We start from the raw sequence: 111,899 nt of genomic DNA on the forward strand, positions 1-111,899 counted from the left end.
TCCTTTGATATAAGTGGTGGAGGCTGACGGGATCGAACCGCCGACCCTCTGCTTGTAAGGCAGATGCTCTCCCAGCTGAGCTAAGCCTCCAGAACCCCTGCGATTGCAGGGCGTTTTGCTAGGTGACCCGTAGGGGATTCGAACCCCTGAATGACAGCGTGAAAGGCTGCTGTGTTAAACCGCTTCACCAACGGGCCATTTCTAAGAAAGTGATGGCGGATGGAGTGGGATTTGAACCCACGAGACGGTTCGACACCGCCTACACGATTTCCAATCGTGCTCCTTCGGCCGCTCGGACATCCATCCGTATATTTGAAGTGGATCAAAGTGATCCGCTTGTTTGTCTTTCAGAATTCATATGTTATCATGCATTCATCTGAAACGCAAGAACTTTTTTAAAGAAATTTAAAAAGTTCAATGTGACATAACTTTTCTGCTAGGCACAATAGCCATTGTAGCGCGTGGAGGATGTACTGTCAACGAAAAGTAATGAAAATCTCAACTTTTTTCTCTGTCTCCATCCACAGATGCGAATTACGTATATATCATTACCTGTCAGTAGGGATGTTACTCGCCGAATACCACTCTTTTTGTCGAGTCAGCTCGTATCTACACTAATAACAGAACTCACCATAGAGAAAGCTGAGATGGTATAATTTAACTCGAGACAAGACTGGCGGTGGAAGACCAGGGCACAGCTTCCTGTAAAGGAGGTGATGCTGATGGTCTCGCTCGGCACGCTTTACCTTTTCCTAAAAGTACTGGCAACCTTGCTAAGCCTCTGGTTTAGCAGCAGGAAGCTCTACCGATGGATAAGAAAGTGGCGTAACAAGCGAAAACCCACCGCCTAAGGTTGACCGCCTGACGGTGGGTTCGCTGTTTTTGTAATCATGCGCGCCGTGGGTGTGCCACAGCTACTTGTCTCAGGAGCCTTGCCGCTGCAACGGTATTGGCTCCTTTATTTATATGTCGGATCATCAATATCTCTACCAGTAGTTTAACACCCTTTTATCACTCCATACAACATAGGCAATAATTTACAAGTAGAAAGGATTTGAAATGAATGACCTCGATCCGTCTAGCTACTCCGCAAGACATTCCTGCTGTCTGTACGATTGATGCAATAGTTATTGGTTCAACCAGTCGTTCATCTGAACTTCAAGAAGCCATCGAAAAAGGGCATTGCTATTTGGCGTTAATCGACAAGAATATCGTCGGTTTTGCCATCATTAATCAATCGTTTTTTAAGAACAGCTTTATTCATCTACTCATTGTTCACCCTCACTATCAGAACCGAGGTGTTGGCAAGGAGATGATGCGCTATTTGGAAACGATCTCCCCTACGGAGAAATTGTTCACTTCTACTAACCTTTCCAACGAAAAAATGCAACGCCTCTGCCTTAAGCTCGGATACGTTCACTGCGGAACCCTGACTCACCTAGATCCAGATGATCCTGAAATGTTTTTCTGCAAATACGTGCGCGCCAGTCGCTATGATTGATTCCGCTCGTAGATCAGACGTAGTCCTTTTAGCGTAAGATTCTGATCCACGACATGGATACAAGAGGTCTCATTCGCAAAAAGAGAGGCAAGCCCTCCCGTAGCAACTACGGTAGGCTGCGTACCGTATTCATCCATAATTCTGCGTACAATGCCTTCGACCTGTCCGACGAACCCATAGAAAATGCCGGCCTGCATCGCCGCTATCGTATTGCGCCCGACTACACTTGCAGGCTTGGTGATTTCGATTCGCGGCAGCTTGGCAGCACGGGTAAAGAGTGCCTCGGTCGATATCCCAATACCGGGAGCAATTGCACCACCCCAATACTGCGCCCGCTCATCCACATAGCAAAAGGTCGTCGCCGTACCGAAATCGACAACAATAAGTGGTGCGCCATAATGATGAATCGCAGCAACTGCGTTCACGATTCGATCGGAGCCTACCTCTCGCGGATACTCATACTTGATGTTCAGTCCCGTCTTGATACCCGGTCCGATAATCAGTGCTTTTTGTTGCATGTACTTCCCGCACATACGTTCAATCGTGAGGTTTAAAGGTGGCACGACAGACGAGATAATGACTCCTCTCACCTGTTCAAAGCCAAGCCCCACGCTACCAAACAAGCTTTTGACGAGCATGCCGTACTCGTCTTCCGTTTTGTTACGATCCGTGGACACTCTCCAATGGTGTTGGAGCTCGTCGCCTTCATACAAGCCCAACACAATATTGGAGTTGCCTATATCGATCACCAATAACATCGTGGTCGCTCCTTACCGCTTGCGCGTATTCAGATCGAGGCTGATATCAAACGCTCTGACAGAATGAGTCAGCGCCCCTACCGAAATAATATCTACGCCTGTTTTTGCAATGTCACCAATCGTCTCCAGACTCACACCGCCAGATGCCTCGACAACGGCCCGTCCATTGATAAACTGCACGGCTTCCACCATTTGATCAAGGGACATATTGTCGAGCATGATCGTATCGGCACCTGCTGCCAATGCTTCCTGAACCTGTTCGAATGATTCGGCCTCTACCTCTACTGTCATCGTATGGGGAATAACCGCGCGTGCCGCTGCAACAGCTTGTGCGATACCGCCCGCTCCTTTGATATGATTGTCCTTGATCATCACGGCATCATACAAGGCAAAACGGTGATTGTAGCCTCCCCCGACTCGAACTGCGTACTTTTCCAAAGCCCTAAGGCCTGGCGTAGTCTTTCTCGTATCGACAACTCGTGCCTTCGTCCCTGCGACGGCCGTTGCGTATTCACTCGTTTTCGTGGCAATCCCAGACAAACGTTGCATTAAATTAAGGGCGAGTCGTTCTCCGCTCAAAATTGAACGAACTGAGCCGCTGACTTCGGCGATCTGCTGACCAACCTCCACTCGTGCTCCTTCTTCTACTTTTGCCTCAAAAACGAGGGTAGAATCAACCGTGGCAAATACTTGCTCCGCAATCGGCAAGCCTGCCACGATTCCCGCTTCCTTCGCATATAAAATGCCGACACCCTGTTCCGATTCAGGAATCGTGCTCATCGTCGTCACATCACCAAATCCCACGTCTTCCTGTAGCCATTCCTCTATTTTTCGCTGAAGCTCCCTTTTATTCCACATCATGCTTCTCACACTCCTCTTGGACACCATCTTCTACAGACTGGATCAAATGCTTGCGCCAGACCAAGTCGTCTTTATTCGGAAAATCAGTACGATAATGCCCACCTCTGCTTTCTTCCCGCAAAAGTGCCGCTCTCGTTGTCAGGACGGCAGCATTCAACAGATTGAAGAATTCAAACGTTTCCAGGCTCTTAGGCTCGTACTGGTAGTATTGCTCCATTCGCGCAAGCTCTGCTAGTGCTTTCGTTAATCCCTTATCGTCACGCTTCACACTAACATGCCGCAGCATGAGCTTTTGCATTTTCAATCGTTGTTCACGTGTATTGAACGTTTGGGGCAGTTTTTGCTTGGAAACAACCTCGAAGGGATGAATGCTCGGCAAATCAGCCAGCTGCTTGATCCGCTCCGCGATCCGGTGACCGAATACAACCGCTTCCGATAACGAGTTGCTGGCCAGTCGATTCGCCCCATGTACCCCTGTGCAGGAAGCTTCCCCACATGCAAAAAGCCGGCTCGTCGATGTCTCCCCGTTCAAGTCAGTCTGGACCCCACCCATAATATAATGGCAGGCAGGAGCTACTGGAATCCAATCTGTCACCATATTGAGCCCGTATTGTAAGCAAAAATGATAAATCGTCGGAAAACGCCGCTTAATAAGCTCCTCCGATTCGTGGGTAATGTCGAGATACACGAACGTAGACTTCGTCTGTTCCATCTCAGAGACAATCGCCCTGGCAACAATATCACGCGGCGCGAGCTCTTTTTGCGGATGGTACTTTTCCATGAAGCGATCACCATTGCTGTTACGCAAAATGGCACCCTCCCCACGAACGGCTTCCGAAATCAAAAAGCGCGGGGCTCCCGGATAGTAAAGCGCAGTCGGATGAAACTGAATAAATTCCACATCTTTTATGCGAGCACCCGCCCGATATGCGATGCCGATCCCATCTGCGGTAGCGATTTGCGGATTCGTTGTGTAACGGTAAAGCTGACCCGCACCTCCTGTAGCAAGCACTGTTGCTTTGGCTTCCAGGAAAAACAGTTCGCCATCCGGCTTTCGTACGAGGGCACCCATGCATTCGCCATCCTGCGTGATGACATCCACTGCAAAATGATATTCCAAAACCTGAATGTTTGGCTGCTCCATCACACGCTTGGACAAAGCGCGGACGATCTCTGCCCCAGTGGCATCTCCGTTCGCATGCAAAATTCGTCGTTTGCTATGCGCGCCTTCCTGTGTCAGCTCATACTCCCCTTGTTCATCGCGGTCAAATTCCGTTCCATATGCAATCAGTTCATGCAAGCGATCAGGACCTTCATGCACCAGTACTTCCACAGCGTTATACGAGCAAAGACCTGCTCCAGCGATTAACGTATCCTGTCGATGAAGGGCGGGAGAATCAGATTGGGCTGTTACAGCAGCGATTCCTCCCTGAGCCCAGCGTGTGTTACTATCATCGAGTCCCTTCTTGCTGATCAACACCACATCCGCATACTCACTCGTTTGCAACGCCGTATACAACCCAGCAATCCCTGCGCCAATAACAGCTACATCTGCCCTCATCCGAGGTAAGGTGTGCAAATCAAAGTCCACAATATAACGGGGAATCATGACTGTGTCCCTTCTCTCTTGTAACTGATGATTTTCCACCCATTATAGCAAATACACGCTTGAAGGAGATGCAAAAAAAGAGCACCCGCAAAAGCGAGCACTCCCCTCTATCCGATTAATTCGAATGCGTTACACATTCTTTACACGTGCCATATACCTCGAACTTGTGCCCCGTCACCTGAAACTCTTCCGGTACCGCGGAAATGATATTCATCGGACATCCTGGCAAAGAAGAAGTCTTTCCACATTCCGTACAAATCACATGGTGATGATGGTGTCCATCTGTCGAACAGGCCAAACGGAATCTGCCTTCCCCATCCAACTCCGTCTCCTCCAGAATCCCCAGCTCAACAAAAGTGGAAATGTTGCGATAGACGGTATCGAAGCTGAGTGTTGGATACTGCTCCTTGATTCGTTCCATAATATCCTTGGCAGACAGGTGTATCGCTTCTCGGTTGCGCAGATTCGAATCATCTCCTCCCGCTTGCCGGTATACTTGAAACCATGTTCTTTCAATATTTGCAGCGCTTCTTCTACTTTCATCGACAAACACTCCTTCCTTTTGTCATAACTGGAAAACTCTTATCGGAAAGCGACCCGCAGCTTTTTTACACCCAATACAACCAGCATAACCAGTACTGCCATCAGTACAATTGTACCACCAGATGCCCAATCAAGGAGATAGGCAAAATACAAACCGCTCAGCACGGAAAACTCCGCGAACAAAATCGACAAGAAAATCGTTTGACGAAAGCTTTTTGCGATTTGCAGACTAGCCGCTACCGGAAGCGTAATCAGCGCCGAGATTAACAGGACACCGACAATACGCATGGAAGCCGCAATCGTCAGAGCGACAAGCACCATAAACAACAGGTTAATCGAACGCCTTGCCACGCCGGAGACGCGAGCGAATTCCTCGTCAAAAGAAACCGCGAAAAGCTCCTTGTAAATCAACACGACTGTCCCTAAAACGACAACTGCCACACCAATCAGTGCATACAGGTCTTCGATGGACACCGTCACGATTTTTCCGAACAAGTACGAATACAAATCTGCATTAAAACCGTCTGCGATACTGATCAATACCGTAAACAGCCCAAGCCCCGCAGATAAAATAATCGGAATCGCCAAATCCTGATACGCTTTGTACACCTTACGCAACCGCTCAATGAACAACGAACCGATCACCGCAAACAACATCCCGAAAAACAGCGGATTGACGAGGGAGAAAAAGGCGACCTTTTTGGAAATGAGCATCCCGGCAGCTACACCAGACAGTGTGACGTGTGACAAGCCATCTGCCATCATCGACAAGCGACGAACAATGAGAAACGTGCCCAAAATAGGGCAAATCAGACCAATTAAAATCCCTGAAAACAGGGTATACCGCAAAAAGTCATACTGCCACCAATCAGCAAGCATGTGTATATTCCTTCTTTCTTACCTATTTACAAAGCTTAATGATGATGAGACAGCAGTCTGACCGAATCACCGTACATACTTTGCAAGATTTTGTCTTGGTTGTGCTCAAAATCGTGCGCTGTTCCGTGGAAGTGAATTTTCTTCTGCACACAAGCCACCTTGGTCACCCATTGAGACATGACTCCCACATCGTGGCTGACGATCATCATCGTCAATCCGTTCTCTTCCTTCAGCGAACGAAGCAAGCTGTAAAATTGATCGATCGATTCCTGATCGACCCCGACTGTTGGCTCATCGAGGATCAACAGCTCCGGTTCAGCTACGAGAGCTCGCGCTATGAATACGCGCTGCAATTGCCCACCGGACAAGTTGCCTATTCGTTGATCCAGCTTTTCCAGCAAGCCTACACGCTCCACCGCAGCCCGAACATTCTCATGATGCTGTTTCGTCAGTCTGCGAAAAAGGCCCACTTTGCCGACCAATCCAGAAGACACGACTTCTCGGACTGTCGCCGGAAACCCACCAGCTCCATGCGCGACCTGCTGAGCGACGTATCCAATGCGATTCCATTCACGAAACTTGGATAGTGGTTGCCCGAAGAGCTCCACTGTCCCTTTGTTTGGCGTCAACAGACCCAAAATCAGCTTCATCAGCGTAGATTTTCCTGATCCGTTCGGCCCGACGATGCCCACAAAGTCTCCGCGTTCCAGTGTGAATTCAACCTCATCGAGAACCTGTTTGTCTTCATATTGAAAGGAGACGCCTGTGAGCTTAATAACTGGCACCTCTTGTTTATGTGGTTCCATGAAATATCCATCCCTTAAATCGGATTTGTTCTTATTTGATTCCCTTCATCGTACTACGATTTTGCCCGAACCACAAGCATCCTACTAACGAAAAAATGCCGCCTGGCAAGCGACATCTTTTCGAGAGAAAGCTTATTGGAGTGCAGTCTTCAATGTGTTCATATTGTCGCGCATGATAGACAAGTAATCACGCCCCGCCTTTACATCGTCTTCCGTCAAACCTTCCAACGGATTAAGCGTAGCCGTCTTCACGCCAGCTTCCTTCGCAATCACTTCCGCTACCTTCGGAGAAACCAATGTCTCGAACAGCACATAAGAAATGTTATGTTCCTTTACATGCTCCACCAAGCTCTTCAACTCTGTTGTGGATGGCTCATCAGAAGGATTGACCCCAGAGATCGCTACTTGCTCCAGCCCGTATCGTTTTGCGAGATAGCTGAATGCGCTATGAGAAACCATGAATTCTTTCTTCGGGGCTTGCGTAACCATATCTTTAAAATCTTTATCCAGCTGTTCCAGGTCTGTTGCTAATTGTGTGTAGTTCTTTTCGTAATCAGCAGCGTGCGCCTGATCCTTTTGCACGAGCGTATTTTTGACCTTCTCCGCCTGTGCCTTCAGTTGCATCGGATCGAGCCATACATGAGGGTCCAGATCCCCGTGGTCATGACCTGCCTCTTCTGCGTGGCCTTCTCCTTCATGCTCATGCTCAGCTGCACGAATCATTTCGAGACCTTCCGTCGCATTTACGATCGTTGTCCTGTTTTTGTCGAGGTTAGTTACAGCCTTCTCTACCCACAGCTCCAAACCACTGCCGTTATAAGCGAAGATATCTGCTCCGGAAAGAGCGACTATGTCTTTTGCGGTTGGTTCGTAGTCGTGAGGCTCTACGCCAGCGGGAACCAGATTCGTTACCTCCACGTGTTCACCACCGATTCGCTTCGCTACATATTCCAATGGATAAATCGTCGTGTATACTTTTGGCTTCCCTGACGCGTCATTGCCAGCTTGCGGAGTCCCAGCCGTTTCGTTTGCTGCTCCACATCCAACCAACCCCACTGCCGTAATGAAACTGAGGGCTGCTAACATCGCTCTTTTCATCTATACTTCCTCCTACTCCAATTCAAAATGATTCCGATTTAGGTTCTTGTCGTTTTTCATTATACGGAGAGGAGTCCAAAAAGTAAATAGGATTTATTCCGATTTAAACATCATACGTACACATCTTCTCTTCCAGCTTCACAATTTCTCCATCTCATTATGATAAAATAATTGGCAGGAGGTATGTCCACGATGAAACGTAAATCATGGTTAGCCATTACTTTTATCACCGCAGCTCTGCTTACTGGCTGTGGCTCTACTGATCAAGCTGAACAGAATCATAGCGATCACACGCAGCACGCCCCCAATGGAGATTTGCAAGAATTGACTGCTTCCGCTGATCAGCTACCAAAATTTTTAGACAACCAAGACCCTGTCATTATCGATTCCTACAAAGTTGCCGCCGCAAATCGTGAGCTGCTCAAATCCATTCCATGCTATTGTGGTTGTGATGAAAGTGCTGGACACGGGCATAATGGCAACTGCTTCATCAAAGAAGAAAAGTCTGATGGCTCCATTGTCTGGGATGACCACGGTACTCGCTGCGGTGTATGCATGGAAATCGCTGTTATTTCCGGCAAGCTGAAAGCAGAAGGCAAATCTACAAAAGAAATTCGTACCTACATAGACCAAACCTACGGGCAAGGCTACGGAAAACCAACTCCTACCCCGATGCCTTCCTAAACACAGATAACAAGACTTCCCGACGAGGAGGTCTTTCTTTTTTCCCTTTTATGGAATAGAATGATTGCCGCTAAGCCTAAAAAGCTTGTTATACTGAGCTACCTCGCTATGGTTTTCACGTGTGTCTGTGGGATGGTTTACCTGTTCGCTAAATCTTGTTTGCTCCATGCCATCAGACGAGTAAAAGATGTATACGGCTCCTTGCTGTTATCCGATATGATTGTACTCGTCCTGAACATTTACCGACGAAAAAACATCCAGCCCTTAACCAAAGCTTCCTAATAAAAAAAGGGAGTAAAGCCCCTGCGCTCTACTCCCTTTTTGCATTTAATCAGACTGCCCCTTAAGCAGGCGCTACCGCAAGCATACGCTCCAAGGAAGCACGTGCTGCATCAGCAACATCCTCTGGCACAAAAATCTCCGGCTTCATATTCTCCAGCGCCTCCACGCACTTCTTCAGGTTGTTCACCTTCATATTCGGGCAAACGAGGTACTTGGAAGCGAAAATGAACGTTTTGTCCGGGCTGTCCTTTTCCAGCATGTAGCGTGTGCCGTCTTCCGTTCCAATGATAAACTCCTTGTGCGAAGACTCACGGCAGTATTTCAAAATTCCGGTCGTGGAACCAACGTAGTCAGCCAGGGATACCACTTCTGGGCGGCACTCCGGATGAACGACAACCACAGCCTCTGGGTGCTGCTGCTTCAACGTCATGATGTCTTCTACAGACAGTTGGTCATGCGTATTGCAGTATCCTTCCCAAATAATCATTTTTTTGTCCGTGAATTGGGATACATAGTGGCCGAGGTTTTTGTCCGGCACCCAAATGATCTCATCGCCGTCGATCGACTCGATCACGCGCTTCGCGTTGGACGACGTACAGCAGATGTAGGTTTCGGCTTTAACATCCGCAGAAGTATTGATGTAAGCCACTACCTTTGCATTTGGATGCTGTGCTTTGAGCTTGCGTAGTCCGTCTACGTTCACCATGTCCGCCATCGGACAGCCAGCCCGTTCATCGGGAATAATGACGGTCTTCTGGGGATTGAGAATTTTTGCACTTTCTCCCATAAAATGAACCCCACAGAACAAAATCACATCGGCATCCGTTTCTTTTGCTTTCTGTGCCAATCCAAAGGAATCGCCAATGAAGTCAGCGACCTCCTGAATCTCGGGACGTTGGTAAAAGTGAGCAAGAATGATGGCATTACGCTCTTTCTTCAGCTGCAGCAGTCGTTCACGTAACTCAGCGTTGCGCTGGGCTTTTTTTTCTAACGCTAAAGCGTCCATGGAAAAAATCCCCCTACGGTGGTGTCATAATTTACGGTCATTGTAAGCGTATAACCTCCCCTTGTCAACGTGGTACATTTTGAACAAAAAAAGCACAAACCGGCCTGTACAGACGCAGCTTCTGCTTTTTCATTCTCTTACTCGCCTTTTTCTCCGAGAACGCGCTCCCGAATAAAGCGGGCTACGCCTTCCTCATTATGGTGTGGGGCGATATATTTGGCTACCTGCTTGATCTCGTCAGAAGCGTTTTCCATTGCGACGGAATATCCTGCGCCTGTTAACGCCTCACGATCGTTTTCGGCATCGCCAAATGCCATCACTTTCTCCGGGGAGATTCCCCATTTCTCACAAAAGTATTGAAGCCCTTCCCATTTGGAAACCCCTTGAGGAATTACTTCGACATTCTGCTTGCCGGATGAAGTGATAGTCACTTGCTCGCTCCAAGGCTTTAGCTGCTCTTTCACCCACTCCAGACGATCCGGGTCTTGATGCCAGACGAAGAACTTGACGATTTCTACTTCCCCTGACTCTACTTTTTCCAGTACTTCTGCCAAAGGCTCTACGCGCGCGAGCCTGTAGTAAGGAAAATTCAAGATCGAGAACCCTTCTACAGATGCGTCCTCACTCATGGTCGCTTCCAAACGTTCACGGTCTTCTTTGATCATCCAGCGATTGCTATTCGTATCATGAAGCTCATAATAAATCGTTTCTTGTCTCAGTGCATGGATCGCACCGATTACCATCTTAGTGGGAAGGAGCCATTGACGGACCAGCGTGCCATCCGCCTCGAAAACAGTGCCGCCATTGCTACAGACATAGCCGTCAAAAGGAAAGGAATCAATCGGAATTTGAGCGGAGCCATACATCCTACCCGTAGACAAAACGAGTTTGCAGCCTTGCTGTTGTAATTGGCGAAGTGCTTCTTTCGTTCCTTCTGTCAGCTTTGAATCGTGAGTCAGTAAGGTTCCATCCATGTCAAATGCAGCCATGCCTGGTGTAAGCAACATATCCAATCCCTCTCATTCGCTTTGGATTTACCATAAGTCACTATAGTGGAGGAGAAGAAAAAGCACAGTTCTCTTCGACACTGACACGCCAACAGGGGGGATTCACTGGCCGTCTCCACTTAAAAAAGGGGACCGTCGAGCCAAAGCCACCCTACGGGCGGATGCTTCTCAAGGAAGAAGTGTTCGACAAGCGTGGTCCCCTTTTTTAAGTTCCGACTAGGTAGGCGTTGTCAAGGTCTACGAGCCCTGTGCTTTTTCTTCTCACTAGCTTTATTGGTTCATCTTAGGAGCTAAACACCCATAGTATTTATAGCAAAAAAGGGCACCTGAGGCGCCCCTTATTGTTTCGGTTCTTCGTTTGTATCTTCTTGCTTTGGTTCTTCTTTTACTTCTTCTTTTACTTCTTCCAGCTTCGGTTGAATGTTCACGACCACATCTTTATTTACATCTGGATCGTTATCCATTTTACCTGTTTCGATCAATTGCTTGATCTGCTCAGCATCGAGAGTCTCTACTCGGAGCAGTGTGTTTGCAATCAGATCGAGCTGATCACGGTGCTTCGTCAGCAATTCTGTACATTTTGCGTAGCACTCGTGGATAATATTTTGCATTTCCTGATCGATTTCGTATGCAATCTGATCGGAGTAGTTACGCTCATTGCCATAGTCACGGCCCAGGAATACCTGCCCTTGACTCTTACCGAACTGCATAGGACCGAGCTTGCTCATTCCGTATTCGGTAATCATGCTGCGAGCGATAGCAGTCGCGCGTTGGAAGTCATTATGCGCCCCGGTACTAATATCCCCGAGCACCAATTCTTCCGCAACACGTCCACCCAACAGACCGACGATTTTGTCGAGCAGGTCCGTTTTGGTAGCAAAGAAACGGTCTTCTTTCGGCAGCATCACTGTGTATCCGCCAGCTTGGCCGCGCGGAATGATTGTTACCTTATGTACCATTTCTGCATTTCTCAGGTGGTATCCGATGATCGTATGACCTGCTTCGTGGAAGGCAACCAGGCGTCGTTCGTCTTCGCTCACTACGCGAGACTTCTTCGCTGGACCCGCAATCACGCGGTCAATCGCTTCATCTACCTCAGTCATGTTGATTTGCTTTTTGTTTCTGCGGGCAGTCAAGAGAGCTGCTTCATTCAACAAGTTCTCCAAATCTGCGCCCGTGAAGCCCGATGTACCGCGAGCAATCACGTCCAGCTTCACGTCTTCACCAATCGGCTTGTTACGGGCATGAACCTTGAGCACCGCTTCACGGCCTTTGATATCAGGACGATCAACTGTAATTTGACGGTCAAAACGTCCCGGACGCAAGAGAGCTGGGTCGAGAATGTCAGGTCGGTTGGTCGCAGCGATCATGATGATCCCTTCGTTTCCACCAAAACCGTCCATCTCTACGAGCAACTGGTTGAGAGTTTGCTCGCGTTCGTCGTGTCCGCCGCCGAGTCCAGCTCCGCGTTGACGACCCACGGCGTCAATCTCGTCAATAAAGATAATGCAAGGAGCATTTTTCTTCGCATTTTCGAACAGGTCACGTACGCGGGATGCACCTACCCCAACGAACATTTCCACGAAGTCAGAACCGGAGATGCTGAAGAATGGCACACCAGCTTCGCCTGCAACAGCACGCGCGAGCAAGGTTTTACCTGTACCCGGAGGACCTACGAGCAGTACCCCTTTTGGAATACGAGCACCAACTGCATTGAACTTGCGGTTGTCTTTCAGGAAGTCAACGACTTCCTCCAGCTCAGCCTTTTCTTCGTCCGCTCCTGCTACGTCGTCAAAAGTAACGCGTTTCTTTTCTTCGTTGTAAAGCTTCGCGCGGCTTTTACCGAAGTTCATTACTCGGCTTCCGCCACCTTGGGCATTGTTCAGAAGAAAGAAAAACAGGATGAAGATGATGACAAAAGGAATGATAGAGGTCAAGAACGTGAGCCAAATGCTGTTACCCTCGGCAGGATTAACAACTACATTCTTCATCTTTTGTGCATCAATTTTCTCTTCGACTAGCTTAATAATATCTGAGTCATACAAAAAAACATTGGTGAAAAATTTGTTGCTTTCCTGTCCCGGAATAGCTTTAGCCAACGTACCCTCTACTCTGTAAGTACCATTTTCAGGTCGAATAGACAAATCGGTGATGTTGTCAGCTTTTAGCTGTACCCGGAATTCCTGATATGTAAGTTTCCCAACCTTATCAGTACCGGAGAGGATGAAATTCACGATCCCGACCGTGACAAGAAAAATCAGTAGGTAGAACCCGGTATTACGAAAAAAGCGATTCATTCCTTACCTCCTCTCACGAACAGACACTTTTCACATTTTATCATAGAAAGCACGGTCTCCACAACAAACCTACTTTGTGTAGACCTCAGGTTTCAATACGCCGATATAAGGCAAGTTACGATAATGCTCGGAGTAATCCAAGCCGTATCCCACAACGAATTCGTCTGGAACATCGTATCCCTTATAGTCCGGTGAAATATCCACCTTGCGACGCTCTGGTTTGTTCAAGAGAGTCACCACTTTTACGGAAGCAGCTTCCCGATGGCGCAACAGCTCTACCAAGCGGCTCAGCGTCAGACCGCTGTCCATGATGTCTTCCACAACCAGCACGTGTCTGTTTTCCACAGATGTATCGAGATCCTTCAAGATTTTCACCATGCCAGAGGACTCTGTTCCACTTCCGTAGCTGGAAACAGCCATGAAATCCATTTCGCACGGAATATCCATGTGACGGATCAGGTCAGCCATGAAAACGACTGCGCCTTTCAGCACGCAGATGACCAACGGATTTTTATCCTTGTATTCTGCAGCCAGCGTCTTGCCTAATTCTTGAACTTTTACCGCAATATCCTCTTCTGATAGCAAAATCTTCTCGATGTCTTGATTCATGAAAAAACCTCCCGCCAATCTTCTCCAAACTCTACCCGCACGTGTAGAAAACGCCTGGTCTGCCCATTGACAGGCGCTACGGCGGAACGGCGCACACCTGGTACCAAAATCACCTCATCGCCCGCCGTCAAAAGCGGAAGTTTGTCACGCCATGCTCGCGGAACTTTGGCATCAATCAATAAATCCTTCAGCTTCTTTCCATCTGCTGAGCCAAACAGGGTGATGCGGTCTCCAGGTTTTCGGTTACGCAAATACAGCGATCCTAGCAACTGATCGGCATCAAAGACCGCTTCATTCGCCGGGAGTCGCTCCCAATCCATGGGACCTTCCAGGTAAGTAATATGTACCGTGGCCTTGCTCTCGTCGACCCAGGTTACACCGGGAACGGCGAGCTCGTAACTATACGTATGTATGCGATCCTGTCGCTTCCTACGACGAAAATTGATTCGCTCGTACACCCGGTCGACTACCAGGTCATTCGGCAAATGCAATTCCGCAGAAGGGCGACTTCCCCCTAGCATGTGCAAAACGGTCTCCACATGTTGCGAAGACCATTCGGTATGTTTTGAGAGATAACTTAATATTAGAGTAATCATTCTCCTTTGTAAAGCAACGTCACAAGTTTGAAACTTGTCATTGTCCATCAAAAATGCTTCAGGTTTTTTCTCAATCATTACCTTTTTCAACTGCTCATTCGCCAGCCGCATTAAAAGCGCTTCGTCCTGCCGAATTGCCTCTGCAGTTGCCAAGATATGCTCCCGATACTTGTCATTCACTTTTTCTAATAAAGGCATGACATCCAGACGTAGCAGATTGCGCGTATACTTGCGCGATTGGTTACTACTATCCTCACGAGGGACGAGTTGATGTTCCCGACAGTAGCCTTCCAGTTCTTGACGCGTTTTATGCAAGAGCGGACGCACGAGCTCAATCGGGCAATCCGCAAGCATTCTTCGCTTCGGCATCCCTGTCAGTCCATGCAATCTGCTGCCTCGCACAAATCGAAAGAGAATCGTTTCCACCTGATCGTCAGCATGGTGGGCCAATGCCAGCTTGGTCGCTCCTTGCGCCAGACCTACCTCTCGATACAGCCGATAGCGAATGTCGCGACTCGCTTCTTGCCCGCCCAATCCCGTCTTTTCCATATAAGCGGGGACGTCATACTCAAATAGGTGGAAAACCACGCCGAGTTCACGACACAGCTCTTCTGCATAGAGTGCATCCTGCCTTGCCTCTTCCCCACGAAAGCCGTGATTCAGATGGACAGCATGCAGCTTCCAATGATACTGGTATTGTTTATTGAGAGAAGCCAATATATGCAACAGTGCAGTAGAATCGTTGCCGCCGGATATTCCGACAACAACGCTCTCACCTGGAAGCAAAAGCCCCTCGGACTCAATCTCGTTGCGCACGCTTGCCAGCATAGCGGGCTCCTTTCCAGATCGTCAGAACCGAAATTCCAAATATAAGTCCAGAAGCAATCGCGCCGGCCACCATCAATGTCTTGGTCGCCTGAGTAATCCCTCCGACATAATCGTTGTTCACAAAAGCAAGCATGGCTTTGTAAGCCAACGATCCCGGCACCAGTGGAATAATGCCTGCGACGCTAAAATTCGTAGAAGGAACTCGCAGTATAATAGATAAGAGCTGGCTGAGCAAAGAGACAACAGCAGCTGAAACAAACGTCGACAGCAAGACCTCTGCACCGTAGAAAGGAAGAATGGAGTAAACGAGAAACCCGACCACTCCGGCTAAACCAGCCGCTACGATTGTTCGAACCGGCACATTGAATAGCACACACCACGCTACTGAGGAGGCGAAGCTAAGCGCCAATCCTTTTAACAACATCGTACTCACCTCGTAAACGAAAGAATAATGGCTGTGGCTACCGCTACGGAGACAGCTGTCAGCATCGCTTCTACCCCGCGTGAAACACCTGCAACCAAATCACCAGCCATCAAATCTCGAAGTGAGTTAGTGATGGCGATCCCCGGAAACAACGGAAGCATCGCACCAATAATAATGATGCTTAAATGCAACTGCGGAAAGAACGTCACGGTCAACAACGCGAAAAGTCCTCCTAGTAAAGCGGCAGAGAATTCCGTAAAAAACTTCATCCGTACAAACTGTTCTAAATATTCCTGGCTCAGGTTCACAATCAACCCGGCCATCGCAGAGGGAACCAGACTGCCCCAATCTCCCCCTGCAAGCATAGCAAAGGAGCCGCTGGCCGTAGCGGCTGCTAGATGCTGCAACCATTTCGGATAGATCTGCTTTTTCTGATCGATCTCACGCAGCGTCCGATAAGCTTGCTCCAAATTAATTTTCCCACCGACAAACTGTCGGGAAACATCATTCACGAGCGTTATTTTATTGAGGTTGGTCGTACGTTTGGGGGTACGAACCATTCTTGTATGATCGAATCCACTGCAACGAAAGGACAGGATGATACTAGTGGGCGTTGCCGAGCTGTTTACATCATCCATCCCAGCAGCCTTTGCAATCAATGCCATTGTCTCTTCCGTCCGGTAAGTCTCTCCACCGTTTTTCAAAATAATCGAGCCTGCCAACAAGCAAGTATCCATCACCAAATCTGAGGACACGAACCGTCACATCCTTCACATAAACCATGCGTAATACAAAGTACCAGCCAATAGGAGTAACGAGGCGACAAAAAGACCGCTAATGCCCGCGCCTACATTCCCTTTCGCCCGCGCTTTCTTTTGCGACTTTTGCGGTTTGGCGGCCATGCTATCTCGCAAGACTGCCAACAGCTCCGCTCGCATTTCCTTCGCGGTCGCAAACTTACCGTGAAAAGCCTTCAATAGAGGCTCCCGGTAAGGGTACAGGCTGTCACTTTTTCGTATTATATCACAGAGTAATATCGTGTGACGTGGGTCACCATGGCTGTTTTTCCACGTTTCCGGTCCAACCGTCAGACGCACCATCATCACGGCTGTCGAGAACAGGTCATAACTTACTTCAGCCCGTCTATCACCTGCGTGCCAAAAAGCTCGATCATACTCTTCTGTAAACTGCCGAACCGCATTGCCCAGCTTGGTCACTCCACCGAAATCAATCAAGCGTACCTGCTTGTCCGTTTGAGTAACCATCACATTCTGCGGTTTCAAATCGCCAAAAATATAGCCATGCTGATGCAAAACATCCAGCCGCGCCAGCAATTGAACCATCATCACGGCCACCCAGTCCGTACCCTCTTGCTTGATATATTCATCCAGTTGCAAGCCTTGAAGATACTCCATCGCATAAAACGTACAGGCCTTCCCGTTTACAACGAGATCATCCACGTCGCACAGGAGCGGTCCCACTCTGGAATCCCGCCCCTGCTGTGTGCTTTTCAACACATTCACTTCCATTAAAATATCCATGCCTTCCACACCGACCTTAACCGCGCGCTGTACGCCACCTTGGGATACCAAGTACACGGTCCCGTTTGCACCACGCCCCAACTCCCGTAGGACGTGGTACGATTTTTTGTTCCATTTGCCCGTAAAGTGTTTGGGCAGGTCGGGGGTGGCTGCCTTAAAAGACATGGTCACGCAGCATTCCGTTCGAGTCGTCCTCATCGTCTTGGTCGATGTAACGATCTTGCAGCGAGCGTGGGAGCTTGTCCTGCTCAAACAGAGCAATTGCCTCTACGATGGCGGGGCCTGTAGGAGTAATTCCACTCATCGCCAAATCACTCGTAATTTGATGGGCCTGCTCGACCTTTTCTGTCCACGGAATGCGGATATCGAGATGCTTTTGTTTCCCCGGAAATGAACCGACCGCCATTCTGCTATGGCCACTCCGTGAATGCAGACTGATACTGAAATCGTGAATCGCTTGCTGAACAGCCGACAGCTTTGGCTTCATACTTCCTGAGGTATCGACCAGCATCACGACGTTCAAGCTGCTTTTTTCACCCAACTCGTCAACCATTCCGGCAACCTGCACTCTTTTATCGGGTGCCAGCTCCTCTATTCCGGAATCGCCCAAAATCTCTTTTAATTCTTTATTGACCACTTGATGAATAGTGCGCGTCATTGCTTTTCGCGTCAGCATTTGTACCGTTTGCGCAAGCTGTTGGGGGTACACGATGTCGCAGAGTCCACCTCCTGCTTCCGCAATATCCCTGATTTCCTTCTCCCCTTTCTCACCCAGCTCACTCTTGTCGATTACGCCAATCACATTAACCGTAATTCCTTGCTCCCTTGCCAGTGCCGCCGCAGCAACGGGACTCATCCCCGAGTTGGAGCAGCCGTCTGTCACTACCAGTATTTGACGAAGTGTCGCTTCTTTCACAATAATCTCCCCATTCGATCTGTTTTGTCAGTCCCAGCTCCGTGTAGCGAACGTTCATCCACTTCACTTCGCAGGATATTTTTAGCAACAGTATCGACGGGTAATAGAGAAAACATACCCCTAACTCACAATCCGTGGACGCTCCAGCTTCTCCATGCCATGTACCGCGATGGCAGCCCACTGTGGTACAAAGCGGTCAATTCGCGCCACCAACACGGTCATGTCATCAACAATTTGTCCGGAATGCTGGCGAATGACTTTTTCCAATAGTAAATCAGCGACCTCCTGTGGATCATTCGTCTCCAGTTCGCTAATGATTCGCTTCATCCACGCTTGCCTGTTTTCAATATGGCGCGGCGCTTCATAGATGCCGTCGGACATCATGACGAGCAAATCACCTGGCTTGAGCATACGAGATACGACATCCACCTCGATTTCTTCCAAAATCCCAACTGGCAGGTTGTTGGCGGTAATCGTGATGACATCTTTATTTCTTTTGACAAAGCTCGGGGTGGAGCCGATTTTTACAAAACGGGTATGAGCGGTTTGCAAATCGATCAGAGCTAAGTCCACCGTCGCGAACATTTCCTCCTTGGAGCGCAGAGCGAGCACGGAATTAACGGTTTTGATCGAAATTTTTTCGTCCATGCCAGAACGCAGAAGCTGCTGGAGCATATCAAGGGCGGATTGACTCTCTATGGATGCTCGCTCGCCATTTCCCATTCCATCGCTGATCGCCAGCGCCATTTTTCCATTCCCCAAATCCATCGTTCGGAAGCTGTCACCAGATAGTAGCTTGCCGTCTTTGGCTGCACCCGCAATCCCGATATCGATCTCATACGTTTTGGCGGAAGCAAGGCACATCGTGCATGAACCGTCTTTTTGTGCTTCACAATGCCGCTCGCGAACCACAATGTTTTCTCCCAGTATCTCCGTGAGCATGGGGGCCACGATCTTCGCGCATTCATCACGGCCATAGCAAGTCGGCTGACTGATTTCGATATCGACCTTCCCTTCTTCCAAGCTGTGTATTTCTACGCGGCGTACCGACAGACCCAAGCCCTCCAATGCTTGTGAGACCTGCTTTTCCTGAAAGCTCAGCTCCATTCCCTCTCGCTGTATTTCCCGGGCAAAATCACTCATGACCCGAGAGACTCCAGATAGCTGGTCAGCTACGAGCATTCGGCTTTCCTTTATCTGCTTTTTCAGTTGGTCAAACGATTGCTGGCGATCGTATTCCTGCTCCATCACAGTCATGACCTTCTCTGTTTTGACACACTTGCGCTCCCAATCACGGGGCGGAGTAACGCCAGCCAATGTACCGTGCTCGTACACTTTTTCCCTTAAAAAGCGCATGCCCTCATAGGTCGATTGTGTATCTTTTTCCCAGCATTGTTCTTTTTTCCAGCATTTTTGGCAGGTGAATTCAGATACACGGCTTAGAAAGGCATCAGCCTGTTCTTCTATTTCCTCAGGATCGGCTGTCTGGGCAAAGCTATGGGAAAGTTGCGTAAACAAGTCGGAGAATTGCTGGATTTTGCCCGCCGTCACATCGCGAACTCGGCGCATATATTCTTGATGGGATTGTAGATTCTCGGGAGTCCCGGGGATAAATCTGGCTACTTTTTTCCAAAGAGCAGCAGGGGTCAGAATGAAGAGCACAATGGCCAGGGAGGTTTCGATCAAGGAGAAGTAGAGTGTCTCTTCTGCTCCACCGTAAATCGCGAGAATAGCCGTACCGATTAATAAGCCTGCGGATACGCCCACTTTGCCGCCTTCCTTCAGCAGGCCTGCCAAAAGACCGGAAAAAGCAAGCAGATTGATTTGTAAAAGAGCACTCACATTAGCCAGACTGAGGATGAGACCTGTGACCACGCCAACAGCCGCACCGATCGTGCCACCACCGACAAAAGCAAAGATGAGCAGCAAATAGCGTGAAAGTACATGCTCCATCGAAATGCCTTCGACCATCCAATCCACAGTACCCGTCATCAGGGAAGCCAGTAAAATGACTAACGAAACGATCTCTTCATTTTTGAGAGGCTCATAAGGCTTCGCCAAATGAATGATCGATAAGGACTGAATGAATATGAGCGTCAGCACAAAACCAAGGATCGCTTCTACTGCTACCATCACGAGCTCGTAAGTCGTTACTTGATTGGTCAGAACCGCATACAACAGACGGCTGATGAAAATCGTCCCAACAACCAGCAAAGGCGTCCGTGAAAAATCTTTCTTACGCATTTTATTCATCAGTTTGCAGGCAAAGAGAGCAAGAATCACGCTCAAGGAGGTTTCCAGTCCAACTGGCACTGACTGGGTAAAAGCACCGATAATAAGAGCCATCCCCGTGACAAGCAAACAATCTCGACGAATATAAAACATGACAATGAAATACGGTATAGCAAAGGGAGTTAGCTCCTCCACGATCAGAGCTCGTCCTAATAAGAAGCCCATAAGGATGGGGAGAACATTCCACTTCTCTATGATATCTGCTACTTTTTCTCCCCACGTCTGGGCAGTGGTACCCATTCGATCGGACACTTGCCGCGTCCAAGCATGTCCGGCTTGTGTTACGTTTTTGTTCGCAATCATTTCGCTCCACCCCGTTCTTGGTCAATGTGTTTCTCCATTATACGGAGGGGGCATTGTAAAATTTGTCAAAAATCCAATGAATATTCACGGAATCGTGCGACAAATTCAGTAACGCAAATGGACAAAAAAAACCGACGTTATGGCGGATAACGTCGGCTGACAGGTGATTCGCGCTTTGCGAAACGGGCTTAGGATACTGTATTCGTCAAGACTTTGAAATGACCTTCCTATTTTTACTTTCAAAATACACTTTCCACAAAGAAAGAAAAGTCATAATTTTCCGAATTAAAAAAGGCCGACTGCGGCCCTTTTTCTCTACGCTTTTCTTCAAGAGGGACTGTTCCCGCTGATAGCGGGGTGGCTGATCTTGCCTCACGAAGACTTATTTTTAAAAATGGATGGATGTCCCGGACGTAGACGTCAGCAATTTCACTAATATGCACCAGTCCGGTCACATCGCCTGGAAGATGAACAAACACTCCGACGCGGAATGTCTCTCTAGATGAAGATCAGCTGTATACTCAATCCGGAATCATATAGATGCTTTCGCCTTGCTTGGTAAACAAAATTCTCTTACGTACCAGCTCTGCCAAGTACTCCTGATCGTTTAACCGACTTGCTTCATAGGTCAGATCGTCTTGCTTTTGCTGCAAGACCGCTGATTCTTGCTTCAAGACTTCCAGCTCTGTCTCCTTCTTGGACAACTCACCACTTTGCAAAAACAAGGTATAGCTAGTCCAGACGAAAAAGCACAGGATCACAAAGAAAAAGAGACGCATTCTCCTTCTTTGCCCTTTTCGGTTAATGGAAGAGGTTCTTGATTCCTTCATCAGTACGCCACCTCGAATCTACTCCCGCTTTCTCTTTGAGTGAAACCAATTCTTCCAATTGGTCCAAAATCCTGTTGTTTTTCCGTACATTTTTTTCCCCAAATGTTGACCCCATCTGGCAAAAGGAGAGGTGACAAAACGCGTCACTTTCCACAAAAAGCCGAGGATCGCGAGCAACACGGAATACAAAAATGTCAACACCATGATGATCACTCGGAAAAGAAAGAGCACAGGACGTACTAGCAGGATGTCTATAATTTTTACGACCGTACGGTAAAACCACTGACAGAATTTTATCACGCGGTGCAAGAAAAGGATATACTTCTTACTACCTAATAAGAAATATAGCCACGCGCCAAATATCATTCCAAAAAATATCGGAAACCGAATGATCCCGTCGTTCACTTTCACCAAAACTAAGAAGACAACGCCCATACTGCCCACCCAAAAAAGGATATCAAAGAAAAAGACCAACCAGAGTGGCAGTCTGGCCTTGCCCTTAAATACATGGTACGTATCAAATCCCATACCCATCAGTGCACCACACGTCGACATGGCCAATACCGTCTGCAACTGGATGACGATGTTCACTTGAATAACTTGCCGAAGAATCCTCTCGACCGATCGCCGGCCTGCCCTTGCTCCAAATAGGCCATCTCGTGAACGAGCCCCTCGATCGCTACTTCTCCGGTTTCCAGACTCAGATTTTTCATATGCAGGTTTTGGCCTCGTATGGTTAAAAAGCCGCCGTCCGTCTCCAAGAGGAATTCTTCGCTGTCAAAGCTTTCGACGTTTTTTACTCCCGAAATCGCTAAGCTGCGACGATTAATCATCACGACTTCATGACGTGGCCGTCTCGTGTGATCGTTCATGATTACTCCCTCCTCACGTACCCTTCTTGTACTATCGTATGGGGAGGGATGTCCTGTTAGAACAAAAACGGTCCATACACAAAAGAAAACCCCGTATAAATACGGGGTTTCGTCTCACTATCTTTACTTGTAAACGGTGTAGTTCCCGTTCACGTAGATGATTTTGTAACCGGTACGCTCCGTGATGGTTTTCAGAGGCAGGGTAGGAACGTTGTTTTTCAACTGAACCGCTGCAGGCAACGTTACATTCTTGCCATTGATGGTCGCTACGTTTGAACCGACCTTGAATTGCATGACCGTATTGCCGCTCACGACTTTTGCCGTTGTTTTGGTGTAGCTGATCGAAAACCCGAGGGCATCACGGAAAAACGTAGTTGGCATTAACGTGTTGCCATTTACGGTATACGGTGCCACTGCGAGTCCGGTTGTTTTACCAGCCTTCGTAAAGGAAGCGACGCTCTGCTTGAAGCTCACACCATTCAGAGCCACGATGGTCGCCGGACGGGAGAAGAGCAGGCCTCTCTCCTCGGAGTTGTAGACGCCAATGCTGTACACACCAGGAGTAGCCGGATTCACAATGCCAGCTGTCTCGGCGATATTGACCTGAGCTACTGTTTTTGCCGGAATATCCTGGGCAGGAATAATAATCAGATTTTGTCCGCGTACACCAACAAAGCTAGCGGCCACACCGTTCACCGTTACTGTGTTCGCTGGCAAGTAAGCTGGAACACGGAAGCCCACTGGGAGTACGACTTCAATGAAGCCCTGATTACGAACAATCGGAGCACCCATAGCTTTGATGCCGATTGAAATACCAGCAGGAGTAGAGGCAGTGGCTCTCGTCAGCCCAACCGTTGCCAATGTATTATCCACCGCGACTGGTGGAGTCACTCCGGAAACTTGAAATTCCTTCGACTTATAGGTCTTGTTGTCGATCTTGGCCGTAACGGTATAAGTTCCCGCTGTTCTCGGAGTGGTCAAGTAGCCTTCGAATGCAAACTTGATGCTCGCGCGATTCGTACTAGTGAATCCGTAGGGTGTGCGGAAATAAACCTTATTCCCCAACACGCTTACATTCGTCACTTGTGCGCCATTGACGGTGACGCTGTTACTGGTAAGAACCGGTGGAACGGTTACTCCATTTGGGAATTCGACCTCGATTTCTGCGTTCGACCCCAGCTTGTTGGAAAGATCCACGTCAAATGTATAGCTCGTACGCGCTCCCGCTGCACTATCCGACAAAGAAACGGTGAATGGCGTACTGCTTGTGTTTGTAATCTCTACATCTTTTGACTTGTATTCTTTGCTGTCATATTCGATTTCATACGAATAGTACTTGTCTGGTTTCGATGGGTTTACAATTCCCGCGGAAGAGGTAAACTCCAGCTTTATGTAGCTATCTCCGTCTGCACCGCTAGGGATCTCAATCCGAATCGAGTCGCTGTCGAGAATCGAGACGTAATCCGGTTTGTACCCGTTTACCTTCACATCAGATTTGCTGATACTCTTTGGCAGCATGTCCTTGGAGGGGAAATTGACATAAATGTATTTTCCCTCTTTCAGCTTGCTTTTTGAGCTGAGATTAAATTTTCCGAGCGTTAAGGAGATGGAGTCCTCAGCATTTTTACTGCTAGGAGAAGCCTCGAAGTCACCCTTGCTACTACTGCTGCTACTGCTCGAAGATTTGCTGATCGTAATCTTTTCGCCCTTGTAGCTGGTCTCCGCACTTGTTTTCACTTCGATCTCGTAGCTGCCCTTGTCTTCCGGGTTGGTGATATTATCAATGGTTAGTGTAAGCACAGTGCCTTTTCTGATCTTTTCATCGACTTCGATCTCGACCACATTCTTGCTTACGGATACGCTGTCGATCGAAATTTTGTCATCGTCATCATCTTCCAGCTTGACGTCCGATTTTTTTAATTTTTTATCCACTGAATAGTCAGATGGGAACCTAACGAAAATACTGTCGCCTGATGATAGGTCCTTATTGATTTCAAACTCAATCGTATATTCTGTTTCCTCGTCCACACGTGTACTGTCTGCAGAAACATCCTCGATAGAGAGAGCATAAGCCGCTTTTGGCTCGAGCATCACTGGACTTGCCAGTACCGCAGTGGCTAGCAGCACTGAGATCCCTTTGTTTACGCTTTTGTTCAACGGTAACGCCTCCTTATCTAAAGTTCCCTACTATGATAGGAAATGTTCGGCAGGAAAGGGTTACAGACTGGTAACGAATGATTTTCCTCACGCAAAAGCAGCTGCCCGATGACACAGGCAGCTGCTTCTTTTGAAATATCTACTGGTTCGACAGGCTCTCTAAAATGGCATCGCCTCTCTCGCCAATTTTCACAATAGCGTATTTGGCATTCCGCTCCACTTCAAGTCCGGTTCCTTCCGGGACAAAATAGCTTTCTATGCCGTATTCCACTCGATTTCCACCGATTGTGCTTCCATTAATGATCACATCCGATGGCTGAGGTTCGTAGGCCCGATTCCATCGACCATTGAGCTCATAATAGCCACTGTAGCTGTGCAAGCCATTTGCTTGTTGACGGAGTACGACACGAATCTTATCCCCTGAGTCAACCTGTTCTTGGTCCAATGCAGATATGGTGTAGCCAAGTCTGACGTAATCCCCTTGCAGCAACGAACGCGGATCGATTGGAACCAGCTCCAGCTTCACCGTTTTTCCGTTGGCCAGGATCGTCTCACTGCTCCATACTTGATAGCCAATCAAAGCAAATTGCAGCAAAATGACAGGAAGCAATACAAGCGCTTTTCTCACAAAAAGGGACGGTTCGCTTTTTGGCCACTCGATTTTCGCCCTTCGATCCCACCACAAGGTAGCAACGAAAAACACCAGGCTGAGCAAAAGCAGGCTCAGTGACTTGTGCAGCAAGCTCCATAGCATGTCGTAGTACTTCATGAGGAGAAAGGCAAACCAGAAACCGAGCACGATTCCAAATCTCACCCTATTTTGCTGATGCAATGTCCGGTACAACAAATACGTGCTGACTGCGAAAAAAGCCAGATTCACGACCACATCCATGGAGCCTGATTGAAAGCTTTTCTCCGTCAGGATCAAAAGCGAGAGTAAGGCGTACACCAACGAGCTGTTTTGCAAAACGACTGGCAATTGCTTTACGTAATGCATCGCCATCTGCATAGCAAAGATGATTACGAGCACATATTCAAAGGAAGGCAGGTACTCATCCAGCTTCGTAGCGAGGACGACTAAAAAGGTCAACTGTGTCAAAAGCCGCGCCGGAATGGCTGAGACAGCTTTCCACACGTATAACAGTACCAACAGGAAAACGATCCAATAAGCTCCTTCTAAAAAGAGAATAGAACCGACACCCAATAGATACCCCATTGTGAGCAGCGTATATCGTACCGTTGTATTCATCCTGCTCATAAACACCACAGGGCCAATAAAGCCAATTAATGAAAGGAAAAACAGTAAATCAATAACCACTTCGTCTTGAATGATCAGAAAAAGCAGACCTGCTATTGAACTGGCTCCAATGGATGCGGCAATGGTTGTGATGAGAACCGTGAATGCCTCTTGAAAAAACACAACCCATTTGCTTTTTTGATGCGCTGATTCCTTGCGCAGCCAATTAATCCCTGCAACCGCCCCCCAAACAATGAGTACAGTCAGCAGCAGCATGAAAACAAAGAAGCTTTCTGAGAAATATTGCACCATATAGGATATGAAATTAGCGAGCACAAACAGCGCGAGCAACGATGCCGTCACAATCAGAAGCCCGCGACTTGGCACCCATTTTAAAAACGTGACAAACAGAATCCCGCCCGTCAGGACATATAAAAGCTCAGGGAGCGGACCATACACTTCGGTGAAGGATGAACCGAAAAGACTGAGGGAAAACGTCAGAAACGACAAATAGTAAATCGGCTTGGAATGCCATTTCCCCGTAGAGGTTAACCAGAACAGAACCATATTCCCCAACGCAATCAACCAAAAAATCATGAACCACCACTCGTCTTCACGCGCTACATGAATGACGGATGGATGGAGAAAGAAATAAATCGCCAAATGAGCAAGGACATAGCTGATGACATAGAATGGCTGATAGCGCGTGAAAATCGCGAACAGCAAATTCGGTATGAGCCATACGACGAACAGCATATAGCTGTCGGCATGTGAATTGTATATTTGCCCCAACAATGCCACACTGGTGCCAAAAGCCAAGCCTCCAGCCACCAGAAGCCAATTGCTCAAAAACGAATGTCGTTTGATAAAACGCAGTCCATAGGATAATAAATAAAAAAGAACGAGGATTGCCACACTGACGCCGATCTTTTGTTCCCTGACCATAAGCGGCCAGTTCGAAGCAAAAAAGTATAGGATAGATGATAACAGAAGCGAAATGGACAAAAAGTAACCCGTTCGAACCCCGTTTTGTTGCATACAGCACACATCCCTTCGGAAATACCCTCAAGTACTCCCATTATATCCCTTCGTTTAAAAAAAGCCTAAAAAAAGACTGCCATCCCGGCAGTCTCTGTTCGTATGCACATTACCCTTTGAGGTAGGCGTCTTCTTCTTTTTCATCACGCGGAACGGGAACTTCGCCGATGACGGTATACAGTGAAGCCGCTTCTTCTTTGCGTGGGTTTTCTTTGATATCCTCTACTTTTACCGAAACGATTTTTTGTCCGAAACGGATCGCCAGCTTGTCGCCGATTTTCACATTACTGGATGCCTTTGCTGGGCGATCGTTGATTTCCACACGCTGTTTGTCGCACACTTCTTTTGCGAGCGTGCGCCGCTTGATCAGTCGAGACACTTTCAAGTATTTATCAAGTCTCATGTTTGGCTTCCTCCCACCATTTGTCCATTTCTTGCAGGTCCGTCTGCTCAAAGGTACGACCCGCTTCTTGCAGCTTGCCTTCAATATAGGAAAAGCGCTTCTTGAACTTGTTGTTGGTCAATGCGAGGGCTTCCTCCGGATCGAGCCCGAGGAAACGCGCCAGATTGACTACCGCAAATAGTAAATCACCCAACTCGCCAGCTCGTTCTTCCTCTGATGCTTCTTGTAGTTCGTGGTATTCCTCTTCTACCTTTTTGTACACGTCTGCAATATCGTCCCAGTCAAAGCCGACTTGGGCTGCTTTCTTCTGCAGCTTGTACGCATACATTAGTGCTGGCAAGTCGCGCGGTATTCCCGCCAACTGTGATTGAGCCGTTACATCGATGCCTTTTGCTGCTTTTTCCTGTGATTTGATCTCCTGCCAATTCGCCAGCGCTTCCTCGGAATCATTCGCGCTCTTTTCCCCGAATACGTGCGGGTGGCGACGAACTAGCTTTTCATTCAACGTCGCGACAACATCATCTACCGAAAAATATCCGTCTTCGGCTGCCATCTGCGAATGGAGCATGATTTGCATCAACAAATCCCCCAGCTCCTCACACATCGCATCTGGATCCTCGTCGTCAATCGTCTCCAAAACCTCGTACGTCTCTTCAATCAAGTTTTTGCGGATGCTTTGATGTGTTTGCTCGCGATCCCACGGGCATCCATCCGGACTGCGCAGGATCGCAACAATCTCCTTCAAGTAGGAGAATTGGCGGTACGACACCTTCTCGTCTTTCGTCGGCGGTACATACACCAGGGACAAATTCCCGAAATGATCGAGTCTGTCCAGTTCATACAGCGGGACTGTCTCAATGATTTCTTGTCCCGCTACCCCTACGGCTGTCGCTACCGTCACCTCGTAATCATCCGGCAGCACTTCCATCAAGGTCAGCTTCACATCAGAGGCCACAAACGCATCGTACACTTGCGCGATAATCGTGTGCAGACCCGGTGATACTTGATGAGCAGCGAGCGCCGTCCCATCCAGCAGAGAGAATCCCTCAATCGGATCGATATGTAGGCGGGCAAACAACGGATCGATAAAGCTCTGTCCACCGCCAATTTCGATTTCTACGCCACGGTTTGGTCCCTCTGCTAGCAACAACTGCACGGTACGTTCCGCCACCAAAGGATGACCTGGTACGGCATAGACAAGGCTGCCCGCTTCGTTTACCCCTGAAAAAAGCCGTTCTACAATATCGGTGTACACATCGGAAAACGTATCATGCTGCTCATATACATCGTCAAAGGACTCAATCATGATGCCTTCTGCGATCAACTCGGCTACGACCGGATGCTCTTTCGTGCGCAAATACAGCTGTTTGGCAGCTTTGAGCGTACGATAGATGCCATAAGGAAGCTGGTCCAAATCTCCGGCCCCAAGACCGACTACGGTAATGGTCTTATTCTTCATTTCCACTTGTCACGCCTCCTTTTCGTTCATTCTCGCCTTCGCCGCTGGGAGGAGCTTGTATTTCGTTAACAGCGAAGCAATTCGCTTTCCTTTTGGCAAAAATTGAATATCACTTCTCGTGAGTCCACCCGTTTTCAAAAGCGCCAGCAAATAGAACAAGGCTCCTAGAGCGACAGCAATCAAGCCTACCAGCGTATAGAACAAGCGATTGGAAAGTCCGGCACTGGCCAGCACTGTATTAGCGAGCCACTCCACAATCAGCACGACAATCGACATCACAACGACAGACACAAATGGCTTTTTCACTGTTTGACGGAATCCAATGTTTGCTCCCGTGTATTTGATTACCGCTAAAACGTTTAGTCCCATGGCAACCAAATAAGCTAAAACGGTGGACACTGCTGCACCAGAGATACCCCAGAACGGGACGAGTGCCAGATTGAGGATGAGCTTCACCAATACACCAATAAACAGGTTGCGGGCAGGTCGCATTACACGCCCCAAGCCTTGCAAAATTCCCGCGCTAGCAATGCTCACCGTGGCGAAAATAATCGTGAAGGACTGTACAGCGAGGGCCTCGGTACCGTTGCTATCTCCGTAGAGCATGACGTTGATCGGCTCCGCCAACAGAGCAAGTCCAAAGGAAGCAGGCAATCCCAACAGGAATGTCAGTCGAATCGCCACTTCGGAACGATGAGAGATCAATTGATGCTGACGCTGGGCAACAGCTTCACTGATCGCAGGCACTAACGCCAGCGACAAGGACGTGGCAAAAAACGTACCAAACTGAATGAGTGGTTGACCACGGTCAAATGCACCCTTCAAAAGCTTGGCCAAGTCCTCTGGGGTCCCGCTCCATTGCAGTATATTGACGACGGTCATCGAGTCTACAAGCGGAACAAGCGGCAGAACCAGTGCACCCATACAAATCGGAACGGCATAGGTCAAGAGATGACGAAGTATTTGACGATTGGTCCACGGTTGCACGGATGATTGCTGAACCTTACCCATGGACAGCTGCCCCATCTTCTTGTCCGCTCTCCAATACCAAAGCAAGACGAGAATTGCTGCAATGGCACCTGGAAAAGCAGCGAAAACGGCACCTGTACCTGCCAGGTAAGGGTCCTGATACACGTTCATCGCCCAGAATGCAGCAACCAGAATGAAAATCACGCGAATGAACTGCTCAGCAACCTGAGAGACGCCAGTCGGCATCATGTTTTGATGCCCCTGAAAATAGCCGCGCAGGATCGCAGCCATCGGTACCAATGGCAGTGACCAAGCTACCGCTCGGAGCGGAGTAATCAAATGCTCATCACCCATCATACTGGCAATAATAGGTGCCCCTCCATATAACAGTAAGAAGAAAAAGATCCCGAGAACGACCAGCGATATACTGGCTACTCGAAACGCCCTGCGTGCCCCGATCGCATCACCGACAGCGACGCGCTCGGAGACGATCTTAGAAATGGCAATGGGGAAACCCGCCGTCGCTAGAATCAACAACGCGGTATACAGCGGGTATACTTGCATATATACGTACAAGCCGATATCTCCGGCAATGTTTTGGTATGGGATGCGGTATACAGCGCCTAAAAGCTTGGAGACAAGACCGGCAATTCCAAGTATCGCCGCGCCTTTCACAAATTGAACGGAAGCTTTTTCTTGACCCATGTGAGTGAAATTTCTCCTCTCCAACCTAAAACTTCGTTCATTATACCACAAGGCCATGGGCACAAGAAAAACAGCCCCGGGGTACGAGGCTGTTTTTGCTGAGCGATCTTACTGCTCCATCTGCTTTGCCAGGAAACCGGCCGCTGTTTCCGACATTTTGATCTCCAAATCACTCATCTTCGTTGACTCGTTTTTGTTGAGGAGGATCACGGACCCGATTGGATCGCCTCCTGCAACAATCGGTGCGATGACGAACGAGCCCATCGTCTCGTTCAAATCACGACAAATTTCATAAGAGCCTGCGTTTTTCTCCAGTCTGGTCTTTCTTTCCTCCAAGCATTTCTCAACAATGCTACCAATTGGTTTCTCCAAGTATTCCTTTTTGGAGGCCCCTGCCACAGCAATGACAGTATCCCTGTCTGAAATCAGTACGGTATGATTCATGCTTTCATACAAAGAGTCGGCGTACTCTTTTGCAAAATCACCCAATTCTCCAATCGGTGAATACTTTTTGAGAATGACTTCTCCGTCACGATCCACAAAAATCTCAAGCGGGTCGCCCTCACGAATGCGCAGTGTACGACGAATCTCCTTAGGAATCACGACCCGACCGAGGTCGTCAATTCGACGAACGATACCAGTTGCTTTCATGTCTTGTTGCCTCGCTTTCCCGTAAGAAGTGGGTAGTGAATAGATGGTGGTTGGTTGTATTTTTTCCTCAAATTCTAATTTTAACTATGGGTGATGGTATCAATTTTTGCCAGTTACTTCAATTACTCTCCCCCGGGTGGTAGCGAGTGATAATAGTATTTGCCCACGTTTGAAGAATATGCGAGAAAACGAAAAAACAGGGAAACGAATTCCCTGTTTTCTTCGGACTTCTTATTTTTTTGCTGGAGCATCATTTTTGGACTGCGGGATGTTGAATTTCGTAATGAGCTTGTCCAGCTCGGTCTTGGCGAAAGTATCGTACGCTTTCTCCAAAGAACTCGCGCGGAGCTGTTCTTTCATCTCATCGAAGGTCTTTTCTTTGCGATTCTCGACCTTAATAATATGGTAACCAAAATTAGTTTTTACTGGCGGTCCAACTTCACCGACTTTTTGTGTCAGGGATGCTTCTTTAAATTCTGGTACCCATTGCGTTACATCCGCATTTTCGTACAAGCCCCCAGACTGCTTGCTGCCTGGGTCATCTGTGAACTCTGTTGCCAGCTTCGCGAAGTCTTCACCCTTTTTCAGGCGCGCTTCCAAGTCGTTGGAGATTTTCAACGCCTCTTCTGGTGTGCGCTTTTCGGTAGAGATCAGGATGTGGCGAACAGAAGCAACGGTACGAGAAGCTTTGTCCATTTGATCATAGGTTTGCTTCAGCGTAGCATCGTCGATATTCTTTTTCATCACATTGATGGACTGGTTGATCAAGTCCATCTGATTGATGATCATGTCTTTGGTTACGCCTTGGCCATCCATGAGCTTGTTGAACTGAGCTTCATCCTTGCCCAAAAAGCTCATGTACTGTGTTTTGATTTTCTCGAAAGTTTTCTCAGCGAGTTCTTTAGACTCTTTTTTCATAGCGTCGTCGGAACGGCTAGCCAAAACCTTGGTGGCTGTGAACTCACGAGCAAAAGCCTTCAGTGATTTGCTATCAGCCATTTCAATCATGGTACCTTGTTGTGGGTTCATGAAGTTAATGACACGCAGGAACTCTTCGAACTCTTTTCCTGTTACAGTTCCTCCTTGATACTCCACAATGACCGCTTTCTGGTCTGCTGCGTAAGGCAGAGTGAGTTTAGGGAATTGTACCAAAGGATCATTAGCAGCTTGATTGCTGCCATCTGTCTGATTCGCTGGAGTTTTTGAGTCTTGTTTCGCTTCTTCTGCTTTTCCACCGCAACCAGTCATGAGTGCCACGACCAGAACAGCCGAAGATAGAATCGCTACAGAACGTTTCATAAATAAGGTTCTCCCTTCTCAGGCAAGCCCACTTTGTCAGTTAAGACACAGGGCTCTCCGTACCGGTGTCTCTTCGCACCTGGTGAAATTGACGCAGCAGCTTTTCAACCAACTGCACGCCCTCATCTTCTTTTAACCCCTTTACTTTAACAGCAATCGTGATCTGTTGTCCACCCGACAGCCCAACCCTCTTGCTCCAGTTACTGGTAAGTGCAAACAGCGCTCCACCATCGATATTGTTGTTCTGACTAGGGTGCAGTAACAATTTAATCTCGTCTGGATTCTTCTGGCTAATTTCGGTGATGTGGTGCTTCAAGGCATACACACGCAAACGGGAAATGGTCAACAGATTATCAACCGGCTTCGGAACTGGTCCAAAACGGTCTAGCAGCTCCTCTGCCAAATCGTCGACGTCTTCCAAGGTAGACACCGCGACAAACTTTTTGTACATCTCGATTTTTTGTCGGCTGTCCGTAATGTACATCGACGGAATATAGGCATCCAGTTGCAGGTTGATCTCCACAGGTGTGACAATTTCTTGTTTGACTTCGCCCTTCAGCTCATCAATGGCTTCTTTCAGCATCTGACTATACAAGTCGAAACCAACCGTATTAATAAAACCATGCTGCTCCGCGCCCAGCAAATTACCCGCTCCACGAATGGACAAGTCTCGCATCGCGATCTTGAAACCAGAGCCGAGCTCGGTAAATTCCTTGATGGCTTGCAGACGTTTTTCCGCTACCTCTGTCAGCACCTTGTCCCGTTGATACGTAAAGTATGCGTACGCAATTCGATTGGAACGACCTACACGTCCACGCAGCTGATACAGCTGAGACAAGCCCATTTTATCTGCATTGTAAATAATCAGCGTATTGACGTTCGGGATGTCCACCCCGGTCTCAATGATCGTCGTGCTGACCAATACGTCAAAATTCCCTTCCAAAAAGTCGAGAATGACGCCTTCCAGCTCGCTTTCGTTCATCTGTCCATGCGCTACAGCGATGCGTGCGTCAGGAACGAGCATCGAAATCTGCTCCGCCATCTGTTCGATTCCCTGTACTTGATTGTAGAGGAAGAACACTTGCCCATCACGAGCCATCTCACGCTCAATCGCTTCGCGAACGAGAGCAGGGCTGTAATCCATCACATACGTCTGCACCGGAAAACGATTTTCTGGCGGCGTTTCGATGACTGACAAATCACGCACACCGAGCATCGACATGTGCAAGGTACGTGGAATCGGCGTAGCGGTCAGAGTCATAACATCCACATTCGTTTTGATCTGCTTCAGCTTTTCCTTGTGGCTCACACCAAAGCGCTGCTCCTCGTCCACGATTAACAGACCAAGCTCGCGGAATGTCAGGTCTTTGGAAAGTAGACGGTGCGTACCGATGACGACATCGACTGTGCCTTCCTTTAGTCCTTTTAGTGTGGCATTCTGCTCCTTACGCGAACGGAATCGACTCAATACCTCCACGCGGATCGGATATTCCGCAAAACGCTCACGGAACGTCTCGTAATGCTGCTGCGCCAGAATCGTAGTTGGAACCAAAACGGCTACCTGTTTTCCGTCCATGACAGCCTTGAAGGCAGCACGAATCGCAACCTCAGTCTTCCCGTAACCTACGTCCCCACAAACGAGGCGATCCATCGGGCGTTTGCGCTCCATGTCCGCTTTCACTTCCGAAATCGCGCGGAGCTGGTCTTGTGTTTCCTGATACGGGAACATCGCCTCAAATTCACGCTGCTCTGTCGTGTCGGGAGAGAATGTGTGACCGACAGCAGATTCGCGGGCTGCGTACAGCTTGATCAAATCTTCGGCGATATCCTTTACAGACGACTGGACTTTGTTTTTGACGCGTTTCCACTCGCTGCCGCCCAAGCTGTAAATCTTCGGCTGTGCCTCTTCACTCGCCACGTACTTCTGCACATGGTCGATTTGATCAATCGGAACAAACAGACTGTCTCCTGCTGCGTATTGAATATGAAGGTAATCTTTATGAATTCCGAGAATTTCTTTGGTTTCAATTCCAAGGTATTTTCCAATCCCGTGATTCACGTGCACGACGAAATCACCGGGCTTAAGCTCGAGATAGTTTTTGATACGCTCCGCGTTGTTCATCGTCTGCTGAACTTTGCGCGCCTTGCGCTGTTTCGCGGTAAACACTTCACCTTCCGTAATAACAACCAGCTTGTTTAGGGGAAGCTCAAAGCCTGTCTGGAGGTTTCCTAAAATGATCGTAGGACGCCCCGGAGGTACTGTCTCGACTGCTTCTGTCAAAACATCCGCTTCCATTTCGTAGTCATGCAGGACACGCTCCAGTCGCTTCGCACGCTCCAAATCAGCTGCGACAAAGACGATCTGATCCTGGGACTTCTTCCAACGGGCCAGCTCTGTTTTCAGTACGTTCATCTGTCCATGGAAGTTTTGCATGGTACGACAAGTCAGATTTACGATGTTTTGCGGCTGGGTCTTTGGTGATTGTCTCAAAAATAGGGAGAGGTAAACGATCTGACGCTTTTTCGTCGACACGATCTCGTCGTACGTGCGCGACAGGCTGAGATTGGACATATATTCGCCCTGGATGATGCGTCCCGTCAGCCATTCCCCTTCTTCTTTTTGCAGTTGCGCTGCCGTATCCAGCACACGGGAAGGCTCATCAACGAGCAGCAAGGTATCGGAAGGCATATAGGACAACAATGTATCACCCGTCGGGTAAATGACAGAGATGTACGAATACAGCTGTGCAAAACGCTGTCCCTGCTTCATTCTCTCTGCATCAGAGCCGATTCGCTCCATAACTTTTTCCTTGGCAGCCCCATCCTTCAAATTGGCGAGGGTTTCTCCCAGCTTTTGTTCTAAGCGAACAGCTGATTCCTGCAATAACGGAGTCGAAGCAATCATTTCTTTTGCTGGACCAAGAATATATGTCTGGACCGATTCCAATGACCGTTGGGAGAGCATGTCAAACGTACGAATCGAGTCGATCTCTACATCAAAAAGCTCAATCCGCACTGGCCACTCCGAATCGATCGGATACAAGTCGATAATTCCACCGCGAATACTCATTTCTCCCTTGCGCTCAACCATGTCCACTCGCTCATAGCCAAGCTCAATACATCGGAGCAAAAAGGACTCGATATCGAGCTCATTACCGACGGATAACTGAATCTGCGCTTCCTTCCATACTTGCGGGGGAACGACCAAGCGACGCAAGCCAGCAAAAGGGGCAACCAAAAAACCCGTAAAGCCTTGGGCCAGACGGTTGAATACATGAATTCGCTGCGCCAGCATTTCAGGGCTGGCAATAGCAAGCTCAGAGCCAATCAGCTCATTACCGGGATAAAGCAACACCTGATCAGAGGGAACCAACTCGATCAAATCTTCGTATACTTTTTGTGCTTGGTACATGTTATGCGTCACTACACAGACCGGACGATCTGCCATTTGTTGCAATGACGCCATCAATACTTGCCGGGCGGAACCAGCTAAGCCAGAGACAAGCTGCTCATGTAGCCCCTTCTCCAAACCAGCCACGATTGTCCCGACGTTCGTGTCCTGTTTCATCGGGTTAATGATGACTTGCATTCACTAATCCCCTCTCTAATTCTTCTGTCAACTAAAATCAGAGCTTCGCTTACGCTCACAACAACCGCAGGTCAGCCATGCGAAAAGAAGCCTTAGCTCCCCAAGCTAAGGCCTTGTCAGTGCAAGCCTCCCTAATGCGTATCCACTTATTGAAGTGGGTTTCCGACTAGCGAAAGCTCTGGATGCTGAATCAGCGCTTCACGGCAATAGTCGCACGTGATGCTGACGACCGTATCTCCACTTTGTTCTCTCGATATTATAAGAGCACGTTCCTCCGGGGTCAAGGAATCAAACCCGAGTTGCGCTTCTGTTACTTGCGATTCGTCAAATTCTGCAATCTTCATGCCGCAGCAACGACATGTATAGCGTATGCTCATGCACATACCACCCCCATACTGTTCCTATCGGTTAGTATGGACGAATGGGTGGGAAATCATACTACTTCTTCAAGCTGTTGAAATGGTTCATGACCTTTAAAAACGACTCTCTTGTCCACATAGCGCATGCATCAGCAGCCAAGCTCACCGCTTCTTGAATGTCGGCTCTTTCCACCACTGGAAACGTATTCAAAACATAGTCGCTGACGCTCCGCCCTGGTTCAGGACGACTGATTCCGACCTTGATTCGTTTAAACTCCTGTGTGCCCAAATGCTGAATCATCGACTTGATGCCGTTGTGCCCACCAGCACTGCCTTTTTCCCGCAGACGAAGATGCCCGGTCGGCAAATCAAGATCGTCGTAGATGACGACGAGATCGTCCGGAATGAGCTTGTAAAACTTCAGGACTTCCGCAACCGATTCACCGGAGAGATTCATGTACGTCTGTGGCTTCACCAGCAACACCTTCTCGCCCTCGATTCGGCCTTCGCCCACGAGTGCGCGAAACTTGTTTTGTGTAACAGGAATTCCCCATTTGTCGCTAATCTTATCTATGGCCATAAAGCCAGCATTATGTCTGGTGTCTTCATATTTTTTGCCGGGATTACCCAATCCAATTATGACTTTCACGCTTATTCCCTCCTACTCTCTTCCCATTGTACTCCAATGGTCACGTGAACAAAAGGAAAAGGGCAGAGATGAAATCACCTCGCCCTGCTTTTTCATGCTCTATTTTATTCGTTCGCGGTTCCTGCTTTTTCAGCCACTGCTTCTGCTTCTTGCTCCGCATCAATCGATTCTTCGGACTTGGCCTTAACTGGCAGGACACTGATCAACACTTCCGTGGAATCAAGCCCCAGCTCCACTCCTGGCGGGACTGTCAAATCCCCTACCAACACGACATCCCCGATGTTGAACCCGTCGACATCGACTAGGAACGATTCTGGTATATTGCCTGGCAAGCAAGTTACTTCCACACTGTGGCGGACAAGGGTAGCTACACCCAATTCCGGATCTCCTGTCATGAGGACAGGGACAGACGTGTGTATTTTTTCATTCATATTGATCTTCTTAAAATCTGCATGCAAAATGTTCCCCTGCAAAGGATGCCGTTGCAGCTCATAAACCATGACATCATGCGTGTTCCCGTCTACACTTAACCGGAATGGCTTGTTCGTCGACTGCTGACGCAGGGCCGCATCCAGCTCTCTTCCTTTGACCTGAATCGGCTTATTGCCTACTTCGCTGCCGTAGATAATACCGGGAACCCAGCCTTCGTTACGCAGCACCTTTACAGCATTGCCTGTCTTTTTTTCGCGAGACTGTGCCTGTAATTGTTCCACAAAAAAACCTCCTTCGGACCGCTAGTAAAAGTTTCCTCACTAGCTTGTCCATCGGAGGTTTAGTTCAACCCCCAAAGAGGGGATTGTATATTAATCGAACAACTTGCTTACGGAAAGCTCTTCGTGAACACGAATGATTGCTTCACCAATGATTGGCGCTACGGAAAGAACGGTAATCTTATCGATAATTTGTTCTTCTGTCAGCGGAATCGAGTTAGTCACAATCAGTTCCTTGATCTTCGAGTTAGCAATACGCTCAATAGCAGGACCAGACAGAACTGGGTGCGTGCAGCATGCATATACTTCACGTGCGCCTGCTTCTACAAGTGCACTTGCAGCCAGTGTGATCGTTCCAGCAGTATCGATAATATCGTCGATGATGATCGCTGTTTTGCCTTCGATGTTACCCACGATGTTCATTACTTCGGCTACGTTTGGTTCTGGGCGACGTTTGTCAATAATGGCAATAGGCGCTTCCAGACGTTCTGCCAATTTACGAGCACGGGTCACTCCACCGTGATCTGGAGATACGACAACGATATCTTTCAGACCTTTTTCAGAGAAGTGTTTACCCAGGATAGGCACACCCAGCAGATGATCTACTGGAATATCGAAGAAGCCTTGGATTTGTGTTGCGTGCAGATCCATCGTAATCACACGTTGTGCACCTGCAGTCTCGATCAGGTTAGCAACCAGCTTGGCTGTGATTGGATCGCGTGCACGTGCTTTACGATCTTGACGAGCATAACCGTAGTAAGGAATGACCACGTTGATGCTCTTAGCCGAAGCGCGCTTCAATGCATCGACCATCACCAAAAGCTCCATCAGATGCTCATTAACGGGAGCAGATGTTGGCTGAATGACAAATACGTCACAACCGCGAACGCTTTCATTGAGTTTGAGTTGGCATTCGCCATCACTAAAGCGCACTACTTGTGCGTTTCCGAGTGGTACGCCGATGTGTTCAGCGATTTCTTTTGCCAGTTCCGGGTTTGCGTTGCACGTAAATACCTTCAGTTTTGGGTCGCGGTAGTTAGCCATGATCTTCTCAAGAACCTCCCGTTTATGATTGCTTTTTGCCCTTGCGAGGCATTTTGTTCGCGTAATCGATTTTATTTACTTGACGCTCACGTGCGATCGCAAGCGCATTATCTGGCACATCTTGATTAATGGTCGATCCTGCAGCTACATAAGCATTTTGTCCAACTGTAACTGGTGCAACCAGATTGCTGTTGCATCCGATGAATGCGCCATCTTTTACTGTTGTTTTATGCTTCACTGCCCCATCGTAGTTGACGGTAATCGTTCCACAACCAATATTGACTCCGTCTCCGATTTCCGCATCTCCTACATAGCTGAGATGTGGAACCTTCGTACCGTCACCAATTTTCGCATTTTTCAATTCCACGAAATCACCGATTTTGGCGTTGCTTCCAATCTGTGATCCTGGTCGAACATAAGCAAATGGCCCGACAGAAGAATCGCTTTCTACACGCGAATCAACCATCACCGAGTAAGAAATGGTCACGCCACTCGCTACTTCCATATTCGTCAGATCCGCTTGGGGTCCGATTACACAATCAGCTCCAACGGTTGTTTGTCCACGCAGGAAAGAACCTGGGTGAATCACGGTATCTGCCTCAATCTTCACATCAGTTTCGATGTACGTAGAAGTTGGGTCGATGATTGTCACACCATTTCGCATGTGACCAGTCATAATACGTTTTTTCATGTAGGCTTCTGCTTCCGATAGCTGCACACGATCGTTCACACCCATTGTTTCCTCTGGGTCAATCGCTTCGTACCCCACTACCTTTTCACCTGCATCACGCAAAATACCGACAACGTCTGTTACATAGTATTCGCCTTGTGCGTTGTCATTTTTCACTTCCGCCAAGGCTTTCCATAATTTTCGGTTGTCATAGCAGTATATGCCCGTATTAATTTCTCTGATCGCCCGTTCCGCTTCCGAAGCGTCTTTATGTTCCACGATTCGCAATACTTCGCCCGCCTCATTGCGCACGATACGCCCATAACCTGTTGCGTCAGGTAACACGGCGGTTAATACAGTTGCAGCCGCTTGCTGCTCCTCGTGATAGGTCAGCAAGGCCGACAACGTAGTCGCTGACAAGAGGGGAACGTCTCCATATAAAAGAAACGTAGTGCCTTCTTTATCTTGTAAAAACGGCGCTGCCTGCGAAACGGCATGGGCCGTTCCCAACTGTTCTTCTTGCAGTGCATAAGTGACGTCCTCGCCTAGCTTGGCACGGACAGCGTCAGCACCATGACCTACGACGACAACGATATCCTGAACCTGCATGGACGCCATCGTATCGACTACATGCTGAACCATTGGCTTTCCGCACACAGGGTGCAGGACTTTGTACAGCTTCGATTTCATCCGTGTACCCTGACCAGCAGCCAGAACCACGGCATGGATCTTAGACATGTCAACCCTCCATCGTAGAAGTTCCACAATGACTATATCCTAATTCATATGTGAATTTCAAGACAATCGATACAGGATTCTCCCTGATTCCTTGCATTGCCAGTAGTTAGACACAAGCCAGACAACATTTAATTTTCTGACAGAAATGTGATATATTGTTGGGCGAAAGGGGTTATTTGAAGGAGGTAGGATGAGATGAGCGCAGAGGTATACTTGCTGACTGGGTACTTAGGAAGCGGAAAAACCACCCTTTTGCAAAAATGGCTGACTCATTTGCGCATCACAGACCAGAAGGTAGTCGTCTTGATGAATGAAATGGGGGAGGAAGATATCGACGGGGAACAATTACAAGGCTTCGGCTTTCCTGTCAAAAAAATGCTCGATGGCTGCATATGCTGCTCAATCAAAGGCGAGCTAACGGAAGGCTTAAAAGATATTATGAACACCATTGCGCCAGACCGAATCCTCATCGAGACTACTGGCGTAGCCGATCCACTCGATGTCATCGATACGATTACCCATCCTGAGCTGTATGATCGACTGGAGTTAAAAGGGACCATTAGTGTTGTCGACGCCTCTCGTTTTCTCGACCTCAACTCACGATTCTCCTCGACTGCCACTCTGGTCAAAACGATTCGAAATCAAGTGCGCTACGCAGACCTGCTTCTTCTGAACAAAACCGATTTGACTAGTCCTGATGTCATAGAGCGAGTCCGTCAAAAGCTCAGTGAAATCAATCCGACTGCACCCATACACGCTACTGCTCAGGCAGAAATAGAAGTCTCCCGGCTTTTGTCAGTCAAACGCACCGTTCATGAGCGATCGCCAGGCAACGAGACAAGCCGCCCCATTGCCGTACAGAAAAGCATCGGCCGAATGTCAACGATGGACAGGCTCAAGCAATCCCTTGGCCTAAAAACAAGCCACCCCTCTCTCTACAATAGTATCGAAACGTTTTCCTATGTATTCACCGGGCCCGTGGACGCGAAAAAATTCGAGGACTTTCTGTACGATCTCCCCAAAAATGTCTATCGGGCAAAAGGCTACGTCCAGTTCCACGGAAAGCCCGAGCTGATCTCGTTTCAACATACCGATAATCAGGTGCTCCTGTTCCCTTTTGAAAATTTCGGGCCGAAAATGGTAGCTGTCTTCATCGGGGAAGGAATGGACCGAGAAATTATTTTGAACGATCTAATAAAATGTTATGGTTAACGGACGCCGAAGCACCCTGCCGCAAGTGACAGGGTGCTTTGTGTTCAGGACTTTTTAAGCACCAGCTTCGATAGTGCTCTCTTCCTCTTGACCTACGCGGTCGTATTCTGTTAGTACTGCTGCTTGGATTTTTTCACGGGTAGTCGAAGAAATCGGATGTGCAATATCACGGAATTCTCCATCTGGTGTACGCTTGCTCGGCATTGCTACAAACATACCATTGTTTCCGTCAATGACACGGATATCATGAACCACAAACTCATGGTCAATTGTAATGGATGCAATCGCTTTCATCCTACCATCCGTATTCACTCGGCGAAGTCTTACGTCTGTTACTTCCATCTAGTTCACTCCCTTTATCTATGTAACGCGTTTAGGATTATTTCCACCCGCTGGGTAAATATTCCTGCTTACCATTATGCAATATTTGAAAAAATATATAAATATGTTTATATGTCATTTTTTGGAAACATTTTCTGCAAGTACAAAAAAACAGCCCAATGCACGTGGCATCAGGCTATTTTCCATTTTTTTCTATTCGATATAAGCTACAATTTCGATTTCAACTTTTACGTCACGCGGCAGTCGTGCCACTTCCACAGTAGAGCGAGCTGGCTTGTGATCACCGAAATATTGACCGTACACTTCGTTCAGTTGACCAAAATCATTCATGTCCTTGATGAATACAGTCGCTTTCACTACGTTCGTCAGGCTGCCACCGGCCTCTGCCAGTACCGCTTGAATGTTGGAAAAAACCTGATGGGTTTGCTCCACGACGTCACCCTCTACCAACGTGCCGTCTGCACGCAGCGGAATTTGACCTGATGCAAAAAGAAATGGACCTACCTTTGCAGCTTGGCTGTAAGGACCAATAGCGGCAGGAGCCTTGTCAGTTGAAACAAAAGAGATTGCCATACCTATCTACTCCCCTCTTTTTTCAAAAAAACTGCCTAGCTCTATTTCAATTTGCTTGCCCTTGAAGTCTACATCCTGCAGTTTTGCAAGCGATACGTATTCATCTACCAAACGCTCAGAAACATCCGCTGTCGTTTCTACCAGTACGCCGCATCCCACAACGGTTGCACGGAATTCCTGCAACAAATCAATCATGCCCCGCAGCGTCCCGCCAGCTTTCATAAAGTCGTCCACAATGAGGACACGGGACTGCTCAGCCAAACCGCGGCGAGCAAGTGACATGGTTTGGATTCGTTTACTGGAACCCGATACATAGTTAATGCTCACTACTGAACCTTCCGTCACCTTGTTGTCACGGCGCACAATCACAACAGGTACATTCAAAAACATAGCCGTCGCATACGCAAGTGGAATCCCCTTTGTTTCCACCGTCATGACGACATCCACATTTTTATCCGCATAAGCCGTTGCAAAGAGCTTTCCAATCTTCGCCATCGTTTGTGGATTTCCGAGAATGTCTGACATGTACAAGTATCCACCTGGCAAAAGTCTCTCTGGATTAGCGAGTTGACCAATCAGTTCGCGCATGAAGTGAAGGGCCTCTTCCGTTTTGACCTGTGGAATATACTTCACTCCGCCTGCCGCTCCCGCCACCGTTTTCAACAAGCCTACCCCTTGGACTTCAAAAGCCTCTTTGATGATAGACAAGTCTTCACTGATGGATGATTTCGCTGCGCCGTATTGTTCCGCGAACAGAGTGAGAGGAGTCAGCGTATGGGGATGGGCGAGCAAGTGCTGCGTCATGTCAACCAGACGTGCACTTCTGCGCAATTTCTTCATGGCTCTTCCTCCAAAACCGAATATTATGCTGATAATGTATCATTTCCATACGGGTTTATGCAAGTATTTCCCCTTCTTGAGCGCCTAACATTCGGACAACAAACACATCTTTGACAAAACCTCGCAACGCGTTGTAGATCCTATGTACTTTCGCTTCCTTTTGCACAAGAGCAAACACAGTAGGGCCGCTGCCAGACATCAGGACACCATCTGCTCCTGACGCGATCATGAGATCCTTGATCTGTCTTACTTGTGGATGGAGCGAGAGTGTAACGTTCTCCAGCACATTCCCAAGAGATTGGCACATGAGTGAAAAGTCTTGCGTCGCGATGGCTTGCAGCATCTGTTTGGTATCAGGATGATTGTCGATCTGGGCCACACGCAGGTTGCCGTATACATCTGGGGTAGATACTCCGATAGGCGGCTTGGCTAGAATGACCCAGCACGGTGCAGGAGCTCCCAGATGCGCAATCTGTTCGCCACGCCCCGTCGCCAGCGCTGTTCCACCATAAACGCAAAATGGCACATCAGAGCCAATCTCCGCTCCGATTTTAGCCAGCTCATCTCTGGTCAACCCAAGATTCCATAATTGGTTCAAGCCGCGTAGTGTTGCCGCTGCATCACTGCTACCACCTGCCAGTCCAGCTGCAACAGGTATTTGCTTGTCGATATACAAGTGTACGCCCTGGCGTACTTGAAATTTTGCTTTCATGAGCGTTGCCGCTTTATATGCATGGTTACGGATATCATCTGGTACGAAGCTGGCAGAACAGTCCAGCGTAATCTCACCATCTTCGCGTAGAGTCATGTCCACACGATCTGCCAAGTCTACGGTTGTCATCACCATTTCTACTTCGTGATAACCGTCCGGCCGTTTGGCAAGCACATCGAGAGTCAAATTAATTTTGGCCGGAGCTTTGACCGAGATACGCACGTAATTCACCTCTGCCTACTTTCTAAATTTCCTAGTTTCTTATTGTAGCATAGGCAAACTCTCCCATGCCACTTGATCAATTAAAAAGAATAGGATCGAGAGCATTATGGGTATTTCGAAAATTCAGCTCTCTTTCCAAAAAAAAAAGCCGGGATGCCCCGGCCTTGTCAACGAGTTTTTATGGTGAGAAACGTCCGTACGTTCAAAACCAAACGTTACAATCGCTTAGCGGCTAATGCTTCCTCAGCAAGCTGAACAGCGCGCTTGACCATGTTACCCGCGTCCCGTGTCGTGATGCCTCCCCAACCCTCGGATTTTACCGTATCGTAAAACCCAAGCTCTTTGGCCAGTTCCATCTTAAACTGCTCTGACATCAGTCCTCGTCTGCGACCCATAGCACCCTCCTTCTCGTTGACAGGCTTAGTGTGCTCCATACCGCTATTTTTATTGCCTGAACCAAATGTTCAGAGCTTTTCGATATAAAAAACAAAACAGTAGAACCCAAAAGGGCTCTACTGTTGTACAAATGTGATGCGGATGTGCTCGTTTTCGCGGCACACCGTCAATTCTACTGTTTCCGTCAAGATGTCAGCATAGCTGTAAGATACCCGCTCAAAGAGTTGGTCGTCATCCAGCTTTACCACAAACACAGATGGGTAAGTTTCTTCGAGGATGCCACTACGTTCAACGGTTTTGCGGCGACCGCCATTAGCCTTCAGCAGGATGCGCTCACCAATGTGTCCGTCCAAACTACGTTTAATGTCAAGTAACGCGTTTCTTGCCATTGTTCCATCCACCTCGCTTACATCTATTATAACAGCTCACTTATATTTTGTCAAAGAAATAAAAAATTATAGCAACCCTGCAGATATTTTGTCAACGGGGTTTTTTTCATAAAAAACGTAGATATTTGTCAAAAGATATGCATAAAGGGCATAAATACGCAAAAACCCCCTTTCTTGGGGATCGCGCCCAAAAATAAGGGGGTTGTCTACACGATTTACGTAATTAGTCCGCGGCGCATACCTTCGTTCGCTAGGCGGGCAAATTCGTCCAAACTGAGTGTTTCACCACGTCGGGTCGGATCGATCCCGATGTCAGTGAGCATCTGTATTACTTCATCCTTTTGGGTTTTAGGAAACAGTCCATTCATTAGGTTGTTCAACAATGTCTTGCGGCGCTGTGCAAACGAGCAGCGTACCACCCGGAAAAACACGTCCTGATCATCTACCTCCACTGGCGGACGATCTCTTACTTTTAAACGAATCACTGCCGAGTCGACATTCGGACGCGGGATAAACACACTTGCAGGCACAATCATCGCTACTTCTATATCTGCATAGAATTGAGCTGCGACTGACAGAGAGCCATAGTCTTTCGTTCCTGGTTTGGCTGCAATTCTCTCTGCCACTTCCTTTTGAATCATAACTACGATGTTCTCGAGGGGCAATCTCTCTTCCAGCAGCTTCATCAGGATCGGTGTCGTCACATAGTAAGGCAAATTTGCCACTACGCTCAGCTTTTCCACTCCTGTCATCTTTTCTTCTATTAACTTCTTCAGATCCAGCCCCAGTACGTCCCCATGAACGACTTCAATATTTTCATAGGGTGACAACGTGTCCTGCAAAATAGGCAAAAGACGCTGGTCGATTTCGATCGCCATCACTTTTTTGGCTGCTCGTCCCAATTGCTCCGTTAGAGCACCGATACCGGGCCCAATCTCAATCGCTCCCTTTTCCTTGGTGAGGTCTGCCTCTGAAACAATGTTGTGTAAAATGTTGGTGTCTATCAGGAAGTTCTGGCCCAGACTCTTCTTAAAAGCAAAGCCGTACTTCTCCAATATCTCTTTTGTACGCGTCGGTGTGGCAATATCCTTGCCCGCTATTTGGGTCATGGCTTACTCCCTCTCTTTGTTGATGGCTGCAATAGCCTCTTCGAATTCTGCTCGACTGATTTGGAAGGCATTGAGCCGCTGCAGCATTTGCTTGGCGTTGGCATATCCGATCCCCAATGCTTCTCCCAGCTTGATTCTGCGTTCTTTGGCATCTACACCGGACGTCAGGCCATTTGCCAACAAGTCGTCAGAGGTAATTTCCCCAGCCGTTTCCGCCATTTCGGTACGCACTTCTGAGAGCGCACGAATAATCACGTCAGGTGTCGCGTTTTCGACACCGATATCGCCCTTTTTGGTCCCATCCTCCTGGGTAATAAATGCGTGCTTACAGCCTGGAACTGACTTGCTGATAATTTTTCGGATGCGCTCCCCTTGATAATCAGGGTCTGTGAAAATAATAACACCGCGCTTTTGTTGCGCCAGCCTGATTTTTTCAATCGTTCTTTTATGAATGGCAGAACCGCCAGTTTCAATCGTATCGGCATTAACCGCGCGCTTGATCGTTGCGGTATCGTCTCGTCCTTCGACCACGATGACTTCCTTGATCTTCATCATGTGCTCCCACTTTCGTACAAAATCGGTACGATACTATTGTTCCAAAAAAAACAGTACCTCAAGCAAAAAATACATGAAACATTTGGTAAACAGAATCGTCTAACTAACAAACAGCTTATCACAATAACCATCTAGGAAACAGAAGAACAGGAGCAATCGCTCCTGTCCTAAGGCTTCTGTGGTCCAATGATATATACAGTTTTGTTGCGCTTGCGACCGAAATTCCTCGCCTCGGACTCCGTGCCTACGAATACGTCGATTTTGCCACCTTTCATGGCACCACCCGTATCTTCAGCTCGACGATACCCAACACCTTCAATGTACACCCACCATCCATACGGAATGACGTTAGGATCTACAGCGATTGTGTGACCTACCTTGGCTTTTGCCCCTGTTGATGTGCGTCCATATCCCGGAGAGCTTGGGTGTTTGCCACCTCCCGAAGGAGTATAAGCGGTCAGGGTAACCCCGTTCAGTACTTTTTTCGGCCTAAATACTTTTCCACCACGCGAGACCGGACCCGCTGCAGAAGCAACCAGGACCCGATCTGGTTGACCCTTTTTCTGCAACATTGGGATTGCGGTACCCACGGCTACAACATTATCTTTCTTCGGTACAAGTACATCTCTTTTGACCAGGTCACGGGAGACTTCTTTCCCATCTTCCATGACTAGCTTGTAGTGTGCAATTGCCTTACCTTCTTGCCCGCTCTGTAATACGCGGGTCTTACCTTTTTCCAGCGCTGGATCATTTTTGCGTATTTCTTGAAAGGTGACTCGCTCATCGACTTTTACCATTTTCTCAACAATTCGCTTTACGCTGATCGAGGAGTCCTTGGTAAGTGTAGCGGTCAATTCCGGTTCTACCCGGTCCTTCTCACCTAGCACGATGCCGCCGTCCTTCAACGCACCAGCAACATCACGACTAAGTGTCTCTATCGTTTTTTTCTGCCCGTCAACCTGGATTGGTATGGACCAGGTTGTATATAAAGTAATGAGTGCTCCGTCTTTTAGCTTCGTCTCTGGTGTCGGTTGAAGGGAATCCTTTTCCGTTACCGTAATGTTTCGCTCGGTTAAGAACTGCTCAACAGTCGTGGCTTTTGTAGCGACCGTCTTGCTTTCTCCGTCCAACGAAAAAGTGACCTGTTTTGGCTGAGTAGCCTGGGCAGAGAAATAGCCAATCATGGGAACGAGCACAAGAGCAAGGCAGCCAAACATGACGAGCCCACGATTCTTATACCTTTCCCATATCGCGCGTAACTCCATTTCCCACACTCCTTTTCCTAGAAAAGCACAAGGCTCTTCTTGTCTAGCCAGGTAAGGGTCGATGTAATTGCACTAATATTCTGGAAGTGGCCGGTACTTCACAAGGTCGGCTTTGATTGTATTTCACTTTCTCTCCTTTGTCAAATTTACCCTCCCTTTTGGCTGAAACGATAATGGTATCAGACTAGCAAAATAGGCTTGGCGAATGGTAGCAGAAACCTGTCGAGAAGCCATGTCGGATGGACAATAATCGTTCGACACATTGTTCATCGTATGCGTCGACAAAATCGAGTAGAACCCGGTTACTTCACACAAAAAAACGGGAAATCACGTGATCAATCGTGATTTCCCGTTTTTATTAACCGTTCATGCGAAAAAGACGTCTGGCGTTGTCTGCGGTAATTTGCGCCATTTCCTCGTAAGACAAACCATGAATGTTCGCCATTTCCTCACAGACGTAACGCACATATCCACTCTCATTTCGCTTTCCGCGGAAAGGATGCGGGGTGAGATATGGGCAATCTGTCTCTATCAACAGCTTGTCTAGCGGTACCTTCGCTGCTACTTCTTTTGGCTGCTTGGCATTTTTGAACGTAAGCGGACCACCGAACGAAATATAAAAATTCATATCGAGTGCCTGCTTCGCTGTTTCCCAGCTGCCAGAGAAGCAGTGCATGATGCCGCCAACATCTGCTGCCTTCTCTTCCTTCAGGATCGTCAAAACGTCTTGGTGTGCATCGCGATTGTGGATGATGATCGGCATGTCGAGCTTGCGAGCCAGACGAATCTGCTTGCGGAATACCTCTGCCTGCACATCACGTGGCGACGTATCCCAGTAGTAATCCAAGCCCATTTCACCCAATCCCACTACTTTCGGATCACGACTGAGTTCCTCGATCCATTCCAGGTGTTCGTCCGTCATATCCTTGGCGTCCTGTGGATGCCAACCGATGACGGCGTAAATAAAGTCATACGCATGAGCCAAATCCATGCAGCTTGGAATTGTTTCAGCATTGAATCCGATGTTCACAATCGTACTGACGCCATTTTCTTGCGCACGAGCAATGACTTCTGCACGATCTTCATCGAATTCATTCGCATTTAGATGAGCATGGGTTTCAAATAACAAGATGGGTCCTTCCTTTCCTTGCCCTCGTTACTTCACGATTGCTCCGTTTGGCATACTTGGGTCAACAGTCGCAAGTGTCAACTGATCTCCTGCCGATGCTGCCAAGATCATTCCTTGGGACAGCTCACCACGAAGCTTCACTGGCTTCAGGTTAGCTACGAGGATCACTTTTTTGCCGACCATATCTTCTGGGGAGTAGTATTTCGCGATACCAGAAACTACTTGGCGCTTTTCGTAGCCGAGATCCAATTGCAGAACCAACAATTTGTCTGCATTTGGATGCTTAGCACATTCCACTACCTGTGCGACGCGCAGCTCTACTTTTCCAAAATCGTCGATGCTGATTTCTTCTTTTGCGTCAGCTGGCTTGTCAGTTGTTGCTTCTGTTTGGTTGGTGTTTGTTTCACTCACAGGTGCTTCCCCTTTCAAAGCTGCTTGCTTTTTCTTGTTTTCTTCCGCTTGGCGGCGCGCCTCTGCTGTCGAGTCGTCGATGAAAGCGAGTTCCGCTTGAACATCCAGACGAGGGAAGAGCAGTTCTTTGCGGCTAACGGTGCTTCCAGCAGGCAATCCACCCCATACACTAGCAGATTCCCAGTTGGTTGCTTCTTCATTGCCCAAAATACCCAGTTGATCCCAAATTTTCGCTGGTGCTTTGGTCATGAACGGTTGGATCAGCACGGAGCTAATGCGGATGCTTTCCACCAAATTGTACATAACGGTTGCCAGACGACCTTTGGTTTCTTCGGATTTCGCCAAATTCCAAGGCATGGTCTCGTCGATGTATTTGTTTGTACGTCCCACCAGCTCCCAGATGTGAGCCAGTGCATTGGAGAAGCGCATTTCTTCTATGTGCTCTTCCACCAGCGCTTTCGTTTTCATCGCAAGGCCGATCAAGCTGTCATCCGGCTCTCCTGCATCCTGTGGTGCTGGAACGATACCATCGAAATATTTCTCAATCATCGTAGCGGTACGGCTGAGCAGGTTTCCGATGTCATTAGCCAAGTCGTAGTTCAGGCGCTGTACGAACGATTCTGGCGTGAAGATACCATCCTGACCGAAGTTGATTTCACGAAGCAGGAAGTAGCGAACGCCGTCAGAACCGTAACGGTCGATCAAAACCTTCGGGTCAATGACATTGCCCTTGGATTTTGACATTTTTCCATCCGGCATCAGAAGCCAGCCATGACCAAAAATTTGTTTTGGCAACGGGATGTCCAGTGCCATCAACAGGATTGGCCAGTAGATCGTATGGAAGCGCAAAATGTCTTTTCCAACCATATGAACATTGGCTGGCCAGAAGTTACGATATTTGCTGTCGTCTGCGGACAAATACCCGAGAGCAGAAATATAGTTCGTCAATGCATCAATCCATACGTAAATAACATGCTCTGGATCGGTTGGCACCTTGATTCCCCAGTCAAATGTACTGCGGGATACGGACAAATCCTGGAGGCCTGGTTTCAGGAAGTTATTGATCATTTCGTTGCGGCGGCTCTCCGGTTGAATAAATTCAGGGTTTGCTTCAATGTGTGCAAGCAGTCTGTCCTGATACTTGGACATGCGGAAGAAGTAGTTTTTCTCCTTCACTTTTTTCACTTCGCGTCCACAGTCTGGGCAAATATATCCATTATCGGTTTTACATTGAGTCTCTGTCCAAAATGCCTCGTCAGGTACACAGTAGAAGCCCTCGTATTCACCCAAGTAAATATCACCTTGGTCGAGCAGGCGCTGGAACACTTTTTGTACGACTTCTTTATGACGAGGCTCTGTGGTACGGATGAAATCGTCATAAGAGATGTCTAGCTTTTCCCACAGGTCCTTTACCCAATCGACAATCGGGTCGATGAATTCGAGCGGTTGTTTGCCCTCTTCAGCTGCACGCTCTTGGAGCTTTTGACCATGCTCATCTGTCCCTGTCAGGTAATACACATCATAGCCGCGCAAACGCTTATAACGTGCCAAAGCATCACACGCGATTGTGGTATAGGCGTTACCGATGTGGAGCTTGTTACTTGGATAGTAGATCGGTGTTGTAATGTAATAAGTAGGTTTCATTGCAACTATTCCCCTCCTGTTTACGTTAATGAAAATAAGGAAAAGCCCACCCCAAAAAAATTGGGGCGAGCTCTATCTCGCGGTACCACCCAAATACTCCGTCCCCTCACGGAAAACGGACTTGGTGAGTCAAAACATGACTCTACCCGTAACGTGGGCATACGTCACAAACTACTTGGTACGGTCAATGCCGTCACTGTTCATTTGCAAGACTCAGGGTCCATGTTCAGCTTGCTCGCTTATACCGGTTTTCAGCTACCCCGGCTCTCTGAAATAAGGAGATCGGCTTACTCTTCCCATCATGGTCGTTTGGTATCATTTGCTGTATTTATCCTCTATTGTACACGACCAACCTGTTTTGTAAACATCCTCGACACCCCCATCTTCCTAAGCGATTTTATCGCTCGCTTCATGCCAACTTTACAAATTACAAGCAGAGAGGGGAAAACTTGGGGTTTTTGTCGAATCATCTGTTGGGTTTCGACATTCGTCGACTCATTCGACACCCAATAATCCCAGTAAATTTTATCCATAAAAATTTCCATATCCCTTCCAACACTTTGAGAAACACCTATTTAACAGCATTTCGGTTTTGAAAAAACATTTTGCTTTTCAAGGAATTGTCAAAATCATGTTGACACCTTTGGGAATGGCTGGTATGATTATCCCAACAGAAAATGTCGAATATTGACGATAAATGATGAGTGTATAACAATAGCATCGACATATACAGTATTTTGGGAGGAGATTTTAACTATGATGAAATCAACCGGTATCGTTCGTAAAGTAGATGAATTGGGTCGTGTTGTTATTCCAATCGAATTGCGCCGCACTCTGGGTATCGCTGAGAAAGATGCTTTGGAAATCTACGTTGACGGAGAGCGCATCATCCTGAAAAAGTATGAGCCTGCATGTATCTTCTGTGGAAACGCTGACAAAGTATCTCACTTTAAAGGTAAAATTGTGTGCCAAGATTGCCTGACAGAAATGCCTGTTAAACGCTAATATCATTTGATTACATAAACATGCCTTTGTGGGACGAGCCTACAAAGGCTTTTTGTTTGCTATTTTTTCTTCAACAGCGCTCGGAAGAAGAACAGCCTGGGCGCATACAAATCAGAATAGACCACATCTGTCGGCATTTCAAAGGATACATCGCCAGAAAACTGTAATCCAACCTCCGCCAAAACTTGCTGTAGTCGAGCTAAATTGATTAGCGGGTAATCAAAAGTGAGCACGAGCTGCCCATCGTCTTTTAACACCCTGTGAAATTCACTGAATGCTTGCACCATAACCGGGTCTTCGAGATGCTCGAGAACAGAGATGCAAGATATAGTATCAAACTTTTGATTTGAGTACGACAAGTAGGTTAAATTGGCTCGACAATAATGAATACCATCTAAATAGTGTACAGGCAGCCTGTCTGCTACCCTTTTCCCAAATATGAATGGGTGGCAGATCCCACAAGCTGAATCAAGCACAACGTCATTCGGATTGGCAAACTGTTTGGCCCAAGCATATTCGTACGGTCTACTGTTCCATGTAACGGGCAGGGTAAATATGAAGTGATCGTCTTTTTCATCTGTATTCACAATAAAACGAGAATCACGTATACTCACTGTTGATTCTCCCTACCATCGTATTAAACGTAACCCGTCGAGATGACGAAAAGAAAAAAGCCGACCGTATTGGCCAGCTTTGCTCACTCATTCCCTTTTATTCACGATGATATTCGTTGTAAACATCTCGTTTGGATACGTTTCGATCATCAGCTGCTTGCTTGATGGCTTCCTTTTTCCCCATGCCTTGTGCGCAGTAATGATCCACGTGCTCCACGATACTCAGCGTTTGCCACCATGCATCATCGACTTCCGCTTCCAGCGGACCGGTGTTGCCTTCGACAATGACACAAAACTCACCGCGCACCTCGCCGCTTCTGAGCCATTCCAACAGCTCGTCCAACGTCCCGCGCGCAAATTCCTCGTAGCGCTTTGTCAGCTCTCTTGCCAGGACAGCTCGCCGATTGCCCCACGCTTCCCGCATGGCCGCAAGCGTCTTTTCCACCCGATGAGGAGCTTCATAAAAAATCAGCGTTTCTGGATATCGCTTCAGTCGTTCCAGCTCTTCGCGTCTTTCTTTGTTTTCGCGTCCCATAAATCCGCAAAATACAAAGCCATTAGTAGGAAGGCCGGAAGCGATCAGAGCTGTCAATGCCGCATTGGCACCTGGAACGGGAATGACAGAAAATCCCGCTGCGGTCGCATCTCGTACCAGCTCCGCGCCCGGGTCGGAAATAGCCGGCAAGCCAGCGTCGCTTACCAAGGCAATTTTCTTGCCCTCGGCAAGCCACTGCAACAACCCATTTCCACTTGCTTCCTTATTATGCTCATGATAGCTGACCGTACGTTTTTCGATTTGAAAATGATTCAGCAGCTTTCTCGTCTGACGCGTATCTTCACACGCGATGACATCGACTTCACGCAACGTATTTAGACACCGCACCGTGATATCATCGAGATTACCGATGGGTGTAGCCACCAAATAAAGGACTCCTGCTTCTTCTGACGCAAAACTGCGTTGCACATTCATTCGGAAGCCCCTCCAATCAATTCTTCTTTTTTCTTGCGCGTTAATCGTTTAATGCTCTCTTCACGCTTGAGACCCCAGGAACGGTCTGCTCCTTCTTCCCAATAGAGCAGCTCCACTGGCCCGCGGCCTCTCGTATACTTGGCACCCTTTCCTTCATTATGAGCAGCCAAGCGACGGATCAGCTCTGTTGTATATCCGGTGTAGAGTGTCCCATCCGCACAAGAGAGGATGTAGACATAGTGACTCTTACTCGAGGGAATCTCGTCTGCCATAATAGATTTCCTGTAGTTCTTCACAGTATTGCTCTCCATTTTCATACACAATCAGCGGCGGCTGAATTCTCAGCTCCGGCTTTCCACCCCTTATTCCCTCGATCAGAACCATATTCGGCTCTGCTTCCCTACGCGGATAAACCAGACGCATTCGTTTCGGCTCAATGCCATATTGGCGCATAAGCGAAACGATGTCGATCAAACGTGTGGATCGATGCACCAGCGCCAGCTTGCCGCCATTTTTTAGCAACTGACTCCCCACGCGAATGACATCCTCCAAGGACAGCATAATCTCATGACGAGCGATCGCAAAGTGCTCGCTGATGTTTTTCTCCCCACTGGTCGCAGGCATATATGGCGGATTGCACGTGATCAAATCGAAATTCCCGTGCCCAAACAGCGACACCGCATCCTTCACATCGCCATGATGCATCGTAATTCGCTCGTTCAAACCATTCAATGTCACATTGCGGCTCGCCATGCTGAACAAACGCTCTTGAATTTCGATTCCATCAAAACTGGCTTCTGGCGTACGCGTCGTCATAATGAGCGGTATAGCTCCATTGCCCGTGCACATATCCAATACTTTTCCGCGCTTTGGCACCGATGCGAATCGCGCCAAAAGAACCGCGTCCATGGAGAAGCAAAACACCTCGTGACTCTGGATTATTTTCATTTCATGTGTCAATAAATCATCGATGCGCTCTGTTTCGTAAAGCGGCACGTTGGTGACAGGTTCCATCTGCGACTCGTACTCCCTTTTGTTCTTGTCTTATTATTCCTATCCGGAAAAAAGCGACCTGACACGTGGCCCAGGTCGCTTTTTCATGTGGTGCTGGTTACTCACCGCTTATTTTTGAGGGCCGCCGCTCAGGAATGAGAGACAGAACAGGCAATCCCCTTCTTTTCGCAGGCTGCCGAAATGCACATTACAGATATGAAATCCTTCCGCGTACAAACGGGCTAGGTTGTCATATCCTTCGCCGACCACTGCCTTTTTGGCTTTTTCCTTCGCGACAGGGCTTGTTCCCTTTTGTTTTGCTTGGGAGCCGGTCTTTTTCCTGTCTAGTCGGTTGCGAAGGTGCTGGTTTTCAACGAGTAATTGGGCGTTTTCCTCCATCAAAACAACGATGACGTCTTTCAGTTCACCAATTTCCTTATAAAGGTCGCCAATACGTTCTTCAATGCTCGCCATCTTGACGAAGATTTCCCGTTTGTCCACTAGCTCACCTCTCCCCTACCCCCACACTTTATTCAAAGGTGGGGAGACCTATCGCAATCTCATCCAATCCGAATTCGGTGACACGTTTGTCAATGGAAAGCTCTACTTGAACAGATTGGTCAAGCACATTTACGGAAACGACTCGTCCATTCCCCATCGGGGTGGTGACCAATTTGCCGACGTCCGGCATCTCATCCTTCGAGCTTTCATAGTTGTCGTTCTCGTATTTTAAACAGCACATCAACCGGCCGCATAGACCGGAGATTTTGGCTGGATTCAACGAAAGATTTTGGTCCTTGGCCATTTTGATCGAGACTGGCTCGAAATCGCCGAGGAACGTTGAACAGCAAAGCAACCTGCCACAAGGCCCGATCCCGCCGAGCATTTTGGCTTCGTCACGCACACCGATCTGGCGAAGCTCAATCCGGGTGCGGAATACGGAGGCGAGGTCTTTTACCAGCTCACGGAAATCAACCCTGCCGTCAGCAGTAAAATAAAAGATAATCTTGTTGCGGTCGAACGTGTATTCCACATCGACCAGCTTCATATCGAGCTTGTGCTCTTTGATCTTCGTCTGACATACAGCAAAAGCATTCTTGGCGGCTTGCTTGTTTTCATCCACCTGTTTTGCATCTCGCTCGTCTGCCATCCGAATGACCTTTTTCAGCGGCAATACGACATCAGACTCAGCCACTTCTTTTTTGCCAATGACGACCTTGCCAAATTCGACCCCTCGCGCCGTTTCCACGATGACGGTGCAGTCTTGCTCAATCGGCAGTCGGTCAGGGTCGAAGTAATATATTTTGCCCGCTTTCTTAAAGCGGACCCCAACAACCTCGTACAAGGGTTATCCCTCCTGGAATTGAAGAACCAACCGCTCAAGAGCCAACTGTGCGTTGGCATTTCGCTCTATCCGATTTTTCGTCTCCATGACCAAATCTATCCCACGCAAGAGCTCAGCTTTTGTCCATACCAGTGCTTGTCCTTGCAGCACATCCTGTTGGTCGCTGTTAATGAGATGGGCATGCCTGCCTACTTGCAAATACAGGATATCGCGCAGCCAAAGGATGAGCAAATCTAAAAAGAGGGGTAGTTCCTCTTTACTTTTGTCGCTCTTTTGCAACATATCATGGATCGTTAAGAGTGCAGATGAATTGCGCTGTTTGCACTCCTGCACCAATTGTATCACTAGATTTCTTAGCTGTGCAAACGATTCTGATTGGCTGAGTGTCATAGCTTCTTCCACATTTGTCGTAATGTGGGAGGCAACCTGCGCCATTCCCGCCAAAACGCCCTCTGCACGCAGCTTTTCCGCAATCGATTCTGCAGAAAGTGGTGAAAATTGAACGATTTGGCATCGAGATAAAATCGTAGGAAGAATCGCATGGCTGTGCTCTGTCAAAAGTAGTGCCAGTACACCAGCGGGCGGTTCCTCCAAAAACTTGAGCAGACTGTTGGCAGCCTGTGTCGTCATTTTATCGACGTGCTCGATGATATATACCTTGCGTGACGACTCGACGGCGCGCATCGCCATTTCTTTTTGCAGCGAACGGATCTGGTCGATCTTAATCGAAGCCCCGTCAGGCGTAATAAACAACACATCCGGGTGGTTGCCACCCTCTATGCGCCTGCATGTAACACAGGCCCCGCAGGCGTCTGCCTCCCTTTCTGAACAAAAAAGGGACTTCGCCAGATGCAGGGCCATCTGCTTTTTACCTGAACCTTTGGGACCCGCCAGCAAGTAGGCGTGTGCCAGTCGTTCGTTGCGCAAACTATGAGACAGCAGTTCCTGTGCTCGTGGCTGCTGAGAAAAACGGGTCCATGTCATGATGGTTTCACACCCACTAAAAATACAAATTGATCAACATGCCGCGGATCTCGCCAATCCTGGCTAACAAATCAATCGTTGGTGCCTGCTCGCTCAAGAGCTCATCTGTCAGCTTGAGCAGCTCTGCATCCACCTCTTTGACGATCTTGTACAGCCTGCTGCGACCACGTCGATTCATTCCTCGTCTGTCATCTAAGGCAATGCCGAACTTCACAGCCTCTTCCATGAACTGCTTGACGAGATTTTTATAAGCATAGAAGTCACGAACGGCGCGGGAACGAGCAAGAATCTGTCCCTGCTTGTCTATGTCTGTCAGCAGCCGGGTAAGCTTCTCCTGAGACATACGTTCGTCTTCTCCTTGAATCATCGTGCCAAAATTCAGCTTTTCCAGTTGAGGATTCTTGCGTGAATCCGTCGTTTTAATCAAGTCCAGTTTAGGCCGTAACCCATCACTGATTTTCATATCGCCACCTCCGTCGCCCGATCCAATACAGGGTCTGTCCCCATGAGATCAAGTATATACGAAAGCTGCGAAAAAAGAGAGAAGGAACCACATTAAAATGAGTGGAACTCTCCGACATCCAATACGAATACTGCCGCACCACCCACCTGTACTTCCAGCGGATAGGGCATGAACGAGTCTACAGCATTGCTGAGTGGAGAGACGGGAGTGACCATTTGTTTGCGGGATTTGCAATTATGCGCAATGATGTCGATTACTTCCGGCACGCTTTCGTCAGACGTACCGATCAAAAAAGTTGTGTTACCGGCGCGTAAAAAGCTACCCGTACTAGCCAGCTTCGTAGCACGAAAACCTTTTTTCACCAGTTGTTGAGACAGACGACCACTATCTTTATCTTGGACGACCGCAACTACCATTTTCATCGGCTATCACCCTTTCTCCCATGATCATTCCCAATTTGGCTTCTTCATTGTATGAAAAACACGTAGGCTTGGTACGTTATTTCGCTTAAACATATTATACAGCATGTACATCATCCTGCGGTACAGGGAACCTTACAGCCTTTACAATCTGTCTAGCAGTGCCTGCAAGGCAGATTGATATACTTGTTCCATCGGCTGCTCGGCATCAATGACGACAAAGCGCTCTGGGTCGCGTTCCATGACCAGCTGATACCCTTCCCGAACAAGCTCATGGAAACGCATCCCTTCCAGATCGAGACGATTTACTTCTCGTCCACGGGAAGCATTAATCCGTGCCAATCCGATTTCAGGCTGTACATCAAAGAATAAAGTCAATTCCGGCATGCAGTCACCGACAGCAAATCGGTTAATCTGGTAGACAGCATCAATGCCCAATCCCCGCGCATGTCCTTGATAGGCGAGACTACTGTCGATAAAACGGTCGCACAGTACCAGCTTGCCCTCTGCCAAAGCAGGTAACACCTTTTCCGCCAAATGCTGACCACGTGCTGCTGCATACAAGAGAGCCTCTGTTCTTTCATCCATCTGCGTGTGGGCCGGATTCAAAATAATTTCCCGAATTTTTTCGGCGATATCAATTCCACCGGGCTCACGAGTCAAAAGCACATCGACTCCCCGCGTTTTCAGCTCTTCGTACAGCTTGGCGATGACGGTGGATTTCCCAGCCCCTTCTCCGCCTTCTATCGTAATAAATCGGCCTTTTTTTCCTGTTGCCACTTCCATACTCCTTCCACCCCTGTTGTAGCAGGCCAGTTGCTTAAATTATCGTAAAACCTGTATCGTTTGTAGCTGGTCGTCCTGTACGCCGTGGAATCGCGTTTGTCCTCTCGCCAATTCCTTTAGCATCGCCAGACTTTCTTCATCGATCCGCTCACCTGGCACCAGCACCGGAATCCCCGGCGGATATGGAATCACCATCTCTGCCACAATGCGTCCCAGAGCCTGCTCCAAAAGAATCGACTCCCTCGGGCAGTCAACGGCTTCATGCATCGGCAATGCCTGCTCGCGCAAATAATGGGAAGACACGACTCCCGCCAAAAGAATGCGCTCCTCCCCCGGTTCCACTTGTGGCGCCATCGATTCAAGCAATCTCCACAAAGCTTCCAGGTCACGGGAGGCTGTTCCTGTCGAGGCTGCAAGGAGTACATGAGAGTCATCCGCCAGCTCCGAGAAAATCCCGTGCTTTTCCATCCATTTCTGCAAGTCAAATCCACTGAATTGGGCTGTTCGCAAATGGAAAAACAGCTTCAACGGGTCAAGCGTAGCGTACACGCTGTTTGTGGACAGGCGCGGCCAATCCAGCCAGTCCAGTCGATCGAGTCGCTCCCGAAACTTGTCCAAAAGCGGCAACAACCTATTCCACTCCTCAGTCGCCTCCAGCACCAGATGACGTCTGGCTACATCGAGCGAAGCCATCAGCACATAGGATGGGCTGGAAGACTGAAGCATGGCGAGATGGCGGAACAACCGTTCACGATCAATCCGCTCCCCCTGAATATGCAGCATCGAGGACATTGTCATCGCTGTTCCCATTTTGTGTGTCGATTGGACCGAAGCATCTGCACCTTCCTGCATGGCAGAACGCGGAAAGGCAGGATGGAACCCGTAGTGGGCACCGTGAGCTTCGTCTATTAAAAGCGGTACGTCAAACCGATGGACAGTAGCCGCCATTTTCGCCAAATCGATACCCATTCCATAATAGGTTGGATTCGTCAAAAAAACTGCCTTCGCATCGGGGTGTGCAAGCAGCGCACGCTCTACATCTTCGCGCCTTACACCCGCAGCGACTCCTGTTGCCAGATCGACGGCAGGTACTAAAAAGATCGGGGTTGCTCTCGCCATCATAATGCCGTTGAATACAGACTTATGGCAATTGCGTTGTACCAGTATCTTGTCGCCCGGTCTGCATACCGTCATGATGAGGGCGATATTTCCTACTGTACTTCCTCCGATCAAAAACTTGGTCTGTTCTGCATGAAAGGCTTGCGCCGCCAAATCCTGCGCTTCTGCAATGACACCCTGTGGCTGATGCAGGTCATCTGTCCCGCTAATTTCCGTTACGTCCAGCTCCAAAATGTCTTGAAAGCGATTTTTCGAATGGTTGTCAAAGCTGTGGCCCATTTTATGTCCTGGCACATGAAACGGATGCGGCCGATGCTTGGCGTGCCGTTCAAGCTGTTCATAAAGGGGCGCACGCTTTTGTCGCTCCCGAAATTCAACATCTCTCTCCAACACGCGCGACTCACGTCCTTTATTTTTATTCCCCTATTTTAGCATGATTTGGACACGCATGAATCCAGCAAAAAAAAGACACCGGAATGCACCGATGCCTTCTTTCTTCACGCATCTTTTCGCAACCAAATGCGTCTCATCTGATGAATAAAAAATGGATACTTTTCATCCTGTACATCGGTATTGACCATTTCCTGTTCGCACCGTTGACAGATAAACTGCTCACAGATGGCGATTCCGTCATTCTGCTCCTGTTCACAGACGATACATCGCTGAGCAACTTTTTCCATAGTGAAAACGCCTGCCCTTTTCCTCAATATACCAATCATTATACCCTATTATAGTCAGCATCATTCCCAAACGTTCGTGTTTTCGCCGATAGCTCGGTAGGCTTGGAAGTAGGACTGGGCTTCCTGCACAGGGAAGCAAGCTGCTGCATCAATGACATAGGAATGCTTCATTCTGCTAACCAGCTCTGATAACGGCAGCTCTGCAATGGTCGTTCCCGCAGCATTCCCGATCACGAGCAAATCCGCATCCTTTACAGCATCCTGCCACGAATCGTGTAGCGTCCAACGCGTCATCCTTTTGTTCGGAATTGGCTTGTCCTCCCCCGTGTAAATGGCAACGTCCGTTTCAGCCAACCAGTCAGAAGACATCTGCTCCCATAGCGAATCCTCTCCCCAAAGTACGATCCGCTGTATATTGGCTTTTTGTAGAACGAGCCTGCATTCTTTTTCAAGCCATCGAACGATAAGAGAAGAGTCCTGGCGGGACGGGTAGAGCCAGCCGTGACCGATTCGTTTGTCCATACCGAGCGCGCGACTGACTTGGAGCAGAGAAATTCCCTTCTCATCGCAGCTGGCACCAAGTTCGATATAAAACTGCTCCTTCCACGCCAGATAGCGCGGCAATTGCCGAAGCGCTTCATCCACTTCGCGCATCCCGCATACCATCGTCACCAGTGAGTAGCGAGCGAGCTGCCTACAGAGGAATCGCATCCATCTCCCATCAGGTTCCCCTCCAAGCAAAGCACGCTCGTGGGTAAATAACGCCATGCGGATGACCTCATACTTCCCGGTGTGCTCGTATTGGGTATGTAAAGTATTCGCCCAGTCGTATGGCACATCACTTCCGTAGACAAGCGCAAGCCATGGCCCCGTCCCCAGCTGTTGCATCCTTTCCTGCAAAAGCTTGCCATCACTCTCTTTCGTCAGCAAAAATCCATTGGCGCCTTCTTGAATGGCATCTGTGCTGCAAACAACCAGCTCGATTCCACATGCTCCTAGCTCATTTCCGAATCTGGCTACGACCTCCTCTGAAATGACCCAAAGCTTCACGCTCTTCTTCCCTCCTTACGCCCTACCCCTATCATTCCTTTTATCCTTTCCATAACAAAAAGCCGTCAGTCTAATCAGGCTAGACAAACGGCTTGTTTCATTCGTTGTATGAGCTTTCTCAAGATTTGCGACTGTGCGATAATGGAAACGCAGACTTTCATTCATCCAGACCGCTGTCAAAGGAAGTGACTTCTCATGAAAGAAACCGCCGCCCATACGATCTATAGCTACAAGCTGCTCTATCGTTTTCGCTGGCAATTCGTCGGCTACCTTTTTCAACTGCTGTTATTAGGCTTGTCCCTTATTTGGCACTCATTCATGCTACAAGTCCCCGCTTATACGCTGATTGTGACTTTAGCGATTCTACCCGTAATACCGATCTGTCATTTGGTCTTATTTCGACTGTATGCCCGTTTTCGCGGCCATAAGCCAAAGACCACTGCCGATATGCTCGTCTCTCCATGGTGGGGGGCAGGCTATCCACTTCCCATCCCTCTCCCTGTCTATCGGGGAAGTGAGCTGACGGTAAACGTGGGGAGTATGGCAATTGCAGCCGGGGCTTATGTGTGGCTTTCGGAAGGATACGGGCTCACCTTGATCACCGGAACGTTGATCGTCTCGCTGCCACGCCTCCTCGCCCTCCTTACTTCCTTTCGTCAGCCAAGTCATAGCCGTGTGAAATACGAGGATCGCGGCGTTGCCTTTTTGCTTACCGATGGATAACCGAATCGATACACCTTTACATAACCCATAGCTTGATGACAATCAACGCCGCCAATCCAGGCAAACGGAGTAGTCCGACGAGCAGAGCCGTCACTGGGTTGATCGGGATGTGGAAGTTAGCCAGCTCTCCAACCAGATTGGTGAAAAACAGCAATAGTGCGCCAATCACGACTTGCATGATCCCAAATCCAATCCACCTGATCGGGCCCGTGACAGATTTGCTGACGGCAATCACCAGCAAAATTCCAACTACAATCAGTGCTATAACCCACCCTGTAGTCATCTGCTTTTTCCTCCTATGCCTGTTGGCGATTCCTTTCGCGCTTTGCTTGCGCGAGCAAATACATATACCGCTTTTCGGTCACATGCAAATAGTAAATGACATCATCCAAACCGCCATCCGGTTCACTGATCTCCACAAGATGGCGGGCATGCTGCCAGTCCATTCGCGCCTGATTGACTGCCACATCCAAGCTCGCTTCATTCCATTCCACCACGAACCGTGCTTTTTTTCTCCACCTACTCACCAGCAAGCTTCCCCCTCAGTGAAAGTAGTAAAGTACCCCTGTCATGTTGTTCAACGCATGCAACAAAACGGCTCCCCAGATTGATTGGTACCGATGTCGAACGAATCCGAGTAAAAGTCCAATGACAAAAAGTGGAGCAAATAGGGCGAGATCCATATGTAGGAGCCCAAACCAGAGACTGCTCAGGAAAATACCCAAAAGAGGCCCAATTCTCTGAACCAGATAAGTCTGAATCACGCCCCGAAACAAAATCTCCTCCGCAATCGGAACCAAGATGCCAATGACCACGAGTGAGGTGAGCGCCGCCAAAATATCCGTTTCTTTCGCCTGCACAATCTCTTTTTCGATCTGCTGCTCTCGCTCTGAAGATAGAGACAATCCAAACCAGTCCGCAATTGGGTTAGTCACCACCGCATCCATCACTAGTGCAATCAAAAGAAACAGAGCAGCGAGCATCAACAGCATCCGGCCTAGTCGTACAGGTCGGCGAACGCCGATTTCTCCCAGTCGTCCACGAAACCACAGTGGAATCAAAATCAACAGGAACAGTTGAAAAATAGCTGATTCCAATATCCCTCCGATCGTTCCGATGGAAAAGAAGGTACCTTCCAGTAAAAACCCATACAACAGCAGTACGCCCGTTTGAAACACATGCAGCCAAGCTACAATATGCAGTACATCATTCCCTGTAAGCTCGTCATATTGCCACAGCCATGACGTCAGCTGCCGTCTTTCTCTTAGCAGGCTCACAATGAAACCAACGGTCGCAATGAAGCTAAATACCGTCACCCCAAATGCAAGTAATCCTAACCACACCTCCGGTTGCCCGACGGTAGTAGCAACCCACTTTCCGTCTACCCCCTTGTGAAAACGAATCATGGATAACTCCGCAGCAAACATGAGCCAATACCCAATAAACAGCATGATCGCCCATGGAGTGGACTTTTGTCGCCGTATCCCACTCGCAAGCGACAGTCCTGGTCCTGTCAGCATCTCCTCACGCTCCTATTTCACTGTATGTCTCGTCCATTCAAAAAAGTCCGGCATTTCTATCAAGATTGCAAAGCTTTGATCTGATCTTCTGCTACTTGCTTGAGATATTCATTACGCGTTCGTAAAAATCGCGTCATATACGCCTCCAGGAACAACCAATCCGCGAGCTTTCCCAAAATACCCAGCGGAGATGTGTAATCAAAAATGTCGATCATCCTCGTCTGGTTGTCCGTTATCGGAATGAACTCATGCGTGTGATGAAACCGTTTGAATGCGCCAGAAACCATCTCATCCACGAAATAGCACGGTTCCTCCATCTCTGTGATTTTCACCGTCAAATTTTGTTTGATACCGAAGTGAATGGCTTCCCAGGTAACCGTCTCCCCCAGGTTTATCAGTCCGCTCGTTACTCCTCCAATGGCTCTCTCCTTTGTGCTGGCGGTTGATTCCATATGCAAATCAATGCTTCTGGCAGCATCAAAGCAGACCTGTCGCGGAGCATCTATCAAAAACTCCATACGAATAACTGGCATCCTGCATCCTCCTCTTGAAATGAAAAAAAGACAGGCAGCCCCCGTCTTCTTTTCTATCTTTGTCGTACGTATTGAAATTCCTAGGATGATATTTAAAAAGTCGTCCTTTCAGCACCGAGAAAGTGGCGAGAACCTGAAGAAGGAGGAGCGGAGTGTAGGGGACCTACATGAGCACCGGACTTCGAAGGTGAACGCCAATTTCGATGTCGAATGATCATCTAGAACTACATCGTGATCAAAGGACGACTTTTTAAAATTCCTTTATAGGTCGCGTCTGCCTTCCAATGCTTTGGTCAGCGTGACTTCATCGGCGTACTCCAAATCTCCACCGACTGGCAAGCCGTGGGCGATACGCGTCACGCGAATGCCAAAAGGTTTAATCAGCCGGGAAATGTACATCGCTGTTGCTTCCCCTTCGATATTCGGGTTGGTCGCCAAAATGACTTCCTTCACCTGCTCGTCACCGAGGCGCTTCAACAGGTCAGGAATGCGAATATCCTCCGGACCGATCCCATCCATAGGAGAAATCGCCCCGTGCAAAACGTGATAATACCCTTCAAACTCTCGCGTCTTCTCCATCGCTACCACGTCTCGCGGCTCTTGCACTACACAGATGATGGAGCCGTCACGGCGTTTGTCCCGACAAATATGACATGGATCGAGATCGGTAATATTGTTGCAGACCGAGCAGTAATGAAGCTGACGCTTGGCATTGACCAATGCTTTTGCCAGATCAAGCACGTCGTCCTCTTTCATATTGAGCACAAAAAAGGCAAGCCGCCCAGCCGTTTTGGGACCAATGCCGGGCAATTTCATAAAACCATCAATGAGCTTTGAGACCGGTTCTGGATAAAACATCGCCTACTCCTCTTTTCCTGCCCAATTTTTAGAACAGGCCTGGGATGTTCATGCCTCCAGTAAATTTGCCCATTTCCTTGCCTACCATTTCATCTGCTTTACGCAGTGCATCGTTCACAGCAGTAAGCACCAGGTCTTGCAGCATTTCCACATCTTCAGGGTCTACTACTTCTGGCTTGATCACGATGTCTTTGATTTGCTTATGTCCATCAATTTTCACAGTGATAGCACCGCCACCAGCAGAGCCTTCCACGATTCTATCTTTCAAGCCTTCTTGCGCTTTTTGCATTTCTTCCTGCATTTTTTTCACTTGCTTCATCATTTGTTGCATTTGCTGCATGTTTTTCATTGAGGTATCCTCCCTAAATGGTTATGAGTGTATGATTTAGTCTTTGACTTCCACAAGACCTTCTCCGACGAGCTTGATGGCTTCCGCCAAAAACGGGTCCTCTTCTGGCTCATCAGAAGCGTCTTTTTGACCAACCTGCTGGTCTACACTTTGCCACTCTTCCTCCATGACAGACAAGAGCTGCAAAGGCCTGCCCAACACCGTAGACATAACGCGCTCAATCACGCTCCGAAGCTCTGCCTCCATCGTCTTATCACAATGGATAGCACTGTTGAAGGTTACGACAACCGCTTCATTGCCGGCAGCTACCGGTTGACCATTGACTAGCCAAGCCTGGTATTGGATCTTGATCTTTTTCAGTTCGGTCAAAATTTGACTCCACTGCCCACGCACTTGTCTCGTCAAATTCTCATCCATGGCCTTCGCGACTTCCCTGACTCTATTCATCGGGGTTCGTGAACCACCAGAAGCCGCAGCTATGCGCCTTGGTTCGCTTTTGCGCGTTTCTTCGGCCTTTTGCTGGCCGGGAATGCTCACCTGACCTTGCATCACTTGAACCAAACGCTCTTCCAAAACGCGAATACGATTGGACATCGCGGTCAGTTCCTCGCTGTTAACGGGTGAGGCTCCCACAAATTCCGTCGCATTCGCATTAGGCTGGCACATTTTGACAAGGGTCAGTTCAACCAACACCCTTGCATAGGTCGACCATTTTAATTGCGACAAAGCCTGATTGCAGGTCTCAATCGCTGCGTAAAGCACCGGAAACGAGTACAGCTTTGCAACCTCTGCAAACTGGTCATCAATCATGGTCCGCTCGACAATCTCTTCTAGCTGCGGCGCTGTCTTCAATAACAGCATATCGCGGTAATAGTAGAGGAAATCGTGCAGGAACTGCTCCGGGTCCTTCCCTTGCACCATGACTTTATCAAATTGCTCCATAACCTGCGCAATATCATTTTCGGCAATATGTCGCGCAAGCACAGAAAAGTAAGATTGGGCAACTGTGCCCGTAATCTGCATAATATCACTAGCACGAACCTCGTCCTTGCTATAGCTAATCGCTTGGTCCAACAAGCTAAGAGCATCACGGGCTCCACCTTCAGCCATCTTCGCTACGAGCTGCAGGGCCTGCTCCTCCACCTGCACCCCTTGTGACTGACAAATCCTTTGCAAAAGATCGACCATCACTCTCAGTGGAATTCGGTGAAAATCAAAGCGCTGGCAACGAGAGATAATCGTAGCTGGCAGCTTGTGCGGCTCTGTCGTCGCCAAAATAAAAATGACGTGGGACGGCGGCTCTTCGAGGGTTTTTAACAAAGCGTTAAATGCCTCTGTCGTCAGCATATGCACCTCATCGATGATGTACACTTTATACCTGACGTCGCTCGGGGCAAATTTCACTTTGTCGCGAATGTCGCGGATCTCTTCAACACCACGGTTGGATGCCGCGTCGATTTCCAGCACATCCGTTACAGAACCGTTGGAGATGGCTCTACACGTATCGCATTGATTGCATGGCTCGCCATCTATGGGCTGCTCGCAGTTCACTGCTTTCGCCATAATTTTGGCTGCACTTGTTTTTCCCGTACCTCGGGGACCGTTGAATAAATAGGCATGGGACAGCCTATTTTCGCGTAAAGCATTACGCAAGGTTGTCGTAACATGCTCTTGTCCGACTACGTCTTGAAAAGTCTGCGGTCGGTATACGCGGTATAGCGCGGTATAAGCCATGTTCGTGTGACACTCCCCATCTGCACAGTCCTCTTCTATATCCTATTCAGTATACACGATTGCCACCGTTCGTACAAAGTGAACGGACATGTCTCATTTAAAAAACGTCCCGTTCACAATTGTGCGGGACGCATTCTACACCTAATACGGCAGCATGATATGGAAGGTCGTCCCAAACCCTTTGGAGGAGACACGGATTTGACCGCCAATATCGTGAATGATTTTTTGGCAGACAGACAATCCGAGCCCTGTCCCTTCCTCTTTTGTCGTAAAAAACGGATCAAAAATCTTATCAATAATGTAAAGCGGGATGCCTGGACCTGAATCGTGAATATCGATACTCACTTTGTCGCCATCCTGATCCAAATGATGGGAAATCTGAAGCGATCCCTGCTCTCCCATTGCTTCTATTCCATTTTTGCAAATATTAATGAACACTTGCTTCAATAGCTCGTTATCCCCGACGACCATCGGAAGCTTACCGCAAGAGGCAAACTGGACATCAATTCCGTACAGATTCGCCTGCGACTCGACGATCGGCAAAATTTCCTCAAAAACGGTATTTAAGTCGACCATGGAATATTGAATATTACGCGGCTTGCTCAATAGCAGGAATTCACTGACTAAAGAATTGATGCGATTGATTTCGGTGAGCATGATTTCGGTGTACGTTTTCTCCCTCTCCATGCCACTGTCACCAAATAACTTGAGGAACATTTGCAGAAAACCTTTGATCGAGGTAAGGGGATTGCGAATCTCGTGTGCTGTACCAGCAGCAATTTGCCCGATCATCGCCAAGCGCTCATTCCGCTCGAGCTTTTGGGCAAAGGATCGCAGGTTTGTTATGTCTTTGAAAAGAATAAACGCCCCCACTATTTTCCCTGACTCGTCTTGGAGTGTATTTGCGTCGACAATCAGCTCATAGCGTTGGTTGTCATTAGTCCAGGAAGTCGCGACATTTTGCAGCTTTACGCCTTCCAACAGTTCTTTTTTAATGAACCGATGCGGTTCGGGGATGCCGCTAAATACTTGATCGACGTGCTTATTGATGACGTCCAGTCTCTCCATACCCAGTAGCTTACACGCCGTCTGACTGGCTTCGATAATGATTGATTTCTCGTCGAGGATAAACAAGCCCATGCTTGTATCATAGGTCAGTTTGGTCAGCAATCGTTGCGATAAAAGCTGATCGCTTTCTTTTAGGAGTTGGGGAAAATGAATCATGTACAGAAGTTCTTCCGCTTGCTGTGCCATGATCATGACAGATGTGTTCCTGCATTTTCCTTGTTTATCACACCATTCCAGTTCGACCTCGCCTTTGGTTCCCACTTCTTCTTCCCTTCGCAAATATTCCTCATACAGATGCTCTATGGAACCTCGATGGGGAAGAAGAGAACTGATAGGCTGATTGACTAGTTGATCGCGTGAATATCCGGTTACACGAAGCAGTTGTTCGTTGACCTCCACGATACTACCCGCTTGATTCACCAATAAAACGGCAGTAGGCAGTTGATGCATGAACCGCTGCAATCGACCGGACGAGCCAACGAGATGTAACGAAGAAAGTGCACTCATTGCTTGTCCCTCCTGGCCTATGACGTATTTTGAAAGGAAAGAAACCGAAATCCTTTCCGCCTATTATGAAAATTCGTGAAAATACTCATAAAACCTTCATTCTATCCGCTTAAAAAGCATGGAAATGTTTCGCTAGTTATCGTCAAATTCCAACAAAAAATAATTGGATCGTAAAATAAACACAAACAAAAATAGCATGCTTCCCTTTGGAAACATGCTATCTGTACATGCGTGATAAGTACCGTGCACCTATCTTCGATAATTCTTATCCAAGCGTTACTTATGGTAGCAGCTCAGAGCAGGCTACCCTGCGGCACACGCGATGATCCACTTATGGCTGCTTCCTTCCGGACCTGACCAGATTCATGGGTTCGCGTTGCACAGGACCCGCTCCTCAACACCGCCGCCATAAGGCAGCCTCACATAAGAAAACCTAGGATAGGAATTCAACCCTGCTATTGCGGATTGCAGGTTACAGGGCACCGCAACCTCCCCGTCTAGCACGGTAGAATTAGAATACCAAAGTTAATAGCCGATAGCAAGGAGTAAACCTATCCAGTGTTAGGAAATCTCTCTATCCTTACTAACTCTTCCCTTGCAATCCGCCGATTGTGTAATCTGAATAGCTCCATTCTCAAAAGCCTTCTTAAAAATCGAAACAATGGAGGGATCAAACTGTGTTTCTTGGCATCGCAGAATTTCTTCGTATGCCTCATTTGCTGACATAGCTTTGCGATAGGAACGTGTAGAAGTCATCGCATCAAACGTATCTGCAACGGCAAGAATACGTCCGATCAGCGGGATTTCTTCCCCTTTAAGCTGATCAGGGTAACCTTTTCCATCCCATCGCTCATGATGATGCCGCACCCCTGAACTGATATGAGACAGGTTTTCTATCTGCTCCACAATTTTTCCACTGATGATGGAATGAGTTTTCATGCATTCATACTCGTCAGGTGAGAGCTTCCCAGTTTTTAAAAGGACGTGATCCGGAATGGCTACTTTTCCGATATCATGCATTAATCCAGCATAACGTAAATCATCTCGTGAAACGGCAAGCTGCTCCTGTTGCTGTAAATAATCATAGATGATAAGGGCGTAGTGTGTAACTCGTTTTGAATGTCCTGCTGTATAAGGATCCTTCATCTCTACGGCTAAATAAAAGCTGCGAACGATTTGATCCAGCCTCTGTTGCGAATACTCCCGCTCTCGGGTAATTAACGAATGCATCTGTTCTGCCATGGTGTTGAACTTATTCTCCAATAGCGTTATTTCTTTCATTCCCTGTATCGGGACGCGTATAGAAAAGTCACCTTTCAACAAGGAGTCAGTGGCGGATACCAAGCTATAGATCGGCTCACCAATCCATTTTGATAAACGATGAGCCACATAACAGGCAAATAAAATAACGATTAAAAGGGTGAAAAAAAAGATGAGGTTCAATCGTTGTAATCGTTCATTAATCCCGTCTCTTGGCAACCACTCAAAATAAGCACCACCGCTTTTTTCAGATACTTGACGGTATACGTAAATGTCCTTGCCTTGAATGAGCAAAGAAAAAAGTCCTTTTTCATTGGATTGTTCCCACTGATTGCGTACCATTTCATAATGGGGAAGCCCCGAAACGTGATTTCCAATCATCGCTTTATCGGTGTGAATCATAATGGTTCGGGAGGGAGAAAGAACCATCATGCCATACTCTTTTGGAACGACGTAGGTACGGACCCAGTCAGTCAGTTTATCCAGATCGATTTCCACCAATAAAAGCCCCGTAGCTCCTGGATTCGAACTCTCCAGGCGCTTCTCGAGAAAAAATGATCTTGGATACTCCTCTTTCTCCCTTTTGGTTAGAAAATCTACCCTGCTTTCTCCGGTTCCCCAATGCTCTCGTTCCATAAATTGATTATCCGCACTCCAGCTCTTATCTTCGCGTAAGGAGAACACTCTCCCATCTTCACCGAGAAAAACAATATTGCCTACCACATTTTGTTTGTGGGAGAAACGCTCGAATAGATTTTGGACGGCTTGTTCCTGCGATGGCCATCCACGCCGGATGCCATTTTTATTTCCCTCGACAAAAGATGGTCCCTCTGTCATACGCACAGTCAGCCTAATCGCCAATTCATCGGTATCCTTTTGGATAGACTGAAAAAGAGACAAAAGACGTTCATCGACGAGTCCTATATCCGCATCCATGTTCGTCTTGTATAGCTCAAATACTGCCTCTTTGGCTTGATCATAAAAAAGGAAGCAAATAAAAATAGTAGGGCCTAGAATCAATAATAAAAATGTGGAAAATAATCGATCCCTCCACTTCAGGTACACAAGCCTCCCCCTTTTTCTAAGCTGTTCACTAATCCTATAGCTACACCATTTGTAGTGGGTACGATTATATAGTGTCACTTCACTATTTCCCGCTGGGATCAAACTCAAACCTTTGTTCAAACCAAAAATGGAATCTTTTTCATCCATAGACAAACGAACGCTGTCGTAATATTCTAGCTAAGAATTATTATCGTATGTGAGGAGATGCATCAGATGAGATACATCCTCCTGGTTTTTCTCGGAGCATGTAGTTACGGCATACTATCAACCATCGTAAAGCTTGCCTACAAGCAAGGCTATTCGCCCGCAGAAGTAATTGGTGGGCAAATGTTTTTGGGCTTTGTGCTGACCTGGATACCCGCCCTTTTTTTCCTGCGGACCAAGCCTTCCCTTCGCCAGTTGCTACTATTGGTCGCAGTAGGTCTAACTGTCGGTTCGACGGGAATGATGTACTACAATGCCCTGCAATATATCCCAGCCTCGATCGCCATCGTCCTTTTGTTCCAGTTCACGTGGATGGGCGTACTGATTGAAGCTGTGATGACTCGCCGGATGCCTGGAAAGGAGACGATTTTTTCCCTCCTGTTGCTGCTGACAGGGACACTTTTTGCAGGAGGAATTTTTGAGAGCGGTGGTTTGGCCCAATTTCATATCCTGGGTGTCATATTCGGCCTTCTCTCAGCCGTTTCTTTTACGTTGTTTATTTTGTTCAGCGGGAAAACCGCCATTTCTGTTAATCCGTGGCTTCGTAGTTCCAGCATGGCGACGGGCTCTTTTCTGTTGGCCAGCCTGATTTACCCACCTGCTTTTCTATTCAACGGAGCATTGTTGGACGGGTTGTTTCCATACGTATTTTTACTCGCCTTTTTCGGGATTTTGATCCCGACGGTTTTTTTCAATTATGGTATGCCCCACATCGGACCGGGGATGGGAGCCATATTGGGAGCAGCTGAGCTACCTATGGCTGTACTCTCCTCCTATGTCATTCTGAATGAATCTGTCTCTATACTCCAAGTGAGCGGTGTCGTGATCATTTTACTTGGAATTATCTTGCCGGAATGGCTGCGCCAGCGAAACATTCGAAGAAACAAGGTTACCTCATAAACGTTGTCCAAAGCCCCTCCATTGTGCCACTACCGCACATACGGACGGGTTTTTTTATGATAAAAATAAAAAAACCTCTGCTCCACGCAGAGGGGTTGTTGACTTCGTCATTATTCCATTCGGGTTACTCTTTTCGATCAGGATCGATCATCAGTGGCTGTGGCGCAGCTGCCATGCTTTTTTGTTTTCTCCAAACTGTAAATCCATAATAAGCAGCAGCAATGAGAACCAGTACGCCTAATACAGAAAAAATCACAGTTCGATTATTTAACAAGGCCACATAAGAAGTAAGTAGCTCCACCTTATTTCCCATGAAATGACCGAGCAAAAACAAGATCAGTGTCCATACAAAACCGGTTGTGTACGAAAACAGAGCGTACCGTGGAAACGTCATCTTCCCGATCCCGACCAAGTAAGGAACCACATGCCTGACAACAGGAAAGAAATAGCTGATACATAGAGCGTAGCTTCCGTAACGATCGAGCAGCGACTGCGCTTGCTCTACGTACTTGTTCATTCCTTTTTTGCGACTAATCCAGTTCAGTGCAGGTGCACCTAGCCATCTCCCGAGCACATATCCCAATGACAGCCCAGACACAACACCCAAATAGGTTGCAATAAATGCAGGAAAGACATGCAGAAGTCCCATCGAGGTCAGCACTCCCGCAGACAGCACGATCACCTCGTCAGGAATCGGCATACCAACAATCCCTAGCCATAACATAAAGAAAAGCGCAAAATAGCCAAACTGACCCACAGACTGGGACAGCATATCGACAATCATTTTGAAATCCTCCTAGCCGACACCCTTGCCATCATCCTTCCGGCAAATGTAGACAAAGGCAGGTGGCAGATTCAATGGAACCATTTTCACCGATACTTGTTCAAATACAGAGGAAAGCTGCTTTTTCATTTGCAGCGAATATTGAAAGGCGACAAATACTCCGCCTGGTTTTAGCGCATGATATACCTGATCCATAATTTGATCACGTAGCTCTTGTGGGAAGTTGGCAAATGGCAATCCTGACAAAATACAGTCGGCTTTCCCCAATCCCGCTTCCGTAAGAACCCGATTCAAATCTACCGCATCCTCGTGGAATCGTACATCGGGAAATTGTGGTTCCAGCCTATTGCGCATCTTGGTCTCCTTTTCAAAGGATACCAGTACGGCTTCCGGTTTTTTCTTTTGCTCGATCCACTTCGTAAAAATCCCCGTTCCTGCTCCTAATTCCACAATTGTATGTGCTTGCTCCCAGTCGATGGGCGCAACCATTTGTTTACAAAGCGCACGGGAACTAGGAGTAATACTGCCTACTTGGCCAGGTGACCGCAAAAAATTATAGAAGAACATCATCCGATCCTTCATGCTGGATGGATGATGACAATCGATCATCATGTTTATATACTCCCTTCTCAGTTCTTGCTTATCCATATATCATATCCAAAAAACATTACGAATTATCTACCAAAAACAAAAGATTTTCTTACTACTATAACAGTAAACGAATGTAAATAAAAATTCCTCCGTCTATAGTCGGAGTAAATAATCACGCTTATGATGGTTTTTTGAGGGATTTCTATACGTTACAATGTCACTAGATCAAGTTTTACATCGAATCAAGGAGGACTTATTTATGGATTATAGAGGTGTAAAAGTCATAACGCACGCTAGCACATTTTTTGCACCGATCCTTGTGCCCATTCTGGTCTGGCTGCTCGTACAAAATCGTGACGCCAAAAATATGGCGCTGCAAGCTTTGTTCTTCCACATCATTATGACGGTGCTCATCGCGATTTCCTGGTTCTTCACTTTCTTGTTGATCGGGATTCCGTTCCTGATTGTGTTTGGACTGATGGCGATCTACTACCCGATTAAAGGTATCCTTTACTCCTTAAATGGACGCCCGTTTTCCTACCCATTCGTTGGTGGGATTGGCCGATAATCTCGATACACGACAAAGACCAGCTATCCTTTGGTAGGAAGCTGGTCTTTGTGTTCAGGTAGAGCCTAATTCCAATCGATTAGGAGCCTACTGTGAAGCGCTCATTTTGATGCTTCGGATTTTCAATTTCATCGAGCATTGCCACTGCATAGTCAGCATAGCTCACATAGCTCTGTCCGCTCGCGTTCACTAACAGATGATCTTTTCCGAGTCGGTACGCGCCTGTTCTCTCTCCTGCTGAGTCAAAAAAGGCAGATGGACTGATATACGTCCATTGAATGCCGTTTGACTCTTCCAATACACGCAAGTACTCTCCATGCTTTTGTGCAGTTGCCAAGTAAGCCTTAGGGAAATCAGGAGTTTCTACTAGGCGCAGTGTTTTGGCTTCGTCTACAAACAAACTGCCTGCACCACCTACAACGAGCAAACGAGTAGAAGGAGCACCCTTCAATGCTTCAATCAGAGCCTTCCCAGACTCGACATGCAGATGTTCTTGACCTGCTGGTGCGCCAAAAGCGTTTACGACTACGTCAAATCCATTCAAATCTGCTGCTGTCAGGTCAAACACATCTTTCTGAATCACAGCTACATCTTTTTGCTCGATTTTGGATGCATCACGCACAATCGCTGTCACTTGATGGCCACGATCCAACGCCTCTTTCATAATTACCTTACCTGCTTTACCGCTTGCTGCTACAATTGCAATCTTCATGATGATATTCCCTCCGTTTTGTATGTTGTAGATGTAACTTAATTAGTTACAACACTTCCAAAAAGAATAGGCGTTTACCGCATCGCCTTGTTGTAATCATTTTAGTTACAACGAAACGAAATGTCAACCCTGTTTTTTTCACACATAAAAAAGCACCGGGGTATTCACACATACACCAGGTGCTAGCTGTTACTTCTTTTTTTTCGGACCACTCCAGGTGATGAACCCGCCTTGCAGGTGAGCCATCTGCGAAACGCCGTGTTTCTTTAAAATTTTTGCTGCCCGCTTGCTACGCATCCCGCTCCGGCAGTATAGCAATATATCGTTTTTGCTGGAAATTTCTTTTGCACGTTGGTCGAGCTGAGACAAAGGGATATTCACTGCTGATGGAATGTGACCCGCTTTATATTCGTGCGGTTCGCGTACATCGATGAGCAGCACCCTGCTTTTTTGGTTAACCCGTTCCTTGAACTGATCTGACTTGAGATTTTCCAATCCCTTTACAGGAAGGAAGCGAGAGATGAGATACCAAATAATGACCGCATAGGCGAACAGCAAAAGAATCGTAGTGAAACTCATAGGAAGCTCCTCTCCAAAATCGGTTTAACGGCTCTTGACCAAAAGCTCTACGGCTTCTTTCACCAGCTTGCTCGTGTCTCCTCCAGCAGCCTGCTCCTCTAGCAAACAGCGTTGCAGGTTTTCCGCTACAATCTGGGCAACCGCCTTGTCTGAAGCGTTGCGAACGGCAGAGAGCTGAGCTACTACATCTTTGCAGTTTTTCTGCTCGTCCATCATTTTCAGCACACCGCGGACTTGTCCTTCGATTCGTTTTAAACGTCTTTTGATATCGTCACTGTAATTGTAATCCATATGAATTCCTCCTGCTTGGAACTACCTTATTTACCTACAGGTATCTTATGCGAAATACAGGCAATGTCAAGCGAAGCGCCTACGCGAGCTGTTTTAAATAAACAGGTTTACTTTTGCCTGTGTCGCATCCCCCAAATAAGCAGCTACACCTGCATACTCCATTCCGTCGAGCAATTCCTCCTGCTTCAGGCCGAGCAAGTCCATCGTCATCGTACAAGCGACCAGCTTCACTCCCTGCTCCTGTGCCAGCTCGATGAGTTGTGGAAGCGTCAGGGCATTGTGCTTTTTCATGACATGCTTGATCATTTCTGGACCCATGCCCATCATGTTCATTTTAGACAGTCCGAGCTTCTTGGCGCCCCTTGGCATCATCCAACCGAACGCTTTTTCAAGCCATCCCTTTTCTACCTTCACGATCTCGTCTTTGCGCATCGTATTGAGTCCCCAGAAGGTGAAGAAAATCGTGACATCATGATCATAGGCAGCAGCTCCGTTCGCAATAATAAAGGCTGCAATTGCTTTATCCAAGTCACCGCTAAACAACACAATCGTCGTTTTTTCTTTTTGTTTTTCCATGTAAGAACACTCCTTCATAATACTCATACTTGTATAGGTATAAAAATAAGCGAAAGAAGCTTTTGCAATGAAAAGCATCTTTCCTTATAGAATGTCACTCCAAATCTTGATCGCCGTTGCACAGATCAGCACAATCAGGCCATAACGCAAATATTTCACATCGCTCTTGGCGCTGACCATACTGCCAATCGGTGCCCCCATAACACTTCCGATGACCGTATACAAAACGGGCAAGAGCGGAATTTGCCCACCCGACAGCTTCCCGATCACACCACCTATTGCGGAGATGAATACAATAGCCAAAGATGAAGCAATCGTCACCCGCGTAGGTATCTTCAGCACGGTCAGCATGATCGGAATGAGGATGAACGCTCCCCCTGCACCGACAATCCCGGATACGATTCCCACAACAAATGCAGCACCAGCAGAAATGAAGCGGTTATATGCGACCTCGCCTGCTGCCGCTTCTGTCCCTCTATTTTTCACGAGCATCAAAATCACAGCGATGATTGCCAGTATCCCGTACACCAAATTAATGCTTTCATTCGACAAGTATCGGGAGAGAGCTGCACCAATCAGGCTTCCCGCCAAGATGCTTACCCCCATATCTCTGACGAGTCCTTTATGAATCAGGGGCGAGTTTTTCCCGTTTCTTTTGCGGAAAGCCAGTACGCCAGACAGCGACGCGAAGAATACTTGAAACATCGATATCACCGAAACTTCCTGGGCGGAAAACTGCGCTACCCCTAGTGCCGGTGGTATAAACAGGAGCATCGGATAGCTGATGATCGCTCCGCCAATCCCAAGCAACCCGGAAAAAAAGGAGCCGACAAAACCGATAGAGACCATAAGCAGAAGCAGCAAAACGTCCATATATCCTCCTTGCATTCCTACCTAACACATCGGAATGCTCAACCCTCTTTTCAAATGAACCATATTCAAGTAAAATTAATCCCAAGTAAATAACTGTGAATAAGGTGATTTCAATGATTCCCTTTTTCAAATCCATTTTTCAGCATCGGTGCCCCACCTGCCAAGAACCTTTGCGCTCACACAATAATGCCTTGTTCAGTGAAAAGCAGTGCCCAAATGGCCATTACAAAGAAGAAATCTATACGCACCTTGGCGTACGGATCGTTTATGAAAATCAGGAGTAAGCGAGCACTATATGAACCGTTAGCGGCTTCATCCAAAAGTGCTCGCTTCTGTCTCCCTACAGCTTTTTCACTAAAAATTTGTACACACCGTTCTCAACCTCATGGGAAACCAGCTCATTCCCGGTTTGCTTGACCCAAGCGGTGAAGTCGTTCAGAGAGCCTTTGTCCGTCGAGAGTACCTCCATGGTTTGACCGGATTGCATTCCGTCCATTGCTTTTTTTGCTTTGACGATTGGCATCGGGCAAGCCAGGCCTTTTGTATCTACCACCATATCCGCCATTTTTTATTCCTCCTGTTATATAAATGCGTGATCAAAAGACGATTTTTTGAACTACCTCTTGGTTATTTATCGTGAATGGCGCAGCGATTTGGCCCTACTTCCATCTCTTGTTGTTCCTCTTCGCTCGGTTTTAATTTCCCCATGTTCACTTGACGAATTTCTTGGTACGCATTCGGCTGCGGCGGCAAATGATGCGTAACGATATGCCGGAATTCACTTTCATCCGCAATCGTTAGCCCTGGATTGTTGCGATACAAGTCACCCAACCGGGCAGATACGACACCCATTGGACCAAGCTCCGTGTAGCTGCCAAAATGAGCAGGCAGCACGACTAAATGCTCGGGAAGCTCTTTATATCGATTATACAAGGTGTTGTGCAGGTCTCCCACCCAATCTTCTGCTTTCCCAGCCAAATCGGGACGTCCGATCGAAGCGACAAACAGACTGTCTCCCGTGAGAAAATACGTATCATCGACAAGCAGTGATGTACTCCCGATGGTATGCCCGGGGGAGTAGATCGGCAGGATCGCGATTTTGGTTGCCCCCACCTGGATTTCCTGCCCTTCCTCTAGCTTACGATAGGAATACGTAACTTCTTCCGCATCTTTTTCTGGAAGCCAATACGATGCATCGAGCTGATCTGCCAGCTTCTTTCCACCGGAAATATGGTCGGCATGGAGATGGGTATCGATGGTGTGATTGATCGTCCATTGATGCTTGGCTGCAAATGCTTCGTACACATCCGTCATTCGCAATGTATCGACGACAGCCGCTTCTCCTCCTGATACGATCATGTAAGACAAGCAGCCTTTTCCAATACGGACAAACTGATAAATCGCACCGCCATCACGGATGTCCCCTACCTTCACTGGCTCCAGATGCTCACTCCACGCTTTCATGCCACCTTGCAGGTAAGAAACATCCGTAAAGCCCGCTTCTACTAGCATCTCTGCGACAAAAATGGACGAGCCCTCTTTTGCACAGACGACCAACACCTTTTGATTCACAGGAATTTTCTCAAGAACAGCCTCCACCCCATCCAGCAAATCAAAGTAAGGGATGTTCATGCTCACGACTCGATGCCCTTCGATTCGCCAATTCTCGTAATCGCTCATATTGCGAACGTCGAGAAGAAACAATTCCTCCTGCGCAAAGAGAAGATGCGTTAATTCGTTTGCTGCCATCGCTTTTACGTTTGTTTGTTGTTCCATCATCTTTCTCTCCCCCTTATTGTTTTTCTGCCGGGCCATTCCAGCCGGACATACCCGGTAGCACATTGGTGATTTTGGTAAAACCTTTTTTGGCCAACAACTGACACGCCATGTCGCTGCGTTTGCCGGATCGACAGATGATATAGATGTCGTCATCGGGCTGTAATTCATCCAAACGCTGCTCCAATACTCCCAGGGGTATTGAAACGGCTACAGAAATGCGGTGAAAAGCGTATTCCGCCGGTTCTCGCACATCAATGAGCGTCAGCTTCTCGTTGGCTTCCAGCTTTTTTTGCAGTTCTTCATTAGAAATCGTCCGCAAGAAATTCGTCTCCTCCTTCACCTCATGGGTACTCGCTTTTCGTAGGAAATGCTTCAAGACTTCCCCCTCCTGAATCGAGCCCAAATATTCATGCCCCGTATTGTTTGCCCAGCTCTTCAGGTCAGCCAATGACCCTTTATCCGTCGCCTGTACCTCCATCACTTGACCCGGTAACATCTCTTTCATTGCTTTTTTTGTGCGTACGACAGGCATTGGACATGCCAAGCCTTTGCAATCTAAGGTTTTATCAGCAGAAAAATTCGATTGTACGGACATGTTGTCTACCTCCTACGTTTTTGAATGGAAATGTGATCAATCAACTTTATACATATACCCCTATGGGTATTATAATATGCCCCTCGTTTTTCTTTGTCAATAGTCGAAACGTGACCGACCCACTCATTCATACGTATTTTCTTAGAAATGAACTTGTACCAACATGGAGGCGCCCAATGAAACTAGCTGACCGGATGAAGGAAAAGAACACGAAGACAACAGAGCTGTCTATTTGGGGACCATACTTACGGGAAGAATGGGAGAAGCATTTTGCGAGCCATCTGACCGAAGAGGATAAAGAGAGGATTTTTCTCAAAAATAAAGACGGCTACCAGGGGTATCTGTGGCATTTATTCAGCTATAAACTGAGGGATTGTCTTGAACGCGAGGAAGCGGATGAAGCCTTTCAGCAAGTTGCCCATGAGTCGTACTATTTGTTTTACCAGCTATCCAACGAGGTGTTAATCTTGGAGAATGCGGCGAGGTTTTCTGTCGCGGACTTGGAAAAGGAATACGATGTGTACGTCGTGGATAAGGATTTTACGTGGACGTATGTGAAGACCCATGAAACCAAGTGGTGTGGGCCTTATTTTTGTAGGAAGTAAAATGGGGAAAACAAAAAGAGGAAGCATTCGGATACCTTTAGGGGTATACCGCTATGCTTCCTTTTTTGATTGATGGGTTGATTATCGTTTTTGGAGATACTGCAAACTATTTTCCATGATTTCTTTGAAAGGGGGAGCAACAATTTTTTGTCCCCATAATCCTGTCCAGAGGTCTGTCTTCGGGTCATCAACAGCTATGTAAACCAATAGCTTTGGATCATTACTTGGTGCAAATCCGATAAATGAATACGAGTATTTTCCTTCGATGAAGTTTCCTTGCGGGTCGCGTTTCCCCACTAATCCTGTGCGCCCAGCGACTGTATGTTCTTTTATAGAAAAGGCTGTATCTGAGCCAGGTTTGTTTTTTACTAACACTTCTAAAACTTCTCGAACCTGTTTGGCTGTTTCTTCTGATATGACTCGACGCCCTTTGTCAACGTGATTCCTTTCCTCCTTCGTCATATGTGGTTTCATTAACTCACCACCGTTAGCAATAGCCCCGACAGCAGCCACTTGTTGAATTGCCGAGGCAGAACCAGCAAGTCCATAAGCTGCCATTGCCTTATCATAGGGAGTATCCATGTTTGGTATCTTTCCAGGCTGTTCATTTATTTGTTCGGTACCAGTTTTCACTCCAAAACCGAATCGTTCAAAATATTGCTGTAAAGAGTCCTCTGGTATCCGTTCACTGAGCTTGGCAAAAGCCACTTGGGAAGAACGTTGGATACCTTCTGAATACGTAATCTGTCCCCAGCCAAAACCACCATTATGGTCTTTTATAAACTTACCCGGGCTAATCTCGTAGGTTCCGGACTCGTAAGTTTCGTTATCTTTATACTTCCCCTCTTCAATAGCAGCCGCCAACGTCACGATCGGAAATGCGACCACAGGATCTGGCATCGCCCTGACTATGTGCGGAACCCGGTCAGTTGGTCTTTTCAGATTCCCCACCCCAAGAATTTCTCCGTTATTTGGATCGGTAACGATTACCGTCATATTTTCGGGCTGATAGGCTTTGTTGGTCTTATGTATCGCTTCTTCTATATACTCCTGAATTTGTGAATCGAGGGTCAGAACCTTATCTGTTTGGGATGTCTTTCCTGCGGCTTGTGCCTTTTGATTCCCCTCTGTATTCATCTGTTGTGCGCTCGGCACGGCCTCCGAAGGCATCCACTGATAAGCGATAAACAATAAAGCAAAGGAAGCAACTGCGCCTCCGATTATCTTGGCATATTTTTTGCGCTTTTTCATTTGTACGAGCAGCTCCCTTTCTCGACGGATATGACTCGCGATTTCACGTCGTTTGTCCTCGTCCATCTGAAGCGACGGAAATGCTTGCAGCACTGTGCTTAGCTCTTTTTCTTCAAAAGATGGCGTCATGTAGATTGACCTCCCTGCCGCTATTGCCCATTTGTTTTTGCAATTCCTTGATCGCTCGATGGAGCGTCGTGCTGACTTTTGCTTCACTCCAGCCCAAGATTTCTGCTGTCTCTGCTGTAGATACGCCCTCGATCAACCGCAGGATGAGAACTTCCCGATACGTTCCTTTCAAGTGATTCATCGCTTCATATACTTCTTGCAATTGTTCCTTTAACACCAATGCCTTCTCAGGTGTACGCTCTTTGGAAGTGAGGAGTCGGAGGACGTTTTCGGGGAACCAGTCCATCATTTTTTGCTTTCGCCTATTATCAATCGCTGTATGGCGTGCGATGGTCAGAAGCCATGTCTTGGGCTGTGCCCTTCCTTCGTAGCTTGATAAGGCTCTTAGCGCCTTCGTAAAAACTTCCTGGACTAAATCCTCGACATCTCTCCGTCCGGTAAAATACGCGAGGTAATTGTAAATATCATGCCCGTATTGCTGGAACCATCGCTCTATTCGGTCATCGGAATCCATTCGTACACTCCTTTGTGAAGTTTGTATCTTATTAGACGCAAAATTAAAATTTGCTTACAGTTTTTGTGATAGAAAAAAGAAAATGCTCTCCCACCTGCGTCATTAGCTAGGAGGACAGCACCTATTAGGGTCATGAATATAGATTTTAACCCGAATCCGAATCTATTTCTTGAAGAGAAATTACTTTTTTCCGACTCTTGAAACTGTTATCTCATCCGAGTCGCATACATGCTCATAAGCTCTATGAAAAACGTGGCTATGTATTCACAAAGGATCAAAAAATTTTATAAAAAAATTCTAAGTGTGTGACTCCAGCACAAAAAACGCTTCTCCTGCCGCCCAGGGCAGCAGAAGAAGCAGTCTGATGTTTCTATACTTTGAACTTGTTGATCTGTTCCTGAAGCTCCTCAGCCATCTTCGAGAGGGAATCCGCTGACGAAGCGATCTCCTCTGTGGAAGCCTGCTGCTGCTCCGTAGCGGCAGATACGTTGTGCACGCCGCCCGATGCTTCCTCCGCAATCGCCGAAATCTGCTCTACGTAATTGACGACCTCGTCCGCGCTTGCCGCCATCTGTTCCGCGCCTGCAGATACTTCCTGAATCTCACCCGCTACCTTATTGACCGCATTCGAAATATTCTCGAATGCCTGTCCGGCTGCTGTGACAATCTCCATGCCACTTCGCGTCTCGTCGCTGTTCATTTTGACCGCTTCAACCGCCTTGTTTGTATCATTCTGGATCAGCTGCACTAGGTCAGTAATTCGTTGCGCAGACAAAGAGGATTCTTCGGCCAGCTTCCGAACCTCTTCGGCAACGACAGCGAAGCCGCGGCCATGCTCTCCAGCTCTCGCGGCCTCAATCGCCGCATTCAGCGCCAGCAGATTCGTCTGACTCGCCATATTGTTAATAACCTCGGTGATCGTTCCGATCTCTGCCGAACGTTCCCCCAGACCCATAACCAGCTCGGAAAGGGACGTGATGGAATTACGGACAGCATTCATCTGTTCAACCGCTGCCTTAATGGTCATATTACCTTCCTCAGATTGTTTTGCTGCGTCAACGGCCGATACCGATACGCTCTGTGCCAGCTGTGCGATCTGTTCCGAACTCAAAGCCATTTCACCCATAGCCTGCGAGGAGTTCTTGACAATATTGACCTGCTCGGAGGTACCCACAGCTAGCTCCTCGACCGTTTGGGAAATTTGCTCGGATGCCTTCGCATTTTGCTCGGCGCTGGCTAGTAGCTCCTCTGACGAAGCTGCTACTTGCTCAGAAGTCGTAGCAACCGATTCAATCATGGCACGGAGATTCGCTGTCATCGTGTTGAAGGAAGCCGCCAGCGTGCCCAACTCGTCTTTATTCCGCAGCACAATCGTCTCGCCCGTTAGATCGCCACTCGCGATCAGGATAGCGGCCTGATTCATTTTCTGGACAGGTTTTGAGATGATGTGTGACATGAAGAAGGCGATGAGCAGCGCAATGGCCGCCGCAGCGAACGTAGACACCATAATGATAACAAACGCTTGCTGAGAAAGCTCTGAAGCGCTTTGACTAACCTGTCCGGCCCCCTCATTGTATATATCGATCAAGTTCTTGATATTATCATTGGCCTCGTACCACAATGGGTAGGCCACGCTATGTAACTTGCTTGCCTCATCATATTTGTTTTCTCTGCCCAACTTCACGAACTCAGGCATTTTTTCCAAGTATGCATCGTATTTGCTGTTAAACTCTTCGAACAGATTGGCAGCCTCACTGCCTTCCTTATTACTGGCATACACAAGCGTCTTAAGTTGCTTCCGTTCATCCTCGATTTTGACGAGCAGTTGATCCAGAACCTTCTTCTGCTTCGTGAGCTCCTCCTCGTTCTGTTCAACGATAATATCGAGCGCAAGACGCTCCACATCGGAAATGTCTCCATTCATCGTGCCAAGCAGGGTAACTGCTGGCATCCATGACTTATTGATATCCCCGGATATCGTGGTTACTCCTTTGATCTGGCTTAATGCAAAAACGCTGACAAATGCCAGCAACGCAACAACTGTAAGAAACCCCGCAAGTAATTTGGTGCGAAGTGAAAGCCCTGTTCTCCCCATTGTATTTCCCAACTTGCCACTCATGTTTCCCACTCCTCAGATGCAAATATATGAAACCAATAAATATATCGACATATAACGTAACGAAATGTAGAGTGAGGGAAATCGATTCTCCAGGGTCCATAATCCCATCGCAATAGCGGATGCAGCTGCATTCACAAGTGGCGGCAACTGATACAAAAAAATGAAGCATATCGCTGCCGCACTGGCAAAAATATGCTTCATTCTCTTCGAACCGAAAAATCTAAGCGGAGAGAGTGGGATTCGAACCCACGCACGCCTCACGACGCCTAACGCATTTCGAGTGCGTCCCCTTATGACCACTTGGGTATCTCTCCATATTTAGTTTGTCAGAAACATTACTTACTATAGCAAAATACAGTCAAAAATGCAAGACTCATTCCTCTGTATGCCCCTTGATTTGCGCGGCTCATTAGGCCAAACTAATAACAGCACACACGATTGGTATCCGATCAGAAGAAAAGCGAGGAACATATATGAAACGTGAACGTTTGGACAAGGTGCTGGCCAATATGGCAATCGGCACGCGCAAGGAAGTGAAAGCATTAGTAAAACAGCGACTGATCGTCGTAGACGGCGTTGTCGCAACAGACCCAGGAATGCATGTCATTGCCGAGGAGCAAGAAATCCTTGTGGATGGAGAACCGCTTAACTTTAAGCGCTGGGTATATGTTTTGCTGAACAAACCGCCGGGGGTGGTTTCAGCTACAGAGGACAATGTCCATGAAACCGTAGTGGACCTGCTCCCGTACGAGTGGGCAATCAAAGTGCACCCTGTAGGCCGACTGGATATTGATACAGAGGGTCTCTTGCTCTTGACCAACGACGGTCATCTCTCCCATAGCCTCTTGTCCCCGAAAAAGAAAGTGGACAAGGAGTACTTTGCACGTATCGAGGGCCGGGTCACTGAGCATCATGTTCAGGAGTTTGCCAAAGGCGTGGAATTAGAAGACTTCACTACACTGCCAGCCAAGCTGGAGATTATCTCTTCGGGAGAAACGTCAGAGATTCGTGTCACCATCATGGAAGGAAAGTTCCATCAGGTAAAGCGGATGTTTGCTGCTTTCGACCTGCATGTCGCCTATCTCCAACGGATTCGTATGGGCCCGCTTCACCTTGACCCGTCACTCGCCCCTGGTGAGTATCGCGAACTAACCGAAGAAGAGCTGCACATGCTGCAAAACGTAAACAAATAAAAACCGCCTGCAAACAGACGGTTTTCCGGACAGCCTGGTCATTCCTGTACCGGCTGTCTTTTTTTGCGCAATCCACGAAAGAAGTCCTTGAGCATCTGCCCGCATTCCTCTGCAAGCACACCCTCGATAACTGGCACCTGATGATTGAAGCGCGGCTCCGCGAGCAGGTTCATTAATGTCCCGGCACATCCTGCCTTTGGATCGCGAGCGCCATACACGACCTTTTCGATGCGACTTTGAACGATTGCACCCGCACACATTGGACACGGCTCCAACGTCACGTACAGCGTACACCCGATCAAGCGCCATCCACCCAAGCGTTCACTCGCCTCCCGTATCGCGATCAATTCCGCGTGCAAGGTAGGGTCTTTTTGTGTTTCCCGCAAGTTGTAGCCGCGACCTACGATTTCCCCGTCGCGCACGATGACCGCACCGATTGGAACCTCACCAATCGCAGCGGCTTTCCGGGCCTCTTCCATGGCTTGTTTCATATAATAATCATGTTCATTTGCTTGTATCACGTTTCCCTAAAGCTCCTTCAAAAAACATTCTTTCGTCCCGAACAAACGGACCCTTTTACCCAAAAAAAGTTGATTCAAGAAGTTTTTGTCCCTACCCGTTCACATACTATCTGCGAGATTACATACATTAATGATGTAAGGAGAAGTATGCAAATCATTGTTAGCCTCTTTCTGGAGGGATGTGAGTGGGCTTAACCTCTGCAAATACGTTATTTGATCGCTTTCACAGTCCGACTAGAGGTCTACTGGCAAAAGAAGAAGTGTTTTCCCACATCGAACATACCATCTCATCAATAGGTGGTCCATTTGAAATTATTGTGGGGGCCGACTCTCAATTAAAAAGCCGCGGGACTTTTTTTGCTCTTGTTATCACAGTGATCCGTCCCGGCCATGGGGGTACCTTCTTTTATCACAAATTTCAGGAACGCCGGTACTCATCCTTGCAGCAGCGTATATTCCAGGAAGCGATGTACGCAGTCGGACTTGCCACAGAAGTACGCCAATATTTGCGGGACCGCCACTTTGATACTCCCATCCGCCTGCATTTTGATATCGGCACGAATGGTCCTACCCGTAAGTTTATCCAGTCTTTGTTGAGCTTAGCAGAAACCAATCACTTTCGTGCCGAGATCAAACCAAACTCCTTCTGTGCATCTACGATTGCCGACAAGTACACCAAGTAACAAAACAGGCGGATTGCTAATGGGGCGTCCGCCTGGCTTTGTTTTGCCCTTATCCTGTTGGTTCAAACAATTCGGGACAGGCTGCTGCATCTCCTGCCCACCGTGTTTTTCCCGCTCACAGAGTGATTGACAATGTACGAGACGTGAGCTATCATAAGCTTTAATTGAAGCGTTTTCACAAGGCGTGTTACTGGTAATGCAGGCATGAGCCGAGAAGATCTTTTTCTTGTTAAAAAGGTTTTTTCGGCTCTTTTTTCTGATTAACGTCATGGTTCATCGGCGTTTTTCATTAAATTGGATGTGACCGCTTGCGGTAAGCAAATACGGTCATGGACCGTTTTTGTCTATCTAAAGGTGGTGGAATGGATTGTCCCGTGAAAAGGAAAAAACATACGCAATTACGCGTGTGTTGAACCATAATGTCGTACTCGTGGAAGAACCCGGATCCGGACAAGAAATTGTCCTGTTCGGAAAAGGAATCGGATTTGGCGCAAAACCCGGGAATACCATCCCCGCCCATGACTTGCGAGTGGAAAAGCGCTTCAGGCTCGAAAATGAAAGTCATCAGAAGCAGTATCAGAACATTCTGAGCCAAGTAGATCCTGCTGTCGTAGGAATTGCGGAAGAAATCATCGCTCTCATTGCGAGTGAGATCACGCCAGAATTGAACGAACACGTCCACGTTGCCTTGCCTGACCATATCCAGTTTGCCATCTATCGGCTCAATAACGGCATGGAGATCGTGAATCCCTTCTTGTTCGAAATCCAGACGCTGTACACGAAGGAGTACGCACTGGCGAACCGGGCAGCGGATATGATCAAAAACGCATTCGACCTGGACATTCCCGACAGTGAAATCGGATTTCTGGCCTTGCACATTCATTCCGCGATCAGCTACGTCCCAGTAAAAAAGGCTGTCCAATTCACCAACATCATCACGGAGTTGGTAAGCCTGATTGAAGAGCGAACAGCCATTACGATTGAACGCAGTACGATTGATTACGTTCGCCTCATTACCCATTTGCGCTTTGCCGTTGAGCGCATCCGTCAACAAAAATTCATCAAGAACCCGCTTCTGGACCGAGTCAAAACCACCATGCCAGAAGCCTATCAATTGGCAACAGAGCTGGCTCAATACATCTCCACCCGTCTTGAGATCGCTGTACCAGAAGACGAGGTTGGTTACATGGCTCTGCACCTTTATCGCTTATTACAACAAAATTAAACCATAATCCTGCGTGTTACTAGCTCGACTAGGCATGAGCGGTGAGATCATACGGACATAGTAAGTTATGTCGTCGTATGAATTCAACCGTCTCATGCCTTTTTTGGTTCAGACGCAAAAGGAGGATATTATGCTACGCGGTCTTTTTTCCCGGAAAAAACAACAACAAGAGGTAACCTTTCTAGCACCATTAACAGGTACCGTACTCCCTCTGTCCGAAGTTCCTGATCCTGTATTCGCAGGTAAAGTCGTCGGTGATGGTGTAGCAATTCTGCCAAGTGCAGACACTCTCGTCTCCCCTGTCGATGGAAAGGTAACGCATCTTTTCCCTACTCACCATGCTATCGGGCTGTCGACTGAAAGTGGTCTTGAGATATTGATGCATATTGGAATTGATACCGTGAAATTAAACGGGAAGGGCTTTACACCGTTTGTCTCCGTTGGCGATCAAGTGAAAGCTGGCGACAAGCTCATCCAATTCGACAAGAGCGTACTGGAGGATGCGGGCTGTCCGATTGTGACACCCATCGTCATTACAAACGGTGATCGGGTTGCTGAAAAAAATGTAGTGGCAAAAGCAACTGTGCAAGCAGGTCAAGAGCCACTCATGACTGTCGTCTTAAAATAAACGAAGTGCATGGTTTGGGGAGGTACAACATGGTTCAATTTGAAGTAACCGTCAATGTAGAGGGTGGGCTCCACGCGAGACCAGCTGCTCTACTCGTGAATTGTTCGTCGCAATCTCAGTCAAAGATTACGCTGAGCAAAGGGACAAAACACGCAGATGGCAAAAGCATTCTTGGCATCATGACGTTGGGTGTCTCCCAAGGCGATACCCTGACCGTTCAGATCGACGGAGCGGATGAACAAAACGTAGCAACTGCAATTCAACAGCTATTGGAGCAATCCTCGTCAAACATATAGTGTAAACGACGGACAGGAAGGTGAAGGATGTATGTTAAAAGGAATCGCGGTTTCCGCTGGCATTTCGATTGCCCCTGTTTTACGCCTCACACACGAAACAGCCATCACGCAGGCAGAGTCCATCACTCCAGTAGATACGACTCAGGAGCTAGGACTACTTAGCAAGAGTGTAGAGCAAGCACGCGAACAACTAGAAAAGCTAAAAGAACAGACAGAGGAACAATTAGGCTCGGAAAAGGCAGCCATCCTCTCTGCTCATATCGCCTTTCTGGATGACCCGGCATTTGTCGGGGAGATGAGTGCGCTCATCGAAAATCAACAACTCGCGGCATCTACCGCCGTTTCGCAAGTAGCCGATCAGTTCATCGCTCTCTTTGAGAGTATGGACGATGCCTACATGAAAGAGCGCGCGGATGATATTCGTGATGTGAGCCGCCGTCTAATTCGAAATATTTCGGGCGGTGACACCGTCATCTCCTACCCGGAGGAGCCTTTTATCCTGGTTGCATGGGACGTCACCCCATCCGAGACGCTTCAGCTTCCACTCCAGCATGTACGAGGAATTGTCACGGCAAAAGGCGGCGCTACCTCTCATGCAGCCATCTTGGCACGCTCTCTCGGAATTCCCGCTGTCATGGGTGCAGGCGATGCCTTGATGGAAAAAGTAGACTCTGGAAGCTTGCTGATCATCGATGGAACCTCTGGACAACTGATTGTTTCGCCTGATACGGATACACTGGCTGCCTATCAGGAAAAAGCCGCGCAGGAAGAAAAGGAACGCCAATTGTACGAAGCCATTAAGGAACTGCCTGCCGAAACCACCGATGGCCACCGTGTTCACCTGATGGCAAACATGGCTGTGCCAGAAGAATCTGATGCATTGATCGCATCGGGTGTAGAAGGAATCGGTTTGTTCCGCTCCGAGTTTTTGTTCATGGATCGAAGCACCCTTCCTGATGAGGCCGAGCAATTTGCTGCATACAAGCATGTAGCCGCTGCTTTTGGCGACAAGTCAGTCATCATTCGCACCTTGGATGTTGGCGGCGACAAGCATTTGCCAGCACTCGCGCTACCACAGGAGGAAAACCCGTTCCTTGGCTTCCGCGCCATGCGCATCTCGTTAGCCAGACCGGAATTGTTCCTGGTGCAATTACGCGCGCTCTTGCGTGCCAGTGCATTCGGTCGCCTGCTGATCATGTTCCCGATGATTTCCCATATGGAGCAGTTGCGTGAAGCCAAACGATTGCTGGAGCAGGCAAAAGCAGAGCTACGGGCAGAAGGGACCGCTTTTGACGAGAATATCGCAGTAGGCATGATGATGGAGATTCCGGGTGCCTGCCTGCAAGCAGATGCGTTTGCGAAAGAGGTAGATTTTTTTAGCATCGGCACGAATGATCTCGTTCAATATACGCTGGCAGTAGACCGGATGAATGCCAATATCGCCGAGCTGTACAGCTACTACCATCCAGCCGTATTACGACTGATTTCCCAAGTCATTGAGGCTTCCCATCGGGCAGGTATTTGGACCGGGCTGTGTGGGGAAATGGCGGGAGATCCGTTGGCAACCAAGCTCTTGCTCGGATTGGGGCTCGATGAGTTCAGCGGTGCCGCTTCAGTCATGCCAAAAGTCAAAGAACGTATCCGCTCCACCAGTTTAGAGGAAGCGAAAAGATTTGCTGAACACGTCCTTACACTCTCTACTGTAGACGAGGTCGTTCAGTATCTGAAAGACAAAGCCTTATAAAAGGTTTTGTCGCCCGAGTAGTGAAAGCGCTTCCAATATATCGATCAGAATGGTCTCTCTCCGGCTTATTCCTTGTGCCCTCATCATTTTGCCATTCATCCGGAGAGCGGCTTCCCTGATAAATTCATCCCATTCCAAGGAGGTTTTATCCTATGCTCGCTTTTCTGCAAAAGATTGGGAGAGCCCTCATGCTCCCAGTCGCAACGTTGCCAGCCGCAGCGATTTTGCAAAGCTTTGGTCTTCTCAAATTCGAGAAGGATCTCAATCTCGGCGCCTTTGGTGCATTTATGGACACGTACATCGCTCCGCTTTTGGCTGCTGGCGGTTCAGCCATTTTTGACAACCTGGCATTAATCTTTGCTATCGGTGTTGCGATTGGCTTGGCTGGAGATGCTGTTGCTGCTTTGGCCGCCGTCATTGCCTACGTCGTATTGACGAAAGTACTTGCAGCCGTTCCTGCTGCCATGCCTTTCATTGCGGATGATGTAAAACTAAACATGGGTGTCATTGGCGGTATTTTGGCGGGTGCTATTGCAGCGTTCTTCTACAACCGCTACCATTCGATCAAGCTGCCTGAATGGCTAGGCTTCTTTGGTGGAAAACGCTTCGTCCCGATCGTGACTTCCCTTTCCATGGTTGTCGTCGGCTTGATTTTCGGAATCATTTGGGGGCCGATCCAGATTGCCCTTGACTCATTGGGTTCTTGGATCGTAGGTCTCGGCGCAACAGGTTCCTTCTTCTTCGGATTCTTCAACCGATTGCTCGTTCCATTTGGTCTGCACCACGTACTCAATGCGATTGCCTGGTTCCAAATCGGTGACTTTACCGATGCGACAGGAAAAGTGGTACACGGTGACTTGCATCGTTTCTTTGCGGGAGACCCATCAGCAGGAATGTTTATGACTGGCTTCTATCCGATCATGATGTTCGCACTTCCTGGAGCGGCTTTCGCTATTATTCACTCAGCGCGTCCAGAAAAACGCAAAGTAGTTGCTTCTATGTTTATTGGTGCAGCTCTCGCTTCGTTCCTGACTGGTATTACCGAGGTAGTTGAGTTTGCGTTTATGTTTGCTGCTCCACTCTTGTATTTTGTTCACGCAATATTGACGGGTGTGTCCGGGTATATCGTGACCTCTTTGGGTATCAAGCACGGCTTCGGATTCTCAGCGGGTCTGATCGACTACGGTATCAACTACCACCTCTCTACGAATGCTTGGATGATCATCCCGATTGGTCTGGCATTCGCCGTGGTCTACTACGCCCTGTTCCGTTTCCTAATCGTGAAGCTGAACCTCAAGACACCGGGACGTGAGGACGACGAAGAAATGACAACTACAGCTACGGGAAGGAACAATTCGATGCAGGATAAAGCGATCCAAGTGCTCTCTCACATTGGTGGAAAAGAAAACGTCGTTAGCGTAGACGCTTGCATCACTCGTTTGCGTCTCATCTTAAAGGACGACAAGAAGGTCAATGACAAAGCTTTGAAGGACCTCGGTGCAGCAGGTGTTATGCGACTGGGTCAAGGAAGCGTACAAGTCGTCTTCGGAACCCATTCCGAGCTGCTAAAAGAAGAGATTAGCAAGCTGTAAAAGACAAAGAATGCCCGGTCACGGTGAAATCCGTACCGGGCTTTTTTCTGTTTCCTGAATGGGTAACGGACGCGACCCGGCATCATTCCCACCATGTGTCGTACTATATGGGCATCGCGCGTTATTTTCCAACTCCTTTTCAAACATGACTAAGCGCTCGAGAAATCCCTCGCAAGCCAGCATACTCTGTGGCGCCATCATTTCAATTTCGTAAGCGACGGTCTTTCTCCATATTTCCAGCTGCCTTTTATTTGCCTCCCAAGCGTTCAATCCATCCCACCCCTTTTGCTAAATCAGCAAACCATTCTGATAAAAAGATCAAGCATGCTGCATCGTAGCTTTTTCGCCAACACTGGCAAATGATTAGCCTTGAAGTCATATTCTCCCTTCTCGTACTTCAAGTATGTCGAAGCATTTCGAAACCCGAGTGCTTCCGCCATTTCTTGCAAGGTTAGCTTGCACTCATTACGTCGTTGCGCGATAAACGGGAGGTTGAGCCGTTCCACCAGTTATCCCCTCCTGATTTGCAAAAATGGCAAATATTTATAGTTACATCATAGCCTTTCAATTTTAGCAAAGTCAATACAGATTTTGTCATATTAGCAATCTTGTTTTTTCCGTTTTGGAAAATTGTTAGAATGGAATTGCCAAAACGATAAAGGTGGTCTCACGATGTCCATAGTTGGTCAACGCATAAAATGGCTGCGCGAACAAAAACAATGGTCACAACTTCAATTAGCTGAAAAGCTGGGCATACATAATACAGTACTTTCGCGGATCGAGTCAGGTGAAAAGAAGGGCGTCGATGTTCATCTGATTTCCAAAGTCGCAGATTTATTTGAAGTATCCACCGATTTTCTCCACGGTCGCACGGAGGAACCATCTTGGCAACGCGGTTCTGTCCGGGAAACACCGGCGACCTTTTTGGATGTCGATGGCCTGACAGAGAAGGATCTAGTTGAGGTCAAGCGCCATATTGAATTTTTAAAGTGGAAGGCTTTGCAAGAAAAGAACGAAAATCCTTCTTAAAGATTAACTAACGGATAACAGAAAAACCCCTGTCTCCAGGGGTTTTCATCGTGGCAAGCGTCAGGCATACTCTCCTGATGCTTTTTTATATAGGCTGTGTTATTCTTCGCTGTCGTTCGCCATTTCGTCTGCATTCAACTCGATCCAGCTCTGCGACCAAGACTCAATTCCTTTGAGCACTGGAGTCAAAGCTTTCCCCATTTCCGTTAAGGAATACTCTACGCGGACAGGAGCAGAATCAGTAAACACCTGCCGATGCACGAGTCCTTCCTTCTCCAAATCCTTCAAACGCTCAGAAAGTAGCCTTCCGCTTACTGGCAGGGCCCCTTCCAATGCACAAAATCGCTGTGGTCCCGACAACAACTGGAATAGAATTAGACCTGTCCATCGCTTCCCCAACAACTGCATACCTTTTTCGAACTTTGGACAGAGGGTAGACTGCTTCATAGGTATCACCTCATTCTCCTTTCAGTATACCGCTCTTTGTTCCATCCATCAAAACCAATGATGTGAATCAACCTTGAAAACCGCACTTGCCAACTACTGGGATTTTATTGAACCACTTGACTTAGAAAATTATTATTGTATACTTACTAACGAAAAGTAACTTCATTACGCATTTAAATTTTCGGAGGGATTCATACATGTCTAATCGTTTTGAATGGAGCACACTTATTCTACGTGTGATTGCTGGTCTGACTTTTGCCATTCACGGAGTGGCTAAATTCCAAATGGGGCTGGAGAATGTCGCTGGTTTCTTCGGGACCATGGGACTCCCTGCATTCATTGCTTATCTGGTAGCCTTCTTGGAGGTAGTAGGTGGTATTGCCTTGATTCTGGGTCTGGGTACTCGCGTGTTCGCAGGTGCGTTGTCTGTTGTCATGCTTGGTGCGATCTTTAAGGCCAAGCTCGCTGTCGGCTTCATGGGCGGTGAAGGTGGAGCTGGTTATGAATTGGATCTGGCTTTGCTTGCGATATTGGTTGCTCTTGGTATCAGCGGCAGCACCAAGTTCGCACTCGACGCTATTCTGTTTGGAAAAAGATCGGTTGAGTAATACCATTGTGAAACATAGAAAAGCCAAGTCGAAGGGCACATTTGGGAGCCCTCTGACTTGGCTTTTTTTATTCCTTTTGCGGTGATTCCTCGATCATTTTTTTATTGATGACCCTTATTTTGTCTGCTGGTGATTGCTCGTCCTTTGCACTAATAAATACGGAGTTGTCTCCCGCTTCAAAAAACATAACATAATCCTGATCGGACATGCTCTTCTCTTCACTAACGGGTGCTCCCAGATTTTTACGAATTGTGTCCAGATTCGTTTCATTGAGATGAAGACCGGCCAAATCAATTCCATACACGCGATCTTGCCCATCAAAATAAATGAGCGCAGTCTCTAGCTTCTCAAAGACTTCATAGCGCCCGCCATCCCAATAATCCTGTTTCGTTACCTTGCCGTATTTCGCAGAAACCTCATCCCGTTTCATCCCGATGTGGATATCGAAGCCACTGATTTCGTTTTTGGCGAGCAGTTTTAAAAATTGATCATCCAGAATGATTTGGCCCTCAGTAGTGGATTGATTTTCTTGCTTTTGCTCACCACTGGCACTTCCCGTCTCTTGCTTCTGCTCCGCTACAGGCTGTTGTTTAGAATCTGTTGGTACGCTCGTTTCAGATGAACAGCCTCCCACAATCAAACCTGCCATTACGGTCATACACACCCATTTTCTCATCCGAATTCGCTCCTTTATCTCCTTTTGAATGGTCTCATCGCAACTTCCCCACTGGTATGACGTATCTTTTAGTAAAAAGTGAGGTGTTGGATGAATGCCACTCTGGTTACTCGTCGTACTTATTTTCGGAGGTCTCTTGCTGATTGGAGCTATCATCGATTGGATTACCAAGCGCCGGAAGCAGAGAGTCCTCATAGAGCGTAACAACCGTGATTCCCATTCCTTTGATGAAGGATACGATCCGAGAAATAAAGACGAATATCTCAATTGATAGACGCTACTCCCCATCATTTGGTTACGAAACTGTCCCTAACAAAAAAAGACCCCGGAAAGGGTCCGCTCACACCACAATGCTGATGATAATTCCTGATAAAATGCTGACGAGTGTTGCCCCGTATAACAGCCTCAATCCAAACCGGGCGACGACATTTCCTTGTCTTTCATTCAAGCCTTTTACCGCGCCAACAATTGTCCCGATGGAGCCAAAGTTCGCAAATGAGATCAAAAACACAGACACGATGGCGATCGTTCTTTCGCTTAACTGGCTTTGAATCTTCGTAAATTCGAGGATGGCGACAAACTCGTTCGCCACTATTTTGGTGGCCATGATACTACCCGCTTGTACAGCTTCGTGCCAGGGAACCCCCATAAGAAAGGCGAGCGGGGCAAAGACGTACCCTAACAAAGCTTGAAACGAGATACCGAATACTGCACTGAATAACCCGTTCACCATCGCAATGAGTGCAATAAACCCGAGCAACATCGCGGCAACGACCACGGCTACTTTAAATCCATCGAGAATGTACTCCCCGAGCATTTCAAAGAAGGCCTGTTTCTCTCCCCTCTCTTGATCCAATAAGTCATCTTCCGGCTCCACTTCATACGGCGTAATAATGGAAGCAATGATAAAACCACCAAATAAGTTGAGTACCAATGCAGCTACCACATACTCCGGTTTGACCATGGTCATGAAGGAACCCACAATCGACATAGATACGGTGGACATCGCAGAGGCGCACAGCGTGTACAACCTGTTTTCGGGAATGGCACCGAGCTGTTTTTTCACGGTAATAAACACTTCGGACTGCCCAACAATCGCCGAAGCAATCGCATTATAAGACTCCAATTTTCCCATGCCATTCACTTTGCTCAATACGAGCCCTACGTACTGAATGAAAAGGGGGAGGATCCTCGTGTACTGCAAAATGCCGATCAGTGCCGATATGAACACAATGGGCAGCAAAACTTGCAAGAAAAACGGCGTCGCATCCGGATTCGCAATGCCACCGAAGACAAAATTAATCCCTTCGTAGGCATACTTCAGGAGTGTGGAAAAACTGTTGGCAATGCCTGATATGAAAATGAGTCCAATACTGGTTCGCAACAGCAGCAAGCCAAGTACGATCTGAATCAGAATCATAATGAGGATAGGGCGATACCGAATGTGCTTTTTATCACTACTTGCCAGCCAAGCAAGCAAAAATACTGTAATCAAGCCTATTCCTGCGATGATATAATTCATGCAACCAACTCCGATCCGCTTATCTCGCTCCATAATCTTCCCAAATGAGCATAAAAAAACCCTTCTGAACGATGAATAATCGAACAGAAGGGGGATGAGACAACTACACATCTGCCACGGCAATGGCCTCAATCTCGATCAACAGCTCTTCCCTAATGAGCTTGCTCACTTCAACAGCAGAGCTCGCTGGCGGGGTTTCTGTATTCACGTACTGATCTCGAACCTCACGGACAATGTGCATCTTGGAGATGTCCGTCACGAAAAAGGTTAATTTCACTACATGATCAAAGCTGACACCTGCCGCTTCTAACGCGAATTGGATATTTTCGAAAACTTGTTTTGTCTGTGCAGCTAAATCACCTATGCCGACCACTTGGCCCTCCTTGTTGAGAGCCACCTGACCCGATACATAAATCGTCCGTGCGTTGCGAACCTCCACCGCATGGGTGTAGCCAAATGAAGGTGGCATTGTTTCAGGGTTAATGAATTTGATTCGCTTATCATTTTGCATCCGACATGCTCCTCCGATTCACATTTGTTGGTAAACATTTTATCATACCCGAAAAATTCTGACCATTCTTCGAGTTCTTAAAGAAAGAGAGGAAAGCCTCATGATTATTACATGAGATGCTTACTGCAACATGGGCTATATTTATTTGCAGCAACCCGATAAGGAAATGATAGATTATCAAAAGGAGAAGGATAACAAGGTTAGCCGTTATGTCGATCCTTCCTTGTTGCACATCCCGTTAGTCGTTGATTTCAACAGGGGAAAGCTGTTGGATGACATGCGTTTATCCACGAAAACGTACGAGAAGGCGGTTGACGATGAGCAGGATGCGTTCGTGATCATTGAAGTTATGGGGGAATATCAAATTGGGTTAGTGAAGGCGTTACTAACAAGAAGAAATGATTTATATCCCGTCGAGTACTTGTTAGCTCCGCAGTTTATTTTAAGTGAGTATACGTTATAGAATGGAATGAAAAACCCGTCTCCAGCTAGGCGGGGCTGAGGACGGGTTTTTGCTTATCAATGGTTGTTTTTAAATTGATCAAACAGCCCGCTTCCAGAGCTTTTCTTTCGGCTGTTCTTTTTTGTTTGCGGCTTCAAATTGCTGAAACAGTCCGTTGAATCGGTGTTCTTTCAGGCTTTATAGGCTTTACATTCTTTTTCTTTCTCGTATGGTTGTATTTTTCTTAATAACATTGTTAGGAGGTTTCTTCTTCTTTCTTTTTCTAGTCATATACCAATAGGATAAAGGAAAAATACCGAGCATAATCGCACCGGCTGTAATCAAATACAGCTTCCAGATCGATTGCCTTTTCTCATCCTCTTGTTTTTCTTTTCGTATCTTTTGGACAACCTGCTCGAAATCGCGAACCTTGTAGTCTTCTTTAACAGACGACAGATCCTTAACAAACCCAACGGAACGGCTTCTATCGTAAATAAAATTTCGCGGAGTGTTATTTACTGTGAGCTGATATATGTATCCTGTGGGGACCCCTGAATTTTGGATTTTTTCTTCTATCTCACCTAGAAGATCAGCAGAGGTCGGATCAATCATTTGGTCATATTCCAAAACTTCATAGCTCTTAAGTTCTTTTTTTCCTACTAACTGAATATTTTCTTCATTGTTAAACAAAAAATATCTCGGAATCTTATTTATATTCTTCCGATAGACTTTGTTTTTCGGGAAATTATGCAAGGCCATTTCGTTGCTATGCATTTCCAGTGTCTGCTCTGACAGCAGTACCTCTTCTGCTTCTATAATGGGGAGGTTTTTCTCTAAGGCTTCATATTTAGGGAGCCAATGAATGATACCATCCGGGTCTAAAAACATGTAAATATCCTGATATTGAAAGGATGCCACATAGATTTGATTGGTTGGCAGGCTATTAAGATAAAACTCTTTTTCAAATGGTGTTGGATCGAAATTGTATGGGATGTTAAAGACTGTTGCCCCATTTATCTCACTCTCATCTATCTCTTCTAACTGTCCGTTATTATGTACGGTAAAGTATAGGGGGCCATTATGAGTTGGGTCACCCCAAATGGTCGTTTGATAATATTGATTCGGTTGTAAATGGTATGGTCCAATACCGCCATCGATTTCGATTAAGAGTTCGGACCGCTTGATTCTTTCCTCTTCCGCAGCGGCTTCTTCGCTCGTCTCCTCTTCTTGGCTAGCCTCTTCTTCCTCGAATTGCTCTTCATCATCGTCGTCATCGTCATGCTTTTTGATTTTAACCGGCTTGGATGTTTTGAAACCACTTGACGGTTTTGCGTTTTTTATCGACGAGCTTGAACTTTTGCTGGTTGAGCCTGAGCTTTTTCCTGAAGAATATGAGCTTTTGCTTGAGGAGGATGAGCCTGTACTAGATGATCCCGAGCTTCTGCCCGACGAATAGGAGCCTGTACTCGATGACCCTGAACTTTTGCCGGACGAATAGGAGCTGCTACTCGATGACCCTGAACTTTTGCCGGACGAATAGGAGCTGCTACTAGACGAACCCGAGCTTCTGCCTGAACTACTGGAGCTAGATGAACTTGAGCCTCTAGATGACGCGGGTTCTACAGGAAGGATTACTAGACTAATCATTACAGCGCTAAGAAAATAGGCAAGCAAGTTCCGCATGAAATATGACCCCTCTATGAACCAGCCCGTGGTTCTCTCTAGATAACAGTTAAATACTACCACCTCATATGATGGAAATGCTACAAAATTCCTACGCTTCCTCCTTCACCCTCTTATGACTTTTTACCAAAAAATCTATCCTGTATAATTTTTGGGAAATAGGAAAATAGAAAGAGAGGTTTTGCCAGTGACAACGGTATACGATAAAGCGAAATATCATTACGAAAACTTTGAGGAGGATCTTCCTCGAAAACAGGCATATGTACATACAGGCTTTTTCATTGGCTGGTTGATCGAAAATAATATGGTTAGCGAGGATTTCCAAAAGAGTTACGAAAACCTAATCGCTGAATTTAAACAAAGGAAGATGACTGGTCCTGAGGTCTATGAGAAGACGGGTGGAGTATTTGCAAAAGATATGCTGAATGAAGAAGGAAACCAGTTCGCGATGTTTTACTTCGATTTCGAAACTGGGGAGTATCGCTATCATTATCTAGAAGCGTTTGATTGCGAGCCAAGTGTGTATCACGTGGAAGATACTTGGGAGAATTACAACCATATTAAAGATTGGATCGACAATGAGTACGAGTACTGGTGCGAGAAAAATAAATAAGACCGCGTGACTACGCGGTCTACAATCAAGTCGCTATTTTATTTCTTCAGGATGAAATCAGACATAACTGCCTTTTCCCATTGGACTCCTTTTGGACTCACATTGGTGTAAAGCGTTATGGGGCCCGCATCTTCCATTACCGCTTTCAAATGAAAATTCATGTCCTTGGGCTGCAAATACTCATCATACAGCTGTTGGTAGTTGGGGTCGTTCTTTTCTTTTGCAGCCTTGATGTAGTCCACGGTGTCAGGGTCTTTCTCAAAGTTTTTGTATTTCACTTGATATCCGAATGTCGCTTCTACTTTTCCGTCAACTGTCTTCTCTTCATAATCCGACAAGGTAAACTCGAGCAGCTCATAGTAAGGGGAGAAAGCTTTGTTGCTCTCTTCTTGCAAATAGCCCGCAATTTTGTCAAAGCCTGTAGTGTTGTCCACCGATTGTTTCTGTTCTGTGCCAGTGTTCGCTACCTCTTTTGCAGGTGGCGCTGCATTCTGATTTTGTACGACCGCATCTGAGCTACAGCCGCTAAAGAAAATAGCCAAGACCATGCTTACGATCACTTTTTTCAAAGGAAACACCCCTTATCTCCATCGTTTTTTGCTACAAGTTATACGTGTGAGACGAGATCTACGTCTCAGTATTTTCCAAATAAACGATGAGGGGGGATGCATAAAAAAGAAAAAACCTTGATACACCAAGGTTTTCCCTTCAATGGCGTCCCCGAGAGGATTCGAACCTCCGACCTACAGTTTAGGAAACCGTTCGGAGACACCCGTAACCTTCCCGTTACCCTCTTATGTTACGTTCCATCAACGTTGTGCTATCCGTTAGCCTAACCGGAGACATCCGACAGTCTCAAAACCGTCTCACGTTCTCGTCGGAATTAATATACCCGAAGTTTCGCGGACAAGCAAATTCTAAGACTACCGCTGGTCAACTGACTAAATCGCATGTGCAAAACAAATATTATACCACAACTCACCCTATCATCCGAATGTCTCACTAAACCTACCATTTATGCACGTTGCTATTTCTGTTTCCATATAAAAGCAGTATACTAGTATATAGAACGACCAATTGGGACAGGGAGTCGCACGGGGTAGCCTCCAGTGAAGGGGGTGACGCCTAATGCTAACAACTCTTACCTTGCTTTTAAAAATAGCAAGTTTGCCAGCTTCGATTTTGGCAACAGTAAAGTTGTATAGATGGCTCCGACGGAGATATAGAAAAATGCAAAAATCCACCCAATAGCTTCGCAGGCGTAAGGTGGATTAGAGCTTAATCGCGCGCCGTGAGTATCCCCACAGTCACAATTGTATAAAAATCCGTGGATGTTGGCGCATCTGCGGATTTTTTTTGTATATAAGTCTTGAGTCTTACCAAATAAATAGATTAGTATAGAAGTTTGCTATTCGCTAACCTCAATCCCATTATAAGTCGTTGTATTGCTGGACACAACATTTTGTTCCTTTTTCAGTATTAATAATTCTGTTTTCGGGATTAAGGGTTCCGTTCATCGATTTTAGTTTAGCCAAAAACACCCACCGTCATCCCATTACCGTCAAATATCGAACAGGTCGGATATCTTTGTGTCCGGCCTCTTCTTTTTGATCGCGCGGTAAATTGTCTGCTTAATTGCCTCGTATGGACCCGTCTTATAGTCCTTGTCCTCATCATATGTACATAGTCGAGTCAGTGTATTCTTCGACAACTTCGTCTCGCTCTGCACCCATCGCTGACTAATTTTATGTGAGTCCAAAAACGTTCCGAGCTTAGTCCTCCTCTTCTTCCAACTCTCTTCCATGACCATCACCTCAGTAACCAGCATGGTCAAGCTGTCACAAATTTAATCCCAACCTTGGGAATATTGGACAAACAGTCCCACATCTACTGTTATCAAAGCACCGCCTAGCATATCGCAGCGCTGCACTACATAACGGGAGGGATACGCATGGCAACCGAAAGAAAGCCGGTATGCTTCAACGTTAACGATCCGGTCGAACGCGAAATGTGGGAGGTGGCGCACGAACTCAATTTCAGCGGATGGGTGAAGACGCAGCTCAAGCCGCTCGCCCTCGCTCGAATCGCGCAACGTGTCAAAAAAGGCGTTGGTACCCCGGTGCCAGTACGAAAGGTGGCTAATGTCGATGCCCCGAAAGCGTAGATATTATCGCGAAGAACGGAGAGAGCCGCGCTATTACGACGATTATGACGATGACGAATGCGATGAAGACGATGAGGAGCTGGCAATGTCCGAACGGCTCGTAAATGGTGCGCTATGGACGATATTAGGCGTTCTCGCAATCGGCTCACTGCTCTCGTTCGCGCATACGCTCTATAGTCCGCAGGCTGTCGACAATAGTGGATATCGCGTTGTTTCTGTAAGTCGTGGGCGTGTACATACGGAAGAGGTCGGTACGGGGAAGTCCGTAAGCTTTCCGGACCGTACACTCGTGGACGCGGCTCTCAAAGGGAAAATTAAACGAGGTGACGTCATCTACCGGTAATAGCGTTGTGCTGCGTAACCTCTCCTCCACCGCGCAGGAGAGTCCGCCTAGTGCGTAGTGTGCGGAATGATATTTTCGTATCAATGGATTTTTCGGACGATTTCGATTTGATAACGGAAGGGGAACGGGGTATGGATATCGGGGAGACACACGAAGAATTACCGCGAGTGTCATCGACTCATTCGCGAGTGATGTACGGGAATCTCATTCAGATTGCGGATAATCTCGATTTTCGGAGTCCACTTTTTAACGGGAGAGCGAAACGGAATCGATCGTTGGGGAGTGCGCAGGCATTCGTTGTTGAACTCGCGCTGGCGGACGGGCAATTCCGTGAAAGGCTGAAACGGTACATGATCGCTGGCGGAAGACATTTCGTTTATACTGCGGATTACATGGATAGATATTAAAAGAAAAGTGCCCCTCCATATTTTAATGGAAGGGCATTCGTCATTCTACGAAAGTGCTGCCTTCATTTGACGGGCAAGAGCGTACGCGATCTTATCGATTACTTTCGGATCATCAACGTCGCCACCAGCCGCATTTACCACGAACGTATTCCCGGAGACACTGACGCTCCCGCCAGAACCACCGGAATACTCGCGATTTTCCTTCGCTGTTAGTACTCTTTCGCCTTTATGCATCTGGACGGTCATTCCGTCACGAGGCACATACGAAAGGCCATGATAGGCCTTTTCATCCGGTTTCTTCGGCTGCGGTGAGAGCCATTCCCATATCTGATTACCGGCTTTATCACCTAAGTTGAGCGCAGGATTGGCGTTGAGGATCGCTTTGCCCAATGCGCTATTTTCCATCTCACTTCGGATGCCTTGCGAAACGCTCGTAGCAATTCGAGCTCCGATTGTCAGTCCGGCTTTTGCGATATCTAGCGCGTTCTCCTCAAGGAACGTGCCGAAGTCTTTCGCTACCCTCGCAGCTCCGTCCTTCATCATCTGCTTTCCGCTATCCTCATACCACTCGTCGAATCGCCCCACCAGAGCACTCCAGAAAGGTGTAGGTTTCATCATCTGACGGTCCAACATCTCCGCCTGCTTGAATTTAAATTCTGCCTGTCCCGTGACTTCCCATTTTTGCGGATTATTGACGTACGGGTCGATAAACTCGTGGATACTCCTGCCCATGTCCTCGAAAGTAGCCGTAATCGCCGGGCCGTATATCTCCGCAATGTCCGCGAAGTATAGCGCGAGGTCCTTAATCACCGGAAGCAACGGTTGCATCGCGGAAATCTGGATCGTTTCGAACGCGCCGCTAAGTTGTTCCATCGCGCCCTTCGCGTTATCCATCTTTTTCTTCGCGACATCCAGCGCAGTCACCTTCGACATTTCCGCTTGGAATTTCCGGACACCGTCGGCACCTTCGTTAAACAAGATCGTTGCCCCGCGAATCGCGTCCGATCCGAACATCTCGTATAGCGCATCGCCACGCTCTTTCGGATTCAAGTCTACGAGTGACTTCCGGAGAACATCGGTCACTTCCGCAAGGCTGCGGAGTTCGCCTTTCGCGTTAAAGAACTGGTTGTTACCGTTCTTCGTGATAATTCCGAGTTTTTTCATCAACGTGGCGGCCTTATCCGTTTTCGGCGAAAGGTTCGACAACATCGTTTTCAACGACGTACCTGCGTCGGAACCTTTGAGTCCGTTATTCGCAAACAATCCGAGCGCCGTATTCGTATCCATGAACGATTGCCCCACGCCTGCAGCAACCGCGGATACCGCGGAGAGTGAGTAGCGCAAGTCCATCACGCCCGTTGCGGAAGCATTCGCCGTTCCCGCGAGTATATTCGAAGCGTCCGCTGCCGTCAGTGCGTCGCGTTTGTATGCGTTCAGTGCGGTCGACATGATCTCGGATGCGTCCGCCAATTCGAGTCCGCCCGCTGTTGCGAGGTTCAGCGCCGCTTCCAGTCCGCCCGCTTCGACGGATGCCGGAGTCAGACCGGCTTTCAGTAACTCTTCGATACCTTGCGCGGCTTCGAGCGCGGAATATTTCGTATTTGCGCCCATTTTCATCGCGAGATCGCTCATCCGCTTCATTTCTTCGTTGCTTGAGCCGGTCAACGCTTGAATCGTGGACATTTGCGCTTCGTAATCCATCGCCTTGTTAACGGACGAGAGCGCAAGTGCGGTAGTTCCTGCGAGTGCGGCTGCGGCTGAGAGGCCGCCCGTTATCTTCTTTAGTACCGGCGAAACCCCGTCTCGCATCACGAGGCGTGCGACAAGATCAAACGCCATCCATCTCGACCTCCCTCAAGATGCGCTTGAGAGCCCGATTGCAGGTCGAAATTAATCGCAGGACATCTACCGCGCCTTTCCGAATCGGTCGCGCCCCTTCCGGCATCGTTTTGCGTAGAGTGTCGATTCGTTTGGTAAGCGCGTGTATTTCGCTTAATCTGCGCCCGAGAAGCGCAACGTCCGCGTTTTCATCGCGCTCTAACTCCGCGATAACAAGGCGGAATTGTACGTAGTCTGCCGCGTCAAACGGTCGAGATTGTGCCAGGACTTCGGTGAGACGGTGCAGTCCGTCCCCTGCGATTTCACAGATTTTGTATGGGTCCATTGTTATTCCTCCCCGTTCACCATTCGACTGAATTTTAGAATCTCTGCTTGAATTTCGTCCGGTGACTTCGGTGTGAACGTAGATGTAGTGTCTACATGTTCTACACGATCTGTAAGAAGGCCAAAACGCCGGAGGTATAAATCCAGTGCTTTCACGCTTGGAACCTTGTTTCCGACGCGACCTAATGCTAAATCAAGCAGCGCCTTGTAAATCTGTTCGCGGTGTGTTTCGAGGAGGTCGTCAGACAGGTAATTCTTATAGCCGATGAAATTTGGGATCTTCTTGAACTCATAGAGCGTTGTCCTAGATATCCCGCACATATCGGCGATTTTTTCCATTGGGAGTTTTTTACCGTCCTCGGAAAGTAGCCCGAACTCGTTGTCGATCAACAATTCCGCTGCCCTTTGCTGCTGTGGAGTCAGTTTTGCCTTGTAGTAATCTCTTTTTGACACCCTCACCACTCCTTAGTACAAATGTTTTATGGTTTCGTAATGCTCGCGCGCTTCTTTCAGCGCATGATCGAGCGCCACGCGATCGTCTTTGAATCGTTTAGCACTGTCACGACACGACTCATCCTCGAAGTTTTTCCTGTGGTAACTTCTAAGTCGAAGGTTTAATACTCGGATTGCCAACGATAAATCGTCGCAGTTGCCCATATTTAGCTGTTCCATTGTTGTAATAATGTGAAGGGTACTGTATCCTATCGAACTTAAACTTGGCGACTTGGAGCCACGGAGTAAGCCCGCAATCTCCGCATACTGGTCGAATTTAGAGGTATCAACCGGAACCATACCACCACTAACAAGAACGGCTGCATACTGAGCCGTGATCTTATAAAATTTCTCCAACTCATCCAAAAGGACATACGATAAAGGCAGGTCAATAAACGGCTCTGGCGGATCGTCCGGCAGTCCCCGTTCCCTCCGTGCATTTCTCGTACGTTCTCGTAGTTGCTCTAAACGCGCACTAAGATCGTCCATTTCTCTCCTCCTGTATAAGAAATAAAAGCGCCTTCGTTCACCTGCCGCAATGAATACGTCCTCATCGACCACGCCCTCGTAGTTCGTCAGTAGAAACGAGTATTGTATTTCATCTTGTTTCCTCCTGCTAAAAGCAAAGACGCCGGATTACTCCGACGCCTGTTCGCTTTGTTTTTGCTTTAGCTTTGAATAAAGAACCTTATCTTCCATTCTCCCCGTCTTCTTCGCAACCTCGAACATTACCGAAATATCCTCGGCTGTGATTGTATGTCCGTCCTCAAGTTTTTGTCTCATCTCGCCAGCTTTTATAAAATAGTTCATTATGCATTACCTCCTGTTTCTTCGTACTCTTTTGGTTGCACATGTTGAAAGCTCTTTGGCATTTCTCCTCTACCAAGGAAGTAAAGGTCCGTGTCTGTCACAAAATGTTTCTCGACATCACTTCTTAAGTGGAAGTCTATACTGTTTAATTTATAACGAACGCCATCTCCGGCAATTCCAATAACACGTCGTTTCTCGAACTCGAAAGCATCATTAAGAGCCGTATAAGCCAAGGTCGCGTCAATGATCTCTTTCTTGGCACGGAGGAGACGCTTTAGGATCGGTTCCATCTGTGTTTGTTTGATGTGCGGCGCAAAAACTTCATTCCACTCGCGGACAATCTCTTCGGCCGTAATATCGTCAGGGTTTCTTAACGCACTATAAACTTGCCTCTCTTGTTGTCGGCGCTTTAACACTTTCTCTGCTTCCTCTACCTTTGTCCCAAGCGCCTCTACCTCGTCAGTAATTCCCTTTCCAGCGCTCACACTCGCAACCATCGCTTGCTCATATTGTTGTTTCAGCGCGACAATTTCCTCCTGCGCCTTTTGCTCAAGCTCTGCCATTGCCATAACTTTTTGTTGCTTACTTTCACGCTGCTCCAATTGTTTGTCAGCCAGTTCAAATTTCATCATATTTTCCATCTCCTCTTAGTTTGTTGAGTATTTTTTCGACCAATCCAATAAAAAGGAGCCTCCATTTCGGGGGCTTCCGCTTCGGAATCTTCGGTTTGATCTCGTAAATTTCCGCGAGAATATCCCGACTATGTTCGATAGCCTCACGCGTACCGGCCGTATCCGATCGGTGCTTGAACGTCACAGCGATCCCTACTGTACGCAGCGCGGCTACATATAGCGCGAGTTCAGACGTCCAACACTCAACCGTTTCCAGGCGATATTTCCGCATAATCTCCGCGATAAGTTCGCAAGCGGCGTCCGGTCCTTCGTATGGTAGCGTGATTTCATCGAGCAGATAACCGTCCTCACCGTGAAGGAGCGCAACAAGGAACGGTTGCCTTTCGACAAGTTCGATGTTTGCGATGACGAGCGGCCTCATCCGATCACTCGCACATTCGTAGCATGCTGTCCTTTAGGATCCTCGACTACGTCGAAACAGATACGCGAGCCTAACCGGAGCTCTCCGCTGACTACGTTGCGGGCATGAACGAAAATTCCACAATCCGAAAAACCAAATCCCTTTGTATCGGAATACCACTTCATTCCTCCACAACGTTGTCCATCCGTTGGCTGCGGCTTTGGTTCGTGGCGCGGACTTACGAATCCGGTGGATGCGATCCACTCAAAATAGTCCGGCTGGTCCCAAGTTGATACTCGAATCTTTTTACCTACGCGATTATTAAACGACGGCGCACGTTCGGCTACCTGTTGCATCATGCGTTTTTCCCCCTCTTTTTCTCTTTTCACGTTGTTCCTTCGACCACATTTCGCCTGCATGATATCCCTCGATCAGCCATCGCATTTCCTCCGGCGTGCATCCGTTATGCTTCGCCATGTGCGCGATTAGTGCGTCGAACCGCTCGGTTGTGAATGCGGGCTCCTTTTCATAGAACTCGATCACTGTCCGGTTCTGTTTTCGACTATTGCATGAATGGCACGCAGCCACGATGTTCCAGCGCGAGGTAGGCCCATAGTGCTGAATTGGTCGGACATGCTCAACCTCTAGTTTCTCTCTACTCCCACAGTAAACACATGATTGGTCGGGTGCCTTACGAATAGAGGTGAACTCCGTGCATGTGAGGTAGGTTCCCACTCCGAGATTTGCCGCTCGTCGGCGGTGCCACTTATACGAATGGTAATTAGGATCATAACTGGCGCGATCTCGGGCACTAACGCAAGACTTACATATCGTACTCACACCGCCTTTGTAACGAGAGTCGCGGGTCATCTTATTTAGCGGCTTGGTTTCGCCACATTTGCGACAAGTCTTCGTTTCCATTCCGTCTTCCTTGATTCGGCCTAGCAGTTTTGCCGTTGGATTTTTCCTGCGCGTTGATCCGGGATTGAAGGCTCCCGTCGCCCGTTCGCACTAGAAGTCTGCGACTGCTGATAGACGACGGATTCGTTCTTGTAAGTCGGGATCGTTCGTATCGACCTTCCGCGTCAACTTGCCAACGAAATACGGCGACACTTTACGCCTGCCGTTTTCGAGGTCCGACAGAAAACTTTGTGAAATACCGACATGTTCCGCAAACTGTTTCTGGTTCATCTCGGTCGCCAAACGAATAGCAATGACATCGCCGCTCGTCAGATTCACAACCACATTCGCTCATCTCCTTTTTGTGTTTTTTATCGCTAATTTTTTCAAAACAAAAAAGGACTAAGCACGACTGCTAGTCCCTCTCACCTATACTTTTTTGTCGCCATTTAAAACTCACCCTCTACGCATCTTCCGGATTGTCCATTTGTTGAAGTCGCGAGCTGCGTCATCGTCTTCTTTTCCTGGCTCGTAGGTCTTTCTCTTTCGATTCCCTTTACCGTACAGTTGTTGTTTGCCTCTGATGTAGGCCAACCCCTCCTCATCCATCGACTTTTCGTACTTCCAGGAATGTTTCAACATTTCATATTCATTGATCCAAAACGGGTACTCCAGCCACCAAATGTAGTATTCATCGCGCTTTGTTCTCTTTTTGGTCTTTCCTGTCAATAGTGCTTTGTCAGCTCGTTGTTGACGCCTTTGGAGTGTTTTGACGGCGGTTTTGCACTCGTTGCTACACGTTCGTTTAGTATTCCGCATACTGTCGTCTCTCCACGGATAGCCGCAATAGTCGCACCGTTTTATACGCTTATCATCGGGCGTCTCCTTGAGCAAACGCTGAATGGCAGACAGCGCTTTGTCACGCGATAGACCAACGATATGTTGACGTGCATACTCAACAGCGCCCTCGCCGGGCCATCCGTATTGTTTGGTTTGCATTGGGATAATCGCTCCGTTCTTATTGGGATGGGCTATTACTGTACTCGGTTATCGCGCGTTCGATTTCGTCAGATTTCCGGAATAGGAACACGTTACGTCCGTTCCCTCTGCGATCGGCCTCGGTTCTTACAAGGACGAATCCTCGCGCCATCAGGTAGCCAGCGAGTTTCTGCGAATGGATAATCTTGTACGGCTTGTCAGCTTTAAATCTCATAATTCGCCCACGCTTTCAACAACGAGCGCATCCGACTCGACGGTAGGTATAGATTGATCGGCTCGCCTTTTCGGATTCGTGATCGCCATACCCATTGGAGCAGGTCGGAGACGGCGAGAAGGTCCTGATTGACGGATATTCCGCGATCCTCGAAGAACACGCGCTCGAACGGATGGGCGTATCGGTTGTAAACGTAAGCCAGCGCCCACCTATCCGCGTAGTCGTTCGTCGCTCTAGCGTTAAGGTGGAGGAATGAGTCTGAGTAGCTTTTCACGCGAATCTTTGGTCGGCCTGTCTTTCTGTCCTTCTTGATCGTCCAGAGCGTTTTCGCCCCCTTTGCGTTGCACTTGTTGTACAGGAAGTTGTACGTGTTGTTCGCAAGGGCTTTGATTTGATCCGGTTTCGCATTATCCAGCCACCTAGAGCTCAATGCATTCCTCTGTTTGGCGACGTCGTTTAGCGGCCCTTCGTACAGGTCAATCAACTGGAATATCTCGGCGCGTCCCTCGCTTGTCCGATCATACGGAGTCAGTTCGTAGCGGTCATAGTTCCTTACAACGGACCTAAGTTCGTACTCCAACGAATGGAGTTCGTAATAGTACCGCTGTATCTGCGCGTCGAACAGGTACGTCAGGTTGATTACCTCGTCGAATACGCCAAAAATGCGCGGTGGGAACGTCCAAATAAGGAACTGTCCGCGATGATAGAACAGTGTGCCAGCCTTCGCGAATAGCTTAATGTCCGAGAACCGCCCCTCCACGTACTCGTCGCTCGCCCACACTACACGCTTTTCTTCGTTGACTTCGATCTTTTTAGCGTCCAGGAGAATCCGGATATCCTGCTGGCTGATATTCGCAACGTCAATAACGTCCATGACCTCGTCCAGAATGAGCGTATATCCTGCGTCAGTCAGGAGCTCGACGAGTTCGTCGTCCGCCTTCTGAAATAGCGCGTGAGTAGATACGATATCGGCCCCGTCCGTAATCCACTGCTTGAGTACGTGCATCTTCCGCCCTTCGTAATCGTCGTTATGTGTACTGCGAAAAGTCCGACCTGTTACCGATTCTTTGATTCGAGTTACTTCGTCATTGAACGGAGTAATGTAGATGAACCGCTTGTGTGCGGGCGCATCGTTCATGTGCTGAACCGCCCACGACGTTTTACCGCTTCCCATGATCGCATCGACAACCATAATCTTACGCACGAAACCGCCTCCATATCCGAGTTTTTTCGTAGGATTAACGCGTCATACTCCACAACGTTTTCCCGTTTTTCTCTTTAAGGAATAACGCGTAGAAACCGCGCCATTACTGGTTTTTTTACGATTTTTACGCAGGTCAATTGCGTAACTAAGTGCAAGCGTCGTCGGGAACCACGCCCTCCTAGCTGCCGTCACTACCGCTCCGGCCCCCTTCTATTTACTCGCGAATAATGTACATGTAACTACCATCGCGATAAGATGATGACTGCGATTGACTGAGCGGAACGCGAAGGAAAGCGCTCGACAAGGCGGAGCCGCGGTCGATAGGACGCGCAATAATAAACCGCCAGCTCACAAACGGAACCAGCGGTGTTATAATCGTAGTACAATCGTTTATTTACCGTAGGAACACGCCGCGAGCCCGCCAGCTTAACGGCGTGGTTTTTTAGAATTGAACGAAGTGACCGTTGCTGTCTACAGGAGCTAGCCAATCCCAGTCCTCCGTCTCTTCCGTCAGTAACTCCGCAGCCTCTTCGAGGTCGTCTGCCCATACAAAAATCGGAACAATACCTTCGCCCGCTATTTTTTCAAGCGCTCCGTACAATGTCCAACCTGACTCTGGATCGTTTATTGCCCCTATTCCACGCTCTATATGGAGTTGCCTAAGATTTGCGCCCGCTTCACGTTCAAGGTCCTCGATGTTCTCCATCATAGCGAACTGGACATCAAGTAATGCTTCAATGAGGTCCTCTTGTGAATTTAGTTCGTGTAAGAGATCGGGAATCGACTCCTTCAGTTGGTCAAACGTTCTGTCATTTTCGGCAGAAACAATATCAACGCGATAAATGTGTTCACTTCCGCACCCGCAAATTTCCCCCGCAGCAAAATAACGTGTTTTACCCATTCATCATCTCTCCCATAGTGTTAGTTTTGGCCCGATCGGTTCGTGCCGCTTGTCCTTCTACTCCGTTATTCGTACGTAAAATGATTTCGCACACGTTTTGTTAAAATCTTTTTCCTCCCTCACCAAGTTTGACGGGAGCGGTTACCTAATTTACGCCTCTACTTAGATAAACGGGCGAATTTAAATCTCGCACACTCTCCACAAAAATTATTTCGCCGTCATAGAGATTACCGGATGCGATCGCCTATTTCGCGCACCCTCTACTTAACAAGACGCTCGAGTTTTGTTTCTGCACACCCTCTACGTAGTTATCCGTACGTAAATCCATTTCGCACACTCTCCGGACAAAAAAAAATAAACGCCGTTGGCGCGGCGCTTTCGTTGACTATTCGATCCCATTCCGTTGGCGCGAAACGAGACCCCTCCGTTATCGGCCCGCCTATCGCCGACAACTTCATTGGCAAGCGGTATTTATGCGTTCATGTCTTTCACGATCACGTTATGTTCCGCAATGCACATTAAAAACTCCGTGAGGCCGAAGTGGTAAAGAGACGATATATCAAAATCATCTCCGACCTCTATCTCGAATAGCTCCGCGTCCGTAGAGTAAACCCCCTTGTGCCCATAAACCGGCGTTACCGTTGCGAAGGCAAGTGACATTTTATCGTAGGTAATTGCGTATCGGTCGGAGATTAGTATCCCATCGAAGATATCCGCGACAATT

Annotated in this window: 125 protein-coding genes, 4 tRNA genes, 1 other RNA gene, 2 pseudogenes and 1 other annotated feature (1 of these 133 running past the window's edge); of the genes and pseudogenes, 23 read left to right on the plus strand and 109 right to left on the minus strand. The window is 47.8% G+C overall.

What is annotated here, in order from left to right; genetic code table 11:
- Positions 1-14: 14 nt before the first annotated feature.
- From ODZ53_RS25180 to ODZ53_RS25190, 3 genes are all read right to left on the minus strand, one after another.
- Positions 15-90 (minus strand) — tRNA-Val (locus ODZ53_RS25180).
- A gap of 33 nt (positions 91-123) precedes the next feature.
- A tRNA-Glu gene (locus tag ODZ53_RS25185) sits at positions 124-197 on the minus strand.
- Positions 198-213: 16 nt separating this feature from the next.
- A tRNA-Ser gene (locus ODZ53_RS25190) sits at positions 214-306 on the minus strand.
- Positions 307-1,063: 757 nt separating this feature from the next.
- On the opposite strand from ODZ53_RS25190, the gene ODZ53_RS25195 reads away from it, so the two are divergent.
- Positions 1,064-1,501: a GNAT family N-acetyltransferase gene (locus ODZ53_RS25195; RefSeq protein WP_372680880.1), complete on the plus strand. Its 438-nt coding sequence runs from the start codon at positions 1,064-1,066 to the stop codon at positions 1,499-1,501.
- On the opposite strand, the gene ODZ53_RS25200 is transcribed toward ODZ53_RS25195, so the two are convergent.
- From ODZ53_RS25200 to ODZ53_RS25230, 7 genes and pseudogenes are all read right to left on the minus strand, one after another.
- On the minus strand, positions 1,492-2,259 hold the full coding sequence (locus tag ODZ53_RS25200; RefSeq protein WP_012683904.1) for a type III pantothenate kinase: 768 nt from the start codon (positions 2,257-2,259) through the stop codon (positions 1,492-1,494). The genes ODZ53_RS25195 and ODZ53_RS25200 overlap by 10 nt on opposite strands.
- Positions 2,260-2,271: 12 nt before the next feature.
- Positions 2,272-3,120 (minus strand): carboxylating nicotinate-nucleotide diphosphorylase, encoded by an 849-nt coding sequence (gene nadC / locus ODZ53_RS25205; RefSeq protein ID WP_199928638.1) that lies wholly within the window; start codon positions 3,118-3,120, stop codon positions 2,272-2,274.
- Positions 3,107-4,729, minus strand: a complete 1,623-nt coding sequence (gene nadB, locus ODZ53_RS25210) for an L-aspartate oxidase (RefSeq protein WP_372680883.1) — start codon at positions 4,727-4,729, stop codon at positions 3,107-3,109. Before nadB ends, nadC begins: the two co-directional genes overlap by 14 nt.
- Before the next feature lie 115 nt (positions 4,730-4,844).
- Positions 4,845-5,272: pseudogene (locus ODZ53_RS25215) on the minus strand (Fur family transcriptional regulator).
- 39 nt (positions 5,273-5,311) lie between these two features.
- Positions 5,312-6,151: a metal ABC transporter permease gene (locus ODZ53_RS25220; protein WP_016740937.1), complete on the minus strand. Its 840-nt coding sequence runs from the start codon at positions 6,149-6,151 to the stop codon at positions 5,312-5,314.
- 35 nt (positions 6,152-6,186) lie between these two features.
- Positions 6,187-6,957, minus strand: a complete 771-nt coding sequence (locus ODZ53_RS25225; RefSeq protein ID WP_012683899.1) for a metal ABC transporter ATP-binding protein — start codon at positions 6,955-6,957, stop codon at positions 6,187-6,189.
- A gap of 132 nt (positions 6,958-7,089) precedes the next feature.
- A complete protein-coding gene (locus ODZ53_RS25230; RefSeq protein ID WP_372680885.1) occupies positions 7,090-8,055 on the minus strand; it encodes a metal ABC transporter substrate-binding protein in 966 nt (321 codons plus the stop codon).
- Positions 8,056-8,247: 192 nt separating this feature from the next.
- Here ODZ53_RS25230 and ODZ53_RS25235 point away from each other — a divergent pair, with 192 nt between their 5' ends.
- Positions 8,248-8,739, plus strand: coding sequence for a PCYCGC domain-containing protein (locus tag ODZ53_RS25235; RefSeq protein WP_372680887.1), 492 nt, complete (start codon positions 8,248-8,250; stop codon positions 8,737-8,739).
- A 343-nt stretch (positions 8,740-9,082) separates the two neighbouring features.
- Here the strand turns inward: ODZ53_RS25235 and nadA are convergent, their stop codons facing one another.
- The 27 genes and pseudogenes from nadA to glmU form a co-directional block, all read right to left on the minus strand.
- Positions 9,083-10,027, minus strand: a complete 945-nt coding sequence (gene nadA / locus ODZ53_RS25240) for a quinolinate synthase NadA (RefSeq protein ID WP_372680889.1) — start codon at positions 10,025-10,027, stop codon at positions 9,083-9,085.
- Positions 10,028-10,164: 137 nt separating this feature from the next.
- Positions 10,165-11,034, minus strand: coding sequence for an HAD family hydrolase (locus tag ODZ53_RS25245; RefSeq protein ID WP_372680891.1), 870 nt, complete (start codon positions 11,032-11,034; stop codon positions 10,165-10,167).
- A 338-nt stretch (positions 11,035-11,372) separates the two neighbouring features.
- On the minus strand, positions 11,373-13,331 hold the full coding sequence (gene ftsH / locus ODZ53_RS25250; protein WP_372680893.1) for an ATP-dependent zinc metalloprotease FtsH: 1,959 nt from the start codon (positions 13,329-13,331) through the stop codon (positions 11,373-11,375).
- A 69-nt stretch (positions 13,332-13,400) separates the two neighbouring features.
- A complete protein-coding gene (gene hpt, locus ODZ53_RS25255; RefSeq protein WP_372680895.1) occupies positions 13,401-13,940 on the minus strand; it encodes a hypoxanthine phosphoribosyltransferase in 540 nt (179 codons plus the stop codon).
- Positions 13,937-15,364, minus strand: coding sequence for a tRNA lysidine(34) synthetase TilS (gene tilS, locus ODZ53_RS25260; RefSeq protein WP_372680897.1), 1,428 nt, complete (start codon positions 15,362-15,364; stop codon positions 13,937-13,939). The genes hpt and tilS overlap by 4 nt, the downstream gene beginning before the upstream one ends.
- Positions 15,336-15,788: a threonine/serine exporter family protein gene (locus ODZ53_RS25265; RefSeq protein ID WP_199928645.1), complete on the minus strand. Its 453-nt coding sequence runs from the start codon at positions 15,786-15,788 to the stop codon at positions 15,336-15,338. Before ODZ53_RS25265 ends, tilS begins: the two co-directional genes overlap by 29 nt.
- Positions 15,789-15,793: 5 nt before the next feature.
- Complete coding sequence (locus ODZ53_RS25270; RefSeq protein ID WP_372680899.1) at positions 15,794-16,543, minus strand: threonine/serine exporter family protein; 750 nt, start codon at positions 16,541-16,543, stop codon at positions 15,794-15,796.
- A 15-nt stretch (positions 16,544-16,558) separates the two neighbouring features.
- A complete protein-coding gene (locus ODZ53_RS25275; protein WP_372681064.1) occupies positions 16,559-17,527 on the minus strand; it encodes a serine/threonine protein kinase in 969 nt (322 codons plus the stop codon).
- Positions 17,484-18,245, minus strand: a complete 762-nt coding sequence (locus ODZ53_RS25280; protein WP_012683887.1) for a vWA domain-containing protein — start codon at positions 18,243-18,245, stop codon at positions 17,484-17,486. Before ODZ53_RS25280 ends, ODZ53_RS25275 begins: the two co-directional genes overlap by 44 nt.
- Before the next feature lie 120 nt (positions 18,246-18,365).
- The gene (spoIIE, locus tag ODZ53_RS25285; RefSeq protein WP_372680901.1) at positions 18,366-20,840 is read right to left on the minus strand and encodes a stage II sporulation protein E; all 2,475 of its coding nucleotides are present in this window, start codon (positions 20,838-20,840) and stop codon (positions 18,366-18,368) included.
- A 385-nt stretch (positions 20,841-21,225) separates the two neighbouring features.
- Positions 21,226-21,319: pseudogene (locus ODZ53_RS25290) on the minus strand (RNA-binding protein S1); the annotation flags it as partial.
- Positions 21,320-21,361: 42 nt separating this feature from the next.
- On the minus strand, positions 21,362-21,670 hold the full coding sequence (locus ODZ53_RS25295; RefSeq protein ID WP_064202221.1) for an FtsB family cell division protein: 309 nt from the start codon (positions 21,668-21,670) through the stop codon (positions 21,362-21,364).
- Between the two features lie 18 nt (positions 21,671-21,688).
- Positions 21,689-22,261: a spore cortex biosynthesis protein YabQ gene (gene yabQ, locus ODZ53_RS25300; protein ID WP_016740925.1), complete on the minus strand. Its 573-nt coding sequence runs from the start codon at positions 22,259-22,261 to the stop codon at positions 21,689-21,691.
- Positions 22,258-22,542 (minus strand): sporulation protein YabP, encoded by a 285-nt coding sequence (yabP, locus tag ODZ53_RS25305; RefSeq protein WP_007726414.1) that lies wholly within the window; start codon positions 22,540-22,542, stop codon positions 22,258-22,260. The genes yabQ and yabP overlap by 4 nt, the downstream gene beginning before the upstream one ends.
- Before the next feature lie 123 nt (positions 22,543-22,665).
- Entirely contained in the window at positions 22,666-24,699 is a 2,034-nt protein-coding gene (locus ODZ53_RS25310; protein WP_372680904.1) for a copper amine oxidase N-terminal domain-containing protein, read from the minus strand.
- 139 nt (positions 24,700-24,838) lie between these two features.
- On the minus strand, positions 24,839-26,974 hold the full coding sequence (locus tag ODZ53_RS25315) for a GDYXXLXY domain-containing protein (RefSeq protein WP_372680906.1): 2,136 nt from the start codon (positions 26,972-26,974) through the stop codon (positions 24,839-24,841).
- Positions 26,975-27,083: 109 nt separating this feature from the next.
- On the minus strand, positions 27,084-27,377 hold the full coding sequence (locus ODZ53_RS25320; RefSeq protein ID WP_012683879.1) for an RNA-binding S4 domain-containing protein: 294 nt from the start codon (positions 27,375-27,377) through the stop codon (positions 27,084-27,086).
- Complete coding sequence (yabN, locus tag ODZ53_RS25325; protein ID WP_372681066.1) at positions 27,367-28,836, minus strand: bifunctional methyltransferase/pyrophosphohydrolase YabN; 1,470 nt, start codon at positions 28,834-28,836, stop codon at positions 27,367-27,369. Before yabN ends, ODZ53_RS25320 begins: the two co-directional genes overlap by 11 nt.
- Before the next feature lie 9 nt (positions 28,837-28,845).
- The gene (locus ODZ53_RS25330; protein ID WP_372680908.1) at positions 28,846-30,510 is read right to left on the minus strand and encodes a putative polysaccharide biosynthesis protein; all 1,665 of its coding nucleotides are present in this window, start codon (positions 30,508-30,510) and stop codon (positions 28,846-28,848) included.
- A gap of 108 nt (positions 30,511-30,618) precedes the next feature.
- The gene (gene spoVT, locus ODZ53_RS25335) at positions 30,619-31,161 is read right to left on the minus strand and encodes a stage V sporulation protein T (protein ID WP_012683876.1); all 543 of its coding nucleotides are present in this window, start codon (positions 31,159-31,161) and stop codon (positions 30,619-30,621) included.
- A gap of 231 nt (positions 31,162-31,392) precedes the next feature.
- The gene (locus ODZ53_RS25340) at positions 31,393-32,460 is read right to left on the minus strand and encodes a peptidylprolyl isomerase (protein WP_173605672.1); all 1,068 of its coding nucleotides are present in this window, start codon (positions 32,458-32,460) and stop codon (positions 31,393-31,395) included.
- 40 nt (positions 32,461-32,500) lie between these two features.
- Positions 32,501-36,049 carry a transcription-repair coupling factor gene (mfd, locus tag ODZ53_RS25345; RefSeq protein ID WP_064202229.1) on the minus strand — a complete coding sequence of 1,183 codons (3,549 nt, stop codon included), beginning with the start codon at positions 36,047-36,049 and terminating at the stop codon, positions 32,501-32,503.
- A 146-nt stretch (positions 36,050-36,195) separates the two neighbouring features.
- The gene (locus ODZ53_RS25350) at positions 36,196-36,426 is read right to left on the minus strand and encodes an anti-sigma-F factor Fin (protein ID WP_007726431.1); all 231 of its coding nucleotides are present in this window, start codon (positions 36,424-36,426) and stop codon (positions 36,196-36,198) included.
- Between the two features lie 61 nt (positions 36,427-36,487).
- Positions 36,488-37,057, minus strand: a complete 570-nt coding sequence (gene pth, locus ODZ53_RS25355; protein ID WP_372680912.1) for an aminoacyl-tRNA hydrolase — start codon at positions 37,055-37,057, stop codon at positions 36,488-36,490.
- Between the two features lie 104 nt (positions 37,058-37,161).
- Positions 37,162-37,770, minus strand: a complete 609-nt coding sequence (locus ODZ53_RS25360) for a 50S ribosomal protein L25 (protein ID WP_064202231.1) — start codon at positions 37,768-37,770, stop codon at positions 37,162-37,164.
- Positions 37,771-37,860: 90 nt separating this feature from the next.
- Positions 37,861-38,811 (minus strand): ribose-phosphate diphosphokinase, encoded by a 951-nt coding sequence (locus tag ODZ53_RS25365; RefSeq protein WP_007726399.1) that lies wholly within the window; start codon positions 38,809-38,811, stop codon positions 37,861-37,863.
- Between the two features lie 22 nt (positions 38,812-38,833).
- Positions 38,834-40,219, minus strand: a complete 1,386-nt coding sequence (glmU, locus tag ODZ53_RS25370; RefSeq protein WP_199928653.1) for a bifunctional UDP-N-acetylglucosamine diphosphorylase/glucosamine-1-phosphate N-acetyltransferase GlmU — start codon at positions 40,217-40,219, stop codon at positions 38,834-38,836.
- Positions 40,220-40,414: 195 nt separating this feature from the next.
- Between glmU and ODZ53_RS25375 the strand changes: the two genes are divergently transcribed.
- Positions 40,415-41,431 (plus strand): CobW family GTP-binding protein, encoded by a 1,017-nt coding sequence (locus ODZ53_RS25375; protein WP_372680915.1) that lies wholly within the window; start codon positions 40,415-40,417, stop codon positions 41,429-41,431.
- 54 nt (positions 41,432-41,485) lie between these two features.
- Here the strand turns inward: ODZ53_RS25375 and spoVG are convergent, their stop codons facing one another.
- The 11 genes from spoVG to metG form a co-directional block, all read right to left on the minus strand.
- Positions 41,486-41,773, minus strand: a complete 288-nt coding sequence (spoVG, locus tag ODZ53_RS25380) for a septation regulator SpoVG (RefSeq protein ID WP_007719936.1) — start codon at positions 41,771-41,773, stop codon at positions 41,486-41,488.
- Positions 41,774-41,965: 192 nt separating this feature from the next.
- The gene (locus ODZ53_RS25385; protein WP_012683869.1) at positions 41,966-42,346 is read right to left on the minus strand and encodes a RidA family protein; all 381 of its coding nucleotides are present in this window, start codon (positions 42,344-42,346) and stop codon (positions 41,966-41,968) included.
- A gap of 6 nt (positions 42,347-42,352) precedes the next feature.
- Positions 42,353-43,186 carry a pur operon repressor gene (gene purR, locus ODZ53_RS25390; RefSeq protein ID WP_012683868.1) on the minus strand — a complete coding sequence of 278 codons (834 nt, stop codon included), beginning with the start codon at positions 43,184-43,186 and terminating at the stop codon, positions 42,353-42,355.
- Positions 43,187-43,241: 55 nt separating this feature from the next.
- Complete coding sequence (ispE, locus tag ODZ53_RS25395) at positions 43,242-44,120, minus strand: 4-(cytidine 5'-diphospho)-2-C-methyl-D-erythritol kinase (protein ID WP_012683867.1); 879 nt, start codon at positions 44,118-44,120, stop codon at positions 43,242-43,244.
- A 215-nt stretch (positions 44,121-44,335) separates the two neighbouring features.
- The gene (locus tag ODZ53_RS25400) at positions 44,336-44,515 is read right to left on the minus strand and encodes a small, acid-soluble spore protein, alpha/beta type (RefSeq protein WP_012683866.1); all 180 of its coding nucleotides are present in this window, start codon (positions 44,513-44,515) and stop codon (positions 44,336-44,338) included.
- Between the two features lie 117 nt (positions 44,516-44,632).
- A complete protein-coding gene (gene veg / locus ODZ53_RS25405) occupies positions 44,633-44,905 on the minus strand; it encodes a biofilm formation stimulator Veg (protein ID WP_005830485.1) in 273 nt (90 codons plus the stop codon).
- A gap of 215 nt (positions 44,906-45,120) precedes the next feature.
- Entirely contained in the window at positions 45,121-46,014 is an 894-nt protein-coding gene (gene rsmA, locus ODZ53_RS25410) for a 16S rRNA (adenine(1518)-N(6)/adenine(1519)-N(6))-dimethyltransferase RsmA (protein ID WP_372680919.1), read from the minus strand.
- A 3-nt stretch (positions 46,015-46,017) separates the two neighbouring features.
- The gene (rnmV, locus tag ODZ53_RS25415; protein ID WP_372681068.1) at positions 46,018-46,566 is read right to left on the minus strand and encodes a ribonuclease M5; all 549 of its coding nucleotides are present in this window, start codon (positions 46,564-46,566) and stop codon (positions 46,018-46,020) included.
- Between the two features lie 170 nt (positions 46,567-46,736).
- The gene (locus ODZ53_RS25420; RefSeq protein WP_372680921.1) at positions 46,737-47,834 is read right to left on the minus strand and encodes a resuscitation-promoting factor; all 1,098 of its coding nucleotides are present in this window, start codon (positions 47,832-47,834) and stop codon (positions 46,737-46,739) included.
- Positions 47,835-48,192: 358 nt separating this feature from the next.
- Positions 48,193-48,963 carry a TatD family hydrolase gene (locus ODZ53_RS25425; RefSeq protein ID WP_012683862.1) on the minus strand — a complete coding sequence of 257 codons (771 nt, stop codon included), beginning with the start codon at positions 48,961-48,963 and terminating at the stop codon, positions 48,193-48,195.
- A 27-nt stretch (positions 48,964-48,990) separates the two neighbouring features.
- Positions 48,991-51,018, minus strand: coding sequence for a methionine--tRNA ligase (gene metG, locus ODZ53_RS25430; protein ID WP_372680924.1), 2,028 nt, complete (start codon positions 51,016-51,018; stop codon positions 48,991-48,993).
- A gap of 58 nt (positions 51,019-51,076) precedes the next feature.
- Positions 51,077-51,330, minus strand: a binding site (T-box leader).
- 444 nt (positions 51,331-51,774) lie between these two features.
- Between metG and ODZ53_RS25435 the strand changes: the two genes are divergently transcribed.
- The gene (locus tag ODZ53_RS25435) at positions 51,775-52,023 is read left to right on the plus strand and encodes an AbrB/MazE/SpoVT family DNA-binding domain-containing protein (RefSeq protein ID WP_007719913.1); all 249 of its coding nucleotides are present in this window, start codon (positions 51,775-51,777) and stop codon (positions 52,021-52,023) included.
- 59 nt (positions 52,024-52,082) lie between these two features.
- Here ODZ53_RS25435 and ODZ53_RS25440 read toward each other — a convergent pair whose 3' ends face one another.
- From ODZ53_RS25440 to ODZ53_RS25500, 13 genes are all read right to left on the minus strand, one after another.
- The gene (locus ODZ53_RS25440; protein WP_372680926.1) at positions 52,083-52,637 is read right to left on the minus strand and encodes a class I SAM-dependent methyltransferase; all 555 of its coding nucleotides are present in this window, start codon (positions 52,635-52,637) and stop codon (positions 52,083-52,085) included.
- A 97-nt stretch (positions 52,638-52,734) separates the two neighbouring features.
- Complete coding sequence (gene rsmI, locus ODZ53_RS25445) at positions 52,735-53,607, minus strand: 16S rRNA (cytidine(1402)-2'-O)-methyltransferase (protein WP_372680928.1); 873 nt, start codon at positions 53,605-53,607, stop codon at positions 52,735-52,737.
- Positions 53,604-53,879, minus strand: a complete 276-nt coding sequence (locus ODZ53_RS25450) for a GIY-YIG nuclease family protein (RefSeq protein WP_007719905.1) — start codon at positions 53,877-53,879, stop codon at positions 53,604-53,606. Before ODZ53_RS25450 ends, rsmI begins: the two co-directional genes overlap by 4 nt.
- A complete protein-coding gene (locus ODZ53_RS25455) occupies positions 53,854-54,621 on the minus strand; it encodes a tRNA1(Val) (adenine(37)-N6)-methyltransferase (RefSeq protein ID WP_007719904.1) in 768 nt (255 codons plus the stop codon). Before ODZ53_RS25455 ends, ODZ53_RS25450 begins: the two co-directional genes overlap by 26 nt.
- Before the next feature lie 108 nt (positions 54,622-54,729).
- A complete protein-coding gene (gene yabA / locus ODZ53_RS25460; protein ID WP_012683858.1) occupies positions 54,730-55,101 on the minus strand; it encodes a DNA replication initiation control protein YabA in 372 nt (123 codons plus the stop codon).
- 28 nt (positions 55,102-55,129) lie between these two features.
- A complete protein-coding gene (locus ODZ53_RS25465) occupies positions 55,130-55,945 on the minus strand; it encodes a PSP1 domain-containing protein (RefSeq protein WP_012683857.1) in 816 nt (271 codons plus the stop codon).
- 3 nt (positions 55,946-55,948) lie between these two features.
- Positions 55,949-56,929: a DNA polymerase III subunit delta' gene (holB, locus tag ODZ53_RS25470; protein WP_016740906.1), complete on the minus strand. Its 981-nt coding sequence runs from the start codon at positions 56,927-56,929 to the stop codon at positions 55,949-55,951.
- A 16-nt stretch (positions 56,930-56,945) separates the two neighbouring features.
- Complete coding sequence (locus ODZ53_RS25475) at positions 56,946-57,392, minus strand: YaaR family protein (protein ID WP_012683855.1); 447 nt, start codon at positions 57,390-57,392, stop codon at positions 56,946-56,948.
- Between the two features lie 92 nt (positions 57,393-57,484).
- The gene (locus ODZ53_RS25480) at positions 57,485-57,814 is read right to left on the minus strand and encodes a cyclic-di-AMP receptor (protein ID WP_007719896.1); all 330 of its coding nucleotides are present in this window, start codon (positions 57,812-57,814) and stop codon (positions 57,485-57,487) included.
- Between the two features lie 141 nt (positions 57,815-57,955).
- Positions 57,956-58,597 carry a dTMP kinase gene (gene tmk / locus ODZ53_RS25485; RefSeq protein WP_372680933.1) on the minus strand — a complete coding sequence of 214 codons (642 nt, stop codon included), beginning with the start codon at positions 58,595-58,597 and terminating at the stop codon, positions 57,956-57,958.
- A 39-nt stretch (positions 58,598-58,636) separates the two neighbouring features.
- Positions 58,637-60,109, minus strand: a complete 1,473-nt coding sequence (locus ODZ53_RS25490; protein WP_142498795.1) for an aminotransferase class I/II-fold pyridoxal phosphate-dependent enzyme — start codon at positions 60,107-60,109, stop codon at positions 58,637-58,639.
- Positions 60,110-60,213: 104 nt separating this feature from the next.
- Positions 60,214-60,396, minus strand: coding sequence for a sigma factor G inhibitor Gin (locus tag ODZ53_RS25495; protein WP_007719893.1), 183 nt, complete (start codon positions 60,394-60,396; stop codon positions 60,214-60,216).
- Between the two features lie 60 nt (positions 60,397-60,456).
- Positions 60,457-61,446 (minus strand): hypothetical protein, encoded by a 990-nt coding sequence (locus ODZ53_RS25500; protein WP_372680936.1) that lies wholly within the window; start codon positions 61,444-61,446, stop codon positions 60,457-60,459.
- 195 nt (positions 61,447-61,641) lie between these two features.
- On the opposite strand from ODZ53_RS25500, the gene ODZ53_RS25505 reads away from it, so the two are divergent.
- Positions 61,642-62,169 carry a hypothetical protein gene (locus tag ODZ53_RS25505; RefSeq protein ID WP_372680938.1) on the plus strand — a complete coding sequence of 176 codons (528 nt, stop codon included), beginning with the start codon at positions 61,642-61,644 and terminating at the stop codon, positions 62,167-62,169.
- A gap of 16 nt (positions 62,170-62,185) precedes the next feature.
- Here ODZ53_RS25505 and ODZ53_RS25510 read toward each other — a convergent pair whose 3' ends face one another.
- From ODZ53_RS25510 to ODZ53_RS25555, 10 genes are all read right to left on the minus strand, one after another.
- Positions 62,186-62,452, minus strand: coding sequence for a pro-sigmaK processing inhibitor BofA family protein (locus ODZ53_RS25510; protein WP_012683850.1), 267 nt, complete (start codon positions 62,450-62,452; stop codon positions 62,186-62,188).
- 13 nt (positions 62,453-62,465) lie between these two features.
- Positions 62,466-62,696, minus strand: a complete 231-nt coding sequence (locus ODZ53_RS25515) for a DUF2508 family protein (protein ID WP_012683849.1) — start codon at positions 62,694-62,696, stop codon at positions 62,466-62,468.
- 15 nt (positions 62,697-62,711) lie between these two features.
- Positions 62,712-63,689, minus strand: coding sequence for a CPBP family intramembrane glutamic endopeptidase (locus ODZ53_RS25520; protein WP_172143065.1), 978 nt, complete (start codon positions 63,687-63,689; stop codon positions 62,712-62,714).
- 59 nt (positions 63,690-63,748) lie between these two features.
- The gene (locus ODZ53_RS25525; RefSeq protein ID WP_012683847.1) at positions 63,749-64,222 is read right to left on the minus strand and encodes an SRPBCC family protein; all 474 of its coding nucleotides are present in this window, start codon (positions 64,220-64,222) and stop codon (positions 63,749-63,751) included.
- 261 nt (positions 64,223-64,483) lie between these two features.
- On the minus strand, positions 64,484-65,080 hold the full coding sequence (recR, locus tag ODZ53_RS25530; protein ID WP_012683846.1) for a recombination mediator RecR: 597 nt from the start codon (positions 65,078-65,080) through the stop codon (positions 64,484-64,486).
- A 28-nt stretch (positions 65,081-65,108) separates the two neighbouring features.
- The gene (locus ODZ53_RS25535; RefSeq protein WP_041749751.1) at positions 65,109-65,420 is read right to left on the minus strand and encodes a YbaB/EbfC family nucleoid-associated protein; all 312 of its coding nucleotides are present in this window, start codon (positions 65,418-65,420) and stop codon (positions 65,109-65,111) included.
- 45 nt (positions 65,421-65,465) lie between these two features.
- Positions 65,466-67,163: a DNA polymerase III subunit gamma/tau gene (dnaX, locus tag ODZ53_RS25540; RefSeq protein ID WP_372680941.1), complete on the minus strand. Its 1,698-nt coding sequence runs from the start codon at positions 67,161-67,163 to the stop codon at positions 65,466-65,468.
- A 141-nt stretch (positions 67,164-67,304) separates the two neighbouring features.
- Complete coding sequence (locus tag ODZ53_RS25545; RefSeq protein WP_372680943.1) at positions 67,305-68,738, minus strand: PAS domain-containing sensor histidine kinase; 1,434 nt, start codon at positions 68,736-68,738, stop codon at positions 67,305-67,307.
- A gap of 241 nt (positions 68,739-68,979) precedes the next feature.
- An RNA gene (ffs, locus tag ODZ53_RS25550) (signal recognition particle sRNA large type) lies at positions 68,980-69,244 on the minus strand.
- 55 nt (positions 69,245-69,299) lie between these two features.
- The gene (locus tag ODZ53_RS25555; RefSeq protein WP_372680945.1) at positions 69,300-71,063 is read right to left on the minus strand and encodes an HD-GYP domain-containing protein; all 1,764 of its coding nucleotides are present in this window, start codon (positions 71,061-71,063) and stop codon (positions 69,300-69,302) included.
- A gap of 213 nt (positions 71,064-71,276) precedes the next feature.
- Here ODZ53_RS25555 and ODZ53_RS25560 point away from each other — a divergent pair, with 213 nt between their 5' ends.
- Complete coding sequence (locus ODZ53_RS25560; RefSeq protein ID WP_372680947.1) at positions 71,277-72,167, plus strand: EamA family transporter; 891 nt, start codon at positions 71,277-71,279, stop codon at positions 72,165-72,167.
- Positions 72,168-72,291: 124 nt separating this feature from the next.
- Here the strand turns inward: ODZ53_RS25560 and ODZ53_RS25565 are convergent, their stop codons facing one another.
- A complete protein-coding gene (locus tag ODZ53_RS25565) occupies positions 72,292-72,951 on the minus strand; it encodes a DedA family protein (RefSeq protein WP_012683840.1) in 660 nt (219 codons plus the stop codon).
- A gap of 12 nt (positions 72,952-72,963) precedes the next feature.
- Positions 72,964-73,563, minus strand: a complete 600-nt coding sequence (locus ODZ53_RS25570) for a class I SAM-dependent methyltransferase (RefSeq protein ID WP_372680949.1) — start codon at positions 73,561-73,563, stop codon at positions 72,964-72,966.
- A gap of 238 nt (positions 73,564-73,801) precedes the next feature.
- Between ODZ53_RS25570 and ODZ53_RS25575 the strand changes: the two genes are divergently transcribed.
- A complete protein-coding gene (locus ODZ53_RS25575; RefSeq protein ID WP_012683838.1) occupies positions 73,802-74,110 on the plus strand; it encodes a DUF4870 domain-containing protein in 309 nt (102 codons plus the stop codon).
- 79 nt (positions 74,111-74,189) lie between these two features.
- Here the strand turns inward: ODZ53_RS25575 and ODZ53_RS25580 are convergent, their stop codons facing one another.
- The 8 genes from ODZ53_RS25580 to ODZ53_RS25615 all read right to left on the minus strand — a co-directional run bounded on the left by ODZ53_RS25580 (position 74,190) and on the right by ODZ53_RS25615 (position 79,515).
- On the minus strand, positions 74,190-74,822 hold the full coding sequence (locus ODZ53_RS25580) for an NAD(P)-dependent oxidoreductase (RefSeq protein WP_188066730.1): 633 nt from the start codon (positions 74,820-74,822) through the stop codon (positions 74,190-74,192).
- A gap of 189 nt (positions 74,823-75,011) precedes the next feature.
- Positions 75,012-75,401, minus strand: a complete 390-nt coding sequence (locus ODZ53_RS25585) for a rhodanese-like domain-containing protein (protein ID WP_372680951.1) — start codon at positions 75,399-75,401, stop codon at positions 75,012-75,014.
- A 24-nt stretch (positions 75,402-75,425) separates the two neighbouring features.
- Positions 75,426-75,692, minus strand: a complete 267-nt coding sequence (locus tag ODZ53_RS25590) for a metal-sensitive transcriptional regulator (protein ID WP_372680953.1) — start codon at positions 75,690-75,692, stop codon at positions 75,426-75,428.
- A gap of 93 nt (positions 75,693-75,785) precedes the next feature.
- A complete protein-coding gene (locus ODZ53_RS25595; protein ID WP_007719857.1) occupies positions 75,786-76,268 on the minus strand; it encodes a DsrE/DsrF/DrsH-like family protein in 483 nt (160 codons plus the stop codon).
- 84 nt (positions 76,269-76,352) lie between these two features.
- Positions 76,353-77,141, minus strand: a complete 789-nt coding sequence (locus tag ODZ53_RS25600; protein ID WP_372680955.1) for a sulfite exporter TauE/SafE family protein — start codon at positions 77,139-77,141, stop codon at positions 76,353-76,355.
- 340 nt (positions 77,142-77,481) lie between these two features.
- Positions 77,482-77,706, minus strand: a complete 225-nt coding sequence (locus ODZ53_RS25605; RefSeq protein WP_012683833.1) for a sulfurtransferase TusA family protein — start codon at positions 77,704-77,706, stop codon at positions 77,482-77,484.
- A 62-nt stretch (positions 77,707-77,768) separates the two neighbouring features.
- Positions 77,769-78,920: an MBL fold metallo-hydrolase gene (locus ODZ53_RS25610; RefSeq protein ID WP_372680958.1), complete on the minus strand. Its 1,152-nt coding sequence runs from the start codon at positions 78,918-78,920 to the stop codon at positions 77,769-77,771.
- Positions 78,921-78,933: 13 nt separating this feature from the next.
- Positions 78,934-79,515 carry a sulfurtransferase TusA family protein gene (locus ODZ53_RS25615; RefSeq protein ID WP_372680960.1) on the minus strand — a complete coding sequence of 194 codons (582 nt, stop codon included), beginning with the start codon at positions 79,513-79,515 and terminating at the stop codon, positions 78,934-78,936.
- A 176-nt stretch (positions 79,516-79,691) separates the two neighbouring features.
- Between ODZ53_RS25615 and ODZ53_RS25620 the strand changes: the two genes are divergently transcribed.
- Entirely contained in the window at positions 79,692-80,120 is a 429-nt protein-coding gene (locus ODZ53_RS25620) for a DUF4275 family protein (RefSeq protein ID WP_372680962.1), read from the plus strand.
- A gap of 81 nt (positions 80,121-80,201) precedes the next feature.
- Here the strand turns inward: ODZ53_RS25620 and ODZ53_RS25625 are convergent, their stop codons facing one another.
- The 4 genes from ODZ53_RS25625 to ODZ53_RS25640 all read right to left on the minus strand — a co-directional run bounded on the left by ODZ53_RS25625 (position 80,202) and on the right by ODZ53_RS25640 (position 84,447).
- Positions 80,202-81,500, minus strand: a complete 1,299-nt coding sequence (locus ODZ53_RS25625; protein ID WP_372680964.1) for a penicillin-binding transpeptidase domain-containing protein — start codon at positions 81,498-81,500, stop codon at positions 80,202-80,204.
- Complete coding sequence (locus tag ODZ53_RS25630) at positions 81,484-82,014, minus strand: RNA polymerase sigma factor (protein WP_372680966.1); 531 nt, start codon at positions 82,012-82,014, stop codon at positions 81,484-81,486. The genes ODZ53_RS25625 and ODZ53_RS25630 overlap by 17 nt, the downstream gene beginning before the upstream one ends.
- Positions 82,015-82,384: 370 nt before the next feature.
- Positions 82,385-84,133, minus strand: coding sequence for a methyl-accepting chemotaxis protein (locus ODZ53_RS25635; RefSeq protein ID WP_372680968.1), 1,749 nt, complete (start codon positions 84,131-84,133; stop codon positions 82,385-82,387).
- A 225-nt stretch (positions 84,134-84,358) separates the two neighbouring features.
- Positions 84,359-84,447, minus strand: a tRNA-Ser gene (locus ODZ53_RS25640).
- A 159-nt stretch (positions 84,448-84,606) separates the two neighbouring features.
- On the opposite strand from ODZ53_RS25640, the gene ODZ53_RS25645 reads away from it, so the two are divergent.
- Positions 84,607-85,326, plus strand: coding sequence for a pseudouridine synthase (locus tag ODZ53_RS25645; protein ID WP_064202264.1), 720 nt, complete (start codon positions 84,607-84,609; stop codon positions 85,324-85,326).
- Between the two features lie 38 nt (positions 85,327-85,364).
- Here the strand turns inward: ODZ53_RS25645 and tadA are convergent, their stop codons facing one another.
- Positions 85,365-85,847, minus strand: coding sequence for a tRNA adenosine(34) deaminase TadA (tadA, locus tag ODZ53_RS25650; RefSeq protein ID WP_372680970.1), 483 nt, complete (start codon positions 85,845-85,847; stop codon positions 85,365-85,367).
- 185 nt (positions 85,848-86,032) lie between these two features.
- On the opposite strand from tadA, the gene ODZ53_RS25655 reads away from it, so the two are divergent.
- The 6 genes from ODZ53_RS25655 (at position 86,033) to nagE (ending at position 92,015) form a co-directional block, all read left to right on the plus strand.
- A complete protein-coding gene (locus ODZ53_RS25655) occupies positions 86,033-86,530 on the plus strand; it encodes a ribonuclease H-like YkuK family protein (RefSeq protein WP_372680972.1) in 498 nt (165 codons plus the stop codon).
- A 367-nt stretch (positions 86,531-86,897) separates the two neighbouring features.
- On the plus strand, positions 86,898-87,755 hold the full coding sequence (glcT, locus tag ODZ53_RS25660; protein WP_064202267.1) for a glucose PTS transporter transcription antiterminator GlcT: 858 nt from the start codon (positions 86,898-86,900) through the stop codon (positions 87,753-87,755).
- A gap of 130 nt (positions 87,756-87,885) precedes the next feature.
- A complete protein-coding gene (locus tag ODZ53_RS25665) occupies positions 87,886-88,383 on the plus strand; it encodes a PTS sugar transporter subunit IIA (RefSeq protein ID WP_012683822.1) in 498 nt (165 codons plus the stop codon).
- A 29-nt stretch (positions 88,384-88,412) separates the two neighbouring features.
- Positions 88,413-88,679 (plus strand): HPr family phosphocarrier protein, encoded by a 267-nt coding sequence (locus ODZ53_RS25670; protein ID WP_012683821.1) that lies wholly within the window; start codon positions 88,413-88,415, stop codon positions 88,677-88,679.
- Between the two features lie 31 nt (positions 88,680-88,710).
- Positions 88,711-90,423: a phosphoenolpyruvate--protein phosphotransferase gene (ptsP, locus tag ODZ53_RS25675; protein ID WP_372680975.1), complete on the plus strand. Its 1,713-nt coding sequence runs from the start codon at positions 88,711-88,713 to the stop codon at positions 90,421-90,423.
- A 152-nt stretch (positions 90,424-90,575) separates the two neighbouring features.
- Entirely contained in the window at positions 90,576-92,015 is a 1,440-nt protein-coding gene (nagE, locus tag ODZ53_RS25680; protein WP_372680977.1) for an N-acetylglucosamine-specific PTS transporter subunit IIBC, read from the plus strand.
- Positions 92,016-92,033: 18 nt separating this feature from the next.
- Here the strand turns inward: nagE and ODZ53_RS25685 are convergent, their stop codons facing one another.
- Positions 92,034-92,285, minus strand: coding sequence for a hypothetical protein (locus ODZ53_RS25685; RefSeq protein ID WP_016740873.1), 252 nt, complete (start codon positions 92,283-92,285; stop codon positions 92,034-92,036).
- A 23-nt stretch (positions 92,286-92,308) separates the two neighbouring features.
- Positions 92,309-92,521 (minus strand): helix-turn-helix domain-containing protein, encoded by a 213-nt coding sequence (locus ODZ53_RS25690; RefSeq protein ID WP_012683818.1) that lies wholly within the window; start codon positions 92,519-92,521, stop codon positions 92,309-92,311.
- Positions 92,522-92,687: 166 nt separating this feature from the next.
- Between ODZ53_RS25690 and ODZ53_RS25695 the strand changes: the two genes are divergently transcribed.
- On the plus strand, positions 92,688-93,044 hold the full coding sequence (locus ODZ53_RS25695; RefSeq protein WP_254457094.1) for a helix-turn-helix domain-containing protein: 357 nt from the start codon (positions 92,688-92,690) through the stop codon (positions 93,042-93,044).
- A 99-nt stretch (positions 93,045-93,143) separates the two neighbouring features.
- On the opposite strand, the gene ODZ53_RS25700 is transcribed toward ODZ53_RS25695, so the two are convergent.
- Positions 93,144-93,491 (minus strand): winged helix-turn-helix transcriptional regulator, encoded by a 348-nt coding sequence (locus ODZ53_RS25700; protein WP_012683816.1) that lies wholly within the window; start codon positions 93,489-93,491, stop codon positions 93,144-93,146.
- 197 nt (positions 93,492-93,688) lie between these two features.
- Here ODZ53_RS25700 and ODZ53_RS25705 point away from each other — a divergent pair, with 197 nt between their 5' ends.
- Positions 93,689-94,099 carry a DoxX family protein gene (locus ODZ53_RS25705; protein WP_372680980.1) on the plus strand — a complete coding sequence of 137 codons (411 nt, stop codon included), beginning with the start codon at positions 93,689-93,691 and terminating at the stop codon, positions 94,097-94,099.
- Positions 94,100-94,166: 67 nt separating this feature from the next.
- On the opposite strand, the gene ODZ53_RS25710 is transcribed toward ODZ53_RS25705, so the two are convergent.
- Positions 94,167-94,775: a hypothetical protein gene (locus tag ODZ53_RS25710; RefSeq protein WP_372680982.1), complete on the minus strand. Its 609-nt coding sequence runs from the start codon at positions 94,773-94,775 to the stop codon at positions 94,167-94,169.
- 94 nt (positions 94,776-94,869) lie between these two features.
- On the opposite strand from ODZ53_RS25710, the gene ODZ53_RS25715 reads away from it, so the two are divergent.
- Positions 94,870-95,046, plus strand: a complete 177-nt coding sequence (locus ODZ53_RS25715) for a hypothetical protein (protein WP_372680984.1) — start codon at positions 94,870-94,872, stop codon at positions 95,044-95,046.
- A 69-nt stretch (positions 95,047-95,115) separates the two neighbouring features.
- Here the strand turns inward: ODZ53_RS25715 and ODZ53_RS25720 are convergent, their stop codons facing one another.
- On the minus strand, positions 95,116-96,297 hold the full coding sequence (locus ODZ53_RS25720) for a NupC/NupG family nucleoside CNT transporter (RefSeq protein ID WP_372680986.1): 1,182 nt from the start codon (positions 96,295-96,297) through the stop codon (positions 95,116-95,118).
- Positions 96,298-96,400: 103 nt separating this feature from the next.
- A complete protein-coding gene (locus tag ODZ53_RS25725; RefSeq protein WP_199928691.1) occupies positions 96,401-96,808 on the minus strand; it encodes a RidA family protein in 408 nt (135 codons plus the stop codon).
- 130 nt (positions 96,809-96,938) lie between these two features.
- On the opposite strand from ODZ53_RS25725, the gene ODZ53_RS25730 reads away from it, so the two are divergent.
- Complete coding sequence (locus tag ODZ53_RS25730; protein WP_372680988.1) at positions 96,939-97,271, plus strand: hypothetical protein; 333 nt, start codon at positions 96,939-96,941, stop codon at positions 97,269-97,271.
- A 186-nt stretch (positions 97,272-97,457) separates the two neighbouring features.
- On the opposite strand, the gene ODZ53_RS25735 is transcribed toward ODZ53_RS25730, so the two are convergent.
- Entirely contained in the window at positions 97,458-98,933 is a 1,476-nt protein-coding gene (locus ODZ53_RS25735; RefSeq protein ID WP_372680990.1) for a hypothetical protein, read from the minus strand.
- 187 nt (positions 98,934-99,120) lie between these two features.
- Here ODZ53_RS25735 and ODZ53_RS25740 point away from each other — a divergent pair, with 187 nt between their 5' ends.
- Positions 99,121-99,546, plus strand: coding sequence for a DUF7832 domain-containing protein (locus tag ODZ53_RS25740; protein WP_372680992.1), 426 nt, complete (start codon positions 99,121-99,123; stop codon positions 99,544-99,546).
- 38 nt (positions 99,547-99,584) lie between these two features.
- Here the strand turns inward: ODZ53_RS25740 and ODZ53_RS25745 are convergent, their stop codons facing one another.
- A complete protein-coding gene (locus ODZ53_RS25745) occupies positions 99,585-100,124 on the minus strand; it encodes a hypothetical protein (protein WP_372680994.1) in 540 nt (179 codons plus the stop codon).
- A 1,373-nt stretch (positions 100,125-101,497) separates the two neighbouring features.
- Here ODZ53_RS25745 and ODZ53_RS25750 point away from each other — a divergent pair.
- Genes ODZ53_RS25750 through ODZ53_RS25760 form a run of 3 tightly spaced genes read left to right on the plus strand, consistent with a single transcriptional unit; the run spans position 101,498 to position 102,460 of the window.
- Positions 101,498-101,710, plus strand: a complete 213-nt coding sequence (locus ODZ53_RS25750; RefSeq protein ID WP_372680996.1) for a hypothetical protein — start codon at positions 101,498-101,500, stop codon at positions 101,708-101,710.
- Positions 101,694-102,053, plus strand: coding sequence for a hypothetical protein (locus tag ODZ53_RS25755; protein ID WP_372680998.1), 360 nt, complete (start codon positions 101,694-101,696; stop codon positions 102,051-102,053). The genes ODZ53_RS25750 and ODZ53_RS25755 overlap by 17 nt, the downstream gene beginning before the upstream one ends.
- Before the next feature lie 50 nt (positions 102,054-102,103).
- A complete protein-coding gene (locus ODZ53_RS25760; RefSeq protein WP_372681000.1) occupies positions 102,104-102,460 on the plus strand; it encodes a hypothetical protein in 357 nt (118 codons plus the stop codon).
- Positions 102,461-102,505: 45 nt separating this feature from the next.
- Here the strand turns inward: ODZ53_RS25760 and ODZ53_RS25765 are convergent, their stop codons facing one another.
- From ODZ53_RS25765 to ODZ53_RS25835, 15 genes are all read right to left on the minus strand, one after another.
- A complete protein-coding gene (locus ODZ53_RS25765) occupies positions 102,506-104,299 on the minus strand; it encodes a phage tail tape measure protein (RefSeq protein WP_372681002.1) in 1,794 nt (597 codons plus the stop codon).
- The gene (locus tag ODZ53_RS25770) at positions 104,289-104,624 is read right to left on the minus strand and encodes a hypothetical protein (protein ID WP_372681004.1); all 336 of its coding nucleotides are present in this window, start codon (positions 104,622-104,624) and stop codon (positions 104,289-104,291) included. The genes ODZ53_RS25765 and ODZ53_RS25770 overlap by 11 nt, the downstream gene beginning before the upstream one ends.
- 2 nt (positions 104,625-104,626) lie before the next feature.
- Positions 104,627-105,076, minus strand: a complete 450-nt coding sequence (locus ODZ53_RS25775) for a phBC6A51 family helix-turn-helix protein (RefSeq protein WP_372681006.1) — start codon at positions 105,074-105,076, stop codon at positions 104,627-104,629.
- 12 nt (positions 105,077-105,088) lie between these two features.
- On the minus strand, positions 105,089-105,604 hold the full coding sequence (locus tag ODZ53_RS25780; RefSeq protein WP_372681008.1) for a hypothetical protein: 516 nt from the start codon (positions 105,602-105,604) through the stop codon (positions 105,089-105,091).
- 147 nt (positions 105,605-105,751) lie between these two features.
- On the minus strand, positions 105,752-105,925 hold the full coding sequence (locus ODZ53_RS25785) for a hypothetical protein (RefSeq protein WP_372681010.1): 174 nt from the start codon (positions 105,923-105,925) through the stop codon (positions 105,752-105,754).
- Complete coding sequence (locus ODZ53_RS25790; RefSeq protein ID WP_372681012.1) at positions 105,925-106,557, minus strand: hypothetical protein; 633 nt, start codon at positions 106,555-106,557, stop codon at positions 105,925-105,927. The genes ODZ53_RS25785 and ODZ53_RS25790 overlap by 1 nt, the downstream gene beginning before the upstream one ends.
- A complete protein-coding gene (locus ODZ53_RS25795; protein WP_372681014.1) occupies positions 106,544-106,978 on the minus strand; it encodes a hypothetical protein in 435 nt (144 codons plus the stop codon). The genes ODZ53_RS25790 and ODZ53_RS25795 overlap by 14 nt, the downstream gene beginning before the upstream one ends.
- Complete coding sequence (locus ODZ53_RS25800) at positions 106,975-107,316, minus strand: cold-shock protein (RefSeq protein WP_372681016.1); 342 nt, start codon at positions 107,314-107,316, stop codon at positions 106,975-106,977. The genes ODZ53_RS25795 and ODZ53_RS25800 overlap by 4 nt, the downstream gene beginning before the upstream one ends.
- The gene (locus ODZ53_RS25805; protein ID WP_372681018.1) at positions 107,279-107,878 is read right to left on the minus strand and encodes an HNH endonuclease; all 600 of its coding nucleotides are present in this window, start codon (positions 107,876-107,878) and stop codon (positions 107,279-107,281) included. The genes ODZ53_RS25800 and ODZ53_RS25805 overlap by 38 nt, the downstream gene beginning before the upstream one ends.
- A gap of 90 nt (positions 107,879-107,968) precedes the next feature.
- The gene (locus tag ODZ53_RS25810) at positions 107,969-108,202 is read right to left on the minus strand and encodes a helix-turn-helix domain-containing protein (protein ID WP_372681020.1); all 234 of its coding nucleotides are present in this window, start codon (positions 108,200-108,202) and stop codon (positions 107,969-107,971) included.
- Between the two features lie 111 nt (positions 108,203-108,313).
- The gene (locus tag ODZ53_RS25815; protein WP_372681022.1) at positions 108,314-108,856 is read right to left on the minus strand and encodes a hypothetical protein; all 543 of its coding nucleotides are present in this window, start codon (positions 108,854-108,856) and stop codon (positions 108,314-108,316) included.
- Between the two features lie 19 nt (positions 108,857-108,875).
- A complete protein-coding gene (locus tag ODZ53_RS25820) occupies positions 108,876-109,070 on the minus strand; it encodes a DUF5659 domain-containing protein (protein WP_372681024.1) in 195 nt (64 codons plus the stop codon).
- Positions 109,060-110,274, minus strand: a complete 1,215-nt coding sequence (locus ODZ53_RS25825) for a hypothetical protein (RefSeq protein WP_372681026.1) — start codon at positions 110,272-110,274, stop codon at positions 109,060-109,062. Before ODZ53_RS25825 ends, ODZ53_RS25820 begins: the two co-directional genes overlap by 11 nt.
- Before the next feature lie 442 nt (positions 110,275-110,716).
- On the minus strand, positions 110,717-111,175 hold the full coding sequence (locus ODZ53_RS25830; RefSeq protein ID WP_372681028.1) for a hypothetical protein: 459 nt from the start codon (positions 111,173-111,175) through the stop codon (positions 110,717-110,719).
- 471 nt (positions 111,176-111,646) lie between these two features.
- Positions 111,647-111,899, minus strand: the 3' portion of a protein-coding gene (locus ODZ53_RS25835) for a hypothetical protein (protein WP_372681030.1). It continues 47 nt past the right edge of the window; 253 of the gene's 300 nt are visible here — the last part of the coding sequence; its start codon lies off the right edge, out of view; its stop codon occupies positions 111,647-111,649.

Origin of the sequence: Brevibacillus sp. BD137, from assembly GCF_041644655.1 — a bacterium.
Lineage (GTDB): Bacteria > Bacillota > Bacilli > Brevibacillales > Brevibacillaceae > Brevibacillus > Brevibacillus brevis_D.

What these genes read in the sequence shown, in the direction of transcription:
- ODZ53_RS25195 (WP_372680880.1), top strand. Translation starts at nt 1,064, where the DNA reads ATGACCTCGATCCGTCTAGCTACTCCGCAAGACATTCCTGCTGTCTGT.
- ODZ53_RS25200 (WP_012683904.1), bottom strand. Translation starts at nt 2,259, where the DNA reads ATGTTATTGGTGATCGATATAGGCAACTCCAATATTGTGTTGGGCTTG.
- nadC (WP_199928638.1), bottom strand. Translation starts at nt 3,120, where the DNA reads ATGATGTGGAATAAAAGGGAGCTTCAGCGAAAAATAGAGGAATGGCTA.
- nadB (WP_372680883.1), bottom strand. Translation starts at nt 4,729, where the DNA reads ATGATTCCCCGTTATATTGTGGACTTTGATTTGCACACCTTACCTCGG.
- ODZ53_RS25220 (WP_016740937.1), bottom strand. Translation starts at nt 6,151, where the DNA reads ATGCTTGCTGATTGGTGGCAGTATGACTTTTTGCGGTATACCCTGTTT.
- ODZ53_RS25225 (WP_012683899.1), bottom strand. Translation starts at nt 6,957, where the DNA reads ATGGAACCACATAAACAAGAGGTGCCAGTTATTAAGCTCACAGGCGTC.
- ODZ53_RS25230 (WP_372680885.1), bottom strand. Translation starts at nt 8,055, where the DNA reads ATGAAAAGAGCGATGTTAGCAGCCCTCAGTTTCATTACGGCAGTGGGG.
- ODZ53_RS25235 (WP_372680887.1), top strand. Translation starts at nt 8,248, where the DNA reads ATGAAACGTAAATCATGGTTAGCCATTACTTTTATCACCGCAGCTCTG.
- nadA (WP_372680889.1), bottom strand. Translation starts at nt 10,027, where the DNA reads ATGGACGCTTTAGCGTTAGAAAAAAAAGCCCAGCGCAACGCTGAGTTA.
- ODZ53_RS25245 (WP_372680891.1), bottom strand. Translation starts at nt 11,034, where the DNA reads ATGTTGCTTACACCAGGCATGGCTGCATTTGACATGGATGGAACCTTA.
- ftsH (WP_372680893.1), bottom strand. Translation starts at nt 13,331, where the DNA reads ATGAATCGCTTTTTTCGTAATACCGGGTTCTACCTACTGATTTTTCTT.
- hpt (WP_372680895.1), bottom strand. Translation starts at nt 13,940, where the DNA reads ATGAATCAAGACATCGAGAAGATTTTGCTATCAGAAGAGGATATTGCG.
- tilS (WP_372680897.1), bottom strand. Translation starts at nt 15,364, where the DNA reads ATGCTGGCAAGCGTGCGCAACGAGATTGAGTCCGAGGGGCTTTTGCTT.
- ODZ53_RS25265 (WP_199928645.1), bottom strand. Translation starts at nt 15,788, where the DNA reads ATGTTGTTAAAAGGATTGGCGCTTAGCTTCGCCTCCTCAGTAGCGTGG.
- ODZ53_RS25275 (WP_372681064.1), bottom strand. Translation starts at nt 17,527, where the DNA reads ATGAGGACGACTCGAACGGAATGCTGCGTGACCATGTCTTTTAAGGCA.
- spoIIE (WP_372680901.1), bottom strand. Translation starts at nt 20,840, where the DNA reads ATGATTGCGAACAAAAACGTAACACAAGCCGGACATGCTTGGACGCGG.
- ODZ53_RS25295 (WP_064202221.1), bottom strand. Translation starts at nt 21,670, where the DNA reads ATGAAGGAATCAAGAACCTCTTCCATTAACCGAAAAGGGCAAAGAAGG.
- yabP (WP_007726414.1), bottom strand. Translation starts at nt 22,542, where the DNA reads ATGAACGATCACACGAGACGGCCACGTCATGAAGTCGTGATGATTAAT.
- ODZ53_RS25315 (WP_372680906.1), bottom strand. Translation starts at nt 26,974, where the DNA reads ATGCAACAAAACGGGGTTCGAACGGGTTACTTTTTGTCCATTTCGCTT.
- ODZ53_RS25320 (WP_012683879.1), bottom strand. Translation starts at nt 27,377, where the DNA reads ATGAGACTTGATAAATACTTGAAAGTGTCTCGACTGATCAAGCGGCGC.
- yabN (WP_372681066.1), bottom strand. Translation starts at nt 28,836, where the DNA reads ATGAAGAATAAGACCATTACCGTAGTCGGTCTTGGGGCCGGAGATTTG.
- ODZ53_RS25330 (WP_372680908.1), bottom strand. Translation starts at nt 30,510, where the DNA reads ATGGGTCAAGAAAAAGCTTCCGTTCAATTTGTGAAAGGCGCGGCGATA.
- spoVT (WP_012683876.1), bottom strand. Translation starts at nt 31,161, where the DNA reads ATGAAAGCAACTGGTATCGTTCGTCGAATTGACGACCTCGGTCGGGTC.
- ODZ53_RS25340 (WP_173605672.1), bottom strand. Translation starts at nt 32,460, where the DNA reads ATGAAACGTTCTGTAGCGATTCTATCTTCGGCTGTTCTGGTCGTGGCA.
- mfd (WP_064202229.1), bottom strand. Translation starts at nt 36,049, where the DNA reads ATGCAAGTCATCATTAACCCGATGAAACAGGACACGAACGTCGGGACA.
- ODZ53_RS25350 (WP_007726431.1), bottom strand. Translation starts at nt 36,426, where the DNA reads ATGAGCATACGCTATACATGTCGTTGCTGCGGCATGAAGATTGCAGAA.
- ODZ53_RS25365 (WP_007726399.1), bottom strand. Translation starts at nt 38,811, where the DNA reads ATGGCTAACTACCGCGACCCAAAACTGAAGGTATTTACGTGCAACGCA.
- glmU (WP_199928653.1), bottom strand. Translation starts at nt 40,219, where the DNA reads ATGTCTAAGATCCATGCCGTGGTTCTGGCTGCTGGTCAGGGTACACGG.
- ODZ53_RS25375 (WP_372680915.1), top strand. Translation starts at nt 40,415, where the DNA reads ATGAGCGCAGAGGTATACTTGCTGACTGGGTACTTAGGAAGCGGAAAA.
- spoVG (WP_007719936.1), bottom strand. Translation starts at nt 41,773, where the DNA reads ATGGAAGTAACAGACGTAAGACTTCGCCGAGTGAATACGGATGGTAGG.
- ODZ53_RS25385 (WP_012683869.1), bottom strand. Translation starts at nt 42,346, where the DNA reads ATGGCAATCTCTTTTGTTTCAACTGACAAGGCTCCTGCCGCTATTGGT.
- purR (WP_012683868.1), bottom strand. Translation starts at nt 43,186, where the DNA reads ATGAAGAAATTGCGCAGAAGTGCACGTCTGGTTGACATGACGCAGCAC.
- ODZ53_RS25400 (WP_012683866.1), bottom strand. Translation starts at nt 44,515, where the DNA reads ATGGGTCGCAGACGAGGACTGATGTCAGAGCAGTTTAAGATGGAACTG.
- veg (WP_005830485.1), bottom strand. Translation starts at nt 44,905, where the DNA reads ATGGCAAGAAACGCGTTACTTGACATTAAACGTAGTTTGGACGGACAC.
- rsmA (WP_372680919.1), bottom strand. Translation starts at nt 46,014, where the DNA reads ATGACCCAAATAGCGGGCAAGGATATTGCCACACCGACGCGTACAAAA.
- rnmV (WP_372681068.1), bottom strand. Translation starts at nt 46,566, where the DNA reads ATGAAGATCAAGGAAGTCATCGTGGTCGAAGGACGAGACGATACCGCA.
- ODZ53_RS25420 (WP_372680921.1), bottom strand. Translation starts at nt 47,834, where the DNA reads ATGGAGTTACGCGCGATATGGGAAAGGTATAAGAATCGTGGGCTCGTC.
- metG (WP_372680924.1), bottom strand. Translation starts at nt 51,018, where the DNA reads ATGAAACCTACTTATTACATTACAACACCGATCTACTATCCAAGTAAC.
- ODZ53_RS25435 (WP_007719913.1), top strand. Translation starts at nt 51,775, where the DNA reads ATGATGAAATCAACCGGTATCGTTCGTAAAGTAGATGAATTGGGTCGT.
- rsmI (WP_372680928.1), bottom strand. Translation starts at nt 53,607, where the DNA reads ATGAATGTGCAACGCAGTTTTGCGTCAGAAGAAGCAGGAGTCCTTTAT.
- ODZ53_RS25450 (WP_007719905.1), bottom strand. Translation starts at nt 53,879, where the DNA reads ATGGCAGACGAGATTCCCTCGAGTAAGAGTCACTATGTCTACATCCTC.
- ODZ53_RS25455 (WP_007719904.1), bottom strand. Translation starts at nt 54,621, where the DNA reads ATGGAACCTGTCACCAACGTGCCGCTTTACGAAACAGAGCGCATCGAT.
- holB (WP_016740906.1), bottom strand. Translation starts at nt 56,929, where the DNA reads ATGACATGGACCCGTTTTTCTCAGCAGCCACGAGCACAGGAACTGCTG.
- ODZ53_RS25475 (WP_012683855.1), bottom strand. Translation starts at nt 57,392, where the DNA reads ATGAAAATCAGTGATGGGTTACGGCCTAAACTGGACTTGATTAAAACG.
- ODZ53_RS25480 (WP_007719896.1), bottom strand. Translation starts at nt 57,814, where the DNA reads ATGAAAATGGTAGTTGCGGTCGTCCAAGATAAAGATAGTGGTCGTCTG.
- tmk (WP_372680933.1), bottom strand. Translation starts at nt 58,597, where the DNA reads ATGGAAGTGGCAACAGGAAAAAAAGGCCGATTTATTACGATAGAAGGC.
- ODZ53_RS25495 (WP_007719893.1), bottom strand. Translation starts at nt 60,396, where the DNA reads ATGGAAAAAGTTGCTCAGCGATGTATCGTCTGTGAACAGGAGCAGAAT.
- ODZ53_RS25505 (WP_372680938.1), top strand. Translation starts at nt 61,642, where the DNA reads ATGAAAGAAACCGCCGCCCATACGATCTATAGCTACAAGCTGCTCTAT.
- ODZ53_RS25510 (WP_012683850.1), bottom strand. Translation starts at nt 62,452, where the DNA reads ATGACTACAGGGTGGGTTATAGCACTGATTGTAGTTGGAATTTTGCTG.
- ODZ53_RS25520 (WP_172143065.1), bottom strand. Translation starts at nt 63,689, where the DNA reads ATGCTGACAGGACCAGGACTGTCGCTTGCGAGTGGGATACGGCGACAA.
- ODZ53_RS25525 (WP_012683847.1), bottom strand. Translation starts at nt 64,222, where the DNA reads ATGCCAGTTATTCGTATGGAGTTTTTGATAGATGCTCCGCGACAGGTC.
- recR (WP_012683846.1), bottom strand. Translation starts at nt 65,080, where the DNA reads ATGTTTTATCCAGAACCGGTCTCAAAGCTCATTGATGGTTTTATGAAA.
- ODZ53_RS25535 (WP_041749751.1), bottom strand. Translation starts at nt 65,420, where the DNA reads ATGCAGCAAATGCAACAAATGATGAAGCAAGTGAAAAAAATGCAGGAA.
- dnaX (WP_372680941.1), bottom strand. Translation starts at nt 67,163, where the DNA reads ATGGCTTATACCGCGCTATACCGCGTATACCGACCGCAGACTTTTCAA.
- ODZ53_RS25545 (WP_372680943.1), bottom strand. Translation starts at nt 68,738, where the DNA reads ATGAGTGCACTTTCTTCGTTACATCTCGTTGGCTCGTCCGGTCGATTG.
- ODZ53_RS25560 (WP_372680947.1), top strand. Translation starts at nt 71,277, where the DNA reads ATGAGATACATCCTCCTGGTTTTTCTCGGAGCATGTAGTTACGGCATA.
- ODZ53_RS25565 (WP_012683840.1), bottom strand. Translation starts at nt 72,951, where the DNA reads ATGATTGTCGATATGCTGTCCCAGTCTGTGGGTCAGTTTGGCTATTTT.
- ODZ53_RS25570 (WP_372680949.1), bottom strand. Translation starts at nt 73,563, where the DNA reads ATGATGATCGATTGTCATCATCCATCCAGCATGAAGGATCGGATGATG.
- ODZ53_RS25575 (WP_012683838.1), top strand. Translation starts at nt 73,802, where the DNA reads ATGGATTATAGAGGTGTAAAAGTCATAACGCACGCTAGCACATTTTTT.
- ODZ53_RS25580 (WP_188066730.1), bottom strand. Translation starts at nt 74,822, where the DNA reads ATGAAGATTGCAATTGTAGCAGCAAGCGGTAAAGCAGGTAAGGTAATT.
- ODZ53_RS25585 (WP_372680951.1), bottom strand. Translation starts at nt 75,401, where the DNA reads ATGAGTTTCACTACGATTCTTTTGCTGTTCGCCTATGCGGTCATTATT.
- ODZ53_RS25590 (WP_372680953.1), bottom strand. Translation starts at nt 75,692, where the DNA reads ATGGATTACAATTACAGTGACGATATCAAAAGACGTTTAAAACGAATC.
- ODZ53_RS25595 (WP_007719857.1), bottom strand. Translation starts at nt 76,268, where the DNA reads ATGGAAAAACAAAAAGAAAAAACGACGATTGTGTTGTTTAGCGGTGAC.
- ODZ53_RS25600 (WP_372680955.1), bottom strand. Translation starts at nt 77,141, where the DNA reads ATGGACGTTTTGCTGCTTCTGCTTATGGTCTCTATCGGTTTTGTCGGC.
- ODZ53_RS25605 (WP_012683833.1), bottom strand. Translation starts at nt 77,706, where the DNA reads ATGGCGGATATGGTGGTAGATACAAAAGGCCTGGCTTGCCCGATGCCA.
- ODZ53_RS25610 (WP_372680958.1), bottom strand. Translation starts at nt 78,920, where the DNA reads ATGATGGAACAACAAACAAACGTAAAAGCGATGGCAGCAAACGAATTA.
- ODZ53_RS25615 (WP_372680960.1), bottom strand. Translation starts at nt 79,515, where the DNA reads ATGTCCGTACAATCGAATTTTTCTGCTGATAAAACCTTAGATTGCAAA.
- ODZ53_RS25620 (WP_372680962.1), top strand. Translation starts at nt 79,692, where the DNA reads ATGAAACTAGCTGACCGGATGAAGGAAAAGAACACGAAGACAACAGAG.
- ODZ53_RS25625 (WP_372680964.1), bottom strand. Translation starts at nt 81,500, where the DNA reads ATGACGCCATCTTTTGAAGAAAAAGAGCTAAGCACAGTGCTGCAAGCA.
- ODZ53_RS25630 (WP_372680966.1), bottom strand. Translation starts at nt 82,014, where the DNA reads ATGGATTCCGATGACCGAATAGAGCGATGGTTCCAGCAATACGGGCAT.
- ODZ53_RS25635 (WP_372680968.1), bottom strand. Translation starts at nt 84,133, where the DNA reads ATGAGTGGCAAGTTGGGAAATACAATGGGGAGAACAGGGCTTTCACTT.
- ODZ53_RS25645 (WP_064202264.1), top strand. Translation starts at nt 84,607, where the DNA reads ATGAAACGTGAACGTTTGGACAAGGTGCTGGCCAATATGGCAATCGGC.
- ODZ53_RS25665 (WP_012683822.1), top strand. Translation starts at nt 87,886, where the DNA reads ATGCTACGCGGTCTTTTTTCCCGGAAAAAACAACAACAAGAGGTAACC.
- ODZ53_RS25670 (WP_012683821.1), top strand. Translation starts at nt 88,413, where the DNA reads ATGGTTCAATTTGAAGTAACCGTCAATGTAGAGGGTGGGCTCCACGCG.
- ptsP (WP_372680975.1), top strand. Translation starts at nt 88,711, where the DNA reads ATGTTAAAAGGAATCGCGGTTTCCGCTGGCATTTCGATTGCCCCTGTT.
- nagE (WP_372680977.1), top strand. Translation starts at nt 90,576, where the DNA reads ATGCTCGCTTTTCTGCAAAAGATTGGGAGAGCCCTCATGCTCCCAGTC.
- ODZ53_RS25695 (WP_254457094.1), top strand. Translation starts at nt 92,688, where the DNA reads ATGTCCATAGTTGGTCAACGCATAAAATGGCTGCGCGAACAAAAACAA.
- ODZ53_RS25700 (WP_012683816.1), bottom strand. Translation starts at nt 93,491, where the DNA reads ATGAAGCAGTCTACCCTCTGTCCAAAGTTCGAAAAAGGTATGCAGTTG.
- ODZ53_RS25705 (WP_372680980.1), top strand. Translation starts at nt 93,689, where the DNA reads ATGTCTAATCGTTTTGAATGGAGCACACTTATTCTACGTGTGATTGCT.
- ODZ53_RS25710 (WP_372680982.1), bottom strand. Translation starts at nt 94,775, where the DNA reads ATGAGAAAATGGGTGTGTATGACCGTAATGGCAGGTTTGATTGTGGGA.
- ODZ53_RS25715 (WP_372680984.1), top strand. Translation starts at nt 94,870, where the DNA reads ATGCCACTCTGGTTACTCGTCGTACTTATTTTCGGAGGTCTCTTGCTG.
- ODZ53_RS25720 (WP_372680986.1), bottom strand. Translation starts at nt 96,297, where the DNA reads ATGAATTATATCATCGCAGGAATAGGCTTGATTACAGTATTTTTGCTT.
- ODZ53_RS25725 (WP_199928691.1), bottom strand. Translation starts at nt 96,808, where the DNA reads ATGCAAAATGATAAGCGAATCAAATTCATTAACCCTGAAACAATGCCA.
- ODZ53_RS25730 (WP_372680988.1), top strand. Translation starts at nt 96,939, where the DNA reads ATGGGCTATATTTATTTGCAGCAACCCGATAAGGAAATGATAGATTAT.
- ODZ53_RS25735 (WP_372680990.1), bottom strand. Translation starts at nt 98,933, where the DNA reads ATGCGGAACTTGCTTGCCTATTTTCTTAGCGCTGTAATGATTAGTCTA.
- ODZ53_RS25750 (WP_372680996.1), top strand. Translation starts at nt 101,498, where the DNA reads ATGGCAACCGAAAGAAAGCCGGTATGCTTCAACGTTAACGATCCGGTC.
- ODZ53_RS25755 (WP_372680998.1), top strand. Translation starts at nt 101,694, where the DNA reads ATGCCCCGAAAGCGTAGATATTATCGCGAAGAACGGAGAGAGCCGCGC.
- ODZ53_RS25765 (WP_372681002.1), bottom strand. Translation starts at nt 104,299, where the DNA reads ATGGCGTTTGATCTTGTCGCACGCCTCGTGATGCGAGACGGGGTTTCG.
- ODZ53_RS25770 (WP_372681004.1), bottom strand. Translation starts at nt 104,624, where the DNA reads ATGGACCCATACAAAATCTGTGAAATCGCAGGGGACGGACTGCACCGT.
- ODZ53_RS25780 (WP_372681008.1), bottom strand. Translation starts at nt 105,604, where the DNA reads ATGGACGATCTTAGTGCGCGTTTAGAGCAACTACGAGAACGTACGAGA.
- ODZ53_RS25785 (WP_372681010.1), bottom strand. Translation starts at nt 105,925, where the DNA reads ATGAACTATTTTATAAAAGCTGGCGAGATGAGACAAAAACTTGAGGAC.
- ODZ53_RS25790 (WP_372681012.1), bottom strand. Translation starts at nt 106,557, where the DNA reads ATGATGAAATTTGAACTGGCTGACAAACAATTGGAGCAGCGTGAAAGT.
- ODZ53_RS25795 (WP_372681014.1), bottom strand. Translation starts at nt 106,978, where the DNA reads ATGAGGCCGCTCGTCATCGCAAACATCGAACTTGTCGAAAGGCAACCG.
- ODZ53_RS25800 (WP_372681016.1), bottom strand. Translation starts at nt 107,316, where the DNA reads ATGATGCAACAGGTAGCCGAACGTGCGCCGTCGTTTAATAATCGCGTA.
- ODZ53_RS25805 (WP_372681018.1), bottom strand. Translation starts at nt 107,878, where the DNA reads ATGGAAACGAAGACTTGTCGCAAATGTGGCGAAACCAAGCCGCTAAAT.
- ODZ53_RS25815 (WP_372681022.1), bottom strand. Translation starts at nt 108,856, where the DNA reads ATGCAAACCAAACAATACGGATGGCCCGGCGAGGGCGCTGTTGAGTAT.
- ODZ53_RS25820 (WP_372681024.1), bottom strand. Translation starts at nt 109,070, where the DNA reads ATGAGATTTAAAGCTGACAAGCCGTACAAGATTATCCATTCGCAGAAA.
- ODZ53_RS25830 (WP_372681028.1), bottom strand. Translation starts at nt 111,175, where the DNA reads ATGGGTAAAACACGTTATTTTGCTGCGGGGGAAATTTGCGGGTGCGGA.